Consider the following 115,343-nt stretch of genomic DNA (forward strand, 5'->3'; position numbering starts at 1 on the left):
GGCCGAGCGCCTCGCGGGCCTTCGCGCCGACACCGGCGCCCCGGTCGTGCTCGCGCCCCCGCCGTCCGCGGCGCGGGCGTCCGACGCGCCGCCCGACGCGGGCGAGGGTGGCCTGCTCGCGGCCAAGCGGCGCGCCGCCCGACGCTTCGAAGAGACCGACGAGGGCGCGACCTAGGGCGCCCCGCCTCACTCCCACGCCCGCACGCCCGACAGCACGCCCTTGAACTTCGCCTCAAGGGCCGCCTCTTCCCGCGGGATCGCCTGCAAATCCACCGGCATGATGAGCGAGAACATGGAGCCGCGCCCGACCTCGCTCTCGACCTGGATCTCGCTGCTGAGCACGCCCGCGAGTTCCTTGGAGATCGACAGGCCCAGGCCTGTGCCGGTGTGCTCGCGCGTGTGCGTCGCGTCGCGCTGGTAGAACTTCTCGAAGATGCGGGCCCGCTCGTCCGCGGGGATGCCCGGCCCGTTGTCGATCACGCTGATCCGCACGCGCGATTCCTCGCCCGGCGCGCTCGCCACCAGCCGCTCGGCCCGCAGCGTGATCTGCGGCGGGCGCCCGGTCTTCTCCTCCGGCAGCGTGAACTTCACGGCGTTCGACAGGAAGTTGAAGATGATCTGCTGGAACTTGCGCGGGTCGGTCGTCACCACCGGCACGTCCTCGCCCACCTCCAGCCGCACCTGCACGCCCTTCTTGTCCGCCAGCGGCTGGATGAGCGCCACCAGCCCCTCGCACGCGTCGCGCATGTTCACCCGTTCCACCCGCACGTCCACGCGCCCCGCCTCGATCCGCGCCATCTCCAGCAGCGAGTTGATCAGCGCCAGCAGGCTCCGTCCCGCGTTCTGGATGTTCTCGAGGTACCGGATCCGCTTCAGCACGCTCGGCGCCGCGTCGGCCTGGGCCGCGTCCGCGCGCGCCTGCTCCACCAGCAGCTCCGCGAACCCGTTGATGGAGTTCAGGGGTGTCCGCAGCTCGTGGCTCACGTTCGCCAGGAACTCGCCCTTCAGTTTCGCCGCCTGGTACAGGGCCTGGTTGCTCTCCGCCAGCTCGTGCAGCTTCACGTCCATCGCCGTGTTGATCGCGCGGAGGCGGTCCTGCGACGCCTGCAGGTCCGTCAGCATCGAGTTGAGCGTCTCGGACAGTTCCTCGAACTCGTCCCCCGTGCGGATGTCTGACCTCGACGCGAGGTTGCCCTCGCGCACGCGCTCCGCCGCCAGGCGTAGCGACCGCACCGGCTGCAGCACGAGCTTGCGCGTGATGACGTAGAACACGAGCACCGCCAGCGCGCCCACCAGCAGCCCCGCCGCCACGATGAACCCCGAGTTCAGCAGCAGCAGGCGGGCCGCCTCCAGCGACCGGCGCTGCAGCACCACGATCCGCGTGATTCTCGTCCCGCCCTGCTCGCGCACGCGGTGCACCTTCGCGTAGCGGTACTCGCGGCTCGTGCCCTCCCAGCGCGCGGTCTGATAGTCCACCAGCGACGCGTCCCGCGAGAACGCGTCCAGCGCCTCGCGCACGAACGCGTCGCGCTCCGCCTCCGTCTCCGCCGCCGCCAGCGTGAGATCCCGGGCCGTGATCCCGGCCCGCTCGGCGCGCGGCACGGTTGGCGCCACCAGGAACGCCTCTTCCGGGCTGGCCGGAACCCTGCCCAGCCGCTCCCACGTGTCGATCATCTGGCGCGACAGTTCCCGTTGCCCCGCGTCCACCAGGAACGTCATCCGAAGCCACGGCGCCCACAGCGCCGCCGCGACGATCAGCACGATCGCCCCGCCGAACACCAGCAGGCACTTCGCCGGCAACGAGAGACGAACGCGCATCTCACGCAGTGTACGGACGACCACCCGCCCCGGTGCCCCCTACCTCGGGCCCGCCGGCGGCACACGCTCCAGGTACCGTCGGAACACGCGCCGCACCAAGTCCGCGTACTCCGGCGGCACCGCCCGCTGCTCCACCGCGCGCTCCGCGCTCCGCGCCGCCTCGCGCACGCCTTCCGACAGCGTCGGGCGCGCCGACCCCGCCGGGCCCTCCCCCGCCGTCGACTCCCACTCCGCGATCACACGCTCGCCCGCGGGAACGCTCCCTCCGGTCGCGTCGACGATCCCGCCCTCTCGCGGCATGGGGCGCTCGCCCGGCGCGAGGCGCGGCCCCGCGCCCGTGCCCGCGCCCGTCCCCGCGCCGCCGGGGTTCCCGGGCGCGCCGCCCGGCTGCCCGTCGCCGGGGCGCGCGTCCGTTCCGTGCGGCCGGCCTTGCTCGCCCGGTTGACCGCCTTGCCCCGCCCCGTTCGGCTCACCTGGGGCGTCTGCAGGAAGCTCCGGGCGCGGCCCCGTCGCACGCCGCGAACCCGGCTGGCGCCCGCCATCCTGGCCCGCGCCCGCGCCCCCGGGCTCGCGCGCCGGCTGATCGCCCGATTGCGGGCCGGGCTCGGACCCACGCGGGCCTTGCCCACCGGGCTGCGGGGCGCCGGAAGGCGGGCTCTCCGGCGGCGCCCCGTCGGGCGGCTGCCCGTCAGGCGGCTGCCCGTCAGGCGGCTGGTTGTCGGGCCGCGGGCCGTCGGTTTCTTGCAGATCGCGCGCCAGTCGCTCCAACTCGCGGCGTTCCTGGTCGCTCATCCCTTCGAGCAGCCGCCGGGCCTGCTCGCGCAGCCGTCGTGCGTCGCCCGCGCGCCGGCGAGAATCCTGCGCACCCTCGGCGCTGCGGCGCAGCTCGTCCGCGAGTTCGCGGAGGGCCTCGGTCCCGCCCGCGCCGCCCGGCGAATCCTGCGGCGATGGCCCCGGTTGATCCGGTTGCGGCTGCTCACCCGGTTGCGGCTGGTCGCCCGACTGTGACTGCTCCGGCTGTGACTGCCCCGGCTGTGGCTGTTGTCCCGGCTGTGGCTGCTGCCCCGGCTGTGGCTGTTGTCCCGGTTGCGGCTGCTCGCCCGGCTGCGGCTGCTGCGTGTCTTGCGGGTCCACCGCCTCACTCGCGCGACGGACCGCCTCACGCACGCGGCGTACCCGCTCCGACGCATCCGAACCCGCGGGCTTCTCCTCGCCCTCACCACTCCGGCTCGCGCCCTCGTCCGCCCCCGACCGCTCGTCGCGCTGGCCCGGCGGGGGCGCGTCGCTCGCGCGCGTGTCTTCGCCGGCGCCCGCGCCGCGATCGGGTGCACGCGGCTCCGCCGACGCAGGGTCGCCGCGCTCCCGAGCCGCCTCGCTCGCGCGGGATTCCTCGCCCGGTTCGGCGCCCCGTTCCGGTGGCGCGTCCGGTTGCGCGGGAGGGGCCACGCGCCCCTCCGGCGGCACGGTGTCTTCTCGCGCCGCGGGCTGCCCAGTCTCGCCCTGCTCGCCCGGCTGGCCCTGCTCGCCCTGTTGGCCCTGCTCGCCCTGTTGGCCCGCATCACTCGGCCCGCCCGGCTCGCCTCCACCATCCGGCGGCGCGTCCTCGGGCGGCGTCTCCGCGGGCACGTCTCGCGCCAGCGACCGCTCCATCGCCCGCAGGTCGCGGGCCAGCGCTTCGCGATCCTCGGGCGTCAACCGCGGCGCCCGCTGCGCCAGACGCTGGGCCGCCTCCGCGGCCCCCTGCACGTCGCCACGCGACAGCGCCTCGCGCAGTTCGTCCGCCGGCGACGCGTCCCCCGCTCCTTCGGCCGACGCGCCCACGTCGGGCGCCTGTCCTGTGCGCGCGCGATCCGCCGCGGCCCGCGCCAACGCCTCGCGCACCGCGTCGCTCTGCTCCGCCGCCCGGCGTGCTTCTTGTTCAGCGCGCTCCGCCGCCTGCTCGGCCAGTTGGGCCGCCCGCGCCCGCGCCTCGTCCTCGGAGAGTTCGCCCGCGCGCAGCTCCGACTCCAACTCCGCGATCGCACGCTCGTCGGCGCCGCCCGCTCCGACGCCCGCCCCCGCCTCGTCCGCCTGCACCGCCTCGCGCACTTCGCGGATGACCTCCTCCACCGCCCGCGCCGTCTCGGGCGCCGGCGCCGCCGGGCCGGCGGCCTCTCGCTCGACTCGCGGGACGAACAGACCCACCAGCACCGCGCCCGCCGCCGCCAGCGGCGCGATCACCAGCCCGGGGCTCGTCCGCACCGCGCTCCAGGGCAGCGCCCGCGACACGCCGACCCCGCCCGCGAACTGCTCCGCATCGTCGCGCACCAGACGGCGCACCGGGTCGGCGGCGTGCCCCGCGTCGGCGGCCTCGAGCCCGCTCGCCAGGCGATCGTGCAGCCCCAGACGCCGGTCGAGTTCACGGGCCGTTCGCGCGGCGTCCCACCGCCTCGACACCGCGACAACGCCCCCGACGAGCGCGCCCGCCATCGCGCCGGCGACCAACGCGAGCGGCCAATCACTCACGGCCTCGCCCAGCGCCAGACGCCACACGCCGATCCACGCGCCACCCGCCGCGAGCCCCGCGCCGGCGCCCCACGCGCCCAGCACCGCGCCCTGCTGCGCCGTGCGCCGCAGACGCGCCCGGCGTACGACCGCGTCCAGCATGCCGTGTCGCGCGTGCACGCCCGGATCATAGGGATCGAGCGGCGCCCGCCTCGCGTCGAAGCGTGCCCGCGCCGGCGCGAATACCGTGGGCCCATGCACAGCGGGAAACCCGAATCCCACGCGCAGGCCCCGCAAGAGCAGGCCGACGCGCGCGTGCGCGACGCGCTCCGCGTGCTCGCCTCGGGCGGCACGTGGTCGCGCGAGCAGGGCGAGGCGTTCTTCACCGACCTGCTCGAAGGGCGCCTGCACGACGCGCAGATCGGGGCCGCGCTCGGCCTCCTCGCCGCCCGCGGGCCCACGCCCCTGGAACTCCTCGCCGGCGCCACCGTCATGCGCCGGCACGTCACGCCCATCCCCGGCGTCGAGGCGATGCCCGGCACGGTCATCGACACCTGCGGCACGGGCGGGGCGCGCAAGACGTTCAACATCTCCACCCTCTCGGCCATCGTCACCGCCGCCGCGGGCAACGGACGCGTCCGCGTCGCCAAGCACGGCAACCGGGGCCGCTCCGGGCGTGGTTCCGCCGAGGTCATCGGCGCGCTGGGCGTGAACGTCGACGCTCCGCCCGACGTGCAGGCTCGGTGCCTGCGCGAGTGCGCCGTGTGCTTCTGTTTCGCGATCCATCACCACCCGGCGATGCGCCACGTCGCGCCCGCCCGCCGCGCGCTGGGCTTCCCCACCATCTTCAACCTGCTCGGCCCGCTCTCGAACCCCGCGCGCGTTTCGCGCCAGGTGCTGGGCGTCTACCGCCCCGAGTTCGTCGACCTTGTCGCGCACACGCTCGCGGCCCTGGGCGCCTCGCGCGCCATGGTCGTGCACGCCGACGACGGCATCGACGAGATCAGCACCACCGGCCCCACGCGCATCGGGCACGTCGAGAACGGGGCCGTCCGCATCGAGCGGTTTGATCCCGCGCCGCTCGGCCTGCCCGCGCCGCGTGCGGAAGACCTCGACGCCCTCGACCTCGACGACGCCGTTCGCATCGCGCGGGGCGTGCTCGCCGGGCACACAGGACCGGCACGCGACATCGTGCTGCTCAACGCCGCCGCGGCGCTCGTTGTCGGCGGGGCGGCGTCGGACTGGCGCCAGGGCGTTGACGCCGCGGCAGACGCCATCGATTCCGGCGCCGCCGCCCGCACGCTGCACGCCCTGGCCGACCTCTCGCGCTCAGCGTGACCCGGCGTGCGCGGCCTTGGCCCGCCCGCCCGTCCGGCGGGGCGACTCGCGCCGACCATGCCGCACCGCCACGCCCGACGTCTCGCTGGCGATCGACGCGCCCGGCCCGTCGTCCGTGAACACGTGCACGCGGGGCTGCACGCCGGGAATCCCGCCTCGTTCAGCCCCGTTCGCCGGGGCCGGTCCGGGCGCCGGCGCAAACCACACCACCACGTCCACGTCGTCACGCTCGGAAAGCCACGCCGTGATCGATCGCGCCGCGTCCGCGGTATCTAGGGGCGTCAGCCCCACGCGCGCCCGCAGCGAGGCCAGCAGAATCACCACGTCGATCTCGCCGTCGCACGCCTCGACGCCCGCGGGCACGTCGCCCCGCACGCACGCCCCGGCGTCGACCATCGCCGCCGATGTCACGGTCAAACGCCGCCGAACGTCGTCGCTCAGCGGCTCGCGCAGGTCGCTCACGATCAGCACGTTCGTGCCGTCGAGCTCGTCGCTCGTGGCCAGGATCGTCGGCGCGTCGTCGCCCGCCAGCGACGCAACCCATCCGGCGTGCACGGCGCGTTCCACGTCACCCCGCAGGCCGGGCGGGAGTTCGGGAGCCGCGATCGCGACGCCCGCGTCCGACTCGTCCGCGTCGCGCGTCGCCAGCACCACGCTCCAGCCGATCACGTTGCCGACGAAGATGAGCAGCGCGGCCATGACGCCCGCGTTCCACACCTTGGGGGGCGTCCCGCCGACGGGGCGATGCGCCGCACGACCACGGCGCGCATCGCGCCGCGCCTTCGCCGCGGCGATCTGCGCCTCCGCGCTCCGGCGAGCGCGCCCGGGATCGGGCGACGCGGCCACCGCGGCGACCACGGGCGCTCCCATGGGTGCGCCCACCGGCGCTCCCATGGGCGCTCCGGGCCACACCGCGCCCGCGGGCACCCCGACCGGCGTGGCGCCGCCCTTCGGCTCGACCGGGCGAGCCCGCCCCGCCCCGCCAATTTCACTGCGACCGGTCCACCAGTCCACCACGCGGATCGCCGGCGCGGTGCGCCGCTGGCCCTCGCCGGGCGCGCCCACGCCCGCGCCCGGCGCCGGAGCACCGGGCGTTTCGACCACCGGCATCGGCGCGGGCGGCACCGCGCCGGGAGTCGGCGGGAACGGGCTCTCGCCCGGCATGCGCTCCTCCGCGCCGAACCCGGCCCCGGGGCCGAAGTTCCCGCGCACGCTCGGCAGGTCCGCCGGGCGCACCGCGAACGGGTCCAGCGCCGTGCGCACCGCCTCGAGGTCGGCCAGCATCGCTTCCGCCGACGGGTACCGCTGCTGGTAGTCGCTCATCGCCCGGCGGATGATCCACCGGACTGATTCCGGGCAGCGGCGCGTCACCTGCGAGAGCACCCCGTGCGCCGGGAACGAGTCCTCCACCACCGCGTACAGCACGGCGCCGGCGCCGTAGATGTCGAACTTCGTGCCGTCGACCTCGTGCACCTTCACGCCCTTGAGCGCCAGGCGCACCATCTCCGGGTCGCGGAAGTACTCGGTGCCGTGCGTCGTCAGCGTCATGGCCGAGCGCAGCGACGAGACGAGGCCGAAGTCCACCAGGTGCGCCCGCCCGTCGCGGTCGATGATCACGTTGTCGGGCTTGACGTCCTTGTGCCACAGCCCCCCGCGGTGGTACACCGCGAGCGTGCCGACCAGGTCCGACACGTACGACAGCGCCGAGCGCATCTGCGCCTCGCCCAGCCCGCCCGAGGGGCTCGACGCGTGCAGCACCTTCGTCATCCCCGCCAGCGACTCGCCCGGCACGTACCGCATCGCGTAGAAGAACTGCTCGTTCGTCAGTTCGTGGTCGAGGATCAGCCCCAGTTTCTTCGCCGCGTCCAGCGAGCGGCTCTCCCGCACGATCTGCGGCAGCGACGAGCCCTCGCGCAGCGAGAAGCACTTCAGCACCACCTGCCCGGGGACCTCGATCCCCGCCTTGGCCAGCACCCGGCGCTTCTCGCTCGTCACGTCGGCGATGTACAGCTTCGCCCCCGAGCCTCCGGGCGCGAGCGACCCCACGATGGTGTACCCCTCGAACCGCGACGCACGCCCCGCGGGCGCGTCCGCCGTGGGCGCCTCGGCCATCGCCGCGGGAAGGCGCCGCTCGAACCCCTCGACCAGCCCCGACACCCCGAGCAGGCGCGCCGGGTGCGCCAGCACGATGCGGTACAGGCACATGCCCAGCGCCCGCCCCTCGTTCGTCAGCGCGCGCCCGAAGTGCCCCGCGGCCGACCAGCGCCCGATCACGATGTTCAGCAGGATCACCGGCACGTAGAACACCGCGAGGAACAGCGCCCCGATCAGACGGGCCACGTCCGTCACCTCGCCCGCGACGAACCGGAACACATGGCGGATGAGCCACCCCGCGCCCTTCAGCAGGGGCACGAACACGTACGCGATGAACACGATGCCCAGCACGACGGCCGCGGCGATGGCAAGCAGGGTCACGATGGCGGCGAGCGGACTCATGTCGACCTCCCGGCGGGTTACACGAGCCGGTCCGCCTGGTCCTGACGCCGCAGCTCCATCTGCCGGTGGTAGATCTCGGCGATGGCCTCGTCGAACAGGGCGTCGTCGGCGGGGGCCCGCTCTTGCTTGGGAGTCACGGCCAGCCCGTTTCGCGCTGCCTCCTCGCGTTCCTCGGGCGTAAAGGAATACGTCGCGATCACCTCCGCGAGCTTGATCCGCAGCGCGTCCCGCACTTTCGCCAAACGGCGGCTCACCGTCGGCTCGCTGATGCCCAGCGCGTCCGCCACGTCCTTCCCCGGCTTGCACTCCAGGACCCGCATCGCGTAGATCGAAAAGTCCGTGAATTCCGATTCCTTCTGCACCAGCGTGATGGCGGCCTCGACCTTCGCGCGGAAGATCGCCGCCTCGTACGCCGCATCCACCGACGCGCCCGGCCCGGCGGCCATCCACGATTCGTCCAGCTCCGTCGGGCGCTTGTTCCCGCCCCGCTTCTGCGCGTGCCGCCGGTCCAGTTCATCCCCCAGCACGTGCTTGGCGATCGCCAGCAGCCAGGTCGAGAACCGCGCGCCCCGCGCGGGGTCGTACCGATCGATCGATTCCGAGAGGGCGGCCAGCGTCTCCTGCGACAGGTCCTGCACCGTCTGGCTGCCGATCCGTCCCTTGCCCCACTTCGTGAGCTGCGCCCGCACCACCGGCCCGAACGTCTCCCACAGCTCGAACCACGCCGCCTGGTCGTTGGCGCGCAGTCGTCCGACGAACCCCGTGGTGAGCGGCGTCAGCATGGGCAGTCATCATCGTACCGCCCCCCGCCGCCCGGGCACGCGCATTCCCGCGCCCGAGAACCCGCCATTTTCGCTTCCCCGCGCGAAATCCTCTCCCGACCGCTCCCAACAACGCCCCCGACGAGCACTCACACGCGCGTCCCGCCCCGGGGGTGTTCTCCGGACGGGTGCGGCGGGGCAAAGCCGCAGGAGACTCCAATGTCGTTCGCCAAGCACATCGTTCGGTACGCAGTGATCACGGGCCTGGTCGGGGGCACGGCGGCCCTCATCGCCGGCCCGGATCGAATCGGCGCCCTCGCCTCGCAGACGCGCGGGGCCATCAACTCCGCCATCGACGAGCAGATCGAGGACCCCGTCGCGCTCCGCGCCCAGATGCGGTCGCTCGGCGCCGAGTACCCCGAGCGGATCGCCGCCGTCGAGCGCGACCTCGCCGAGGTCCGCGCCCAGATGGGCCAGCTCCGCCAGGAATCCGAGGTCACCGAACGCGTGGTGACCCTCGCGTCGGCCGACCTCGACCAGCTCCGCGACCTCATCGGGCGCGCCGAGACCGCCCGCACCGCCTCGATGGACGTCCGCGGCGGCGCGATCGTCCGCGTCGTCTTCAACGAGGAGTCCCTCGACCTCGACGGGGCGTACGGCAAGGCCCGGTCCATCCAGCAGGTGCAGGACGCCTACGTCTCCCGCGCCGCCGACATCGAGCGCGACATGGGCTACCTCACCCAGCAGGAGCAGCGCCTGGGGCAGCTCGCCGGGCAGCTCCGCCAGGAGTACACCGAGTTCCAGGCCCAGCTCTGGCAGATGGACCGCCAGGTCGACACCATCGCCCGCAACGAGCGCCTGATCACCATGATGGAGAAGCGCCAGCGCACGCTCGACGACAACAGCCGCTACCACGCCGGCAGCATGCAGCAGCTCACCGGGCGCTTCGCCGACATCCGCGCCAAGCAGGAGGCCCGCCTCGAAACCCTCTCGCAGTCGACGAGCATCAACAACTACGAGGAGCGCGCCAAGGTGCAGCTGGACTTCAGCCGCTCGCGCGGGCTCACCCCCGCCGCCCCGGCTCCCCAGCGCCTGCCGGTCATCGAGATCACGCCCGACTCGGGCGACTTCGCCCCGGCCCCCACCAACGCCCCCGCGCCGGCCGACGCCAAGCCCGTCGCCCTGAAGCGCTAACCCTCGCCCTTCCGGGCCGAGTACACCCCAGCGCCCGTCCCGTCCGTCGGGGCGGGCGCTGTTCGTTCCGCGGCGATTGGCTTTCCGCCGATTGAGCCGATAATGTGTGGGCTCGCGACGCATCGGCCGTTCGGGTTCGGGTCGGGCCGTCGTGAAACGAGGCAGGGAATCGCCGCGTGCTGCTGGACCGTCTGCTCGGACTATTCAGTGTCGACATGGGCATCGATCTCGGGACGTGCAACACGCTCGTCTCGGTTCGCGGCCAAGGGATCGTTCTGAACGAGCCCAGCGTGGTCGCCGTGCGCAAGGGCACCAACCAGGTCCTCAAGAACGGCGAGGCCGTCGGCTGGGTCGCGAAGGAAATGCTCGGCAAGACGCCCGGCTCGATCTCCGCCATCCGCCCGCTGAAGGACGGCGTGATCTCCGACTTCGAGATCACCGAGGCGATGCTCGGGTACTTCATCCGCAAGGTGAACGGCAAGGGGCGGATCTTCGGGCCCCGCGTGGTCATCTCCATCCCCTCGGGCATCACGGCGGTCGAGAAGCAGGCCGTGTTCCAGTCCGCCGAGCGCGCCGGCGCCCGGCGTACCTACCTCATCGAGGAGCCCGTCGCCGCCGCCATCGGCGCTGGCCTGCCCTTCGCCGAGGCCACCGCCAGCATGATCGTGGACATCGGGGGCGGCACGACGGAGGTGGCGATCATGTCGCTGGCCGACATCGCCACCTGCGAGAGCGTGCGCATCGCGGGCGACGACATGGACGAGGCGATCATGAGCCACATGAAGCGCACGTACAACATGATGATCGGCGAGCAGACGGCCGAGCGGATCAAGATCGAGGTCGGCTCGGCCGCGTGCGTCGAGGCCGAACGCACGATGGACGTCCGCGGGCGCGACATGATCAGCGGGCTCCCGCGCAAGACCTCCATCACGAGCGAGGAGATCCGCGAGGCCCTCTCCGAGCCCGTGCAGGGCATCACCGAGGCCGTCATGCGCACCCTCGAGCGCGCCGAGCCCGAGCTCGCCGCCGACCTTGTCGAGAACGGGATCACCATGGCCGGCGGCGGGTCGCTCCTCCGCGGGCTTCCCAACGTCATCGAGAAGGCGACCGGCCTGCCCACCAAGCTCGCCGAAGACCCCCTGACCTGCGTCGCCCGCGGAACGTGCATCTACCTCGAACACCTCGAAGAGTGGAAGTCCACCCTCGAGAATGACATGCAGAACTAGCCCGAACTCGCCCGCCGGACGCACCGACCGGCGCGCGCACCGGCGGCCCGCCACAGGCCGCGTTTCTGGGAACCGTCGATGGCTCCGGCGTCGTCCAATCGGCTCCTCGTCGGCGTGGTGATCGCCCTCGTCGGCACGTCGACGCTCCTGCCCCTCCGCTGGCTGCGCTGGACCTCGTTCCTCGGCGACGCACTCCAGCTCGGCGTCGCGCCCATCAGCCGCCCCGTCGTCGCCACCGTCGGGTGGCTCAAGGGCGCCCGCACGCCCCCCGACGACGACGCCATCCGCGTCCTCGAAGAGCACATCGAACTCCTCCGCCAGGACCTCCTCCGCGAGAAGCAGGAGACCGCCCGCCTCTCCCAGATCATCCGCGATCTCCAGCGCGGCATCGCCCTCAACCCCGACCTGCGCACCCGGCAGGTGCCCGGCGTGGTCTACGGCGTATCGCAGGGCCAGCCCACGCTCCTGCGCGTGCAGGCCGGCGAACGCCAGGGCGTTCGCGCCAACTCCATCGCCGTCGCACCGGGCCTCCAACTCATCGGACGCGTCGTCGATGTCGCGCCGCGAACCTCCACCGTGCAGGTCATGAACTCGCGCGGCGGGCCGTCCCTCACCTGCATCATCATCCTCGATGAAAACTCACCCGAGGGACTGCGCTGCACGCTCCAGCCCGGCGCCGACGGCACGCTGCGGGGGCCCGTCGAGGACAAGCGCGACGCCACCGGCGAGCACGCCATCGAGCCCGAACCCGGGCAGACCGTGCGTCTCGACGACCCCACCTGGCCGCTCGGCGCCCGCATGCTGCTGGTCGGGCGCGTCGAGCGTGTGGAAGCCCGCGAGGACCAGCCCCTGCGAAGGATGGTCACCGTCCGCCCCACGATCGAGCACCTCGACCGCCTGACGGAACTCATGCTCTGGGTGCCCGAGCAGGTGGGCGACGAGACGTCCGGGGGCGCACCATGAACCGCCTCACCGTCGCCATCGCCTCGTGGGTGCTGCTGGGGCTCGAGATCGGGCTGCGCGTCACCGGGGTCGGGCCCGGGCTGGTGTTCATCCTCGCGATGTTCATCGCGATGTGCGCGCACCCGCGCCACGCGTCCTGGGCCGCCCTGCTGCTGGGCCTGCTCATCGATCTCACCAGCCCCCTGGCGCTGACCTCGCCGGGCCCGCCGGCGATCCTGGTCGGCCCGCACGCCGTCGCGTACCTGCTGGGCGCGCACCTTGTGCTGGCGCTGCGGGGCGTGATGATCCGGCGCAACCCGCTGACGCTCGGGTTCCTCTCGCTGGGCGCGGGGCTCGTCGCGCAGACGGCGTTGCTCGCGTTCTACTGGTTCCGCGCACTGATCGACCCCGTCGCGTTCACGCCCTCGGGCGAGATGCTCGCCCGCCTGGGATGGGCGCTGGTCACGGGAGCGGCGGCCGTTCCGCTCGCCTTCGTGCTCATCCCCCTCGCCGAGATCATGGGCCTGCCGAGCCAGACGCAGCGTCGGTTCGGGCGTCGGGAGTGAGGCGTCCTTCGCCTCCCCGCCCGCCGGGTACACTCGCCCCATGCGCCGCGTACTCGTGTTCGACGATGCCCAGGGTGAACTCGCGCCGCTCGCGGACCTTCGCCCGGTCTTCGATGTCCGCACCGGCGCGCTCACCACGCTCGAACGCGTCCGCCGCACGTGGAACGCCACCATCGCGGGGCTGTGGGTGCCCGAGCACCTGCGGATGCTCACGCGCCTGACGCACGCCGACGCCGTGAACGCCCCCGCCTCGCCCGGCGCGCCCGTGCTGCTCTACAACGCGCGCTGCGTGCTCCCGCCGCCCGAGGCCCTGTCGCTGCGGCCGGGCGAAGCCCTGGTCGAACCGGCCAGCGGGCATGTCGTCTGCGCCTGCGTGGACGCCGCCCAGGCGACCGACCCCGCGCACCCCACCCGGGGCGTGACGACGACCCGCCCCGCGCCCGACGCGGCGTTGCTCTCTCGCCCCTGGCACGTGCGGCGGACGCGCGACGCCGCGATCCGCCTCGACCTCGATCTGCTCGCCCAGCCCGCGCCGGGTTCTCCCGACGAACCCGCGACCGGGGACGATCTCTTCGAACGCCCGCGCGGGCAGGGCAACGTCGCGGCGTCGGGCCCGCAGGCGCTGCGCCTCGGCGGGAGCGAGGTCCGCGTCGGCGCGGGCGCCCGCGTCCTCCCGGGCGCCATCCTCGACCTCGAGAACGGCCCGGTCGTGCTCGACGCCGGCGCGATCGTCCGACCGGGCGCGATCGTCATCGGCCCGGCCTACATCGGGCCCAACAGCGTCGTCCTCGAACGCGCCACCATCCGCCCCTTCACCGCCATCGGGCCCTGGTGCAAGGTCAACGGCGAGGTCTCGGGCACCATCTTCCAGGGATACTCGAACAAGTCCCACGACGGGTTCATCGGCGACTCCTGGGTGGGCGAGTGGGTCAACCTCGGCGCGGGCACCACCGGATCGAACCTGCTGAACACCTACGCCGAGATCACCGGCGTCTCGCGCCCCGGCGCGTCGTACGAGCGCACGGGCGAGCAGTTCCTCGGGGCGATCATCGGCGACCACGTCAAGACCGCGATCGGCACGCGCCTGATGACCGGCTGCGTGCTGCACACCGGGGGCATGTTCGCGACCACCGCGCCGGTGAAGGGCGCCACCCCGCGCTTCGCCTGGGCCACCGACGAGGGGCTGCGCCGGTACCGCGTCGACCGCTTCACCGAGGTCGTCCGCGCCGTCATGGCCCGGCGTAAGGCCGAGCCGAGCCCCGCCTACCTCGAGCGCCTCGAAGCGCTCCTCCGCGAGACATCCACGGACTGAGCCGCTCCACAATGCCCACCCTCTACATCATCGACGGGTACGCGCAGTTCTTCCGGGCCTACCACGCGATCCGCACGCCGATGACCAGCCCGGTCACGAAAGAACCCACGAACATGACGTTCGGGTTCGTCGGCATGCTGTTGAAACTGCTGCGTGCGCAGGAACCCGGCATCGTCCGCGCGGGGCGTCCAGACTACGTCGCCGTCGCGCTCGACGTCTCCGACGACCGCGGAACCTTCCGCTCGCGCCTGTACCCGGACTACAAGGCCCACCGCCCCCCGCCCCCCGAGGACCTCTTCCCCCAGGTGCAGCGCTGCGTGCGCCTGCTGCGCGAGATCGGCGTGCCGGTGCTGGGGGCCGAGGGGTTCGAGGCCGACGACGTCATCGCCACGCTGGTGACCCGTCTGCGTGCCGCGCACCCGGACCTGCGCATCCGGATGATCTCCAAGGACAAGGACCTCAAGCAGTTGCTGGACGAGGGTTCGCCGGAGGCCGCCTCGCCCGCCCATCCGGTCGGGGGCGAGATCGGCCCCGTCGCCCTGTTCGACATCCACACCGACCTCGCGTACGACGCCTTCGCCTTCCGCACCGACACCGGGCTCGCGCCCGCGCGCGCGGTCGACATGCTCGCCCTCGTCGGCGATACGGCGGACAACGTTCCGGGCGTGGACGGCGTGGGCGAGAAGTCCGCCGCCGCACTGCTGCGCGAGTGGGGCTCGCTCGACAACCTCCTCGCCAACGCCGCCAAGGTGCCGGGCAAGAAGGGCGAGAAGCTCCGCGAGGCGATCCCGCGCCTCCCGCTGGCGCGCGAACTCGTGACACTCCGGCGCGACGTGCCCGTGGCGTTCGATCTCGACGCCGCCCGTGTCTCGCGGTTCGACCTGCCGCGCCTCATCCCGATCCTGAAGGAACTCGGGTTCAACCGGTACCAGGACGAGGTCCGCCTGCTGCACGGGGCGGCCCCGGTCATGCCCCCGCCGAGCCCCGACGCGCCGCGTCCGCCCGAACGCCGCCAGCCCGGCGCTGGAGACGGGCTCTTCGCCGAGGTCGACGCGCGCACGCGCGCCGCCGAGGCGCTGGCGACCCCCGGGGGCGACTACCGCTGCTGTCGCACGCGGGCCGAACTCGCCGAACTGGTCGAAGCCTGCCGCACCGCGCCGGTGGTGAGCGTTGATACCGAGACGACCTCGCTCTCGCCGCGTGACGCGCTGCTCTGCGGCGTGGCGATCAGCGTCCGCCCGGGCACCGGGTGGTATGTGCCCGTCCGCTCGTGCGAGACCGGCCAGCACATCGACGAGGCGGGCGTGCTGAACGCCCTCCGCCCGATGCTGGAAGACCCGGCGAAGGCCAAGTGCGGGCACAACCTCAAGTACGACATGCTGATCTTCCGGCGCGCGGGCGTCACGCTGCGCGGGCTCGAAGCGCCCGGCGCGTGCGACTCGATGGTCGCCAGCTATCTCATCGACGCCTCGCGCTCCAGCCACGGGCTCGACTCGCTGGCGCTCGCGCTGCTCGGCCGCACGAACATCTCGATCACCGACCTCATCGGCAGCGGGAAGAACCAGCGCACGTTCGACACGGTGGCGCTGGACCTCGCGACCCGCTACGCCGCCGAAGACGCCGACGTCGCGCTGCAACTGCGCGACCTCTCGCTCCCGCGCCTTGAGGAACTGGACCTGACGCCCCTCATGCGCGACGTCGAGATGCCCCTGATCGAGGTGCTGGCGGACCTTGAGTGGAACGGCATCCGGGTGGACGCGTCGGAACTCGAGCGCCAGCGCAGCCGCCTGCAGCACCAGATCGACGACCTGCGCGCCCGCCTCACGTCGGAGGCGACGATCGCCGTCGGGCGCGACTTCGACCCCGACAGCCCGCGCCAGCTCGCGAACCTGCTGTTCAACAAGCCCGCCGACGACCCGCCCGGCCTGGGCCTTGCGCCCCAGAAGCGCACGAAGACCGGCTACTCGACCGACGCCGAGGTGCTGGAAACGCTCGCCGAGGACCCGGCGATCTCTACGCCCATCCCGCGTCTCATCCTCGAGTACCGCCAGCTCACCAAGCTCGTCTCGACGTACCTCGTCGCGCTGCGCGACGCGATCCACCCCTCGACAGGGCGCGTGCACGCGAGCTTTCACCAGACCGTCGCCGCCACCGGGCGCCTGGCCAGCAGCGACCCCAACCTCCAGAACATCCCGATCCGCACCGAGGTGGGGCGCGAGATCCGCCGGGCCTTCATCGCCGACGAGGGGCACACGCTCATCACCGCCGACTACTCGCAGATCGAACTGCGCCTGCTCGCCCACCTCAGCCGCGACCCCGCGCTCATCGAGGCCTTCCGGCGCGACGAGGACATCCACACCGCCGTCGCCGCCCAGATCCACGGCGTGCCGCCCGCGCAGGTCACGCGCGAGCAGCGCGGCGGGGCGAAGATGGTGAACTTCGGGATCGTCTACGGCATCACCGCGTTCGGGCTCGCCCGGCGCCTGCGCATCCCTCAGGAACAGGCCGCCGACATCATCGACGGGTACAAGCGCAAGTTCGCCGGCATCACCACCTTCCTGCAAGAGTGCGTCGAGCAGGCGCGCTCCAAGGGCTACGTCACCACCATCCTGGGCCGCCGGCGCCCCATCCCCGACATCCGTTCGAGCAACCCCTCGCGCCGGTCGCTCGCCGAGCGCCTCAGCATCAACAGCGTCGTCCAGGGCTCCGCGGCCGATCTCATCAAGGTCGCGATGGTCGACCTGCACCGGCGCTTCCGCGACGGCGTGCCGGGCATCCCGCCCGGCGCGGTCCGCATGCTCCTGCAGATCCACGACGAACTGGTCTTCGAGGCCCCCGAGCCACTCGCCGCGCGGGCGACCGCCCTCGTCGTCGACCGCATGGAGAAATCCATGACCCTCGACGTGCCCCTGCGGGCCGACGCGCACATCGCCCGCAACTGGTTCGAGGGCAAGTAGCCCCGTCGGGGCCCGCCGTACACTGCCGCCCGTGACGACGCCCGCCCGCGACGCGCCCGACGTCTGGACGACCCGGCGCCTGCTCGCCTGGATGGGCGACGCGTTCACCAAGAAGGGCCTCGATTCACCCCGCCTCATGGCCGAGATGCTCCTGGGCCACGTCCTGGGCGTCGAGCGCCTCCGCCTGTACACCGACCCGGACCGACCCGCCTCGCCCCTGGAACGCGCCACGCTCCGCGATCTCGCCGCCCGCGCCCTCAGGCACGAGCCCGTGCAGTACCTCACCGGCGAGGCGTGGTTCTTCGGCCTGCCCTTCCACACCGACCGGCGCGTGCTCATCCCGCGCCCCAGCACCGAGACCATCGTCGAGGAAGTGCTCCAGCACCACCGCGCGCGCCACGGCGCCGCCAACGCCGACGGCGCGGGCGTCTACATCGCCGACATCTGCACGGGCTCGGGGTGCATCGCCATCACGCTCCTCAAGCACCTCGCTGGCGCCCGCGCGATCGCCACCGACATTTCCGCCGACGCGCTCGAGGTGGCGCACGACAACGCGCGGCGCCACGGCGTGCTCGACCGCATCGACCTCGTGCAGGGTGATCTCCTGGAGCCCCTCGAGCGGCACCCCGTCGCACGCGCCCAGGGTGCCTTCGACTATCTCCTCGCCAACCCGCCCTACATACCCGACGACGAGTGGCCCGACAAGGTCGGCCGCAACGTCCGCGACCACGAGCCCCACCTGGCGCTGCGGGGCGGCCCGGACGGGCTCGACCTCGTCCGCCCGATCGTCGCCGGAGCGCCGCGTTTCCTGAAGCCCGGCGGGCTGCTGATGGTCGAGGTGGGCGACGCGCGGGCCGCCCAGGCCGCGGAACTCGTCGCCTCGACCCCGCTGCTCGAGAGCGTCCGCACGGTGCACGACATCGACGCGCTGCCCCGCGTGGTGATCGCCGCGCGGGGCACGGCCGGGCCCTGAGCCGCGCCAAGGCGCACGGTCAGGCGCTGGGCGTGAGGGCCTTGCGCACGTCGTCCAAAAGCCGTTCCACCTGGAAGGGCTTGAAGAGCACGGTCTGCAGCCCTTCCTGCGAGGCGCGGACGATCGAGTGATGGGGGTCGTACCCGAAGCCGGTCATGAGGATCACGGGCGCGCCGGGCGAGACCTTCCTGGCCGCGGCGAAGATCTCGTACCCGTTGAACTCCGGCATGCGGATGTCGGAGAGCACGAGGTCGAAGTGCCCTGGGGGCGCGCCCTGCAGGGCCCGCATCGCCTCGCCCCCGCCGTCGCAGATCGTAACGATCGCGCCGCGCGACGTGAGCACGTCGCCGATGGTCTTGCGGATGCGGGGCTCGTCGTCGGCCACCAGCACGCGCCTGCCGGCGATGATCGGGTCCGGGCCCTTCTGCGCCAGCGCCTGCTCCACGCCCAGCAGCGAGGCCGGCCCCGCGGCGCACTCGACCAGGCGCTGGCGGATGGCGGTGAGGTCCGCGTCGATGCGGGCCAGGTGCGACGCGGCCTCCGGGTCGGAGGCCGAGACCGAGGCCCGCAAGATCGCGACCTCGTGCGCGATGTCCTCGATCGGCTCGCGCAGCTCCGTCGCCACGCGTCCGGTCACCGTCTGGTTCGTCGTCGAACGCTCGACCACCAGCAGGTCGAGCATGTGCAGCGCCACCGCGATGTACCGCGCGAAGATCTCGCCGAGCTGGCGCTCTTCCTCGCCGAACGCGCCCGGCGAGCGGCTCTCCACGTTCATGATCCCGATGACCTTGTCCTGCAGCCGCAGCGGGACGGTGAGCGACGAGCGCGCGCCATCGATGCCCGGCAGGTACAGCGTGTCCGAGCTCGTCTCCTGGCAGACGTACGACCGCCCGCTCGCCGCCACGTGCCCGCTGATCCCGTGCCCCTCCAGCGCCGGGCGGATGACGAAGGCGTCAAAGTCAGGGGGCAGGTCGCAGCCGATCACGAGCTCGAGCTTCCCCGACCGCTCGTCGAGCAGCCGGATCGCGAAGTGGTCGAAGTGCAGCAGGTCGCGCGCCGCCCGGACGATCTTGGCCTCGAGCAGCTTGAGCCGCTCGTGCGCGTTGTGACGGCGGATCACCTCCGGGTCCAGCCGGACGAGCTCGCTGCCCGCCACGTCGATCGCGTTGATCTTCTGCTGGAGCCGGCGCGCCGACGTCGCGTCGCGCACGACGAGCACCAGCTCCTCGGCGTGCCCCGCCGTCGACGCAATGACCCCCGAAACCGGGGTGATGGACAGTTCGAACGTGCGGTCCACGTCCGCCAAGACCACCTCGCCACGGACCGACGGCACCTTGGCCCCCGGCGGGGGCATCGGGTGCTCGCGATTGAACTGGCGGCAGGCGCCGGCGATGCGCTCCAGCATCCCCCCGGACAGACGGCGGATGAAATCGTTTGCAGACACCAGCCGCCCGTCACGGGTCGCGAGCGCCACGCCCTCCCCGATCAGGTCCAGCAACTGGACGGCAAAGTCCGGCGCCACGCAGGCACCCGCGAGCGTTGCGTCGAAACCGGGGCTCGGGGGCTCAGCCCCCGCCAAGCCCCCGAGCGAGTCCGGTTTATGGTCTTCGCCTTCGGAATCCATGGTGTCACCAGCGGGCATCCCGCCCCCCCCGCCGCCGTCCTCCGGACGCTGCCGGAAGCCGGGTCGGTCATGACACGTGCCGCTCATGAACGCGCCTGCCTCCCTTCAATCGACTGTAGGGGCCTGTCGCCCCGGCCGATGTGTACGCACCTTCTACATGATTCCTTCGGCTCGTACAGCCCACGGACGCAACTTGCCGACGGTACTATCGCCCAGGTGCGCTTACACGGGGGGTTTCCCTTCGGAGGATCCAGCCTCCCATGGTCGTCCTGCACGATGTTCATAAATCGTTCGGTAAGACACACGCCGTCCGCGGTGTCTCATTCGAGCTGCGCAGCGGCCAGGTTGCCGGCCTGCTCGGGCCCAACGGCGCCGGAAAGACCACCACCATCCGGATGATCGCCGGCTACTTCCTCCCCGATCGAGGTTCGGTGTCCATTGGGGGCTTTGATACTCAGGACAAGCCCACCGCCGCCCGACGGCGCGTCGGCTACCTGCCGGAGTCCAATCCCCTCTACCCCGAGATGCGCGTCGGCGAGTATCTGGAGTACCGCGTGGGCCTGTTCGGCATCGCCCGCGAGTTTCGCGCCCGGGCCGTCGGGTACGCGATCGAACGCTGCTGGCTGCGCGACGTGGCCCGGGCCCGCATCGGCACCCTCAGCAAGGGCTACCGCCAGCGCGTCGGGCTCGCCGGCGCCCTCGTGCACAACCCGCCGGTCCTGATCCTTGACGAGCCGACCAACGGGCTCGACCCCACCCAGATCCGCGAATCACGCGACCTCATCCGCGAGCTCGCGGGCGACCGGTGCATGCTCGTCTGCACGCACATCCTCTCGGAGGCCGAGCGCATCGCCGACCGGATCCTCGTCATCGCGCAGGGGAGCCTCAAGGCCGACGGCACGCCGGCCGAGCTCACCCGGGCCGCGGGTGGCGATTTCATCGTGCAGACCCGCGAGGCGCGCCTGGGCGAGAGCGAACGCCTGATGCGTCTGTGGCAGAGCCTCCCGCACGTGACGGGCGTGACCTCTCGCTCGGTGCGCGACCCGGGCCCGACGGGCGCGACGTGGACGGAGTGGACGATCACGGTCAACCCCGGCGCGCCCGACATCCGCGAGCACATCTGGAACGCGGCCACCGGCGCGGGCGTCATGGTGCGCGAGCTGCGTGCCGCGCTGCCCTCGCTCGAGGCCGTCTTCGCCTCGCTGCTTGACCCGCCCGCCCCCGCGCCGCCGGCCCCGGCGCCCGCCCCCGCGCCCGCGAAGGAGGCCGCGGCATGAAGGGCCTGGCGACCATCGCCCGGCGCGAACTCACGTCGTACTTCCGCACGCCCGCGGGGTGGGTGATCATCGCACTCTTCCTGCTGCTCACCGGGCTGGTGTTCGGGCGTTTCGTGCTCGCGCCGGGGCGGCCCGCGAGCCTGCGCGACTTCTTCGCGGTCTCCGGGTGGCTGCTGCTGCCGGTGGCCCCGGCGATCTCGATGCGCTTCCTCGCCGACGAGATCCGTGCGGGCACGATCGAATCGCTCCTGACGGCACCGACGACGTCCGCCGCGATCGTGCTGGGCAAGTTCCTCGGCGGGTTCGTGTTCCTGCTCACCATGCTGGCGCCGACGGGGCTCTACGTGGTCGTGCTCGACCGGGCCTCGACCATCCCGATGGACCTGGGTCCGATCCTCGCCGGCTACCTCTGCCTGGTGCTGGTGGGCGGGCTGGCGCTCGCCATCGGCACGTTCGCGTCGTCGCTCACGCCGAACTCCACGCTCGCGTTTCTCATCTCGCTGTTCGCGATGCTCGCGCTGCTGATGGCCCCCGCCGCCGCCGACTTCCTGCCCTCGGGCGCGCGCCCGGTCCTGTACGCCCTTGCCCTGTCCTCGCGCATCGCCGACTTCGCCAAGGGCGTCATCGACACCGCCCACGTCGCGTTCTTCCTGCTGACGTCCGTCTGGTTCCTCGCGGGCGCGGCCTGCGTCACGGAGCTGCGCCGCTGGCGCTGACCACATGACCACCCTCCCCGCACGTGGCCGCATCCCTGCCCCGCCGCCGCCCCCGGCGCGCCCGCCGGCGCCGCGCGTGCGGACCGGCTCGGCGAAGTCGCGTGCCCGCCTGCTGGCGGGCGTCGTGATGGGCTGCGCGACGATCGCGCTCGTCCTGGGCGTGGTGCTCGCCGAGCGCTTCCGCCTGCGCCCGGACGTGACCACGATGAACGAGCAGTCGCTCGCGCCCCGCACTGAGCGCACGCTCGACGCGCTCGAGACGCCCCACCGCCTGGTGATCGCCGCGGACATCGCCACGATCGACCGGCGCGCCTGGCAGGGCGTCACCGACGTGCTGGACGCGATGCAGCGTCACCAGCCGCTGTTCTCCTGGACGCCCATCGACACGAACTCCACGCGCGGGCTGGGCGCGTACAACCAGCTCGTCGGCGAACTGGTCGAGCGCGACCGCAGCGTGCTGGCCGAGCAGACCGCGACGGTCGAGCTCGCGAACGCTGGCGTCGTCGCCCTGAGCAGCTACCTGGGCGACACCCTCGCCCCGATGCTCGCGCAGCTGCAAGAGGGGATGCCCGGCTCGACGACCGAGATGCTCGCGCACCGCCGCACGCTCGAGCAGCTCGCCGCACGCACGCGCCTGGCCTCCCGCGATCTCACCGACGGCGCCTCGCAATCCGCCGAGGCGCTCCGCTCGCGCCTCGGCCAGACCCCGCTCCCCGCCACCGATCGGGCGTCGGTCATCCTCGTCCAGCGCCTCGACCACACCGTGCAGTTGCTCGCCGACATCGCCCGCCAGCTCCGCACGCTCAGCAACGGCCCGATGGCCAACTCCCCGTTCGCCGAGCAGGCCGCCCCCGCGATCCCGGGCGTCGAGCAACGCCGCGACCAGGCCGGCGTCGTCCTCGATTCTCTCCGCAAGCTCAAGCGCCCCGACCTGCTCCGCGTGACCGACGTGCTCGAGCGCGGCTCGGCGGCGCTCGTCGTCGGCCCGCCCGGCGGGGGCATCGCCGCGATCGACATGGAGTCGCTCTTCCCCACCGCCCCCGTCCTGGACGTCGGCGGGATGTCCGCCACCGACGTCCGCCGGCGCGCCGAGGAACTGGTCACCTCGTCGCTCGCCGCGCTCCTCACCCCCCGTCAGCCCATCGTCATGCTCGTGCACGCGGAGTCCACGACGCTCCTCGACCAGCCGCAGCTCTTCCAGCGACTGCTCCAGCGCATGCGCCTGCGGGGCATCGACGTTGTCGAGTGGTCCGTCGTGCTGAGCGAGACGCCCCCGTCGCTGCTGGCGGTCGACCCCGAGGCCCGCAACCCCGCGCGTGCCCGCCCCATCGTGTACGTCTCGATCGCCCCGGATTCCTCCGCCGCCGCCCCGCGCGCCGGGGGCGTCTCCGGGGCGCAGCGCGCCGCGCGCCTGGGCGAGGTGCTCGAGCAGCTCGTCACGCGCAACGAGAACGTGCTGCTGTGCATGAACCCCTCGGTGCTGCCGGGCTACGGCGAGCCCGACCCCACCGTGCAGGTGCTCGCGCACTTCGGCCTGGCCGCCGACACCGGGCGCCCGCTCGTACGCGAACTCTTCTCGACCCGCGGGCGCACCGTCGAGACCGCCCTCCTCACGCAGGCCCTCGACGGCGCCACGCCCCTCAACGGCGCCATGCACGGGCTCCCCACCGCCGTGACCTGGCCGATCACGCTCGTCGAGCGCCCGGCCCCCGACCGCGTCCGACTCACCATGGTCCCGCTGCTCAGCGTGGACGCGTCCTCCACCCTCTGGACCGAATCGCAGTGGCTGCGCATCTGGCAGACCCCGCCCGAGGCGCGCTCGCTCATCCCGCCGGCCGACCAGCCCGTCTACGACGACGGACGCGACGGGCGCTGGCCCGAGGGCAAGGAGAGCGCCCGCGGGCAGCAGTGGCTCCTCGCCGCCTCCGTGCAGCGCTTCGAGGTCGGCAAGAAGCCGCAGCGCGCCGTGATCATCGGGTCCAACAGCTGGTTCATCGACTCGGTCTCGCAGGCGATGATGAGCGTCGACGGACGGGCCGCCCTGCGCAACCCCGGCAACCTCGAGCTCTTCGAGTCCTCGGTCTACTGGCTCGCCGACCTCGACGCCCTCATCGCCCAGACGCCCACCGCGCAGGCGACGTCCATGATCGGCCCCATGTCCGAGTCCAGCCTCCGTCGCCTCCAACTCGGCATCATCGTCGGTATGCCCCTGAGCGTGCTGCTCCTGGGCGCGGCCTACCGCTTCGTCCGCGGCTGATCGCTACTCCGCCAGCATCGCCGGCTCGGGCGCCGCGCACCGCGCGCACAGAGTCGTGGGCGATACTTCCACGTCGCCGCACCGGCGGCAGCGCACCCGCCGGGGTTTCGACGCCGCGTGCGCGAGCCCGCACTCCGGGCACGTCGGGTTCGCGTGCTCCAGGCCGTCCAGTTCGTACCGGCACCCGCGGCACGGCACGCGCACCCGCTCTCGCGGGAGCGCCACCAGATAGCTCCCCACCAGCAGCATGATGCCGCCCTCGCCCGCCAGCAGCAGCAAGAACCCGGGCATGGGGAACTCGCTCGTCAGCCAGCGAGACACCTGCACGTCTACCCATCCCAGCAGCAGCACGCCGCCCAGCCCGGCGACCAGCGATGCGACCCCGAGGAATCGCCTTCGCCACTTGAAGCAGCCATACCACACCAGCACGGCGTACAGCGGGAAGATAAACACCGGGCGACTTCCACACGTCGGTCGCGCCCAGTCTACCGCCGGACAGCGATCCTCCTGAACCTGTTCGCCCCATCCGCGCCGGGAGATTCCGCGACCTATCGCCCCGGGAGAAAGAACGTCCGCAGCGACTCGAGAATGTCGTCGCGACCGCCCACCTTGCTCGTGATGAGCCGCGGGCCCAGTTCGTCGGCCATCCCGTCCGGGAACGAGTCGTGCAGCACTCCCAGGAAGCTCCCGCTCCCGTACGCGCTCGCGACCTGGCAGTAGCCGAACATGTTCACCCGGGTCAGCAACTGCTCGCGCAGCAGCCGCACGCACTGGCGGTTGTCCGAGTCCGACGAGTTGTCCCCGTCCGTGAAGTGGAACAGGTACACGTTCCAGTCCGCCGGGTCGTAGTGCTGGTCCAGCAGTTCCTTGCAGCACTGGTACGCCGAGCTGATCCGCGTCCCGCCGTCTTCCTTCACCGAGAAAAACGTCTTCTTGTCCACTTCCGCCGCCTTCACATCATGCACGATGTAGCGGCTCTCGATCCCCTCGTAGTTCCGGCGCAGCCACGTGTCGATCCAGAACGCTTCCAGCCGGACCAGGTCCTTCTGCTCGTCACCCATCGATCCCGAGACGTCCATCATGTACACGATCACCGCGTTGCTCTGCGGGTTCTTGATCTCGCTCCACGCACGGTACCGCAGGTCGTCCTTGATCGGGATGATCACCGGGTTCGCCGGGTCGTACGTCCCCATCGCCAACTGTCGCTTCAGCGCCTCGCGGTACGTCCGCTTGAACACCCGCAGCGACTGCGGGCCCACCGGACGCAGCCCCGTGTATTTGTCGCGGATCGTCGTGATCCGGTGCTCGCCCCGCGGCTTGATCCGCGGCAAGCGCAGTTCCTCCGCCAGGATGTCCGCCAGTTCCTCCAGCGACACATCCACCTCGAGGATGTGCTGCCCCTCGTTCTCGCCGCCCTGCCCCTGGTTGCCCTTCCCGGGCTGGCCGACGCCCTGGCCTTCTTCGCCTTCGCCCATCCCGACGCCGCCCGAGTTATCCCCGTACCGGAACGTCGGGATGTCGATGTCATGAATGGGCACGGAGACGGCCCGGCGCCCCTCGCGCGCGATCAACTCGCCCCGCCCCAGGAACCGGCGCAGGTCCTTGCGCAGCTTGCCGCGAACGATCTCGCGGAAACGCTGGTGGTCTTGTTCGATCTTGTTCACCATGACGCAGCCTGCGCGCTCGCACTCGGGTCCTGCCGTGGACGCCGCCCGCCCGTCCTCCACCACCCGGTTCTACGACTTCGACCGCGGGCGGATTCGCCTTGAGCACGATAAGTGTTCCGAGCGTCCGAAGATCCTACGAACGGGGGGCGAACCGCGTTCGACCCCGTGCCAGCCGCCACGCGCACGCCGCCCCGACCACGACCGCCGCCCCTACTTCCAGCGCCCGCAACGACAGGTCGGCGCTGAGCGCGACCGCCACGTCCGGCGATGCGCCCGCGCCCCAGGCCATCCACGCCGGCAGCGCGCCCGCCAGCAGACCCACCGTCCACTCGCGCACCCCCAGCCCGTTCGCCAGCCCGGGGACGAGCATCGACACCTGCGCGACCAGCGCGATCGCCACGGCCTGCGTCGCCGAGATCGGCACGCCCAGCAGCGCGAAGATCGTCCAGTAGCGCAGCGACCACGCGAGCGTGTCGGCGTACTTGAGCAGCAGCGCCACGCCGTACGCCGCCCCGAGCACCGGCACCCGCCCGCGCAGCGCGCCCGCCAACAGCACGCCCGCGAGCACGCCCAGCGACAGCCCGCCGATGCCCCCGCCCCGCAGCATCCACGTGCGGGGCAGCCACGCCAGTTCGCCCAGCAGCACGCACCCGCCCGCCAGCCCGAGCACGATGGACTCGGCGACGATGCGCGCCGACGTGCGGACGGGGATCTCCAGCACGCGCTTCTGGTACGCGACGCGCGCGAGCAGCCCGGGCGAAAAGGGCAGGTAGTTCAGCAGCCACGACGCGCCCACGAGCGCCGCCATGTAGCGCGTGCGCACCGGGTGCCGCGCCGTCGTCAGCGCCGTGAACACCCCGCTCGTGAGCATCCAACTGACCACCGGCAGCAGGCCCAACAGCGCAATGCGCCAGGCGGGGGCGTCGGCGAGGGCGCCGCGGACGGCGTCGAACGCGGCGGCGTTCATCCACACGGCCCGCACCGCGGCGGCGAGCAACGCCAGGCCCGCGAGCGCGCCGGCGATCCGCCACGCGCGCCGCGCTCGGTGCTGGCTGGGGGCGTCGGGCACGCGCGTCCTATCGCTGCGGGGTGCGGACGGGCGACGCCACAGGGCCGGTGTGCGCGAGCGTGGCGCGCCCCGCGGCGAGCCGCTCGCGGTGCGACGCCGCCACGCGGGCGAGCGCCGGGATGTCCGACGTCGTCGCCGCCACGAGCCCGGCGTCTTCGGGGTTCGTCACGCGGGTGACAAGCCTCACCATGCGCACGTCGGGGTCCGTGTCCTGCGCCATGACCTCGTCGAGCGGGGTCACCACCGGGTACGTCGCCGCCCCCGGGAGCACGGTGACCGCCAGAAGGCGCACCGCGGGCGGCCAGGTCGGGTACGCCTTGACGAGCGCCTCGACGAGGGGCGCGGGGTCTTCGAGAGGCTGCGCGGCGGGCTCTCCGCCCATGAGACGGGTGCGGGCCGCCACGAGCAGCGCGGGCGCCTCGTCCGCGGGCGGTGCCTCGAGCCGCGCGATGAGGCGGCTCTGGGGGATGCGCGACTCGGGGAGCGCCTCGCGCGCGACGAGGTTGGTCGTGGCCTCGACGCAGCCGGGCCCGCGCTCGCGTCGCCCGTCGGACCGCGATTCGAAGCCCTGGATCACGCGCCACCGCACGCGCGACGGTCGGTCGGAGCCGACTTCCTGCAGCCAGCCGATGAGCCCGACGTCGGGCCACAGCGTCACGTCGAGCTGTTCGCCCGGGTTGAGGCGCAGGCGCCGGTCGAGTTCGAAGACCTCGCCGGTGGTCATGTCGCTGCGCGAACGGATGCCGGTCTCGAGGCTGGGGCCGAAGAAGAACCGCGTGTTGAGGGTGCGCGCCGAGCCCATGCCCAGCGGAATCGGGCTCACGTTGCGCAGGCGCACGCGCGCGTAGACCGGCTCGATCGGCTCGGGCGTGCGGGGCTCCAGGTCGACGCCGAGCGACACGGACAGTCGCGGCGCCGCGACGAGCTGATCCACCCACCCGGGGATCGCCTGCTCGCGCGCCCGCGCGTCGGCGATCTCCCGCGCCCGGGCCTCGTCCGTCCCCAGCGCCCGCGACCGCGACTCCGCGTACGCGCAAAGCGGGTTGAGCGGGAGCATGGCGGCGGCCTCGCGGAACAGCGCCGCCGCGCCCCGCACGTCGCCCGTGCGCTCGCGCGCGGTGGCGCGCGCCAGCGTCAGCCAGAGCGAGCCCTGCTCGGGCGGGAACTCCTGCGTGCCGCAGGCGTAATCGCCCGCGCGCACGGCCTTCCACGCGTTGGCCGCCACCGCGCGCGGGTCGGCGGCGCCGCCCTGCAGGCTCGCCACCACCTGGTTCATGCCCTCCATCTGCTCGTCGGTCTGCGCCCCCACCAGGCAGCGGAGCATGTACATCTCGAGGATCACGGAGTACGACGCCTCGTGCGCCTGCGCCTCGGTGATGTTCGGCGGGCGGCGGGTCGGGTCCGTCAGCGCGTTCATCTTGTCGAAGACCGTCGCGCCCAGGTCCGCCACCGACCGCTCCAGCCCCTCGCGCTTCTCCTCGCCCTGCAGGTGCAGCGTGAGCGCCCGGACCTGCTCGTACGGGATGTCCAGACGCACGTCCTCCGGACGCAGCACGTTGGGCCCCTCGAGGCGCGTGGGGTCGACCTGGGCGGCGTACGCGACCTCCGCCCGGCGCGACTCCACCTGCACGTCCATCGCGTTCGAGACCGACGCCGGGCCGTTGATCATCCAATCAAGCACGAACCCCTCGACGGAGAACGCGTCGTCGGGCTGGCGCCCGGCCACCGTCTCAACCGCCCGCTCGATGACGTGGAACCGCCGCGCGCTCTCGAACGCGCCGGCATGAGCGAACTCGTCGCGCAGCAGGCGCAGCGTGCGCGAGTCGAGCGGGTCGGCCATGAGCAGGTTCGACAGCAGGTCGACGCGCCCCGCGCGGTCGTCGAGGCGCGACGAGAAGTACGTGTACGCCAGGAGCGCCGCGTCCTTGTTCGTCGCGTCCAGCGTCAGCGCGCGCCGCAAGTGCTCCACGAACCCCGCGTCGTCCCCCGTCTCGCGGCGGAGCAGCGCCGCGTCGAGCGCCAGGCGGCTGCGGACGCTCGCGTCGAGCGACGCACCGCGCTCGCCCAGGAAGCTCTCGTACGCCGCCAGCCGCTCGCGCACCGTCTGCAGGCGCCCGATGCGCGCGGTGATGAGGCGGAGCTGCGCCACCGTGTCGGCGGGGTCGAGCTCGATGACGCGCCGGGTGCAGGCGAGCAGCGTGTCGAGGTCGCCGGCGTTCCACGCGGCCTCGGCCCGGCGGCGCACGATGTCGGCGTCGCCGGGCGCGTGGCGCTCGGCCAGGGCGAGCAGGTCGGCGGTGATGGCGAAGTCGGCGGGGAGCGCGCCCGGGCTGGCGCGGAGGTCCAGCAGCGCCAGGCGCGTGATCGATCGCGCGGTGAAGGCGCGCAGGTCCGTCTGGGTGCTGGCCGCCGCCCGCACGGGCGAGACCGGCATGCTCGTGGGCGGGGCGTCCTGCGCGAGCGCCCCGTTCCACGGCGCGCACGCCGTCCCGCCGATGATGCCGACCGCCACGACCCGCCAGAACGTGTGATGCACGGCGATTGCTCCAGGAGGCTCCGCGCGCGGAGCTTAGCCCAGCGCCATCGTCATCAGGAACTCGGCGTTGGTCTTCACCTTCTTCAGTCGCGTCTTGAGCAGCTCCATCGCGTCGACGGTGTTCATGTCGCTGAGCACCTTGCGGAGGCGGTCGACGAGTTCCTTTTCCTTGCGGTCAAGGAGCAGTTCCTCGCGCCGCGTGCCCGACGCCGCCACGTCGATCGCGGGGTACGTCCGCTTCTCGACGAGCTTGCGGTCCAGGTGCAGCTCGGCGTTGCCCGTGCCCTTGAACTCCTCGAAGATCACCTCGTCCATCTTGGAGCCGGTGTCGACCAGCGCGGTGCCGATGATCGTGAGCGACCCGCCGTTCTCGATGGCGCGGGCCGCCCCGAAGAACTTCTTCGGACGCTGCAGCGCGTTGCTGTCCAGCCCGCCCGTCATGATCTTGCCCGAGTGGGGCATCTCGGCGTTGTACGCCCGGGCCATGCGCGTGATCGAGTCCAGCAGGATCACCACGTCGTCCCCGAACTCGACCATCCGCTTGGCCTTTTCGATCACCATCTCGCACACCTGCACGTGGCGGTGGCTCTGCTCGTCGAACGTGCTCGCGACGACCTCCACCTTCTCGCCCGCGCAGTTGCGCCGGAAGTCTGTCACTTCCTCCGGACGCTCGTCCACCAGCAGCACGATGATGAACGTGTCCTTGTAGTTCCGGCTGATCGCCTTGGTGATCTTCTGCATCAGCACCGTCTTGCCCGTGCGGGGCGGCGCCACGATCAGCATGCGCTGCCCTTTGCCGATCGGCGTCACCAGGTCGACCACGCGGCACTCGATCTCGTCGGGCGCCGTCTCCAGGATGAACCGCTTCTCCGGGTGCAGGGGCGTCAGGTCCTCGAAGTTCCGCAGCCCGTGCACCTTCTGCGGGTCACGCCCGTTCACCTGCTGCACCCGCAGCAGCGCGAAGTACCGCTCGTTCTCCTTGGGCGGGCGGATCAGCCCCCGCACCACCATCCCCCGGCGCAGCCCGTACCGGCGGATCTGCGTCGGCGAGACGTAGATGTCGTCGGGCCCGGGCAGGTAGCTCTGCTCGGGCGAACGCAGGAACCCAAACCCGTCCTGCATGATCTCCAGGCACCCCTCGCCCACCATCAGCCCCTGGCGCGCCGCCCGGGCCTTGAGGATCTTGAAGATCAGGTCCTGCTTGGGGATCTGCTGGACGTCCGTGAAGCCTTCCTTGATCGCGACCCCGTGCAGGTCGTCCAACTGCATGCGCTGCAGCTCGCCGATGCTCGGCGCGTCGGCGATCGCCCCCGCGTCCGTCGAGCGGACGACCCGCTCGAGTTCCGCCGCCTCGCGCTCCAGCTCGTCATCGCTCGGCAGGAACGAATCGAACCGCTGGCTAGGGTGCGCGTGCATCGGCGGGCCACCCATGCCCGCGGGCACGCCCATGCCGCCCTTGCGACGCTTCTTCTTCCGGCGTCCGAAGTTCATCCCGCCCTGGCCGGGGTAGCCCTGCTGGCCCGGGTAGCCCTGCGAGCCCGGATAGCCGCCGGCACCCGACGACTGGCCCATCCCTGACTGGCCCATCCCTGACGGGCCAGGCGCACCCTGCTGCGGGCGCGGCCCACCGGCCCCGAAGTTCGGCCCGGCCGGCGCGTCGCCGCGCGATTCCCCACCGCTGGGCCCGCCATTTGGCCCGCCGTTCGGGCCACCATTCGGACCACCGTTCGGGCCGCCGTTCTGAGCACGCGGCTCGCCGCCACCGGATGGCGAGCCCCCGGTGGGCTGGTTGCCGCCGTTGCCCTGCGGGCGTCCTTCGGCCGGCGCCGAGCGTGGCGCCTCGGCCCGGGCCGCCATCGGTTCGGTACGCGGCGGCGGCGGCGCGTCGGGGCGCGGGCTCGGACGGGGCGTCTCGGGCGCGGGCACCGCCACCGGCTCGGCCGGGCGCGGCGCGTCGGCGTCGTCGCGCTTGGGCGACTTGCGGGCGCGCCCCTCGGCGGGCGTCAGCGGCTTGGAGGGCTTGTCTTCGGTCACGGATTGTGTTGTCTTCGCCATGCTGCGTACTCGATACCCCACGCCTCACCACTGCGGCGACTGAGCGCGGACGGGCCGTCGGGGATGCCCCGACGAGTGTGTGCGTGCCTCCGACAGCCCATGGAACGCGGGGGGACCCCCACGTGCAAATGCCTCAACCGGCCGACGCCGGGCGCGTGCCGCACGGCACGCGAGGCTTCATCTGATTCGGACATCTTCCGGTTGCAAGGGATCGCGCGCCGTCGCGGGCGTCTCGGTCCTGTTGAAGTGGATCGTCGTGCGTGCCCGGGAGGGTCTCATCGACACCGGCGCCGGTTTCGCCCGACGCCACCCCCGACGTGGCACGAAGAAGTATACCCCGGATGGGCCCCGGATGTTTCAGACTCTTGACAGGGATTCACCATCTTCGGAGCCCGGGCTCCACGCGTCCAGCGCCGCCAGCACGCGCTCGCGCAGCCGTTCCAGGCCCGAATCGTTGACCACCACGATATCGGATCGGCGACGCTTCTCCTCCAGCGGCAGTTGAGCCTTTTCCCGCCGGTCCAGCTCCGCCTCGTCCCACCCGCGCGTCTCCCGCACCCGCTTCACACGCACGTCACGCGGCGCCTCAACAAAGATCACCGCGTCGCACTCCGCGTCCGACCCCGCCTCGAACAGCAGCGGCGCATCCACCACCACCCCCGGGCGCCCTTCCGCCGCCGCCCGCGCCACCAACTGCCCCCGACCGGCCTTCACCAGCGGGTGCACCAGCCCCTCCAGGCGCGCCCGCTCGCCCGCATCACCGAACACGATCTCCGCGATCGCCGCGCGGTCGGCCGTGCCGTTCTCGCGCACAACCCGCTTCCCCCACCACCGCACGAGTTGCCCCAGCACCTCCGGCCGGTCCAGGGCCGCCTTCGCCTCCTTGTCGGAGTCCACGACCAGGTAGCCCCGCTCGGCCAGGATGGCGCCCACCGCGCTCTTGCCCGACCCCACGCCCCCCGCGAGCCCGAAGACGCGCACCCCGCGCTCCGGATGCCTGGCGCGCTCCACCGCCGTGTTGATCATCGCGAGGCGCTCCTCGGGGCGTGCGACCGCCACCCACGCCAGGTCGATGGTCTGCGACCCGGCGGTCGTCACGACGATTGTTCCCAGCCCGAACAGCCGCTCGGCGAGCGTCTTGTCCAGGGCCGCCTGCTGCACGTTCGCCAGGGGCAGTTCCACCCGCGTGCGGCGGAAGACCCCGTAGGTCGACGTGAGCGTGCGGGGCCCCAGCGTGTACGCCCGCGACAGGCGGATCACGATCTCCTGCCCGAGCTTCAGCCCCGCGACGATCAGCAGCACGCCCAACCCCGCCCGCACGACCGGGCCCGTCGCCCAGCCCAAGACCGTCGGCGGGAGCACGCCCCGCGCCACGATCAGGAGCGCCCAGAGCGCCGCGCACCACACCAGCACGCCGAGGCTGCGCGCGGCCACCGACCGCCACGCCGGACGCACCACCACCGTCCCGTGCGGCAGGGCACGCGCCACGCCTAACGCGCCTCCGGGCGGAGCGTGGCGATGTCCGGCAGGTTGCGGTAGTACCCGTCGTAGTCGAGCCCGTACCCCACGACGAACTCGTCGGGGATGTCGAACCCGACGTAGTCGGGCGTGATCGCGAGCGTGGACTTCCCGGGCTTGCGCAGCAGCACGCACGAGCGCACGCTCGCCGGGCGCTGCTCGCGCACCAGGCGCGTCACGACATCCAACGTGTGCCCGCTGTCGAGGATGTCGTCGACGACCAGCACGTGGCGCCCGCCGAGCGTCGGGGGCAGCTCGTGCCGGATCGACACGCCCTTGCTCGCCATCGACTTGCCCGGGTAGCTCGACACCCCCACCAGCTCCAGGCGCAGCTTCATCGGCAGGTGGCGCACGAGGTCGGCGACGAAGATCATCGAGCCGGTCAAGATCGGCAGGATCACCAGCGGCGGGTCGTCCGGGCGCACCTGCCCCTGCACGTCGCGCGCGATGTCGCCGCCCAGCTCCGCCACGCGCCGCGAGATCGCCTCGCGGCTCACCAGCACGCGTTCGATGTCGAGTTCCATCGCGTGCTCCCGCGCTACGCCAGCCCGGGCAGCGCGCCCGTCCGACGCGCCCGCTCGTACCGCTGCAGGCTGTCCTCGATCACCGCGTGCGCCGCCTCCGCGGGCATCACCTCGTCCACCGCCACCGCCTTGCCCTCCAGGGTCTTGTAGTCCTCGAAGAACCGCTTGAGCATCTTGAAGATGTGCCGCGGAAAGTCGCTCGCCTTCTTGAACTCGCTGTACACCGGGTCGGCCTCGAGCACCGCGATGATCTTGTGGTCTGGCGCGCCGTGGTCCACCATCGTCATCAGCCCCACCGCCCGCGCGTGGCAGAGGCACAGCGGCGGGATCTCCTCCATGCAGTACACCAGCACGTCGAGCGGGTCGTCGTCCTCGGCGAGCGTCTGCGGGATGAACCCGTAGTTCGCCGGGTAGTACACCGCCGACGACAGCACGCGGTCCAGGCACAGCATGCCCGAGGACTTGTCGAGCTCGTACTTGTTGTTGCTGCCCTTGGGGATCTCGACGATTGCGCGGAACGACGCGGGCAGTTCGTGCCCGTCGACACCCGGCGTGACGTCGTGCCACGGGTGGATCATGGGCGAGGGTACGCCCCCCCGAACCCCGCGGAACTACCCCGCCAGCGCCGCCGCCACCCGCGCCCGGCGCCCCCGCCGGTGCAGGTACCACCGCACGCCCAGCGCCGCCACGATCAGCACGATCCCCGCCGCCGCCGCCGGCACCACGACCGCAAGCACCGACAGCACCGTCGCCAGGAGGCTCTGGATCGAGTTCAGCACGGGGTTCAGCAGCCCGCCCGTCGTGAGGGTCGAGACGCCCCGCACGCTCACGCCGCTCACCTGCGTCGCGCTCGCCACCCCGCCCCCCGCCACGATGCCCGAGCCCCACGCCAGCGCCGGGTGCAGATGGTCGAGCTGGGACACGGTCAAAATCGCCCCGGCGACGAGCGCCAGCGGCGCCGCGGCCGCGTCCAGCGCGTGATCCAGCCAGGGCCACGACGACGCCGCCGTCTCTACGACCGTCGCGACGCCGAACGACAGCAACGCCGGCCACGTGCCCATCCACGCGAACGACTCGCCGAGCTCGACCGCGCCCAGGTTCGCCCCCATGCCCACGACCAGCAGCGGCGCAAAGACCCGCAGCCCGCACGCCGCCGCCAGCGCAACACCCACACACAGCCCCATGATTGTTTCGAGTACCACGTACCCTTCTTTGGAATCACCGGGCGCGGCTTTCGCCCTCCGTGCCTCGCCCGCCCGGCGAGTCCCCGCCACGCTCGTGCCGCGGCGTTCGGCCGGTCGATACACCTCCCGGAGGACACGGAGCATGACCGATCACACGCCGCGCAGCACGCACGAGGCCACAAACGCCCCGCCCGGCGACTACCTCTCGCTCGTGAAACCCTGGCGCGCCGGCCCGCCCCGCACCATCGCCACGACCCGCATCTTCACCGTGCTCGAACGCCTCTGCGAATCCACCGGCACGCCCGGGCGCGCCGGCACGTTCGTCATGCTCGACACCGCCGACTGGGTCAACGTCGTCGCCGTCACGCCCGATGCCCACGTCGTCATGATCGAGCAGTACCGGCACGGCACCGGCGAGGTCACCCTCGAACTCCCCGGCGGGATCGTCGACCCCGGCGAAACGCCCGACGCCGCATGCGTCCGCGAACTCGCCGAAGAAACCGGCTTCGCCGGCGACTACCGCGGCATCATCGGCGTCGTCTCCGCCAACCCCGCCATGATGAACAACCGCGTCCACACCGGGCTCGTCCTCAACGCCCACCCCCGCGGCGACCAGCACCTCGACCCCAACGAAGAAATCGCTACACGCCTCGTGCCCGTCGGCGACATCGACTCACTCGTCCGCCGCGGCGTCATCCACCACACCCTCGTCGTGTCCGCCCTGCACCACTTTCGGCTGCTGGGGTGACGGTGGGAGCGAGCTAAGGTCGAGGCCTACTGGCCCTCGCGCGTGAACTCATAGCGGCGGGGCGTGCCGCCCTTCATGTAGCCGGTGGTGGCGGTGAGCTTGCCGTCGGCCGAAAGTTCGTACACGATGCGCTTCGGGTAGTCGTGGCGCGGGTTGTCGAAGACCGCGCGCTTGCCGCCGGCCTCGGTCGGGCCGACCTCCGTGAGCACAAAGTCGGTCTTCGGCGCGCCGCCCGGCTGCGCGGAGTACACCAGCCCGCCCTCGCGCTCGACGATCCGCAGGTACTCGAACGCGACCATCTTCCCGCTCGAGTTCACCGCGCGCGATACCGCGAGCATTGCCCCGCCCAGCGGCGGGCTCCACCGCTCCTCCATCGACGACCCCGAAGGCCGCGTCCCGACCCATGCCCCGGCGATCCATGCCACATCGGCGATCACGGCCTCGGCCGGCGTCGGCATCGGGATGTCCTCGGCGTGGCGGTACAGCCCCACTGCTTCGGACCCCCCACCGTTCGCCGGCGGATCCACGGCGACGCGCACGACCAGCCCCTCGGGCGTGACCTGGAATCGCCGGCGGATCATGCCGATCCCGGGCTTGCCGGGTTCGCGCCCGAAATCGACTTCGTACTCGAACACGCCGTCCTTCCACGAGCCGCGGTACCGCACGACCCGCCCGCTCTGCTCGGTGATCACGGTCGGCGAGCCGTCCAGCGCGACGCGCACGTCGCGGTGACCGGAGCCGTGCCCGTTCAGAACGACCGCGTCCCCGGCTTCGTCCACGCGCATCGTGAACTTCGAGGCCATGGGCGGCCCCAACCGCTCGACGGGTTGGCCCTCGGTGCGATCCTCCACGTAGATCCACTCCCCGCCCACCGCACCGACACCTTCGGGCTTGGCCTGATCCGCGGCCTCAACCGGGGCCTGCGCAGGGGGCGTGCTCTGCGCCGCCGCGGGCTGAACCGCGCCAAGGCATGCTGCGAACGCGAGGAGTGCGAAGGCGGACGTCAGTCGCAGGTTCATGGGACATCTCCGTTGCGGGTACGTGGTGTGATGAGTGGATCGTGCGGAGCCGGCGGTGGATCTCATGTCGGACGATCATCGATCAGGATCATTGCGCCGCAACAGAAGCGCCCTGCGACCTGCTGGCCAAAGGGCACGGCCTCTTGAAGAATCAGGGTGACAGTACGCCAGTTGAACTCCGGCTCACGGGCGTTCGTGAGTGGGAGCGATCGTTGCAGGAGTTGTTTCGGAACTTGCAAGCCAATCGACCCGTCCCCGAGCTTCAGCCGTTGCGCGTTCGGCGGAGTCGCAGAACGACACCGAGTAGCGGCCCCTCGGAATCCAGCACCGCTCCAGGGGTTCATCGCTGAACCTCTGGTCTTCGAATCCGAAAGAGCCATCATCGCGCTGGAAGATGATTACACGGAGCTTCCCACTTTGGTGGCTCAGGATGTCGACGACTCTTCCAGCCATGGCTCTTGCAACGGAGTTCAACCTCGGCTGCGGAAATCAGGGTGACAGTACGCCAATGGAACTTCTCGGGGCGGGCGTTCGCAACTCGCTCGGTACGCTCCGGCCACTTGGAACCGTCGTTCAACTATCGGCCGCCGCGATGACAGATTGAGCTTCCTTGACCGTGCCGGAAGCGTCACGGCATTCACCTTCCTGCGGATCGAAACAAACGCCCCCGACAATTGTTGTGAGCGCCGCGGCTGCCGCCAGTGCGCAGGTCATCTCGTTGAGATCCCCACCCCAGCGGAAGTTCGCCACGATGTCCAAACCGGACAGCCCGGAAATGTCTGGGTATGCCTCCACCACATCGGACGCAGGCGTCACATCAAACTCAAAGCCGCTGCTTCGCCCCCTGAACACAGCGGGCAAAAAACCCGAGTGCGTCCCAACGTCTACATCGGAATCGAGCTTCACGTCAAAGCCGTGCGCGTCGATCGCGGCCTGCCATCGCCGAACATCAGGGAGAGTGCGCTCGGAGAGAAAGACGTGCAGTTCCATGGACATCGGTGCTCCCAGCACACGCACACTGAAAATCAGGGTGACTGGATTCGAACCAGCGGCCTTGTGGACCCAAACCACACGCTCTACCAAGCTGAGCTACACCCTGTCGGCGCATCGTACGCGGGCCGCCGCTCGCGCTGGCGCCTCCGCCCCCGCGCCCCCGCTTCACCCACTCACCCGCCGCACGCGCAACAAAAAACCCCCCGCCGGGTGACGCACCGCAGCGGAGGGTGGGGGCTGACTCGGGTTGTCGTCGCGGGCGGCGTGCCTAGCGGGCGCTCACCGGCACCTCGCGGAAGAGCAGCACGTTCGCCTTCTGCCCGCGGCTTGTCACGTTGGAGCGGTCGAGCACCATCAGGAAGCGACGCTGCACCGACGGCACCAGCGGCTCGGTCGGCGCGAGGTTCTCGACGTCCGCCCGCTTGTACCCGTGCAGCACGAACCACACCGCGTAGACGTCGCTCCGCGTCGAGACCGTGTTCGCCAGCGCGTTCACGATCGTGAGCCTTTCCTTGTACTCGTCGGTCAGCGCGTCGATCGCCACGCCCGACGGGCCGTTGTGGTACACCGGGTCCATCCCGATGCGGCTGCTGTTCGCGCCGTTGAAGCCCAGGAAGTCGATGTTCGAGGGCATCGCGTTCCCGCCGGGCGTGCCGTCGCGGAACCGCACCGCCAGCAGTTCGCCCAGCGAGCGGAACCCGCGCTGCTCGCCGATCGCCGTGATCTCGGTCCACGTCGCGCGCCCGTTGAGCTCCTCGTACGCGGTGGTGGGCGGCGCGGGGTTGCCGCCGTTGGTGTCGGCGAAGGTGATGACGGGCGGCGCGCCGGGCAGGCTCTGGGCCCGGACGGCCTGGTCGATCTTGTCGCGATAGGCCACGATCGTCGCGCCGATGTCGGAGGCCTGCGTAAGCCCCGACGAGGCGCCCCACCACCAGGGCACGCCCAGCGGGTCCGTCGGCGGGGGCGGGCTCACCAGGGGCAGGCACCGCACCACCGTGGGCGACGCGGTGTTGATGTTGACCGTGCCGATGCGCGCCCGCGTGAGCCCCTCGGCCGCGTACTGCGGCACGGTGAAGACGTCCAGCACCGCCATCGCCGCGGGAATCTCGAGCCCGCGCCGCTCGTCGTTGCCGGTGGGCGCGGGGTCGAACACGCCGTTCGAATCCGCGTCGAAGAACGGCGTGTAGCGATCGAGCACGAGGTGCCCGCGGTCCAGCACCGGGCGCAGGAAGCCCGGGTTCGTCGGGTCCGGCTCGGGCGCGAAGAGCACCAGCGGGTCGCCCGTCGCGAACGTCGTCTGGTAGCCCAGCGCCGCGGCCATCGCCTCGCTAAGCGTCGTCCAGCGCAGTTCAGGATCGGTCACGTCGTCGCCGTCGAGATCCAGCGGCATCTCGCACGGGCCCACGCCCCACGGCAGCAGCGTGTCCGCGATGCGCAGGGCCGCCCCGTACTGCCCGTTGGGCATGGTGAGCTCGGGGTAGTTCGCCGCGTACGAGGAAGTCGTCGGCACGAGCGGGTTGGTGCGCGGCGCGGTGCCCACGGCGCTCCCGGAGATCGAGCCCGGGTGCGTGCCGGCGGTGTTGCCCGGCAGCGAGCCCGCGTTCGACATGTTGATGCGCCAGATGCGGGGCGTGGTGCCGCCGCCCTCGTAGGTCGTGAAGTCGGTGCGGCTCAGCGCCCCCGGGCTCGCCGCGTCCGTCGCCGCCACGTTCCAGCCGGCGAACGACTTGGGCTCCAGGCAGTACGCCGGCAGCGCGCCCAGCGGCACCGGCGTCACCGGGTTGCTCGGGCGACGAACCGACGCCCACAGCGCGATCGTGAAGCCGTTCTGATCGTTGGAATCGGTCGAGTCGGTGCCCTGCACGTCCTGCTGCCCCGCGGGGATCGTCCGGTTCAGCGACGCCCCGGACAGGCGCAGACGGTCCATCAGCCGGTCGTTCTCCGGCTTGTTCACCTCGGCGTACATCTCGTGCGACGTCGTGGCCGGCCCGGTCACGTTGTCCCAGTAGCGTGCAGGGATCGACGTGTTGACCCGCCGCCCCTCGCCGTTCTCGTCGCTGGGCCCGCGGCGCACAACGCGGTACAGGTTCGCGACGCTCACCGCGGCCGGGAGCGGGTTCACGTCCGCCCCCGCGCCGACGAGGACGAGGTCGCCCGTCGCGGGGTCGAACTCCGGGATCTCGTGCACGCCGACGATGTCCGTGTCGGTGTCGAGATTGTTCTCGATCGCGCGCTCGATCGTCGTGCGCAGCTTTTCCTGGGGCGTGCCCTGGAGCTGCGAATCCACCGGCACGAGCCGGTCGGACAGGATCCGGCGCTGCACCTGGCTCAGGGTGTACACCGTGATCGTCTTGCCCGCGGGGATCGAGAGCGGGGAGATGGTGAGCGGGAGCTGCGTCGGCGGCGCGTCCACGAACTCGCCGATCCGCGCGTCATCGCCGATCGACGGCACGTTGTTCGACTGGTTCTCGCCCGCGGTCGCCGTGTCGATGTACACCTGGTCGCGCATCGACGCGAGCTTGAAGTACTTCCCGCCGAACTCGATGTAGTAGAACCCCGTGTCGCGGTCGAGCGGCGGGTACGCCGGGTCCGTCGCGCGGAACAGCCCCGCGTCGGGGAACGCGTCGCCCGAGAGCGTCACCGCCTCGCTGAACGGGTTCGTGAGCTGGAACGCCACCACCCGGTACAGGAAGTCGGCGTTGGTCGGGCTGATCGTCCCGTTGATCGTGATCAGCGGGTTGCCGTCGCCCTCCTCGTCGTCGCCCCCGGCGCTGTCGGGCGCGTCCACGTACACGGTGAACGTCGTCACCTGCGTGAGGAAGGGCTGGGGCTCCACGCCGAAGACGTTGATCGCCGGCGCCACCGGCTCGTCGCTCGCGTTCTGCTGCGAGTTCGCGAGGCGCGCCGTGCCGATGTTCATCTCGCCGCCCTCGTGCGAGGGGGCGTACAGGCGTTCGTCGTCGGCGCGCTCGGCGTCGATGGCCTTGATGTCCTCGAACGTGCGGTCGAGCACGAGGGTGAACTCGCGGGGCGAGGTGCCCGGGTCGAAGGCGTCCGCCGCGTTCGCCGCCATGTGGGCCGCCACGCGCACCGCCAGCTCGGGCCCGCGTCCGCCGTAGAACAGCGTCTGCGATTCCGGCGCGTCGGTCGCGTTCCAGACCCCGGCCTTGGCGTCCGCGGCGAGCGCGTCCGCGTAGCCGGCGAAGAGCGAGCCCCCGTTCCCCCCCGCCACCAGCGCGGGGAAGTCGAGCTTGAGGTCCGCCGATGCCAGCGCGTCCGCGCTCGCGCCCGAGCGGTTCCGCAGCTCGCGCGCCCCGCTCACGGTCGTCAGGCGCTGGCGCACGTCCGCCGCCGCGTGCACGTACGCGCTCCCCTCGAGCTCGGTGGAGAGCACGAACAGCCGCGCCGCCTCGACCGAGAACGACCGGTTGTCGCGCAGTGCGCTGTACCGCAGCGACGACCCGTTGGGATCCGTCGGCGGCACGGTGTCGTCGCGCGCGCCCAGCGTCAGTTCCAGGGGCGAGGTCGCGCGGGCGTCGTTGATCGTCCGGAACGTCAGCAGTTCTTCCAGGTCGGCCCCGCCGAAGAGCCCGGTGAACGAGAACGCGTCGGTCGTCGCCAGGTCGACGTACGTGCCCAGGTAGTTGTTCGTCTGGCGCGCGTACACGAAGCGGCGGACGTTGGGGTTCGCCTTGAGATCCGCCAGGAACGTCGCGGGCTGCACGTTGAAGTCGGACGCGAACCGCGGGAGGTCGCCGTTGGGCGCCGAGTACCGCGTCGCGCCGTCGGCCGCGAACTCCGGCGGGGTGTACCGCGCCTCGACACCCAGGCGCAGCGCCTCGTACCCGTACTGCGCCGCGCCGAACGCCCGGTCCGCGTCGTACGCGCCGTAGTTCTCCGGAGCCGCCGCCGCGCCGATCTGGTACATCCCGTCGTACCCGCCGGGGGGCGGGTTGGTCACGCTCGCGTCCTCGTCCAACCGGTCCTTCAGCGACAGCAGCCGCCGCAGATCGATGTCCGCCGGGCTGGCGCCCGCGGGGGCGGCCTGCGTGCCCGACGCGACCAGGTCCGCCGCCGTGTTCACGTTCACGTTCGCCGACAGGTCCACGATCCGGGCCGCCACGAAGTACCGGTACGTCCCGTCCTCGGGCAGCAGGCGGAGAAGTTCGTCGTCCGTCGCGCGCCGGTCCGACAGCTCGAACCAGCGCGAGTCCAGCATCCCGTCGCCGTCGGCGTCGGCCCACTGGTACAGCGGGTACTGCGCGTTCGTCGCGGGAGGATCGCTCGAGATCGACACCGGGCGGAAGGCCCCGCGCTGCCGCGCCGTCCAGAAGGCGGGCGTGTTCCGCGCCGCCACGTTGTTCACGTTCACGCCGAAGTCGGTCACGAACGTCGGCGCGCCCTCGGCGTCGAAGAGCGACAGCCCCTCGCTCATCCGCGGGAGGCCCGCGGGGTCGTTCCCCGCGCCCGGGAGCGCGTCGAAGTTGTTCCGCAGATTGAACAGGTTCACGAACCGCCCGTCGGGCGCGATGTTCGTGATGTGCGCCCAGTCGCGACGGCGGATGTACGCCGGCTGGTTCGCCGGCGCGGGCGCCCCGCTGAAGTTCAGCCACACCGGCTCGCTCGACGCCAGCCACGGGTCCGTCGGCAGGCCCTTGGGCGCGTAGTTGCCCGTCAGGCTCGTCGCGAACGCGTCCGGCGGGTCCATCGACCCCACCGGATCAAAGAACAGGTTCACGTTCAGCGAGTCGCTCCGACGGTTCCAGTCGACGCTCGGATAGTCCGTCGCCTCGCGGCGCCCCACCGGACGCGACGGCGTCCCGCTGTTCGCCGTGTTCGTCTCGTACCAGCGCGCCACCACGTCGCGGCCCACGATGTCCCGCGCGATGTAGTCGGACACCACCGACGGGACGTCCTCGAGCTGCGCCCGCTTCACCACCGCGGCCCGCGTGCGCACGTCCTGGCTGCCGATCGAAACAAACAGAATCGCGAACAGCGAGAGCAGCGCCAGCGTTCCCACCACCATCACCAGGAACGAGCCGCGCTTCCCGCGCCGCCACCCGCCCGTCCCGCCGGCGAGCGAGCGCAGCGTCCGCGCGCCCAGCCGTGCGGGCAGGAGCGCGCCCTTCGAGACGCCCTCGCGCCCCGGCATGTCCGTCGCCCCGTTGGTGTTGTTCGTCGTCATCGCGTGACACTCCTCGCCCCGCGGCGCCCCAGCCGCCGGGCCACTGCTCCGCCCCCGCTCACGACTCGCCCGCCTCCGGGGTCGTGAAGATGAACTGGAAGGAACTCTCGATCGACGCGTCCTGCGCGTCCGACAGCACGATCGTCACCCGGATCATCCGGGGCCACGCCCACGCCACCGCCGCGATCGCCGGCTGGCCCGTATCCACCCGGCCGTCGCCGTCGGTGTCCTGCGGCGGGCGGAACGTCGGATCGATGTACCCGAAGTAGCTCGTCAGCACGCTCGTCTCGGGGAGCGGCGCATACCCGTAGATCAGCCGGTCCGTCACCGTGTGCGTGCCCAGCGTCGTCACCCCGACGCGCTCGTACCGGTACTCCAGCGGGAGCGACACCCCCGTCGGCGTGAACGGGTAGGGCAGCGTGATCGCCGGCTCGCCCGGGTCCGGCAAGCGGTCGTTGTCGAGGTCGAGCGTCCGCCGCGGGCCGTACCACACGAGCTGCCCGTTCGCGTCCGTCAGCCCGTACGACCACTCGACAATGAACTCGCTGCACCGGGGCAGAAAGTTGTTCGCCCCGATCATGATCTGGTCCGCGCGACGGATCGCGAGGTCGGTGTTGGCCGCCGTCGCCCCGTCGATCGACTCGAAGTAATCCGGGGGCTGGGGCTCGAAGCGCGTCCGCGTGCCGGGCACCTCGCCCGCCAGCGGGTAGACCGCGCCCCCCGGGTTCGACGCCGCCGACGGCGCGGGCATCAACTGCTCCATCCACGCGTGCTGGCGGTCGAGCGACAGGGGCGTCGCGGGGCGGGTCGCCCCGGTCGTGCCCGTCGCGTCCGTCCACATGAACTCGGTGTCCACCGTCGAGGGCGACGGGAACGCATCGCCCGGCGCCACCGCGCTGGGGAGCACCAGCGCGCCCAGCACCGTCGCGCGGATCTCGTCCAGGTCCGTCGTCGCCACGTCCACCAGCCCCGACGCCACCACCGGGAACTGCGCGCCAGCCTCCTGCCGCACGAGCTGCGCCGCCGCCGGCGGCGCGGGCGGCCCGGGCAGCGGGCGGTTCGCCAGCCACCGGAACAACGACCCCATCGCCGGCTGCATGCCGATCTGCCGATCACCGTCCGCGGTCTGGGCGAACGTCCGACCGGGCACGCCCGGGTAGTCCGTGCGCCGCGTCGTCTCGGGCTCTACCAGCAGCGTCTGCAGACGCAGCAGCGTCCAGTCCGACGCGAACCGGTTCACGTTCGGACCGCCGAACCCAGACACCGTCCCCAGCACCGCCTGCACGTCGCTGTTGAAGTCGTTCACCTGCGGGCGCAGGTACAGCGACCCGGGCGTCAGCACCTCGTTGCGCGCCTGCCCGTGCCCGTAGTAGACCCGCGCCGTGTCCGACCGCGCGTTCACGTCCGGGTGCACCGGCGGGCGCGACGAGATGAACTCGCCCCGCGCGAAGAACACGATCTCGTCCGCGCGCCGGCGGCGCGGGCGCAGGTCGTCGGGCGTCAGGGGGATCAGGTCGTTGGCCGTCGTCGGGTTGGGGCTCACCGTCGGCGCGGGCTCGCGCTGCACCCATTGCTGGCGGATGACCAGCGGGCCCTCGCGCGACATCGCCAGGAAGTCCCGGCGCATGCGGTTCTCGACCAGCGCGGCGTAGGTGTTCAGCACGCTCACGCGGCGCCCGCCCGACACGGTCCGCCCCACCGAGCTGAACAACGCCGCCAGCCCGACCGAGATCACCGCGACCGCCGCGATGGCGACGATGAGCTCCAGCAGGCTGAAGCCGGTCCGTCGCACGCCCTGTCGTTCCGTCGAGCACATCGTGGTGATCCCCTCGCCGAACCTCGCCCGCCCGCACACCGCCCCGCCCCACCGCCCGCCGCCGCCCGCGCGACTCACGGGCGGATCGTCCGAACAACCACCGCCGCCGGCGTCTGCGCGGTCGCCAGCATCCGCAGCTCACCCTCGGGCAGGCTCGAGATGTCGGCGCCGAGGCGCGCCGGGACGGGCGGCGACACCCGCAGGCGCAGCGCGGGAACGCCGTTGCCCGCCGCCTGCACCTCGATGACCTCGTGCACGCCCCCCGCCTGGTCGACGAACTTCTGCCCGACTTGCGCCACGTAGGGGCGCAGGTCGTCGAACCCGCCGCTCGTGTCGGGCACGATCCACTCGACCTCCGCGTTTCCCTGCGCTTCCTGCGCGAAGTCCTCGTCCTCGATCCTGAAGGAGAAGATCGGGGCGTAGTTCGGCGCCGTGCCCCCGCCCACGCCGTCAAAGGTCGGGCGCCCGCGCGCGTCCGACGCGACCGGAACGCGCCGAGTCGCCAGCGGGAGCGTGTCGTTCAGGAAGAGCTCGCGCAGCGGGCGGTTGTCGGGGCGCCGGATCGCCGGGTCGATGCGCCGCACGAAGATCGCCACCTGCACCTGGTCGTCGTCGCGGGTCGTGGTCGCCGGGCGCACCCGCGTGGGCGAGACATCCACCCGGCGCGCCGCCATGTCCCACACGAAGCGCGGATCTTCGAGCGCGGTGTAGGGCACGGGCGTCAGCCGGTCGGCCAGCGGGAGCGCGATCGTGATGCCGCCCTGCTGCCCCACCGCCATCCAGCCCGTGGTGGGCACGAGGCCCAGCCCCGCGCCGTCGGGGATCTGCGTGAGGTCCGCCACGAGCGTCGGGGGCGTCCAGCCGCCCTCGGGCGACCACTCCGGCTGCTTCGCGAGCACGCCCCACCCGCGCCGGTCGGCCGGGTTGGTGTCGTTCGCGTTGGGCGCAGGGCGCTCGTTCAGCCGGGCGTGCCCCAGCAGCACCTCCGACACCGACCGCTCCGCCGACACGCCCTGCACGGTGTCCGAGGCCTCGCGCTGCTGCGCGATCACCGCGGGGAAGACCGCCGCCAGCCCGAGCAGCCCGAGCGCCAGCACGACGATCGCGATCAGCACCTCGATGAGCGAGAACGCCCGGGTCATGGCGAGATCTCCTGCATGTTGCCGAGGTACCGCTGCACCATGAACACGCGTGCGTCGGTCCCCACCAGCCCCGCCCCGATGTCCAGGCGCCCCTCGATCCACGCCCCGACGCGGCGCTGCGTCTCGTCCTGGTCCACCCCCGCGGGTAGCACCGTCGCGTCGTACAGCGCGTACTGCGCGTTCTCGTCGGGCGGGGCGTAGAGCGTGCCCGTCACGCGGTTCGGACGCGCGCCCACCGCCGCGATCAGCCGCCCTTCCTCGTGCAGCGACAGCTCCGTCACCGGGCGCGCGAGGATCGTGTCGACGCTCTCGTCGCCGAAGAGCGCCCGCGCGTCGCCCGACGCCCCCGCCGCCGGCTGGCCCAGCAGCGCCAGCGTGCGCTTCGCGAACTGCGCCAGGTCGGTCGCCTGGTCGGCCCGCGCCACCGCGTACGGGGCGGCCCCGCGGAAGCTCTCGGTCCGCACCGGGTCCAGCACCAGGATCGACCGGCGGTTCGAGGTGTCGAGCGCGCCGTCGCCCGCGCGGAACCGCACGAAAAACGTGTGGCGCTGCACGCCCCGCGTCTCCACGTTGGTCCCGTCGAGGCTCACGAAGTCCGTCTCGGGGAAGACCCACGTGCCCTCGTTCGAGAGCCCCGAGAAGCTCTCGTACCACGCGTGCGCCTCGCCCACCTGCCCGATCGATCCCGGCGGCGCGTACCCCCGCACCGACCACCCCACGGGCAGCTGCACCGGCTCGATGGTGCCCAGGGGCGCAAAGACGTCCGTGTTCGTGCAGGGGGTCGTGGGCCCGGCGTCGCATAGCGTCCCCACCTGCACGCACGCGATGATCCGCACGCGCCCGCCGGTGAAGAAGAACACCGCCGCCGCGTCCCCGCCGTCGCTGCGGATCGCCGCGTCCCGCGCCGCCGAGAGGCCCACCCGCAGCTGGTTCTCCGCGAGGCTGCGCTCGCTGTTGCCCAGCAGGCTGCGGAACGCGGGCACGGCGATGGCGATGAGGATCACCAGGATGGTGATGACCACCAGCAGTTCCGTCAGCGAGAACGCGCGGCGTTTCACTGGCCCACCTCCACGACGTTGTCCTCTTCCGCCAGGCCCCGCAGCACCAGCTCGTCCTGCACGGTCGCGGGCTGCGACTTGCCCAGGCGCTCGGCGATGAGCGCGATCGCCTCGTCCCCGAAGACCTGGTTCGGCCCCGCCGACACGATCGCCCACGCCGCCGAGCGCGTCGCCACGTTCGCGTTGAGGTCGCGGTCCGACTTCTGCTTCATGTACTGGAACGCCGGGAGCGTCTGGTCGCGCGCCACCATCGGGGGCACGTTGAGGTCGGAGATCATCTCCACCACGTACGTCCCCGACCCCGCCGGCTCCTCGCGCCCCGTGAGCCACCGGTAGTACCGGATCGGCACGTTGTTGGCATCCACGAGCGTCACATCCTCGGGCGTTGCGGGGTTGGGGCGCAGCCGGGGCGACGCCTTCGTCAGGTTGACGAACGACTCGTAGACGGTGCCCGTCCGCTTCGTCGTCGCCGCCGCGCCCTGGCGGACGTCGCGGGGGATCTCGAACCCGCCGTCGCGGGTGGGCTTGTAGAGCGCGGGCCCGCCCGACCCGTCGACCGCGGGCGCGTTGGGCGAGGTGTTGAGCGCGAAGTCCATGCCCCCCGCGAGATAGGCCGCCAGGCTCACGGTGCTGTACCGATCGTCCAGCAGCGGGTTGTTCGGCGGGGCCGGGGTCGAGGGCGCCCGCAGCAGGTCCTGGTCGGCCGGGTTGGTGAGGTCATAGACGATCAGCCGCCGGTCGCTGGGGCCCAGGGGCGTCAGGACGAGCGGGGGCGTCGCGCGATCGCGCACGAGCGGGGGGATGAAGCCGAACTCGCCCTTGAACTGCTCGAGCCCGGTCTTGACGCCCGACAACGCCGCCCGATCGGCGGAGGTCCGCGCCGCCCGCGTGACGGCGACCGCCCCCCCGATGACCAGCCCCATGATGATGCCGATCACGAGGATCGAGATCAGCAGTTCAAGGATGGTGAACCCGCGATTGACCGTCCGTCGCATGGATCGTCTCCGCACGGGGGCGCGTGCCGCGCCCCTCCGCCCCGGGGAGCGGGCCCCGGTCAGATGCCGCCGCCCTGGAGGCTGTTGATCATCGCGACCAGCGGGAGGAACATGGCCACCACGATGACGCCGACGATCCCGCCGAGCACCACGACCATGAGGGGCTCCAGCAGGCTCACCAGCGAGGCGACGGCCACGTCCACCTCTTCGTCGTAGTTGTCGGCGATCTTCAGGAGCATGGCGTCCAGTTCGCCGGTCTCCTCGCCCACGTCGATCATGTTCACCACGATGCCGTCGCAGGTCTTGCTCTCCCGCAGCGGCCCGGCGAAGCCCTCGCCCTCGCGGATGCTGTCGTACACCTTCTGCAGCGCCTTCTCGAAGACGTAGTTCCCGCTCGTCTCCTTGGTGATCTTGATCGCCTCGAGGATCGGCACGCCCGCCGAGATCAGCGTGCCCAGCGTGCGGGTGAAGCGCGCGATCACCGTCTTGCGCACCAGCTTCCCGAAGATCGGCGAGTACAGCAGCACCGTGTCCGTCGCCGCCCGCCCCGGGCCGGCCTTGCGGATGAGCGTCCACAGGATCCAGATCACGAACGGGGAGGGCAGCACGATCAGCACGCCCGGGATCTGCTGCCCGGCGTTCGTCCCCGCGAACCAGCGGCTCGCGTAGATCAGCCCGCGCGTCAGCGCGGGCAGCGCCACGCCGAAGTCACGGAAGATCTCCTCGAACTTCGGGATGATGAAGATCATGATGCCCGACAGGATGATCCCCGCGATCGCCACGACCACGATCGGGTACACCATCGCGCCGCGGATCTTGCGCTTCAGGCGCTGGCTCTTCTCCATGAACTCGGCCAGACGCTGCAGGATCAGGTCCAGCACGCCGCCGATCTCGCCCGCGTTCACCATCTTCACGTACAGGTGGTTGAACGCCTTGGGGAACTTGCTCATCGCCTCCGACAGGCTCGAGCCCCCCTCCACCTCTTCGCCCACGCCGATCAGGATGTTCTTCATCTTGCCGGGCTTCTGCTGGCTCTCCAGGATCTGCAGCGAGCGCAGCAGCGGGAGGCCCGCGTCCTGCAGCGTCGAGAGCTGACGCGTGAACGCCGTCAGCGTCTTGGCGCTCACCCCGCCGATCCCCATCCCCTTCTTCTTCTTGAGCTTGGCGCCCTCGCCCGCGGCCATGCCGGCGCCCTTCTTCACCGCCTGCTCGCGCACCGACGTCGGGTAGTACCCCTGCGCCTTGATGCGCTGGATGGCCTCCTCGGTGTTCCCCGCCTCGATGGTGCCCTTCTGGGGCTTGCCCGCCGAGTTCAACGCTTCGTACATGAACGTCGCCATGTCAGCCCTCGCTCACCGACCCGCTTCGCCGATCCCGCGCTGGCCGCCCGGCGGCCCGCGCCCGTTCCCCCGCGTCAATCCTCTTCCGACAGCGTCTCGCGCACGACCTCGTCGATCGTCGTCAGGTTCTCGTAGATCGCCAGCAGCCCGCACTCCCGCAGCGAGCGCATCCCGCGCTTGCGCGCGTGCGCCCGCAGCAGCGTCGTGTTCGCCTGCTTCATCACCAGCTCGCGCATCTCGTCGTCCATCATCATGATCTCGAACAGCGCCATGCGCCCGCGGTACCCGGAGTTGTTGCAGTTGTCGCAGCCCTTGCCCCGCGCGAACTTCTTCCCCACCACCATCGCCGGCGTGAGGTTCAGCTCCATCAGCTCCTCTTCCTTGGGCGTGTACTGCTCCTTGCAGTGCTTGCAGATCGTGCGCACCAGGCGCTGCGCCACGATGCCCTCGATCGTCGCCGTCAGCAGGAACGGCTCCATCCCCAGGTCCACCAGGCGGATGATCGAGCTCGGCGCGTCGTTCGTGTGCAGCGTGCTCAGCACCAGGTGCCCCGTCAGCGACGCCTGCACCGCGATCTGCGCCGTCTCCAGGTCGCGGATCTCGCCCACCAGGATCACGTCCGGGTCCTGACGCAGGAAGCTCCGCAGCGCCTTCGCGAACGTCAGCCCCGCCTCGGTGTTCACCTGGCACTGGCACAGCCCGTCGATGTCGTACTCGACCGGGTCCTCGACCGTCAGGATCTTGGTCTCGATGTCGTTCAGCTTCGCCAACGCCGCGTACAGCGTCGTCGTCTTGCCCGAACCCGTCGGGCCCGTCACCACCACGATCCCGTTGGGCCGGTTGATCAGCTTCAGGAACTTGTCGTAGTCGTCCGGACGCAGGCCGATGCGCTCCAGCGCCAGCTCCACGTTGCTCCGGTCCAGCACGCGCATCACGCACGACTCGCCGTGGATCGTCGGCAGCACCGCGATACGCAGGTCCACCGGCTTGCCGCCCACCGTCAGCTCGATGCGCCCGTCCTGCGGCAGGCGGCGCTCGGCGATGTCCAGGTTCGCCATCACCTTGATGCGGCTCGTGATCGCCGGGCCCAGCTGCTTGGGGGGCGGGACCATCTCGTACAGCACCCCGTCGATGCGGTACCGCATCTTGAACTCCTTCTCGAAGGGTTCAAAGTGGATATCGCTCGCCCGGTCCTTGATCGCCTGCATCAGCACCAGGTTCAGCAGCTTGATGACCTGGTTGTCGTTCGCCGCCTGCGTCAGCGCGTCCAGGTCGATCGACTGGTCGCTCTTGCCCGTCAGCCCGTCGAACTTCTTGTCCGCCGCCAGCGACGACACCACGTCCGTCACCGACTCCACCTTCGAGAAGTGCTTCTTGATCAGCGCGTCCACCGTGTCGGCGTCCCCCACCGCCGCGTCCACGTTGAACCCCATCAGCATCCGAAGATCGTCCACCGCCCGGAAGTTGTCCGGGCTCTTCATCGCAATCTTCAGCCGCTTGCTCGTCGGGTTGTACTCGACCGGGATCACCTCGTACATCCGGATCGTGTCCGCCGGCAGCACTTCCTTCAGCGCGTCCGTCGCGGCCCACCCCGACAGATCCACGTACGACATCCCCGCCTGCCCGGCCACCGCCTCCGCTACATCTCGGGGCGAACAATACCCCAACTCGACCAGGATCTGCCCGATCAACTGCTTGCGGGTCTTCTGCACGGCCAGGGCTTCGTGAACCTGCTCGCGCGTCGCCTTGCCCATCTTTGTGAGCACGCGGCCCAGCTTGCGGCCTTTCATCTCGGCGGGATCAAACGACATGAGTCTGTGCTACCTCCGGTCGACCTTCCGCCCGCCGCCGCCGAACGCGACCGCCCTCGGTTCTCCGAGCGTCTCGCGTCCTTTCGGCCAGCATATCGGGCCGGTTCTGTCGATCCAAACGCTTTTCGCGCTTTGAACGGTTGTCTCAAACGGTTATTGACGCAACTACGCGGTCAACCACCCGCCTTCGGCGGCTCTTCCGTCTCCTCGTCCCACTCCATCCGACCCACCGTTCGGCCCAGACGGTGGATCCGGGCCGTTAGCTCAGCCGGGTTTTTGCTCACGTCGATCATCTCTTCCGGCGAGATCATCCCGCGGGTGTACAGCGACCACAGGTGATCGTCCAGCAACTGCATGCCGAACTTCTTGCCGGTCTGGATCATCGAATCGATGCGGAACGTTTTCGCCTCGCGGATCAGGTTCGAGATGGCAGGGGTAACTACCAGGAACTCGTACGCCGCCACCATGCCCGTGGTATCCACACGCGTGAGCAGCGCCTGGCTCAGCACGCACAGCAGCGCCGTCGAGAGCTGCACGCGGATCTGGTTCTGCTGGGTGACGGGGAAGGCGTCGACGACGCGGTCGATGGTCTTCGCGGCCCCGGTGGTGTGCAGCGTTGCGAAGACCAGGTGGCCCGTCTCGGCGGCGCGAACGGCGGACTCGATCGTCTCCAGGTCGCGCATTTCGCCGACCAGGATCACGTCCGGGTCCTGACGGAGCGAGCGGCGGAGGGCCTCGGCGAAACTGGGCACGTCGTTGCCGACTTCCCGCTGGTTCACAATGGATTTCTTGTGCAGGTGGTAGTACTCGATGGGGTCTTCCATCGTGACGATGTGCCGGTCCATGTTCGTGTTGATGTAGTCGATCATGGTCGCGAGGGTCGTGGTCTTGCCCGAGCCGGTGGGCCCGGTGACCAGGAACATCCCGCGGGGGCGGCGGATGAGTTCGCGGCAGACGTCCGGCAGGCCGATCTGCTCGAAGGTGAGGAGGCGGCTGGGGATCTGGCGGCAGACGATGGCGAGGTCGCCGCGCTGGCGGAAGACCGAGACGCGGAAGCGTGCCGCGTCGCCGTAGGCGAAGCCGAAGTCGGTGCCGCCCTCTTCCTGGAGTTCCTGCTGGTTGCGCTCGGGCGTGATGGCCTTCATGAGCGAGACCATGTCGTCGGACTCGAGCGTCTTGGTCTGCAGGGACCGGAGGTTGCCGTGGAGGCGGAGGGTGGGCTGTCGCCCGACGGTGAGGTGAAGGTCGGAAGCGCCCAGCTTGACGACAGTGTCGAGCAGGCGGTCGATCTGCATCGTGGACATGGACGGTCAACTCCGGGGGTGCGGGCGGGACGGGGGCGACTGGTGGTGGCTAGGCCTTGTCGGCGGTTTCGAGGTCAACCTGGGTGGAGCGGGCGATCTCGTCGGCGGTGGTGGCGCCCTTGAGGATCTTGATCTTGCCGTCCTCGACGAGGGTGCGCATGCCGTTGGCGATGGCGGCGCGCCGGATGTCGGAGATGGGCGCGAGGTTGAAGGCGAGCTCGCGGATCTGGGTGTTCATGACCATCATCTCGAAGATGGCCTGGCGCCCGCGGTAGCCTGTGCTGTTGCAGTGCCCGCAGCCGACGGGGCGGTGCACCTTGCCGACGGCCTCGTCGAGGGTGATGCCCGTCAGGTTCAGGTACTTGTGATCGAGTTCGTCGGGGTTGGCCACCCGCTTGCATTCCTTGCACAGCAGGCGGATCAGGCGCTGGGCCATGACGGCCTGGATGGACGACGCGACGAGGAACGGCTTCACGCCGATGTCGATGAGTCGCGTGATGGCGCTGGGCGCGTCGTTGGTGTGCAGGGTCGAGAAGACCAGGTGCCCGGTCAGGGCCGCCTGAACGGCGATCTCGGCGACTTCCTTGTCGCGGATTTCGCCCACCAGGATGATGTTGGGCGCCTGGCGGAGCATCGAGCGGAGGATGGCGGTGAACGAGAGCCCGATGTGCTCGCGCACCTGGCACTGGTTGATGCCCTCGAAGTTGTACTCGACGGGGTCCTCGGCGGTGATGATCTTCTTGTCGGGGCGGTTGAGGACGTCGAGGGCGGAGTAGAGGGTGGTGGTCTTGCCCGAGCCGGTGGGCCCGGTGACGAGGAAGATGCCGTTGGGGCGCCGGATGATGCGGTTGAAGATGGCGAGGTTGTCGGGCTCGAAGCCGAGGTTGGGCAGCCCGATGCGGACGCTGTCGGGGCGCAGAATGCGCAGAACGATGGACTCGCCGTGATACGCCGGGCAGGCCGAGACACGGAAGTCGATCGACGTGTCGTCGACGGTGAACTTGATGCGTCCGTCCTGGGGGACGCGCTTCTCGGCGATGTTCACGCCCGACATGAGCTTGAATCGCGAGAGCAGGGCGTTCTGCATGCGCTTGGGCAGGTTGTCGCGCTCGATGCACACGCCGTCGATGCGGTAGCGGAGGCGCACACGGTCGCCCATCGGCTCGATGTGGATATCGCTGGCGCGCGAGCGGACGGCCTCGGCGATGATGCGGTTGCACAGCTTCACGATCGGCGCGTCGTCGTCGGTGACGTCGATGGACTTGTCCAGCGAGCGGTCGACGGACTTGTCCACAGACTTGTCGATGGACTCGGTGACGAGGCTCTCGCCCTGCCCGAACTTGCGCGCGGTGCCCGAGGCGGCGGCGTCGAGGTACTTCTTGATCTGGGCGCGGCTGGTGAGCTTCAGGTCGAGCTCGACGTTCAGGCGGAAGCGCAGGAGGTCGAACAGTTCCAGGTGCATCGGGTCGTGGACGAGGAGCTGCATCCGGTTGCCGGTGCGCCCGAAGGGAAGGACCTGGTGCTTCTTCACGAGATCGTCGGGGATGAGCTTGAGGTCGATGCGGTCGGCCACGCCGTTGGCCGCCAGGTCGACGTACTCCATGCCGAACTGGTTGGCGAGGGCCTTGGCAACCTGATCTTCCTTGGCGGCGCCCATGTCGACGAGGGCCTCGCCCATGCGCTTGCCCGCGCCCTTGGCGACAGCGGCGGCCTTGTCGGCCTGCTCCTGCGTCACGACGCCCCATCCGACGAGGATCTCACCGAGTCGCTTTCTCGATCGAGCCATGATTCCCTTTTCACCCCGCGCGGGGGCACACCCGGCGAACCGGCCGGTGGTTGCGAACGGACAGACCGACAGCGCCCGGGTGGCGCGCCGTCGAGCGTGGGCTCGGGACAGCGGCCGGACGTTCCCGCGGACACGGTGGAGGCGTCGACGGGATCGATATGGTACCCGATCGGCGTACCATGGACCTACGCCGAGCCGCTCCGGCGGGTTCAGACCGCGTCAAGACGGCACGGACGGGGCACGACGCCCCGCGTTCACCACGCACTTCCATCATGCAGCCCGATACCCCGCCCGACCCGATCCGCATCCTGATTACCGCCGGCCCGACGCACGAGCCCATCGACGGGGTGCGATTCCTCGGGAATCGCTCGTCTGGGCGCATGGGCACGGCCCTCGCGACCGACGCCGCCCGCCGGGGGTGGCGCGTCACGCTGCTCATGGGCCCGGCGACGGTGCTGCCGACGGACCCGGCGGTGACGGTCGTGCGGTTTCGCACCTGCGCGGACCTCCAGGCGTTGCTTCGGACGCACGTCGCGGACGCGGACGTGCTGGTGATGGCGGCGGCGGTGGCGGACTATCGCCCGAAGGTCGATCCGATGTTCTTCGGGGGGAAGTTCCGGCGGACAAGCGAGAACCTCCGTCTGGAACTGGAACCGACCCCGGATCTGCTGGCGGAGGTCGCCTCGACCAGGCGGGCCGGGCAGATGCTGGTGGGGTTCGCCCTGGAGCCGCGCGAGGAACTGCTCGAATCGGCCCGCGCCAAGCTCGAGCGCAAGCGCGTCGACATGGTGGTCGGAAACCCGCTGGAAACGATGGACAGCGCGGACGTCGAGGCGGTCGTGATGTACGCCGGGGGGGGCGAAGACCGCACCCCGGCCCGCATGACCAAGCACGAGTTCGCGCCCTGGCTGCTGGATCTCATCGCGAAGCGGGTGCGCCGGTGAAAGACCGGGCACGACGCGCGGGCGGGAAGACGGGCGGCGGCCCCGCGCGCACGCCGCCCGGGTACGCGGGGGCTGGAGAGCGGCCCGCGGCGGGCGGGCAGAAGTCGCCCGGCGCGGCACGGGCTCGCCCGTTCGCCGGGGCGGCGCCTGCGAGGATTGGCAAGCCGGGACGTGCGGGGAAACCGGATCGGGCGGCCAAGCCGGGCCGGACGGACGCCGCCGCTGCGGCGGGCGAGCGCAACGACGGCGGTGCGGAGCCGGGCGCGCCGGCGCGCGAGACGTGGCTGCACGGCGGGATCCGGGTGGTGCACGAGGACGAGGACGTGCTGGTGGTGGACAAGCCGGCCGGGCTGGCGACGGTGTCGCCCCCGGGGCTGCGAACGCCCAGCGTGTTCGACGAGATCAAGGGGTATGTGCGCGACAAGGTTCGCCGGCGCGGCACGCGGGTGTGGGTGATCCATCGGCTCGACAAGGAAGCGTCGGGGCTGCTGGTGTTTGCCAAGACCGAGAAGGCGTTCCACTGGCTGAAGGAAGAGTTCCGCGCCAAGCGGGTGCACCGGCTGTACGCCGCGGTCGTCGAGGGGGAGATCGAGTCGTTCGTGCCGGGCGACACGGGCGGGGCCGATGCGCCGGCGGAGGAAGGCACGTCGGCGGAGAGCGGCGGCGCGCGGGCGAAGCGGCGGCGCGCGGCGCAGTCGCCGGGCGGGACGATCCAGAGTTTCCTGTACGAGGACGAGCGGGGCGTCGTGCGGAGCGTGTCGAGCCCGGGCGATGCGCCGCGGGGCGCGGGCGTGGAAGACGACGACGGGGGCGGCGGGGCCAAGCTCGCGGTGACGCACTGGCAGGCGCAGCGCGTGGGGTCCGGACGCAGTCTGCTGCAGGTGCGGCTCGAGACCGGGCGCAAGCACCAGATCCGGGCGCACCTGGCGTCGGTCGGCCGGGTGATCGTCGGCGACCGTCGGTACGGCTGCACGCAAGACCCGTTGGGGCGGGTATGCCTGCACGCGTTCGAACTGGGGTTCGCCAGGCCCCGCGACGGGCAGACGGTGCGGTTCGTGAGCCCGACGCCGGGGTCGTTCTTCGGGCTGGTGGGGCGCGAGGCTCGCAAGTCTGAGCGTGCGGGCCGCACGGGCGACGGCGGCGCGGAGCTCGTGCGATCAGCGAGCGAGGGCGTGACAGCGGCTGCCGGCGGCGAACGGACGGGGCAGGCGGCGAGTACAGCGCCGAAAGGCGATCGCTCCGCGCCGGGGCCCACCGCGACGCCCGACGAGGGCGAAGCGCGCGCGGGTCGGTCGGCGCGCGAGTCGTCGTGGGATCACGTGGCGTCGTGGTACGACCAGTTGCTGGAATCACGCGGGAGCGATCATCACGAGCAGGTGATCGTGCCCGGGGCGCTGCGGCTGCTGTCGCCCGGGCCGGGGTCGCGGGTGCTGGACGTGGCGTGCGGGCAGGGCGTGCTGTGCCGCGCGCTGGCGGGGCTGGGCGCGCAGGTCGTGGGCGTGGACGCGTCGGAGAAACTGGTCGAGGCGGCGCGTCGGCTGGGCGCCGGGCGCGGCGCGGGGGCGGGGACGCCCGAGCCGCGGTACGTGGTGGGCGACGCGCGGGAGTTGGAAGCCGCGCTGGGGAGCGACGCGCGGGAGACGTTCGACCAGGCGTGCTGCGTGATGGCGCTGATGAACATCGACCCGCTGAGCCCGGTGGCGCAGGGCGTGGCGGCGATGCTGCGACCGGGCGGGGCGTTCGTGGGCGTGGTGCTGCACCCGGCGTTCCGCGCGCCCGGGCAGACGAGTTGGGCGTGGGAAACCGGCAGCGGCGCGGGCGCCGGCACGGGCGCGAGCGGGGGCGGACCAGAGGCGGGGCGTGCGGGGCAGCCGGTGTCACTCGGGGGGCACCAGGTCCGACTGACGGGCGCGAAGTTCGGCGTTCGCGGCGGCGGGGCGCGGGTGATGACGCTGGGCGGGCGCCCGGTGCTGGGCATGCGGGCGCCGCTGGGGCCGGCGCGGGCGGGAGCGCCCGTGCGGGACGGGCCGCGCGGGGCGGCGTCGTTCGGCGTGCGGGCGCGCCCGGCGGGTGCGCCGGTGTTCCGCCAGTTCCGCCGCGTGGACGGGTATCTGACGCCCGGGCAGAAGGCGATCGTGATGAACCCCGGTGCCGCGGCGCACGGGGCGACGGCGGTGACGACGGTCACGTATCACCGCCCCGTCCAGTCGTACGTGCGCGCGTTCGCGGACGCCGGGCTGCTCGTGGAATCACTAGAAGAGTGGGCGAGCCTGCGGGTGAGCCAGCCGGGCCCGCGGGCGGCGGAAGAAAATCGTGCGCGCCGGGAGATCCCGATGTTCCTGGCGCTGCGTTGCGTGAAGGTGGGACGTGTCGATGACCGGGGCTGAGGAATCCAGGGCGGCGTTGGTGGCGATGATCGAGGCGCTGCGTGCGGCGGCTCGCTCGGACGCGGCGGTTCGCGCGGCGCTGGTCGGCCTGCTGCGCGAAGTACTCAACGCGCCGCCCGCCGAGGTCTCTGACGGCACATCGTCGGCGCGCGCGTCGATCGGCGGGATGGCCGCGACCGCCGGGACTGCCGAAACCTCGGCGCGCGGGGCGGACGGCGGGGCCGAGTCGCGCGACGTGAGGCCGGGTGGGCCGGATCGCGGGGGGTCTGGCGCGGGGCCCTTGCCGGGCGACGCGGGCGTGCGCGAGGGTGCGCGGCACGGGCCGCGAGTGGTGCACGAACTTCGCCTGGGCGATGCGCGGGCGGAGGTGGTGAGCAAGGGGAACCAGGTCGAGAAGGTCGTGCCGCGGGATTCGTGGGACGAGCCGCCGGTGGTGAGCGTGCCGTCGCGGGGCGATCGGATGGACGGCGCGGGCTCCGATGCGCCGCGGGTTGATCTGGCGCGCGTCGCGACGCGGGCGAGGCTGAAGAGCGAAGCGTGCCGGCTGGTGGCGGCGGGCGGATCGGCGGCGGGCCTGCGCGACCGGCTGGCGACGATGCACGACGCGGGCGCGCAGGACGACGGGCGCTGGATGTTCCAGGCGGTGTCCGAGAGCCTGCGGGCGCGGGCGGCGAGCGCCGGCGCCTGCTACGACGCGCTGGCGGCGGCGGCGGACCTCGCGGGATTTCTCGAGAAGCACGACCAACTCCGCGCGGGCAACGGGCTGGAGCACGCGTTCGCACTCATCGCGCAGGCGCAGTCGGCGGTGAAGAACTTCCTTGACGACGCGGACCACGAGGTCGACGCCGACCAGTTCGGCGTCTTTCGCTGGCTGCGCTTCCAGACGGGCGAGCACGCCTGCCGCGTGCTGGTGCACAGGTACATGCGCCGCGACGACGTGGCCCCGCCCGAGCAGGCGCCGCTGGTGCGCGAGGGCATCGAGCGCGAGCTGGAGGCCTGGAGGGCGCGCGTCGAGGTACCCAAGCAGATCCGCATCAAGACGAACAAGCTGCGGTACGAACTGGGGCGCGCGGCCGACGAGCCGGACGCGCAGGAGCGACTGCGCCACTGGCGGACGATCGACGCCTGTGTCGCCGCGCTGCGCGAACTCGGGCAGCGCGAGCGCGATGTGGCGGCCTGGTTCGCGGACGTGACGCTCCCGGAGGGGTTCGAGCCCGGCCCGGCGCTCGCGGGGGTGCTGGCGTGCGCCACACGGCGCGAGCAGCCGAGCGAGGCCGAGGACCGGCGGACGTGGTCGAGCGAGGTGCCCCGCGCGCGGGGGGTTCTCGAGGGCGCGCGACTGCTGGTGCTGTGCGGGAACCCCAACGCGTCGATGCGCGAGGATTACATCGAGGCGTTCGGCCTGGCGGCGTGCGAGTGGCCCGAGATCAAGGACCACAAGTTCCCGGTCTCGCGCGTCGAGGCGTCGATCCGGTCGGGATCGGTGAACGCGGTGCTCCTCGCGCACGGGTACACGAACCACCATCACGGCGAGGTGGCGGACGTCTGCCGCGGCGCGGGCGTGCCGCTGATCCGGCTGGCGGCGAACAGCGGGTACGGGGTGAACCAGGTGGCGCGGGCGGCGTTGGAGCAGATCGGGCCGCGCCCGCCGCACGCCACCGCGTAGAATCGTGAGTTCGCGGGCGTAACTCAGTGGTAGAGTGACAGCCTTCCAAGCTGTACGTCAGGGGTTCGAATCCCCTCGCCCGCTTTGTCGAGCGCCCGCTCCGTTCAGGGCCTTTGGCACGCTCGACGCTGCACCAAAAAAGGGAACCGTGCGCGGGGCGCGTGGTACAGTGCCAGGACGCATGCGTGACGCGCGCCGGGCCAACCCGTTCTCGGACTCTCTCACCGCGCGCCGAGCGGCTCGGGCCGCGGCGTGGGCGTGCGTCGTGTGCGGCACGGCCCTGGCGCAGCCGGTGTTCACGCCGCTGAGCGTGGCGGGGAGTGACGACACGGCGGCGGTGGGCGCCGCGGCGCTGGGCGGGTTCGTGGCGGCGGGCGACACCTTCGCCGATCGCGTCGAGATCATGGATTTCCGCGGGACGGTGCTGCGCACCATCACGCGCGCCGAGTTGCTCGCGCTCATGCCGTGGATGGCGCTGGACGGCGGGCCGGACGGGCCCGGCGCGGTCGCCGTGAGCGCCTCGGGCAAGCAGGTCTTCGTGCTGGTGCACGACGACACGCTCCCCGGCGATGGCCTGGGCAGCGACGGCATCGTGCGCTACGACCTGGCGAGCGGCGCGCTGTCGCTCTTCGCGCGGGCAGACCTCTTTGATCGCGGGGACCAGGTCTCGCGCCTCGCGGCGGCGCACCACGCGGGGCTGCTGTTCGTGGGTTCGCACGCGGGCGGGGGGCAGGTGCGCGTGTACGTCGCGGGCTCGGGCGCGCTCACCGGGTCGCTGCTCGCGACGTGGACGCTGCCGGTCGGCGGGGCGATCCGCGGCATCGCGATTGATCGCGTGACGGGCACGATCTTCGCGGCGAACGCGAACGGGATCTTCCGCGCGCCGATCCCGGCGAACTTCGGCACGCCGCCGGCGTGGACGCTGCTCGCCGGCGCGCCCGACATCCGCGGGCTCGCGTGGGGCGAGACGTACGGCGGGAGCGGGGCGCGCGGGCTGTACATCCTGACCGGCGACGCGAGCGGCGGCTCGCGGATCGATCGCATCGGTGCGACGGCGGCGTACTCGGCGACGCCCGTATCGCCGCAGGCGTACGCGAGCGGGCCGGGCGAACTCTGGCACAGCATCGCCCCGTTGGGCGACGGGCGCCTGGTCGTCGGGCTCTCGGAGGATGCGGCGTTCGTGTCGGACGCGGGCGACCCGTGGCTCACCTTCGACGCGTGGATGCGCGACGAACTGGCGGAGCAGGTGCGGTTCGCGCGCGGGCTGATCTCGCCCGACGGCGAGCCCGCGGGGTGGGTGATCGACGCGGACACCACGCCGGGCGCGGCGCGGTTCCATCCGGCGACGCCCGACGGGGCGGCGTGGACGGTGCTGCTGCTGCTCGCGGGCGATGCTGTGCTGGACGACCCGAACGCGCAGGGCGACATCCGCACGGTGCTGTCGCGGTACGCGGGGCTCTCGGGCGTTGGGCCCTCGCGCACGAGCGACGGGATCTTCCGGCACTGGATCGACCCCGCGACGGGCGGGGTGAAGTCCGGCTGGGACCCCGAGTTCGCGACGATGAGCACGATGAAGATCGTGGCGGCGGCGGCGCGGGCCGCGGCGTACTACCCGGACGATCCGCAGATCGTGCTCGCGGCCCAGCGGATCATCTTCCGCGTGCGCAACTGGGATTCGTACATCCAGAGCGGGTCGTACGCGATGTTCCTGAAGGGGCAGTCGGGCGGCGGTGCCGTCGGCGGGAGCGCGCTGGGGGCGTACCACGAAGGGCTGCTGTTCGTGGACCAGGCGGGCGTGTACGGCGGGCCGCCGTCGGTGACGGCGCGGGGCGCGTGGCTGGATCGCTCGCGCTGGCCGGTCGGCGTGCACCTCGCGGGGTTTCCGATCACGGGCAACGCGTGGGGCGGGTTCCAGAGCGCGTTCACCAGCGTGTACCCGGCGCTGCTGATGGCCGACTATCGCGCCAACGCGGCGTGGCGCACGCAGGTGGCGAACATCCGGTGGTCGAGCGCCGCCTGGACCGACGACAACGCTCCCCGGCTCATGACCGTGTTCTCGGCGGGCACGACCCGCGCCGACTGGGGCGGGTACAACGCCGATTCGTTCGCGCACCATCCGGGCGATGTCACGACGCTGACGGCCCTCGCGGGCCTCGCGGCGCTCGGCGACGCCACGCCCGCGGCGCAGGCGTACCACGCGTACCGCGCGGGCGCGCGGCAGACGTTCCGCACCGGGGCGACGATCCTGTACCGGCGTTCGGACGTCGATCCGTCGTACAACCCGAACAGCGCGGGGCTGCCGGATGTCGCGATGGGCGGGCTGGCGCTCGCGGGGCTCATCGAGCCGGGGTTCACGGGGCCGGGATTCGTCGAGCGTGTGCTGGCGACGCCCTATTCGACGATCGAGATGTGCCCGGTCGATCGCACCGGCGACGGCGCGGTCACCATCGACGACCTGTACGCGCAGCAGGCGCTGCCGACGGATCTGAACGCGGACGGCGTGGTCGATGCGCGCGATGCGGCAGCGCTCGCCAACTGGTTGCGCCGGCGCGAGGGCGCGGAGCTCACCGGGCGGTGAGGGCGTCGAGGCTTGCATGGAACGAAAACGCCCCGGCGTTCATGGCCGGGGCGTTGGTGCCTAATCAGGTTCGGAAGAGAAGCGGGGAAGCAGAACCCTCGCTGGCGCTTCGGGCTCGTTCGGGCTCGAACAGACTCACGGGCAGGGGGCGCCGGCGACGACCTGCTCGAGGGCGGCGATGTCGTCCTGATCGACGTTGCCGTCGCGGTTGAAGTCGGGGTCAACGGCGGAGCAGGCGGGATCGCCCGCGACGACCTGCGCGAGGCAGGCGATGTCGTCCTGATCGACGTTGCCGTCCTGGTTGAAGTCGGGGTCGCAGGGCGTGACGCGGGGGAGCTGGGTGTAGACGATGTCGTCCCAGTAGATGGTGCCCGAGCCGGGGGTCTGGCCGGGATTCTCGGTGTAGTTGAAGCGGCCGATGACGATCTTGACGCGGTTGGGGAGCGGGCTGGCGGGGACGCAACCGCAGCCGCAGTCGGGGCGGGCGCCGGTGTTGCATTCGTACTCGTTGATGATCTCATCGCGAGAGAAGACGACGGTGTAGAGGGTCCACTGCCCGTTGGTGTGGCCCTGGATGCCGCCGGGCCCCTCGTTGAGGTCGAGGGTGGCGACGTCCTGGTTGAGGGTCTTGATGTTGAGCTTGATGCCGGCGAGGTCGTTCACGATGGGGTCGTTCTCGGGGATCATGTACCAGCCGGTGACGACGACGTCGCCGCCGTTGATGTCCCAGACGGGGTCGTAGAAGGGAGCGGTGGAGCACGGGGCGGGCTGGAGGGCGCACACGAGGTCGCACGTCTGGCACTCGGGGCGGCAGGCGCAGAAGTTCACGGAGTCGGTGGTGACGCCGTAGAACCCCGAGCCGGTGGTGCTGATGGAGATGACGGACTCGCCGGTGCGGGGCGTGAGGGCGTTGGGCGTGCCGACGGGGAAGAACTCGGGGGTCTGGCCATCGCCGATCCAGCGGCGGCGCGCGAGGGTGCTGTTGCCCGGGCTGGCCCAGCCCTCGGCGAAGGGGGCGTTGTTGCAGATGCCGCAGGGGAACTCGAAGCCCGGGTTGCGGAGTTCGGAGGTCTGGGCGGACGCGGCGGACGCCAGGGCGAGCCCGGCACAGAAGGCGACGGCGAACTTCATTGAACCCTCCGGGGAACAGGACAGAGTCACGGATGGATGATGACGCGGCCAGCGACGCCGGCGCGCCACGGCGGAGCCGAAAACGTTTTCAACCTAACCCGATGTCGCGGCGCCGTCAAGGCAATTCCAGCGGGTCCCAGAACATCGCGCTTCAGTCCTTGAGACCCGCGGACGCGATCCCCCCCACCAGCGTCCGCTGCGTCACCATGAACAGCAGCAGCACGGGTGCCACCACGAGCGTGCTCGCGGCCATCAAGAGATTCCACGGGGTGTTGCCGGCCTGCCCCTGGTACAACTGCAGGCCCAGCGCCAGCGTGAACTGGTCGCGGTCGGTCAGGAAGATGAGCGGGCCGACGAAGTCGTTCCACACGTAGATGAAATGAAACAGGGCGACCACCGCGAGCGCCGGGCGGCTCAGCGGGAGGATGATCGTCCAGAAGATGCGCCAGTGCGAGCATCCGTCGATACGGGCGGCCTCGTCGAGTTCGCGCGGCAGGCCCATGTAGAACTGGCGGAGCAGGAAGATGTTGAACGCGCCGCCGAACCACGCGGGCACCCACAGGGGCTTGAGCGAGCCGATCATGCGGAGGCTCTCGAAGCGCGGGAGCAGCCCGACGGACTCCATGGTCTGATCGATGCCCCGGAAGACGACGTAGAGCGGGGCCATGATGACGGGGAAAGGGATCATCATGGTGGCGAGGACGAGGGCCATGACCGCGCCGCGCCCGCGCCAGCGGACGCGCGAAAGGCCGTACGCGACGGCGGCGCTGCTGAACGTCATGCCGACCACCGAGAGCACGGCGACGATGAGCGTGTTGCGGAGGTAGAGCGGGAACTCGACGGCGCGATCGTTCCAGACGCGGGCGTAGTTCTCCTGCGCCACCCCGGGCAGCGACGAGGCGGGATCGGGCAGCAGCGTGATGCGCTGCGAGGCGGCCTGGGACTCGGGCTTCACCGATGTCGCGATCATCCAGACCAGGGGCATGACGAACGTGAGCGCGACGCTCGCGAGCAGCACGTACAGCAGGGCGTGGGCGACGGGCGAGCGGGGTGCGTCGGTGGTCATGCGGATCAGCCCCCCCGATAGTACACGAGGCGGCGCCCGCCGATGAACATGACGGCGGTGAGCGCGAGGATGACGAGCAGCTGGAGCCACGCCATCGCGCACGCGTACCCCATCTGCCCGTAGACGAACGCGTTCTCGTAGAGGTACATCGTGTAGAAGTGCCCGGCGGGGTTCTGCCCGTCGGGGCGTTTGAACATCACGTACGGCACCGCGAAGATCTGCACGGTGTTGATGAGCATGACGATCACGTTGAAGAGGATCGCCGGCGAGATCATCGGGAGCGTGACGTGGAAGAAGCGCCGCAGGGGCGACATGCCGTCGAGCACGGCGGCCTCGTAGAGCTGGCGGGGCACCTCGTGGATGGCCGCGATGTAGATGACCACCGACTGCCCCACGCTCCACAGGCTCATGACGACCAGGCTGGGCAGCACCCACTGCTGATCCACCAGCCACGTGGGCCCGCGGACGCCCACCAGCGCGAGCAGCCGGTTGATGAGCCCGAACTCGCCGTTGAACAGCCACATCCAGACCATCGCCGAGGCCACGAGCGGGACGAGCGTCGGCACGAAGATGCACGCCTGGAAGAACCGCGCCAGCCGGATGCGCATGCTGAGCAGCGCGGCGAGGACGAGGCTCAGCACCGTGCACGCGGGGATCGAGATCGCGCTGTAGACGGCGGTGTTCCACACCACGCGCCGGAACGTGGGATCATCGGGCATGCGGGCGTAGTTGCTCGTGCCCGTCCAGATCGGCTCCTCGATGAGCGGGTAGTCGGTGAACGAGTACCACAGGCTCAGCGCCATCGGCAGGAACATGAACAGCGACGCGCCGAACAGCCAGGGGCTGGTCCAGGCCAGGCCCGTGAGGATCGCGCGCCGGTCGCGGCGGGCGGCACGCGCGCGCGGGGCGGTCATGACGCGCCCCCGCGCCGGCGGCGTTCCTCGGCGGCCCGGTCGATGAACCCCTGCGTGCGGCGCTCCAGGGGCGGCAGGGCGGCCTCGGGCGAGACCTCCAGACGCCACAGACGCTGCACCATGGTGTCGACCTCGTCCTTGAACTGCTGCCACGCGCGGGTCTGGGGAGGCACGAACGCGCGCGGGCTCTGGAAGATGTCGTAGTGCACGCCGATGCCGCGGTTCGGGTGGGTCGCGCGGAAGGCGGGGCTGGTGGAGGCGAGCGGGCTGGGCTTGCAGTGAGCGCTCGCGAGCAGTTCGGTCATGTCCTGGCGCTGGGTCCAGGCGACGAACTCCATGCTGGCCTCGGGGTGGCGTGCGCCGCGGGGGATGACGAGGACGTCGGTGTCGATGAGCCCGACGGGGGCCGCGGGGTCAGAGAGGCCCGGCGCGACGGGGAAGGGCGCGACGCCGTAGTCGAAATCGGGCGCGAACGCGGTGACGAGGTTCGCCAGCCACGGGCCCTGGATGATCATCGCGACCTTGCCGGTGAGGAACGGGTTCTCGGGGGTGAAGTAGTTGCCGAAGGACTCCTTGAACGCCTTGCAGCGGTCGGGGCCCAGGTCGCGCGCGTACGACTGCATCCAGGCCATGGCGGCGTGGTTCTCGGGAGAGTCGACCAGCGAGCGGTCGGCCTGCGCGTCGTAGATCGACCCGCCGAAGTGGTACGCCCAGAGCCAGCTCCACCAGCCGGGCTCGGGGTGGAAGAACCCGACGCGTTCGAGCGGGCCTTTGTCGCGGGCCTTCACGAGCCGCCGGTGCGCGTCGTCGAGTTCGGGGAGGGTCGTCGGCGGGCGATCGGGGTCGAGGCCGACCTCGCGGAAGGCGCGCTTGTTGTAATAGAGCGCGACCGAGCCGGCGGTGTTGACGCTCGCCCACCATCGCCCCCGGTGCTGCATCACCTGGCGCACGCCCGGGGCGTACTGCCCGAGCGAAAGGCCGAACGCGGGGGCGAGGTCGTCGAATGACATCAGCGCGTTGCTCTCGGCGTAGGGGGGGACGTTGTAGGCGTAGAGCCCGATGAGGTCCGGGGGCGCGCCGCCGGCGATGGCGACGAGGGACTTCTGGCCGATGTCGGCGGTGATGAGGTAGCGGACGAAGATGCGCGACTGCGACTGGTTGAACGCGTCGACGACGCGCATCATCGCGTCGCCCTCGTGGCGGGTCCACTTCTCCCAGTAGTCCAGGACGATGCGCCCGCGCGTGTCGGCGCGCTGGCCCCGCGGGCCGAAGACCAGAAAGCCCGCGCCGCCCGCGGCCATGAGGCCCAGCGCGCCCCGTCGCGTGATCTCGCCCGCGCTCGTCATGCGGCGGCTACTTCTTCTCTTGCTGCTTGGCGGCCTCGAGGAGCTTGGCCGCCTCTTCGGGCGAGACCTCCTGGCGCGGCGCCACGGAGGGCTTCTTCGCGGATTCTCTGCCAGCCGCGGCGCTGCGGACGGCGGCCTTCTCGGCGTTGATGCGGGTGATCATCTGCTCCCACTCGGCCTTGTTGAACAGGAACCCCGTCGGCTTGCCGGTCTTGGGGTTGATGATGCCCTCGTTGGGGTTGAGGCTCGCCCCGCGCTGGCGCAGTTCCTTGTCCATCTGCCCGCGGGTCATCTCGATCTCGTCCTCGGTGTCGGTGAAACGGATCGTCACCGTCTCGCGCATGCGCTCGGGGCTGTACGGATCAGTGCCGCCCTGCCCGCGCTGGTAGATCACCACGCTCACGGCGAGCAGGACCGCGGCGAAGACCCACCCCAGCCAGGGAGCCTTGTCGAGCAGATCGCGGATCTTGTTGAACATGCGACCTCCGGAGATTGGCGATCAGCGATAGTACAGATGTCCCCAGTTGTAGAACGGCGCGGGCGCGCCCGCGGGGTCGGTGCCTTCCTGATAGTCCACGTAGTCGATGAGTTTGACGGCGTTGTCGCCGAAGAGGAAGTTGTTCTTGCCCGCGTTGGTGGTGCCGTTGTTCCCCTTCGCGGCGTGGCGGGGGTACTCGTCGAGCGCGTCGGTGGCCCACACCACCCACTGCGGGTTGCGGATGAGGCGGATCTTCTGCTTCGACACGCCCCACGGATAGCGGAAGAGCTGGTTGTTCGCCGCGGAAGGGTCGGGCACGATCGAATCGTTGAAGAAGTACTCGGTGTACTTCTCGACCGGCGCGGTGGGATCCAGCAGCGGGAGCGTGAAGATGCGCAGGCCCGACTGCAGGTACGCGATGTTGATCGGGTCGCGGACGCTCGAGCGTCCTTTCGCGCCGGGGCAATCGAACGGTTTGTTCCCGCCGTACGACATGTAGGGCTGGAGCGTGTCGACGACACCGACGTGGTAGAAGAACTGCGGGAACGGGCCACCCTGCAGGTTCAGAAACTGCGGATCACGCTGGTCGTCGAGGTAGCCCTGGGTGGCGATGCCGATCTGGCGGAGGTTGCTCTGGCAAACGACGGTCCAGGCGGTGCGCCGGGCGTTGCCCAGCGAAGGGAGCAGCAGGCTGATGAGCAGGGCGATGATCGCGATGACGACCAGGAGCTCGATGAGGGTGAACGCACGGCGGCGTGCGGCCCGGACGCGACGCAGGGGAGTGTGCTCGTTCATGGCCTGAGTTCTCCGGAAAGTGCGGACGCGGGCTGGGCGGCGGTCGCTCCGCTCCAGCGTACCTCGACATCGATGCCGTCGGCGCCGGCGTCCCGCACGTCGGCGGCGGACAGGACCAGGCCCTCGTGCGGCTGGCCGTTCACCACGAGACGGGCGCGCCGTCCCGGAAGGAAGTCCATCGCGTTGAACCGCACCGTGATGGGCACGCCGCGCCACAGGCGTGTGAAACGGACGTCGCCGAGCTCGGGGATGGGCGACGGGTCGATCGTCAGGCCGTCCCACGTCGGGCGGACGCCGAGCACCGACTCGAAGCAGATGCGCTGCAGCCAGGCGGCGCTGCCGGTGTACCAGGTCCAGCCGGCGCGCCCGGGAAGGTCCGACGCCGGGCCGTCCACATTTCCCGGGACGACGTAGGGCTCTGCCCAGTACTCGTCGGCGCGCTGGCCGCGCCACGGGGGCGAGATGCTGTCCCAGATGCGCGCGACCGAGGCGACGTCGCCGACGTGGGCCGCGGTCCACAGGGCCCAGGTGGCGGCGTGCATGTACACCCCGCCGTTCTCGCGACAGCCCGGGGCGTAGCGCGTGATGTAGCCGATGGTGGGGTCGGGCGTCACGTACGCGGGGGCGAGCAGGAGCGGGCCGAAGGGCGAGAGCAGGTGCTTGCGGACCGATTCCCACGCGATCTTGGCGCGCTCGGGGGTGGCGACGCCGGAGAGAATGGCCCAGGTCTGGGCGTTGAGATGGATGCGTCCTTCGGTGCAATCGGCGGAGCCGATCCACTCGCCGCTGTCCTTCGTGCCGTAGCGGTACCACGCGCCGTCCCAGGCGTGCTGATTGATGGCGTTGGCCATGGCGACGCGCCGGACCGAGCATTCCTGGGCGTCGTTCGGGCGTCCGAGTTCGGTGTAGATGCGTTCCCACTCGCGGAGGATGGTGCAGAAGAAGAAGCCGAGCCAGACGCTCTCGCCCTTGCCGTCGACGCCCATCGCGGAGAGCCCGTCGTTCCAGTCGCACGACCCGATGAGGGGGAGGCCCCGCGGGCTGAGGCGCTGCGTGGTGCGGGCGATCGCGCGCCGGCAGTGCTCGAGGAGCGTGGCGGGCGCGGGGTCGTCGCGGAAGGGCGCGGTGCGCTCGAGCGCGGCGAAGTCGCCGGTCTCGCGCAGGTACGACGCGGTGACGAAGGCGAGCCAGAGGTAGTCGTCGCTGCACGCGGTGTGGTTGCCGAAGTCGGCGAGGGCGTGCCACCAGTGGTTGACGGTGCCGTCGGCGAACTGGCGGGTGGCGTGCAGCAACAGTTGATCGAGCGTGCGCGAGGGCTCCATGGGAAGCCAGACCTGGCTGTCCTGGAGTTGATCGCGAAAGCCACGGGCGCCGGACTGCTGGTAGTAGCCGGTGCGCCCCCACAGCCGCCCGCTGATGGCCTGGTAGGGCAGCCACGTGGAGTTCATGAGGTCGAAGTCCGGGCGGGCGGACTCGACGCGCGCGGGCGCGAGTCGCGTCTGCCATGCGTCGGACGCGGCCCGCGGGACATCCTGCGCTGCCTTGGCCCCCGAGAAGCGGTCGACGAGCGCGAGCACGCCGGGCTCGTCGGGCGCGATGGCGAGCAGGTACTGGAACGAGACGGATCGTCCCGGCTCGAGCGTGAGATCGCCCCCCAGCGCGGCGCAGGCGTCGCCGAAGCGGCCGAAGCCGGCGCGCTCGGGCACGTCGGCGCGGAGCGCGACGGGGGCGGCGGTCGATCCGCGGCGCCCGATGAACAGGGCCTTGTCGGCGATGGCGAAGCGGCGGGAGAAGGGCGCGTTGCAGATGGCGTGGGCCGCCACGTAGGGCCACTCGCGGTTCCAGTGGTCCTTCTCGGTGCGATCGGGGATGTCCCACATCGTCTTGGTGGCGAGGATGGCGGCCCGGCCGGAGTCGTAGCGGGTGGAGAGGAAGAGGCGGTGGAACTCGCGCTTGGTGTCGGGCGCGACGCCGCAGCACCACTCGAAGTAGGACGACAGGCGCAAGTGCCGGGGGCGGTCGCCGAGGTTGGTGAGGGTGACGTTCCAGACCTCGACGGGGTCATCAGGCGCGACGGCGAGAGACCAGACGGCGCGGATGGAGTGAGCCGCGGTGGTGAAGGTGGTGAGGCCGGGCTCGTGGGTGCAGAGGTAGGCGTCGTGGCGTGTGGAGCAGGGCGCGGGGGCGACGGACCAGATGGCGCCGGAGTCGAGGTCGGAGATGTAGAGGAACTTGCCGGAGACGTCGCGGACGAGGTCCATCTCCCAGCGGGAGAGGACGTTGTGCTGGGCGTCGTCGAACCAGGAGAAGCCGCCGCCGTTCTGGCTGATGACGAGCCCGTAGCGGCCGTTGCAGATGACGTTGACCCAGGGCATGGGCGTGGCCGGGTCGGTGATGACGAAGCGTCGGCCGGAGGAATCGAAGTGACCGAACTGGTTGGCGAGCATGGCCTGGGTCCTGTCCGGCGCGGCGAGTGCGGAGCGCGGGGGGCCGGATGTAAACGCTTCCATGGTCTCTATCCGCGGGTTGGCTGTCAAGGGCTGCGAGAACACGGAACAAGTGCAGAGAGAAAAAAACGCCGGCCCCCGGAGAGGGGCCGGCGCGAGGAGTCATTCGAACCGGGGGTGATCAGCGGCGACGGCGGAGGGCGACGAGCCCGCCGAGCCCGAGGAGGGCCGCGGCGCCGGGAGCCGGAACGATGTTGACGTTGAAGATGTTGGTGGAGATGTCGGTCTCGATGAGGGGGAAGATCTGGTTCTGCACGCGGAAGCCGAAGGTAGCGCCGGGGTTGAGGCCGACCTCGTTGCTGCCGGGGATGGGGTTGAAGTTCTTGTAGCCGGAGTCCATGAAGATGCCGCGGGTGATGTTGTTGACGGTGGCGCGGTAGCGGGCGCGGGCGCCGGGGGCCTGCGGGTAGAAGTACTCGTAGGCGACTTCGATGGTGTCACCGGGGAAGACGATCGGGGGGCTGTTGGGGTTGGGGAAGCCGCCCTCGCCGAAGAGGTTGAAGTCCATGCCGGCGCCGCCGCTGAAGGAGGTGCCGTTGGTGATGAGCCACACGCCGCCTTCATCGATGAAGGAGACGCCCTGCTCGTTGACGCGGGGGTTGTTGATCCAGAAGCCGGTCTCGCTGTTGTGCGAGGCGCCGATGCCGCTGGGGTAGCCGGAGGGGAGGTCGATGGTGAAGCAGGCGCTGGCGCGGAAGGACTCGCCGTCCTGGAGGGCGTAGGGGCTGTTGCCGCCGTCGTTGCTGAACCAGGCGACGTGCCGGTTGGCGAACCCGCCGGTGCCCTGCGCGTACACCTCGCGGACGACGTGGTTGCCACCGAGCGAGGTGGGAACGTTCTGGTTGTACGCGTTGGGAATGGCGGTCCCGTTCAGCGAGAGGTTGCTGGGGAGCACGGAGCCGGGGTTGCGGAAGTTCTCGTACGCGTTGAAGTTCAGCGCGTTGATGCTCGAGATCTGGGCGACCGCGGTGCCAGCGGCCATCAGCAGAACGAATGCCGACGCGCCCATTGCCACTGCTTTCATGTCTCGTCTCCTCTTTCTTTCGTAACTCGATCCGCGTGGCGGGACACGCTCCCGGTACGCCGCGGGCTCTCTCCGACCCGCTGTCGCGGATCATGTAAAGGCTTTCATTGTCTCGTTTTTGCGCCCCGCGTCAAGCCCATTTCTTGCGGTTTTCCTCGCGCGATCCTCACGAACATCGGGCGAACCGAACACGCGGCCTGCCGCCCTTCGCGTCAACCCTGCACCAGCGCGCGACCAAACTCGCCGGGCTCGAACCAGCGGGCGTGCGTCATGTCGGGGAGGAGCGCCGCGAAGTCGCCGGCCCGAACCGTCGGGCCGGCGGGCACCCGCGCGACCAGGCCTTGTTCCGCACGCCGGCAGTGGATGTCCATGCAATCCCCCAGCGTCTCGACGACGCGCACCGGGAGACGAACGGCGTCTGGCGCGCCGGCGCCGGCGTCCAGACGGAAGAGTTGAGGGCGAAGTCCGAGAATGACCGGCTTCCCGACGTGCGGGGCGAGGTGCGTCTCGTGCGCGGGCGACGCCCGCAGCCGCACGGGCGGGGCGTCGGCCTGTGCGGGCGGGCCGGCGGCGTGCTCGGTGAACCAGAGTTCGCCCGCGCCGCGGGAGAGGGTGCCCTCGAGGAAGTTCATCGGGGGCGTGCCGACGAACCCCGCGACGAAGCGGTCGCCGGGGAAGTTGTACACGTCCAGCGGGGTGCCGACCTGGCGCACGAGCCCCTTGCTCATGACGACGATGCGGTCGCCGAGCGTCATCGCCTCTTCCTGGTCGTGCGTGACGTAGATCGAGGTGGTGCGGAGGCGCTGGTGCAGCGAGCGCAGCTCGGCGCGGGTGCGGACGCGCAGGCGCGCGTCGAGGTTCGAGAGCGGCTCATCGAACAGGAACGCCTTGGGCTCGCGCACGATCGCACGCCCGACGGCGACGCGCTGGCGCTGCCCGCCGGAGAGTTCGCCCGGGCGGCGGTCGAGCAGCTCGGCGATGCCGAGCGTGTCGGCGACCTGTCGGACGCGCCGGTCGACGTCGTCGCGCGAGAGGCCCCGCAGGCGCAGCGCGAAGCCCATGTTCTTGCGGACCGTCATGTGCGGGTAGAGGGCGTAGTTCTGGAAGACCATGGCGATGTCGCGGTCCTTGGGCTCGACATCGGTGACGACGCGCCCGTCGATGGCGATGTCGCCCGCGGAGCAGTCCTCCAGCCCGGCGATCATGCGCAGGACGGTGGACTTGCCGCAGCCCGAGGGCCCGACGAGCACGATGAACTCGCCGTCGGCGATCTCGAGCGAGAACTCGGCGACGGCCTCGACCTTTCCGGCGTAGAGCTTGCGGATGTTGCGGATGCTGATGCTGGCCATGAGAGGATCGACAGCGTACCGGCGCGGAGCGCATCAGGGGGGCGTGGGGCGACGGGCGTGCGCGGGGTCGAGCTTGAGGCGCGCGCAGCCGTCCTTGACGAACGGGTGCTCGTGGAAGATGCGCCAGATGAGGCCCGAGCGGGCGTTCTCGATGGCGAGCAGCAGCGGGCCCTGGTCGATGGCGAGGTAGTCCGAGCCGACCCAGCCGGTGCCGAGGTTGAACGCGTCGAGGAAGCCGTACCCGCCCGAGGCCGGGTCGCGCCAGACGAGCGGGGAGCCGTCGGACGCGGTGAGGCCCCGGTAATGGCGGAGCGCGGCGATGGCGGCGTCGGGCTCGAACATGACGCACGAGCCGGCGCCGTACGGCGCGATGGTGCCGTCGCCGTAGTTGTCGGTGGGCTCGTAGAGGGGGTAGTCAATCTGCGGGATGGCGCCGGGCATGGGGAAGGGCTCGGGGAAGACGCCCGGCACGCCGTACCCGCCTTCGACATCGGACGCCGTGAGTCCCCAGGCGTTGATGCCCAGGGTGGGAACCTTCTTGGGATTCTCGATGGCCTTCAGGCGGTGGAGGCGGACGGCGCGGCGGCTGTTCTCCCACCAGTCAACGCTCGAGCGATTGGGAATGCCGAACGCGCGGGGCGTGTCGGGGCCCATGCCGGCGTAGTCGATCCAGCAGTGCGCGAAGAAGTTCGTGAAGAGCGCGCCCGACCAGGGGAACCAGACCATCGGGCCGGTGTCGCCGTGCGCGCCGAGCTGGCGGCGCAGGCGGTAGTAGAGCGCCGGGTCGACGCGACGCGCCTCTTCGGGCGCGCAGACGGCGAGGAATGTGACGAGGCGGTGCTCGTCGCCGCTGTCGATCCAGGCGTAGGGGAGCAACTTGCCCGGCCCCGTGGGGCTGGCGATGTCGTCGGGCTTCCAGCCGAGGGAGAGGTAGCCCTTGGCGAGCGGGTCCTCGCCGTCGGAGATGAAGAAGGTCCAGTCGGCGTCGCGGAAGAGGGCGTCGCCGAGTTCGCGGACGGGGCCGCCGAAGTACTGCGAGGCGGTGAGGATGCCGGCGAAGAGGAGCGCGGAGTCGATGGTGCTGACAACGTGCTCGTAGGCCTCGGTCGGCTGGCCGGCGGTGGCGGGGTCGATGAAGTGGTAGAACAACCCGCCCTTGCGGTTGGCCGGGTTGGCGGCGAGGGCGCGGAGGATGCTCTCGGCGCGGGCGGCCGCCTGGTCGCGCGTCACCCAGCCGCGCTCGGCGCCGATGCACAGGGCCGACAACTGGAAGCCCACGCCGGCGACGCTGACGGTGGGCTTGCTGGTGCGGTCGGGGGCCATGCCGGCGGGCGGGAAGGCGTCCCCGGCCTTCCAGAAGAAGTCGAACGCGCTGCGCTGCACCTCGTCGAGGAAGGCCTCGTCGTCGGGCGCGAACTCGAACGGCGGGCGCGGCGTGTCGGCCGGGGCGGCGATCACGAGATCGGCGGGCTTGGTGGACGGCGCAGGCTGGGGCGCGGGGGCAGAAGGCTCGGGGGCGGAGGGTGCCGGGCCGGAGGACGCGGGCTCTCCGCACGCCGCGGCGAGCACGAGCGAGGGCGCCAGGAGCACGAGGGCTGGGCGGAGCATCGAGCGCACGGTGATCTCCTGGGCTGGGGTGCGCGGGGCGGGCGAGCGGGGTTGCGTCGTGTAAACGCTTTCAGCATAATGGCCCCGGCGACTTCCCGCAAGTCATTGCTCTGAGGACCCGGTCATGTACCATCAGTCCTTCATGGCCAGGCCGAACACCAGACGCGACACCGACGACGGCGAAGCGGCGGACCACCCGCCGCCGCGGGGCCCGGTGTCGATCCACGACGTGGCGACGGCGGCGCGGGTGTCGATCGCGACGGTGAGCCGCGTGATGAACAACCCGCACCTGGTCTCGCCGAAGACGGCGGCCCGTGTGCAGGCGGTGATCCGGCAGATCGGGTATGCGCCCAACCCGTTCGCGCAGGGGCTGGTGACGCGGGCGAGCCGCGTGCTGGGGATCGCGCTGCCGGACCTGCACGGCGAGTTCTACTCGGAACTGCTGCGCGGGGCCGACGGCGAGGCGCGCAAGCTCGGGTACTGCCTGCTGGTGTCGTCGGAGCACTCGATCGGAGGGCGTCCCAACGGGCAGGGCGGGCTCGCGTTCGGGCTGATCGACGGGCTGGCGGTGATGATCACCGAATCGGACGGCGACGTGCTGCGGGCGGCGCGGGACATGATGCTGCCGACGGTGATCCTGGACACCGACCTGGCGAACCGGGGCATCGACAGCGTGGTGATCGACAACGTGCCCGGCACGCGCGAGGCGGCGGAGCACCTGCTGCGCTCGACGCCCGCGGCCCGGCTGTACTTCGTGGGCGGGCCCCAGGAGAACTTCGACACGCAGCAGCGCGCCCGCGCGTTCGTGGAGGCGCTGGAGCGCGCCGGGCACACGCCCCGCGCCGACCAGGTGGCCTTCGGCGCGTACACGGAGGAATGGGGGCGGCGGTGGGTGGAGGGGCTGGGACGCGCGGGGCCGGAGGGGCTGACGGGCGTGCTGGCGGGGAACGACGAGATCGCCATCGGCATCATGCGTGCCGCGTCGGACGCGGGGATCGGCGTGCCCGAGCGCATGCGCCTGATCGGGTTCGATGACACGCGCCTCACGACGCTGCTGCGTCCGCGCCTGTCGGCGGTGCGCGTGCCGATGGCGGAAGTCGGCGCCGCGGCGATCCGCCTGCTCGTGCGCCGGGTGGAGAGCGCGGGAGCCGAGACCACCTGCGTGCGACTGCCCACGAGCCTGGTCGTGCGCGAGAGCAGCAGCCCGGCGCCGGGGGCCTGAGGCTAGAGATTCTCGGCGTTGCGCTCGATGACCGAGCGGTACCAGCGGGCGGAATCCTTGGGCGTGCGCGTCTGGGTGGCGTAGTCGACGTGCACGAGCCCGAAGCGCTCGCGGTAGCCGGCGGACCACTCGAAGTTGTCCATGAGCGACCAGTGGAAATAGCCCCGGACGTCGACGCCGTCGGCGCGGGCGCGGCGGAGGGCGAGCAGGTATCGCCGGGTGAAGTCGATGCGCTGGGGGTCGTGGACCTGGCCGTCGAGCGAGACCCAGTCGTTGTTCGACAGGCCGTTCTCGGTGATGTAGATGGGCACGTTGTACCGCTCGTGCATGAAACGCGGTCCCCAGTAGAGGCTCTCGGGCTCGACGGGCCAGTGGAACGCGGTCGTGGGGAACCCGGGCGGGCGGACGCACGCGACGGGCGCACCGGGCGGGCCGCCGGCGCTCGGGGCGGCGGCGCGGACGGGCTGGCCCTCGTAGATGTTGATGCCGAGGAAGTCCATCGGCTGGCGGATGATCGCCATGTCGGCGGGGTCGACCTTGGGCATGGCGGCGCCGAACAGGCGGAGCCCGTCGGCGGGGTATTCGCCGGTGAAGGCCGGGTCGTTGTACCAGGTGTTGTTCCAGAGGTGGGGCTCGAGCACGCCGCAGGTGCCCGCGCGGGCGGCGTCGATGTCCGCGGGCGACTGCGGGTACTTCACGACGCAGACGCAGGCCCAGCCGGCCTTCAGGGGCTGGCGGGCGGCGGCGCGGAGCGCCTGCATCCCGCGCCCGTGCGCCAGGAGCACGTGGTGCGTGGCGAGGAGTTGCTCGGACAGGGGCAGCTTGAGCCCGGGCGCGTTCGTGCCGTCGGCGTGACCGAACTTCAGGAAGACCTGCGGCTCGTTGAGCGTCATCCAGTGCGCGACGCGGTCGGACAGCGCGTGCACCACGGCATGCGTGTAGTCGGCGAACCAGGCGGCGCTGTCGCGATTCAGCCACCCGCCCCGGTGGTAGAGCGCTTCGGGGTAGTCCCAATGGAAGAGCGTGACGTACGGCGTGATCCCGGCGGCGAGCAGCGTGTCGACCAGGCGGTCGTAGAACGCGAGGCCCTTGGCGTTCACCGGGCCGACGCCGTCGGGCATGACGCGTGGCCAGGCGATGCTGAAGCGGTACGCGCGGGCGCCGATGTCGCGGATGAGGCGGACGTCTTCCTCGACGCGGTTGTAGTGGTCGCAGGCGACGTCGCCCGTGTGCCCCTGAAAGACGGCGCCCGGCGTGCGGCAGAAGGTGTCCCAGATGGACTTCCCCCGCCCGTCGGCGGCGACGGCGCCCTCGATCTGATAGGCGGATGCGGCGACACCCCACACGAAATCCGGCGGAAACGACATCGAGGCACTCTCCTTGCGCGTTCCCCGCTGGGCGGGAAGGGCGAGCGTACGGCGGGCGGGACGCGATTTCAGGGCGCGACGTCGAACATCACCGTCGCGGGCAGGCTCCGCACGGTGGCGTCATTTCCCAGGGCGCCGGGCGGGCGACGCACGATGAACCCGCCCGGCGGGATCGTGGCGTCGCCCTCGAGCGTGACGATCACGCGCGCGGCGTCGCGGCGCATCGAGCCCGAGAGCGTGCCGCCGGGCAGCGTGATGTTCCGGAACGCCACGCCGCCGGGCGCGCCGAGCCACTCGGCGATGACGCCCCCGAAGACGACGCACGCGTCGTCCTGCTCGTGCACGAAGATCGAGAGCACCGCGTTGACGAAGTCTGACCCCACCCAGGTGTGCGGCATGTCGCCGATGAACTTGGGCGTGCGCGCCTCGCGGAAGACGACCTCGGCCCAGTGGTTCCAGCCCGCGGGCCGCATGTGCCCGTGGAACCAGCGCAGGGCGGCGATCGCGCGCTCGGGCTGCCCCAGGCGCACGTACGTGCCGACGTGGCGGAGTTCGTAGGGCGTATAGGCATCCCATGTCGCGCCGGGCGCGGCGCGGGCGGTGAAGAAGTCCCAGTACTTGTCGAACGTGCCCCGCAGGAGGTCTTGCGGCGCGTGGGCGCCGTCGTCGCAGGGGAAGAGCGCGATCGTGGTGGACGTGGAATCAAAGTCGTAGAGCTCGACGCAGCCGGGGATGTACGTGAGGTTCTTCTCGCGCGTCGTCAGGCGGATGGAGTCGTAGAGGCACCGGCGCATGTCGGCGGCCTGCGCGGCCAGCGCCGCCTCGGCCGGCCCGTCGCCCATCTCGCGCGCAATGAACGACGCCTCGCGCAGCCCCAGCACGCAGAAGAAGTTGTCCCAGTGCGAGTGCATGGGCTTGGCCGAGTACCCCTCGTGGCTGATGGACTCGGGCACGAGCCCGTAGAAGCGGCGCTTCTCGCCCTGCTGGTACTCGGGGGTCATGCGCTGCGCACGCAGCGACCCGATGTACGCGGCGGCCTTCTGCACGCGGGGCCAGTGGGCCGCGAGGAACTCGGTGTCGCGGGTGTATCGGTAGTAGTGCGCGACGGCCCAGATGTACTCGCCGTGGCTGTCGTGCTCGGGCACGGGGTCGGGCCCGCGCGCATCCACCACGCACGGGATCTTGCCGCTCTCGAACTGGTGCGAGGCGTACCAGTCGATCCAGGTGCGGACCTCGTCGCGCACGCCGCAGGAGAGCAGGGCGGCGGAGGTGAGCGAGCCGTCGCGCGCCCACGAGCGTTCGTAGGAGCGCGATCCGGGCTGGATGGCCGGGCCGTCGCGGTTGATGAGGATGTACGCGAGCTGGCTACGGAGCGCGCGGTCGACCCAGGCGTCGGGCTCGGGCAGGGTGAGTTGCACCGTCGAGACGCGCGTGCGCCACGCGTCGGCCACGGCGGCGAGCCGGGATCGGGCCCACGCGGGGGCGTCGACGCGATCGGCGGTCGGGGGGGCGGCGCCGGGCACCAGCGGGCAGACGAGGACGACCTCGCGCGTGCCGCCGGGGGCGAGTTCGAAGTCGAACGTCATGACGCCCGAGGCGAGGCCGCCGGCGTCGGCCGCGGTGGGCGCGGACGGGTAGTCGCCCGAAGCCAGATCGGCGACGATGTCGCTCGAGCCGAACGCGACCGCACTGAGCCGGTCGGGGCGCGTCAGCGCGGTCACGGTCGTGGCGTCGTTCACCGTGATCGACCGGGCGTCGGCGCGGATGGTGCGGATGGGCGAGAAGCCGCCCTCGAAGTTCAGGCGCTGCCAGGGCGGATTGACCTGGAACGGACGCAGCGCGACATGGAGCCGCCCGGCGATCGGCGCGTCGCTCGTGTTTGTGACGGCGTAGAGCGCGACGGTGGTGGCGGCATCGCCCGCGCCGTCGACGAACGCCGTCACGCTGAGGTCGAGCCCGTCGTGCCGGCGGACGACGGTCGGGATGGGCAGGGCGTCGTCGGCGAGTCGCTGCTCCGTGCGGGCGTCGGCCCACGTGAGGAGGGATTCGCCGACGGCGATGAACGGCTCGAGGCTGACGCCTCGCTTGCCGAGCTCGATCGAGCCGTCTTCGCTGACGAGCGCTTCGGCGCCGTGCTCGGGCGCGCCGATGACGGTCCAGTAGACCTGCTCGTTCAGGCACGCGCGGGGGTAGCGACCGCGCGGGGCCTCGCCGGCGAGGGCGGCGAACATGGCGTTGGGGTTTGGTGCGAACGTCTGGTCGCGCAGGACGATCTCGCGCACGCCGACGTGGGACGCGCCGGTGCGCCCGCGCATGGTGAGGCGGACGAACGCCGCGGCCGAGTCGGGCGCGACGAGCAGCGTGCGTGCGGAGCGAACGCCCGATTCCGCGGCGAGGACGGACCAGGTTTCGCCGTCGTCGGAGGTCTCGACGCCGACGCGCTTCGGGCGGGCGTCGTCGTCCCAGTCGATCTGCACGGCGCTGAACTCGGTGGTGGCGCCCAGGCGGAGCGTGAGCGTCTCGTCGGCGTCGCCCGCGGCGGAACGCCACGACGTGCGCGGGTCGGCGTCGATCGCCATCGCGGCCGATGCGTTCGGCGACGCCTGCGAGGAGGCCCGGGCCGTGGGGGGCCCGGTGGGCCGGCCGGCGGGCGGGACCTCGCGGAACGTGAGTTCGTCGAGCCACACACTGCCCTTGCCGCCCGACGCGCTCGCGATGGCGAACTCGAGCTTGGACATCTGCGTCAGCGGCGCGCCGGCGGAGGGCCCCCACGCGAACTCGAGGTGGCGCGTGCGATACGCGATGCGGGTCCAGTCCGCGGGCCACTCGAACGCGCGGCGGTTTACCCACCAGACGCTGTCGCCCGAGGGGTCGAGCAGTTTGAACTCGAGGTTGTTGGAGGGCCCGACGCCCCGCACGCGGAACGAGAACTCGTAGTCGGCGGGCAGATCGATCGGGAGCGGACGCTGGATGAGGCCGTACCCGGCGCCCGTGACGAACTCGTAGTCGAGGCGGAGGCAGCGGCCTTGCGCGCCCTCGTCGGGGTGCAAGCGGAGCGTGACGCCCTCGGAGGTAATGACGGTCCACCGGGCGGGGTCCTCGAAGTCGTCGAGGACGCGGGGCGGGCCGGCGCGGGCGACGAACGCCGCGGCGAGGAGGAGCAGGACGACCGCGAGGCGGAGGAGGTGGTGCATGGGTGGTTCTGCGCGCGAGGGGGGAGGCTGATTGTAAACGTTTTCTTTGGCCGGGAAAGGGCTAATCGGCCCGGTCGGCCCGGTCGGCCCGGCTGGCCCGGTCAATACGCGGCGGTGAGGATGGACAGCGCGTCGGCCTCGGTCAGGCGCCGTGGGTTGTTCGAGAGGCGCACCGTGTCGGCGGCGGCCGCCATCGGCGCGAGCGCCTCGCGCCGCACGCCCGCGGCGGCGAGGGTCGGCGGCTGCCCGAGTTGGGTCAAGAGATCGCGCAGGCGAGCGGCGAGTTCTTCGGGCGTCGCCTCGAGCGTGCGGCATGCCTCGCGCACGCACCGCCGCGCCACCTCCGGGCCCCCGGGGTGCGTGCAGTCGGCGTCGCACACGCGGTCGTTGAACGCGGCGACGTGCCCGAGCGTGAGAGCGACGGCGAGCCCGTGCGGGATGTTGAATCGCGTGGTGAGCTCGTACGACAGCGCGTGCGAGGCGGTGGTCTTGCTGATGTTGATCGCCCGCCCGGCGCGGTGAGCGCCGAGCATCATCGCCTCGCGATGGGCCCGGAACTCGGTGGACTCGACGGGCGCCGCCTTTGTGCCGTGCCCGCGCACGCTGGGCGCCAGGTGGGGCGCGATGAGGGCGAGCGCGTCCATGGCGTGGGCGCGGGAAGTGTCGGTGGCGCCCGAGGCCCAGTGCGATTCGACCGCCTGGCAGAGCGCGTCGAGCCCGGTCGCCGCGGCGATCGACGCGGGCATGGCCATGTGCAGCGTCACGTCGAGCACGACCGCGCGGGGGCGCATGGCAGGGTGCGCGACGGAGACCTTGTGCCCGTCGACATAGATGGCGGCGAAGTGGGTGGCCTCGCTGCCCGTGCCGCTGGTGGTGGGGATCGCGACGACGGGCCGGGGCGCGACGTGCGCGTTGGGCGAGCCGCGCACCAGGGCGGGGGCTTCGTTGGGCATGCCGGCGCCCAGGGCCCCCACTTTCGCGACGTCGAGGCACGAGCCGCCCCCGAGCGCGAGGAGGGCGTCGGCGCGGAGGTCGATGGCGGCGCGGGCGGCGGCGAGCGCCTGGTCGGAGCGCGGGTTGGGCGTGAAGTCCGTGAAGGTGCCGACGATTCGCCCGCCGAGGCTCCGCCGCAGCGTGGCGTCGGCGCCGGTGGCGTCGGCGACGCCCCGGTCGAGCACGAGCAGCACGCGCGGGGCGTCGATGGCGTCGAGCAGGGCGCCGGCGTGCCCGAGCGACCGGGCGATCAACTGCGAGTCCTCGCGGGTGAACATGGGCGTCTCCGGCGTGAGGAAGGAACAGTACCGCCCGAGTCTCGCGGGCACGGCCCGCGCGGCGCCTGCCTCACCACCCCAGCATGACGACCACGTGGTTGACGTTCGTGCCCGTCGGGCCGGTGCGGAGCGCGCCGCCCAGCGTGTCGAGCGCGCGGTGGGTGTCGTGGCGCGCCACGGCGTCGGCGAGATCGAGCCCGTGTGCGCGGGCGCGGGCGGGCGTGTCGGAATCCACGATCGCGCCCGCGGCGTCGGTCGGGCCGTCTCGCCCGTCGGTCGAGAACGCGCCCAGCGTGACGCCCGCGCCCGGAGCGGCGCCGAGCGCCCCCGCGGCGGCGAGCGCGAGTTCCTGGCTGGGCCCGCCCACGCCCGACGCCTCGCGCACGGTGACGGTCCATTCGCCCCCGGCGATCCACGCCCACGGGGTCGGTGCGCCCGCGGCGCGGAGCGCGATCGCCCGGGCGGCCAGCGCGCGCCCCGCGTCGCTCGCCTCGCCCTCGAGCGCGTGCTGGACCCCGGCGATGTGGAACCCCAGCGACGCGGCACGATCGCGGGCGGCCTCGACGGCCGTCCGGTTCGTCGCGATGATCCGGGCGCCGACGCGGAAAACGATCGCGTGCCCGGGCTTGGGCGTCTCGGGGATGTCGCCCGCCGCCCCGCGGTGCAGGTGCGCCATGACCGCCGGCGCGTGCGTCGACACGCCCCGCTGCTCGAGCACGCGAATGGCGTCGGCGTACGTCGTGGGGTCTGGCGAGACCGGGCCCGACCCGATCACGTCGAGCCGGTCGCCGATGACGTCGGACAGGATGTAGGCCTCGATGGACGCGCGGCATCGCTCGGCAAGCCGCCCGCCCTTGAGCTGCTCGGTGTGCTTGCGCACGGTGTTCAGGTCGCCGATCGGCGCGCCCGCGAGCTGCAGACGCCGGTTGACATCGGCGACATCGGCGACCTCGAGGGCGCCGTCGGGCAGGCAGACGAGCGAGGATGCGCCGCCCGAGAGCAGCAGGATGACCTGCTCGGACTCGTCGGCGTCGTCGATGAACTCGCGCACCGCCAGGCCCGCGACCAGGCTCCGCAGCGTCGGGTACGGGTGGTCGCCGGGAAGGACGCGTGCGCCGGGAATCACCACGTGCGGGTGTTGATCGAGCGGGCAGACGGCCAAGGCCGCGCGGGGAGGCTCGGCGAGCAGCGCAAGCGTCGTGCGCAGCATGGGTTCGCTCGCCTTGCCGATCGCGAGCACGCGCGTGGGACGGGCGGGGGTCACCCAGTGGCGGGCGAGGGCCACGGCCGGGTCGGCGGCGTCGCGCACGGCGTGGAGGATGTCGAGCACGAGCGCGTGGGCGTCGGCGGGGCGCGGGGGCGATCGCTCGATGGTCCAGGTGGTGGGCTCTGGCACACCGGAGCGTACCCGTCGGTCGGGATGTGTGTGGAGGTTTGCGGGGGCGTGTGCCGATTGATAGTCTCGGACGAGTTACACACCTCTGGAGGCCACGATGTCGCAGTATCCGCCCCCGATGTCCGGTACGCCGCCGATGAACCCCGGCTCGATGATGCGCCCGCACCGCGGCACGCTGGTGCTGGTGATGGGCATCCTCGGGCTCGTGGTGTGCGTGATCTGCGGGATCCTCGCGTGGATGTGGGGCAAGGAAGACCTGAAGGCGATCGACGCCGGTCAGATGGACCCGGCCGGGCGCAGCCTCACGCAGGTCGGCAAGATCCTCGGCATGGTGTCGGTGATCCTCAACCTCGTCATCCTGGGCATCTGGGTGCTGATGATGGTCGTCGCTGGCGGAGCGGCGGCCGTGGGCGCGGGCGGCCCCTGAGCGGATCTTCGCCCGCGGTTCAACAATGCCGCGTGAGTTCGACGACCGGCGCACATCGGCGTGAGGGCAGCGTTCGCTCGTTCCTGGTGATCGCCGGGGTGTGGCTGCTGTTTGTGGCGATGGCGTACGAGGCCGGTCGTCGCGGCGGGGAGCCGATCCAGCTGTGTCTCTTCCGCCGGGCGACGGGGATGCCGTGCGCGACGTGCGGCTCGACGCGGGCCGTGGCGCACCTGGCCTCGTTTGACTTTGCCGGCGCGATCGCGCTCAACCCGTTCATGACGGGCTTCCTGATCGCGGCGCCGCTGTGGCTCGCGTGGCGGGCGACGCTGGGACGCCGCTACCCGCCCGTGCCCGAGTCGGTGCGTCGGCGCGTCACGTGGGCGCTGCTCGCCCTGCTGGGCGTGAACTGGGCGTACGTGCTGTGGCACGAGCGCGGATCGTGGGACGCGCCACGCGGGCCGATGCCCGCGCTGCCCGGGGCCGACGCGATCGCGCCCCTACCGTGATGCCGATGGACACGCCGGAGGCCGACACGTCGGGGGGCGCTGCGTCGGGCGCGCCGATTCCGCCTGCGCCCGAGGTGAATTCGCCCGAGCCGGCCCCACCCGAGCCGGCCCCACCCGAGCAGTACGCCGCGGACGACGACTTCGCGCCGGGGCGTCGGTCCAACGTCCGTCCCGTGCGCCACGACCCATGGGCGCACCGGCGGGGCGAACCCAGGACGTTCGCGGCGTTGTGGATCGTGTTCCTGTTCAGCGCGGCGGTGGTGTCGCTGGGCGCGGGCGGGTCGCTCGGCCTGATCGCGACCGATGTCTACCGCGCGTCGGCGCGGGTGCTGCTTGTGATCGCGGGGGTCGGGGTGGGCGTGCTGTGGCCGATGCTCCGCCTGAGCCAGGAGACGCCCGGCCAGCCCGTGCGTGCGGCGTGGCAGGACACCATCGTCGTCACTGCGCCGCTGCACGCCCTGGCGTGGCCCCAGGCACTGCCCTGGATGGCGGCGTGGCCGCTGTCCGTCGCGGGGGCGCTGGCGGCGCATTTCACGGCGTGGGCGCTGCTGTGGGGCGGGGTGCTGGCGCTCTGCCTGGACGCGCTGCGATCGGGCGCGGTCCGCAGCCGCTCGCTGCTCGTGGCGGCGGTGCTCGCGCTCGTGAGCGTGGGCCCGGCGGGCGCGCACGTCTTGCGGAACGCGGGGGGGAATCTCACGGGCGCTCGGGTGGGATGGATGCTATCGCCGGTGACAGGCGGGTGGGAGATCACTCGGGACCAGTCGTGGTCGGGCGTGCCCGCGCGGGTCGACGCGGTGCACTGGTGGACGATCGGCGCGGTGGCGGTCGTCGCGGCGCTCGTCTGGCTGATTGCGGGATTCACCCGGCGCGGGGCGCAACTGGCCCGACCCGCCGCCGCGGCCTAGATTCCTAAATGCCGCGCCGAACGCCCCGGGGCTCGCACGGCGGAGCCCGGGGCAGGAGAATGCCATGGAGTTTGTGACGAAGGCTGAGAAGGAAGTGCTCGAAACCCGGCTGGCGACGCTGGTCGCGAACCGCGCGGCGGTTTCGAAGCGCATCGCCGAGGCGCGCGAGCACGGGGACCTGCGCGAGAACGGCGACTACCACGCCGCCCGCGAGCAGCAGGGCATGGAGGAGGCGGAGATCCGGCGCCTCGAAGAGAAACTCCGGAACGTCTCGGTGGTGGACGAGAAGATGGCCAAGGCGGTCGAGGGCGTCGTGTTCCTCGGGTCGCTGGTGCGCCTGCGCGAGGAACCTTCGGGCGACGAGGACGTGTACAAGCTCGTGGGCGAGTCCTCGGCCTCGCCGCCGGCGGACTATTTCGAGGTGACCGCGAGCAGCCCGCTGGGCGAGGCGCTGCTCAAGACGCGCGTGGGCGACACGGTGCGGGTCACGCTGCCGCGCGGGCCCAAGGCGTTCACGGTGCTCGAGATCCTGTCGTAGCGGGCGCTGCTCGCACGGCCGCGCCGGGCGCACGGGCGGGGGCGACCGGCGGTAGACTGCGCGCCGGTGCACGACGCTGCGTTCAACCCGACCCCGCCGATGCAGGTCTGCGTCGTCGGATCCGCGAACATGGACCTGGTGGTGCGCACCGCGCGGCTGCCCGCGCCGGGCGAGACGATCCTGGGTTCGGCGTTCCGGACGTTTCCCGGCGGGAAGGGTGCGAATCAGGCGGTGGCGGCCCGCCGTCTGGGGGCGGGCGTCTCGCTGGTCGCGTGCATCGGCGACGATTCGCACGGGCAGCGGATCCGCCAGTCGCTCGAGGGCGAGGGGCTGGACCTGCGATGCCTGGCGGTCCGCGCGGGTGAGCCGAGCGGGCTGGCGATGATCACGGTGGCCGAGGGCGGGCAGAACACGATCGTGGTGTCGCCGGGGGCGAACGCGCGGCTGTCGGAAGAGGACATCGACCGCGCGGGCGAGCAGATCCGCGGGTGCGACGTGCTGCTGGCGCAGTTGGAGGTGCCGCTGGTCGCGGTGCGTCGGGCGATCCACCTGGCGCGCGAGGCGGGGCGGGCGGTGATTTTGAACGCCGCCCCGGCGAAGGTGCTGCCGCCGGATCTGGTGCGCGAGGTGGACGTGCTGGTGGTGAACCGCTCGGAGGGCGCGCGGGTCGTGGGCATGGATTCGTCGATCGACCCGGCGCGCATCGCGTTGCGACTGCCGGAAGTCGGCGCGCCCACGGTGATCCTGACGCTCGGCGCGGGCGGGAGCATCGTGGTGCACCGGGGTCGCCCGCGGCGGCTGGGCGCGCCGCACGTCAAGAGCCTGGACGCGACCGGCGCGGGCGATGCGTTCTGCGGCGCGTTGGCGGGTGCGTGGGGCGCCGTCCGCCGGGCGGAGGCGCGATCGACCGAGGAACTGCGCCGGGTCGAGGCGGCGGTGGCGTTCGCGTCGGCGGCAGGGGCCGCCGCGACCATGAAGGCCGGGGCGCTGCCGTCGCTGCCGACGCGCGAGCGGGTGGAAGCGCTGCTCGCCGGGGGCGCGGACCCGGGCCCGATGAAAGTCGCCGGGCCGCCCGCCCAATGACCCCCGGGGACCGGACACCAGAGGAGATCGCCGATGCGGACGTTTGCGCGCGTGTGGATGGCGGGGCTGCTGGCGGTAGGCGGCGCGGGGCTGCTCGCGGGCACGCCCGGGTGCGGGGTGTTCTCACCCGCGACGATCCGTGGCACGAAGACCGCGCAGGCGCCGCACGTGCCGGGCTCGGGGCTCGACATCGCCACCTCGAACGGGAGCGTGACGGTCACCGTCGCGCCGGGCGAGGAGGTGCAGATCACCGCGGAGATCCGCGCCCTGTCGCAGGCGCGCCTCGATGCCACCATGCTGGGCGTGGAGCGGTCCGACGACGGCACGCTCTCGGTGCGTGTGCAGTGGCCCGAAGGGCGCCGGCACTCCAACGAAGGGTGCTCGATCGACCTGCGCGTGCCCGACGCGTCGGGCGTCGTCGTCGACACCGGGAACGGCTCGATCACGCTCGCCGGCGCGGCCGGGCAGGCAACGCTGTCGACATCGAACGGCTCGATCACCGTCTCGGACCACAGCGGCCCGGTCTCGGCCACGACAAGCAACGGCTCCGTGAATCTGCGCGATGTCGGGACGGTGCGGGCCAAGTCCTCGAACGGGCGCATCACGGTGGTGCTGCGGAACGATGTCGCGGGCCCGGTGCACTGCGATACCAGCAACGGCTCGATCACGCTGGAGTTCGGGACGGCGTTCGACGCGCTCGTCGACGCCGACACCTCCAACGGCGGCGTCACCGTGGCCGGGCCCTCGCTGCAGGTCGTGAAGTCCGGCAAGTCCAGCGGCTCGTTCAAGTTCGGCGCGGGCACGCACCCGTCGCGCCTCGACACCTCCAACGGCAGCATCACGATCCGCCCGCGCTGAGACCGCCGGCGGCGTCCGGCGCATCGCGCTCGCGTGCGCGCAACAATGAGGCGTGCCCGGAACGAACGCCCCGGGCGCACTCCGGAGGCGACGCATGGCGCGGAATCGAACGTCCCGACTGCTGGCGGTGGGCTGCGTGGCGCTCGCGGGGGCGTTGGGAGCGCACGCGCAGAGCGAGCCGCCGGCGGCCCCGGTGCAGCCCGTTCCCCCCGTGCAGCCGCCGCCCGTGCCGCAGAGTGAGGCGCCGCCGATCGATCCGCAGACGGGCGCGGTGCGTGTGTTCTCGTTCGGCGACGTGCCCCCCCGGATCAAGGTCGAGTCGTGGCTGCGGGGCGATCCGGTGGGCGCGTTCGAGCCGGGCACCGTCTACGTCGTGTGGTTCTTCTCGACGTGGAGCAAGGCGAGCGAGGAGGCCATCCCCACGCTGCGCGCGGTGCACGAGCAGTTCCAGGGCGCGGGCGTGCGGCTGGTGGGCGTCAGCGTCTGGGAGACCACCAAACCCGCGCCGGGCGACGCGTACGTCGAACGCCTGCGCGCGTACCTCGGCGCGGAGCCGGGAGCGCTGATCCCCGGGTCGGTCGCGTTCGACGGGGCCGCGGGCGAGATGGCCCAGACGTGGATGCGCGGCGCCGACCGCCGGTCGATCCCCAGCGCCTTCGTGATCGACGCGAAGGGGCGCGTCGCGTGGATGGGGCACCCGCTGAGCGTGACCGAGCCGCTGGCGACGATCGTGTCGGAGGTGGTGGCGGGGACGTTCGACGCGCTGAAGGCCAGGGAGCGTGCCCAGGACCAGCAGAAGACGGTCGATGCCATCCGCCGCGTTGATCGCCGGCTGTTCCGGGCGATGGAGGCCCAGGACGGGAAGGACGCGATGCGCCTGGTCGAGGAGATGATCGCGCTTCGCCAAGAGGACGGCGTCGCCCGCGTGCAGGACGTGTTCGAACTGGCGCTGATGGAGAACAAGAACGCCGACGCGGTGGCGTGGGCGCTGCGCCTGGCCGAGGGCCCCATCGCGGGGAACGCGCTCGTGCTGAACAACCTGGCCTGGGGCATCGCGACGGACGAGCGCCTGGAGACGCGTGACCTGGACGCGGCGCTGATCCTGGCGGAGAAGGCGAACACGGCCGCGCAGGGGCGGGAGGCGTACGTGCTCGACACGCTCGCGCGGGTGTGCTTCGAGCGGGGCGAGGTCGCGCGGGCGGTGGAGTTGCAGGAGCGCGCGATCGAGCACGCCCGCGCGGACCAGAAGGACGAGTACCGCGCGGTGCTCGAGGCTTACCGCGCCGGTCGGCGTCCCTAGGCGCCCGGGAAAGGGACTCATGGCCCGCGCACGACCCACCGACCTGCTGGTCTTCTCGCGCGATGCGCTCCGACGTCTCGACGACGCCTGCGCGCGCGAGTACGCCATCCCCACGCTGCTGCTCATGGAGAACGCCGGGCGGCTTGCGGCCGAGACGGCCCTCGACGGGCTCGGGGACGAGGATTCCCCCGCCGCCCTCGTCGTGTGCGGCCCGGGGAACAACGGCGGCGACGGGCTGGTCGCCGCCCGGCACCTGCACAACGCGGGCGTGCGCGTCGAGATCCTCGCGCCCCTGGGCGACGCCTTCCGCGGAGACGCCGGCGTGCAGCGCGAGATCGTCGGCCGCATGGGGCTGGCGCCGCGGGCGGACGCCGACGCCGAGCGCGCCTGGCGCGACCTGCGGGCCTCGGGCGTGGTGATCGACGCCCTGTTCGGCACGGGGCTGACCCGCGCGGCGGACGGGGCGGCCCGCGACGCGATCGGGTCGATCAACGCCCTGGCCACCCGGGGCGTGCCAGTGCTGAGCGTCGACTGCCCTTCGGGCATGGACGCCGATACGGGGCGCGTGCTGGGCGAAGCGGTGCGGGCGAGCGTGACGCTGTCGCTGGTGGGCCTGAAGGAGGGGTTCCTGACGCTCGACGCCCAATCCCTGCTGGGAGAAGTAGTTGTGGGCGACATCGGCGCTCCGCGCGAACTGGTGGAGCGTCTGGGGAGGCGGGTGCCCGCGCCGGCGATCGCCGAGACCAAGTCCGGCGCCCGGCGCGCTCCGGCGGCGCGCGGCAAGGCGCGTGCGGAGTCGGAGTAGAATCGGGTCTCGGGGCGGGCCGTCTGGGTCGGAGGGACCGTTATGGCCGTGCGCATGGAACTCGCCAGGATCCTGATCCGCGAGCTCAACGACTACCAGATCATCGAGCTGCGCGAGGTGGCCCCGCCGACCGAGAGCGGGGAGCCGGGCGGGCAGATGGAGGGCGGGCGGGCGTTCCCGATCGTGATCGGCCTGCCCGAGGCGCAGGCGATCGAGCGACGGCTCAAGGGCATCCAGATCAAGCGCCCGCAGACGCACGACCTGCTGGCGAACGTGGTGGAGGCGCTGGGCGCGAAGCTGGAGTCGATCACGATCAACGACCTGACCGACCACACGTTCTTCGCGACGCTGGACGTGCGGACGAGCGCGGGCGAACTGCGCCGCATCGACTCGCGTCCGAGCGACGCGATCGCGCTGGGAATCGCGGGCGGGGTGCCGATCTACGTGGAAGAGCACGTGCTCGAGGCGGCCAACCGCGATGAGTCCTGACGCCGAGGGCGGGGCGACGGGGGCGAGCGGGGCCCGCCCCGGCACGCACGCCGCGCCGCGCGCGTATGTCACGCCGGAACAGGCCGGCCTGGGCGGGGTGCTGAAGGAGCGTCCCGAGGATTTTCTGGTCGACGAAATCCCGCTGTACCAGCCGTCGGGCGAGGGCGAGCACATCTACCTGCTGGTGCAGAAGCGGGGCATGTCGACGATGGAGATGGTGCAGGTGGTGGCGCGTCACTTCGGCGTGCGCCGGGCCGCGGTCGGCTACGCGGGGCTCAAGGACAAGCGGGCCATCACGCGCCAGGTGGTGTCGGTGCACACGCCGGGGAAGACATTCCACGAGTTCCCGATGCTGCAGCACGAGTCGGTCCAGGTGCTCTGGGCCGACATGCACGCGAACAAGCTCCGCCCCGGGCACCTCAAGGGCAACCGCTTCTCGGTCAAGATCCGGGGCGTCCCGCCCACGGGCGTGCTGACGGCCCGTGCGGTGCTGGAGCGGCTTCGGGCCACGGGCGTGCCCAACCGCATCGGCGAGCAGCGGTTCGGGCTGCTGGAGAACAACCACCTCGTGGGGCGCGAGCTCGTGAAGGGCGACTTCGAAGCCGCGGCCCGCGAACTGCTGGGGGCCTCGGCCGAGCACCCGGAGATGAACACCGAGGCGCGCGCCCTCTTCGCGGAGGGCCGGTTCCGCGAGGCGCTGATGAAGTACCCGCCCGGCGCGCGGACCGAGCTCATCGTGCTCAACGGGCTGTCGCAGGGGCTGGACGCGAAGCGCGCCTTCATGCGCCTCGACGAGCCCGTGCTCCGCTACTACCTGAGCGCGTTCCAGAGCGCCGTCTTCAACGACGTGCTGGACGCGCGCGTCATCGACGGCACGCTGGGCACGCTCCGCACCGGCGACCTCGCGTTCAAGCACATCAACGGCGCGGTGTTCGCGGTCGACGAGCCCACGCAGGCCGACCCCGCAACGGCCCAGCGCCTCGCGACGTTCGAGATCAGCCCGTCGGGGCCGATGTGGGGGGCCTCGATGCCCCTGGCCTCCGGCGTCGTCGGCGAGGCCGAGAGCGCCGCGCTGGCCCGCGTGGGCGTGACGCCCGCCGACCTGGCGGCGTTCGACCTGCGGGCGCGCGGGACGCTGGAGGGCAAGCGCCGCCCGCTGCGCGTGCCGCTGATCGACCCGGAGGTCGAAGGCGGCGTCGACGAGCACGGTGCGTACGTGCGCTGCGCGTTCGAGCTGCCCCGTGGCTCGTTCGCGACCGTCGTGATGCGCGAGGTGATGAAGCCCGCGCGAGAGCGCGACGCCGACGCCGAGGAGGGCGCATGAGCACGAGCAGCACAAGCGCGAGCACCCCGCCCGGACGCGTCGGCATGGTCTGCTTTGACCTCGGGGGCGTCATCGTCAAGCACCACCGCGCCTGGCGCGACGCGTGCGCGGCGGTCGGGCTCGAGCTGCGTCCGGGGATCGAGGACCCCGCGCTCGTCGCCCGCCGGCGCGAACTCACCGCGCTCTATCACGTGGGGCGCCTGGGCTGCGACGAGTTCTTCTCGGCGCTCGCCGACGCGACCAACGCGCTCTACACGCGCGACGAGGTGCGCCGGCTGCACGACGCCTGGATCTACGCCGAGTACGAGGGGATCGCCGACGTGCTGCACGACCTGGTGCGGGCCGATCGGGCGCGCACGGGCGTGCTCTCGAACACGAACGCGTCGCACTGGGCGCGCGTCGGGCCGGCGCCCGCGGGGGCGGCGCTCCCCTACTTCCCGGCCGCGGCGGTCCTCGGGCACCGGCACGCGAGCCACCTGCTGGGGCTCGCCAAGCCCGACCCGGCGATCTACCGCGCGTTCGAGCGCGAGACGGGTGCGCGCGGGCCGGAGATCCTGTTCTTCGACGACCTGCCCGAGAACGTCGCCGCCGCCGCCGCGCTTGGATGGCGCACCGTGCTGGTCGATCACCTCGGCGACACCGCGTCGCAGGTACGGCTCGCGCTGCGGCGCCACGACCTGCTCGACTGACGCGGCGCCGAACTCGCGCCACCCGCCGATCACTCCCGCGCGATCTCGATGTCCAGCCCCGCCTGCGCCGGCGCCAGGCACGACCGATCCGAGCACGCCTGGTACGTCACCACAAGCCGCGGCACGCCCCGGCGCTCGCCCGAGCGCTCCAGCACCACCCGCAGCGGGAACGACCCCGCGTACACGCGCACGCGCGCGTCGCCCTCCCCGAAGTCCTCGCCCGCGGGGTAGTCCGCGAAGCACCGGATGTCCGGGGCGCCCGTGACATCGACGCGGAACGGGGTCATGGCGCTCGCGGCCTGGGTCGCGCCCGGGTTCGCCGCCCCGACGTGCCAGCCCTCGGCGATCTGCACCAGCAACTCGACGATCACCGGCGTGCCGGGCTCGATCTCCACGCGATCCGTCGGCGAGAAGACCTTCACCACGTCCGGCACGCCCGGGCTGGGCGTGGTCTTGCGCTGCGACTCGACGGGGCGCGCGGACCGCGCCTCGGCAACGCTGGCGGGGCGTTCGGCGTGCGCCGGGCCCTCCGCCCGCAGCAGCAGGCGCAGCAGCGCCCGGACGGCGTTGACCGAGGACTGCGGCGAAGCGGCGAGACGTGCCCCCACGCTCTCGAGCGCTACCGCGGCACGTGTGGCGTGCGCGTCATCGCCGGTGAGGTCGGCGAGGTCGATCAGCGCGTGGACCATGGTGGAAAAGCCGCTGGGGAGCGCCCCGTCGTGCAGGGTGGACGTACGCACGAAGAGGTCGCGCTCCGCGGAGCGCGTGTCGAGGATGAGCCCGGTGGCGTCGTCAAAGAACGCCCGCTTCGCGTGCGCCAGCAGGTCGAGCGCCTGCCCGACGCGCCGTGCACGCTCCGCGCCCGTGTGCGCCCGCGCGACGGCGCACAGGCCCTCGATCATCGCGGCGTAGTCCTCGAGCAGCGCGGGGATCTTCGAGACATTCGCCCGGTGTGAGCGGAGCAGTCCCCCGTCGGGCGCGCGCATGCGCGACAGCACGAAGTCCGCCGCACGCTCGGCGGCCGCCAGAAACGCCGGTTCGCCGAGGTCCGCGGAGGCGGTGGCGAGCGCACGGATCATCATGCCGTTCCACGCGGCGATGACCTTGTCGTCGGTGCGGGGCTGCGGGCGTCGGTCGCGGCTTTCGAGCAGGGCCGCGGAGACGCGCGTGAGCCGCTCGACGAAATCGGTCGGCGACATCTCGAACCGCCCGGCGAGGCGCTCGGGGCGATCGTGCAGGCGGGGTACCCACGCCGAAGGCTCGTCGGGGTGGTGCGGGTCGCGGAAGTTGGGCGGCCCGTCGAGCCCGTACGCCCGGGCCGCAAAGTCGGCGGCGGCGTTCGCCACGTCGCGCAGTTCGGCGATCGCGTTGACCTCGGGCGGGCAGAGGGCGGCCCGCACCTGCCCGGGCGACCACACGTACGTCGCGCCTTCGCGTCCGTCGGTCTCGGCGTCCTGCGCGCACAGGAACCCGCCGTGCGCGCCGGTCAGACGCGTCCGCACGTAGCGGATCGCCTCGCGGGCGGCCCGGGCATACTCCCCGTCGCCGGACCGGCGCGCCTCGCGCGCGAACACGCCCGCGAGCATCGCGTTGTCGTAGAGCATCTTCTCGAAGTGCGGGACCGTCCACGACTGATCGACGCAGTAGCGATGGAACCCGCCCCCCAGGTGGTCGCGCAGCCCGCCGAGCATCATCGCGTCGAGGGTCGTGCGCACGGCGATGTCGATCGCGTCGCCGGTCGCGTCGTCGGCCGCCCGCTCGCGCACGTCGAGGAGGAACTCGAGGATGGCGGGCTGGGGGAACTTGGGCGCGGGGCCGAACCCGCCGTGCGCACGGTCGAACTGCCGGAGCACGTGCGAGAGCGCGTCGGTGACGGGGGCGTCGCCCAGGTCGGCGCGGGCTTCGCGCCCTTCCAGGTGCTCGCGCACCGCCGCCGCCATCGCCTCGGCCTGGGCGAGGACCGCGTCGCGCTGCTCGCGCCAGGCGCGCGCCATGCCGGCGAGCACGGCGCGGAACTCCGGGAGGTTGTGCGCGGGCTCGCGGGGAAAGTACGTCCCGCAGTAGAACGGGCGGAGCGACGCGGGCTCCAGGAACACCGACATCGGCCACCCGCCGTGCCCGCGCTGCACGAGCGTGGCGGCCATGTAGATGTCGTCGACGTCGGGGCGCTCCTCGCGGTCGAGCTTGATGGGCACGAAGTGCTCGTTGAGGTCGCGCGCGGTCGCGTCGTCCTCGAACGACTCGCGCTCCATCACGTGGCACCAGTAGCACGTGGAGTAGCCGATCGACAGGAAGATCGGCACGTCGCGCCGACGCGCCTCCAGGAAGGCCTCTTCGCCCCACGCCCACCAGTCCACCGGGTTGTGCGCGTGCTGCAGGAGGTACGGGCTGGATTCGCGGGCGAGTCGGTTGGGCATGGGCGCAGTGTACAGCCGCCCCCGGGCCCGCCCGGCTACCCGCGTGCGCCCAGCGTTTTCACGATGAGCGCGATCACATGCCGCCCGCGCGTGGGGTCCGCGGGTGTGCGCACCAGCCCCGGCGCCGACGGGCCCCGCTCGGGTTCGTCCGCGTCGGGCGACGCCCCGCCCCCCAGCACGGCCATCGCTCGCACGCTCGACGCCAGCGCCGCGTCGGCCGGCAGGCGCACCAGCGAGATCACCGCGACGCTCTCGATGCAGCGCACGTCGTCGCCCCGGGCGTCTTCCAGCACGGCCCCGCGGAGTCGCTCGAACGAGGCGGCGTACCCCGACGCAGCCTCGGAAAGCACCCGCGCGTCGAGGGGCTGCTCGTCGCGGGCGTGCGCCGAATCGAACAGCCGGCGCAGCGGCTCGAGCGCACCCGCGAGCACCTCGCGCGCGTGCAGCACCCGCTCGCCCGTCGCCTGCACGAGCACGGGGAGGGCGACCGTGCCCAGCGGACGGGCCAGACGCTCTTCCTGGCGCTGCGCCACCGACGCCGCCGGCGACCGCGCGATGAAGGCCCCCGCCCGCAGCGCGAACCGGTCGAGCGCGGCGGCGACCGGGACCGACAGCCCCGGGTTCGGGCCCGCTCGCAGGATGTCGCGCGAGATGGCGCCCAGGCGCGAGCGCTCGCACGCGAAGTCGTCGTCGCGCACGAACGCGCGCAGGGCGGCGTACCGCGCGTCGTCGCGGATGCTCTCGTGCACGCCCCGCAGATCGTCCAGCGGGCTCGCGTCGTCCAGGCCCAGGCGCAGCACGCCCGCGTCGAACAGCGAGGTCGTCCACGACCACGACCGGGCGAGCTCGGCGTACGCGCGCGTGCGGGCCGCCTCCTGCACCGCGTCGGGCGCGCCGTTCAGCATGGCCCCGGGCATGAGCGTGACCGCGGTCGACGCGAGCAGCATCGCGGCCATCGCCGGGGCTTCTCGCGTCGACAGGTGATAGGGGCTCACAACGATCAGCACGCTGGCGTCCTTGCGTCACGGGGCGGGGCAGCGCTCCGCGATCCAGTCGTAGATGCGCTCCAGGCGCTTGGGCAGTTCCAGAAAGAGCACCTCGTGCCCGCCCTCGACCAGATCGCGCTCGGGGCGACCCAGCCGTTCCCACAGCGCATCGCCCAGGGGCGAGGGCACCGCGAGGTCACGCGCGCCCTGCACGCACAGGAACGCGCGCCCGCGCAGGCCCGGTGCCGCGTGGAACGAGTCGAGGCGCGACGCGCGGAGATACCCCTCGCGCACGCGTGCCAGGTCGGCCGGCATTGCGCCGGGCGCCCAGCGGAACTCGACCGCGTCGATCATCTCGCGGTAGTTGCTGAGCTCGGTCATGAGCCACCAGTGACACCCGCCGCCGACCACGACGCCCCCGGCGTACGCCGCGGGGGTTCTCGCCACGACCACCGGCAGCGTGATCGCGCCCGCGCTGAACCCCATCGCGACGACCGGGGCCTCGCGCACGCCGGGGCGCTGGGCGTGCACGTGGGCGAGCGCCGCCTGGGCGGCGTAGGCGCACTCGGCGGCGCGCGTGTCGAAGGCGTTCGCCACCTCGCGCACGCGCGCATCCAGGTCCTGCGAGGGATCGAGCTCGGCGACGAACTTCTCCGTGAAGCGAGAGGGCTGGCAGAGCATGCGCAGCACGCCGTAGCCGCGGGCGCGCAGGTCGTTGGTCGTGCGTTCGAGCAGGCCGGTGGGCGTGCCGAACATGCCGGGCATCAGCAGCACCACGCCGCGGACGCGCCCGCCCTGCGGCGCCCCCGCGTCCTCGCCGGGCGGTGCGCCGGCGGGCTCGTAGTACGCGAACCACGTGCGCTCGAGCCACAGCGCGCCAGTGTCGTCGCGCTGCGCCGACACGAACCGGAAGGTGAGCGACGCGTCGTGCTTGCGCCGGCGGGGCACCATCGCGCCCGCCTCGACCGCTTCCGCGGAGAGCACCATCGCGCCGGGTCCTTCGGACCGGATCTCGGTGTCGGGTGGCAGTTGATCGCCGAAGAGCGCCCGCGCGTCCGCGTCGTCGGCGAGGCGCGACACGCGCGCCGGGCTCCACGTTCGCCGGATCTCGGGTTTCAGGATCAGCCCCTCGACGGGCACGATCACGCCCATCAGCCCGTCGGTGCCCTGCACGCCCTCGCGCGCGGGCCAGGCGCCCTCGAGCGCCGGCGACGCCGCCGTCGCGTCGATCTTCGGGAAATCGCCCCAGATGTCGATCGCGGGGAGCGACTCGTGCGGCTCGGCGGGCTGCGCCCGGGCCGCGCCCGGGGCGACGAGCGCAGTCATCGCCACGCATGCGCACACGACCCACGCCCTCACAACCGCCGCTCGCACGCCCCACGCTCGCGCGGAACTCGCAGGCGCGCGGCGGGCGGACGCGGGACGCGCCGAGATCGGGAGCACCCCGCGGGCGGTCATGACGCGTACCCCTTGGGGTGCGCCAGCATCCAGCGCCACGCCGAGGCGATCATCTCGTCGAGGCTCGTGACGCCCGGCGTCCAGCCCAGTTCGCGCGAGATGCGGGCGGGATCATTGAACACCACCGGCGGGTCGCCCGCGCGGCGCGCCTGCTCGACGACGCGGATGTCGCGCCCCGTGACGCGCCGGGCGGCGTCGATGATCTCGCGCACCGAGTACCCCCGTCCGATGCCGACGTTGTACGCGAGCAGCGTTCCGGGGCGCATCGCGTCGAGCACGCGGACGTGCGCATCGACCAGGTCTTCGACGTGCACGTAGTCGCGCACGCACGTGCCGTCGGGCGTGGGGTAGTCGGTGCCGAAGATCCCTACGTGCGGGCGCAGGCCCAGGGCCGCCTGCAGCACGACGGGCACCAGGTGCGTCTCGGGCGTGTGGTCCTCGCCCAGCAGCCCGGAGCGGTCGCTCCCGCAGACGTTGAAGTAGCGGAGCATCGCGCACGACCAGTCGCGGGCGGCGGGGCGCTCGGCGAAGTCGCGCAGCATCATCTCGCCGATGAGCTTCGTGCGTCCGTAGGGCGAGACGGGCGCCTGGGGGCAGTCTTCACGCACGGGGATCCGCTCGGGCGCGGGCTGCCCGTACGTCGAGCACGACGAGGAGAACACGAAGCGCGTCACGGGCGAGCGGGCCTGCTCGCACGCGCGCAGCACGCCGGCCAGCCCCGTGACGTTGTGGTGGTAGTACTCGAGCGGGTTGTCGACCGACTCGCCCACGTACGCGAGCGCGGCGAAGTGCATCACCGTGTCCACGCGGTGCTCGTCGAGCAGGCCCCGCACGAACGCGCCGTCCGTCACGTCGCCCCGGACGAATGTCAGGCGCCCCGGGTGCGCCCCCTTCAGCAGTTCCATCGCGCGGGCGTGCCCGCGGAAGAGATTGTCCACCGACACCACCGTCCGCCCGTCGCGCAGCAACCGCTGCACGGCGTGCGACCCGATGTACCCCGCCCCGCCTGTCACCAGAATCGACATCCCGGGAGCGTAGGAAACCGCGCGTCAGGGACGCACTTCCCCGGAATTTCTCGCGCCCGCCCGCCCGGTCCGTTCCGCCTGGCCCGCCCGCCCCCAGCCGCCCATCGCCGGGGCGCCCCGGGCACGGATGATCGCGATCGCCACAGCCCCCACGACGATCATCGCCACCGACAGCCACTGCCCACGCGAGAGCCCGGCGATGCGCTGCACCGCGAGGTGAGAATCCGGCAGGCGGATGAACTCCGTCAGCACCCGCACCACGCCGTAGAGGATGAGGAACCAGGCCCCCACCACGCCCGGGAGGCGCGGGCGTCGCCAGATCATCCAGAGCGCCGCCCCCGCCAGCAGGCCCTCCGTCGCGCCCTGGTAGAGCTGCGAGGGATGCCGCGCGGAGAGAAGCGGCGCGAGGTCGGCGGCGATCTCGCGGGCGCGGACGCCGCCGGATTGCAGCGCGCCCACGATCCGCTCGTACGTCTCGATGTCGGTCTGCTCCGTCGGCAGGCGGTACTTCTCGAGCATCACGGACAGCGCCGCCTCCTGCCCGTCGGGCGCCTGCGGCGTGTACGCCTCCTGCGGGTAGCGCACGCTCCACCAGGGGGCCGCCTCGCCGGGCCCCGCGACGACCTTGCCGAGCAGTTCGCCGTTGATGAAGTTCGCCAGGCGTCCGAAGAGCAGCCCGGGCGTGCACGCGAGCGCGAACAAGTCCAGCACGTGCAGCACCGGCACGCGGGGGGTGGGCGCGCCGCCCGGCTCTCGCCCGGGGCGCGCGATGAGGAACGACGCGATGATGACCCCCGCGATCCCGCCGTGGCTCGCCATCCCGCCCTCGTTGAGGCGCAGCACGCCCCACCACGGGAACGACCCCGAGAAGTCCGCGAGCAAATCGGGCCTGTAGAACAGCACGTACCCCAGGCGCCCACCCACAAGCACCCCGCCGACGAGGTACACCATCGCGTCGGTCACGCGGTCGGGCGAGAGGGGCGTGATGCCCCGCCGGGCCATCCAGCGCATCCACAGCCACGCGACCACGAACCCCGCGACGTACGACAGCCCGTACCAGCGCAGCCCGAAGCCGGATCCCACGCGGAAGACGAACGGGCTGAGGTCGTGCAGGTACGCCGCCAGCGTGGTGCTCATGCGCCCCGGCCCTCCCCGCCCGACGCGTGCCCCGCCCAGCCCGCACGGGACGCGCCCCGGACGCCGAAGAACCGCGCGGTCGTCTCGTTCACCTCTTCGTGCAGCGCCTCGAACGACACGCCCCGCACCTCCGCGAGGCGCCGGGCCGTGAGCGCACACATCGACGGGCGGCACGGGCGCTCGGTCCGGCGGGGCTCGGGGCTGAGGAACGGCGCGTCGGTCTCGACCATGAACCGCCCCGCGGGCACCAGCGCCGCCGCCTCGCGCACCTCGCCCGCGTTGCGGTACGTCAGCACGCCCGTGAAACTCACGCTCGCGCCGAAGTCGAGCAGCAGCCGCATGTCCGCGGGCGAACCCGTGAAGCAGTGAAACACCATCCTCGTCGCGTCCAGCCCGCTCGCACGCAGCATCGGGATGAGATCCGCGAACGCCTCGCGGCAGTGCAGCACGATCGGCTTCTCGATCCCCTCGCGACGGCACTGCGCGATGAACGCGAGCTGCTCTTCCAGCACCTGGCGCTGCACGTCGCGCGGCGGCGTTTCGTAATGGTTGTCGAGCCCGAGTTCACCCCACGCCACGCACTTTTCGTCGCGCGCAACCTCGCGGAGCACGCCCCAGTCGTGCGGTCCTTCGTCGCTGTACAGCGGGTGCACGCCCGCGCTGCACCAGACGTTCGGGTGCAACCGGGCGATCGCCCGCGCCGCCACCGCGTCCGGGTGTGTTGTGGAGATCGTGATGCACCCGTCCACGCCCGCCGCGGCGGCGTCGCGCAGCACGCCCGCGACCCCGCCCGGGAAGCGGTCCGGGCCGAAATCCGGGAACGTCAGGTGGCAGTGCGTGTCGATCACGGGCGAGGGTACGTCGGTTACCGCGGGGACCGGGCGCACGCAGGGCCCCGTACACTGGCGCGTTCGCACGCCGCCTCGTCAAGCGGAACCGAGACGGCACGGAGACCACAGCATGAGGTGGATTGCGTCGGCGCGGCTCGGTGTGGCGCGGCTCGGTGTGGCGCGGCTCGGTGTGGCGCGGCTCGGTGTGGCGCGGCTCAGAGTGCGCAGGACCCCTGGCCTGCTGGTCGCGGGGCTGCTGGCGCTGGCGGCCCCGGGGGCGTGGGCGCAGGAGTCGCGTTCTCCGCCCGCGCCAACATCGCCGGCACCGGCATCGCCCGCTCTGCCGGCAGTCCTCGATCCCACGCCGCAGGAAGAGACACAGTCCGACCGGTGGTACTCGCTGGAGATGATGGGCGCCAAGGCCGGCTGGATGCGTACGTCGCGCTCCCGCACGGACGGCCGCCTGACGTCGCGCTCGGTGCTGCGCGTGGAAGCCTCGCGGGGCGCGCAGGGCGCGGTCACCATGCACATGGAGAGCGAGTTCGTGGAGACGCCCGAGGGCGCCCCGGTCGCCATGCGGCGCGTGCAGCGCCTGGGCGCGACCGACGTCGTGCAGTCGTACGTCTTCCGCGAGCAGGACGTCGAGATGACCAGCACGCAGAGCGGGCAGACGACAACGACGACCCTTCCCAGGCCCGAGGGCGCGTGGCTGACCCCGGCCGCCGCCGAGCAGTTCGTCCGCCAGCGCTTCAAGTCCGGGGCGAAGGAGATCTCGGTGCGGACGATCTCGCCCGAGTACGGGATGACGCCGGTCACGATCACCCGTCGTCTCGACGGACGCGAGCGGATCGCGGCGATGGGGCGCGACCTCGACGCCGTCCGCTGGCGCGTCGAGAACACGATCGCCCCGCAGCTCGCGTCGACCGAGTGGACCGACGAAGAGGGCGAGCTGGTGCGATCGGTGACGCCGCTGGGCCCGCTGACGCTGACGATGACGGCGTCGACACGCGACGCGGCGCTCGCGCGCTCGGGCACGCCCGCCCCCGAGGCGATGGTCAGCACGTTCGTGAAGGGCTCGCGCCAGATCGCGAACCCGCGGCGCGTGCGCCGGGCGTCGTACGTCCTCAGCCTCGCCGACGGGCGGATCGACGACCTGCCCTCCGCCGGGATGCAGCAGGTGACGCGCCTCGACGAGCGCCGGGTGCGCGTCGATGTCGAGGTGGGGCGCTCCACGGCGGCCACGCCCGCCGAACTGACCCCGCGCGCACGCGCCACCTATCTCGCCTCCACCACGCTCTGCCGCGCCGACGACGAGGTGATCAAGGAACTGGCGGCCCGGGGCGTGCAGGGCGCCGGCGAGTCGGCGGCCGACCGCGCCGAGGCGCTGCGGCGCCTCGTGAACAGGCACATCAAGCGCAAGACACTGGACGTGGGCTTCGCCACCGCCTCGGAGGTCGCGCGCCGGCGCGAGGGGGACTGCTCGGAGCACGGCGTGCTGCTCGCGGCGCTGCTGCGGGCCGAGGGCATCCCCTCGCGCGTCGTCGCGGGGCTCATCTACGCCGACGAGTTCGCCGGCGCCACCGACATCTTCGGCTATCACATGTGGACGCAGGCGCTCGTCGAGATCAACGGCGAGCCGCGCTGGATCGACCTCGACGCCACCTTTCCCGCCGGCATCCCCGCCGACGCGACGCACATCGCGCTGGACCTGTCGGCGCTGACCGACGAGGATCCCACCGCCGGGCTGATGAGCGTCGCGAGCGTGATGGGTCGGCTGTCGATCGAGGTGGAGAAGACCGAATGACCGGCGACGCGCACGCGCCGGTGCCGGCGCTGCTCCCGGCGCGCGACCCCGACGGGCACAAGGGCACGTTCGGCACGGTGCTCGTGGTCGGGGGCTGCTGCGCCGATCGGCGATGGATGGCCGGGGCGCCCACGCTCGCGGCGCTCGGGGCGCTCCGGGCCGGCGCGGGGCTCGTGCGCGTGCTCGCGCCCGACCGCGTGCTGCCGCACGTCATCGGCGCCTGCCCCGCCGCCGTCGGCTACGCGATGCCCACCGACCTCGACGGCGACGTCTCGGCGAGCGACGCCGCCGAAGCCTTCGACCGTGCGGCGGACGGCGCCGACGCCATCGTCATCGGCCCCGGGCTGGGCCCCGGGCCCGGCACGGCGGCCGTGGCCCTGCGGGGCGTGCAGCGCGACGACATCCCGATCGTCGTCGACGCCGACGCGCTCAACGCGCTCGCCCAGACTCCGGACCTGTTCCGCGACCTGCGCGCCCGGGCCATCTTCACCCCCCACCCCGGCGAGTTCGCCCGCCTCGCGTCCGCCCTGCGCATCACGCACAGCGCCACCAACCCCCGCACGCGCGTCGCGGCGTGCCAGGCCCTCGCCCAGCGCCTCGGCTGCGTCTGCGTCCTCAAGGGCGCGGGCACCGTCGTCGGCGATGCCATCCGCGCCTGGACGTGCGGGCACCGAACCCCCGTGCTCGGCACCGGCGGCACGGGCGACGTGCTCGCCGGGCTCCTCGGCGGGCTGCTCGCGCAGTTCGCCGGCTCCCCGCACGCACTCTCGCTCGTCGACCTCGCCAGCGCGGGCGTCGAGGCGCACGCGCGCGCGGGCGAACGCTGGACGGCCCGGCACGGCGCCGACGCCGGCATGCTCCCCACCGAACTCGCCGACGAACTCCCCGGCGCGCTCGCGGAACTTCGCGCGCCTACTCGTCGATCCGGCGCGGCGTGACGGTCGTCACCAGCCGGATGGTCGGCGTCTCGAGGTTCGCGTGGAAGCCCGCGTCCTGGTAATCGTTGGGCTTCACCGTGATGTCCACCGTCGCCCGGCGCAGACGAGGCCCGACGTCGTACTCGAGCACGAAGCTCGCGCCCGTGACCCCGGCCAGCAGCGGGCGCTCCACCGGCGTGCCCGGCACGTCGCTCACCACGTCCGTCTGCACGTACCACAGCTCGTACGGCCCGCGCTGCGGGTCCGACTGGTCCCGGCGCTCGAGCCGGATGACCCGGCGGTTGCCCGCCCCGTCGTTGAACGACTCGAACTCGATGAAGGTCGAGACCACCGGGTTCTGCGCGGGGTCGAGGACGTCCTCGGGGTAGGGCCCGAACTGCTCGCCCGTCCTGATCATCGTCGACGTGCGCGCCATCACCATCCGCGCGATGACGTTCGTGCTCGCCCCTTCGGTCGTGATCTTGTACGCCCGGTACGAGGTGTCCAGCGCCGTGAACGTCGCTGTCAGCAGCGTCGCCGTGATCGTCAGGGCGATCAGCATCTCGATCAGGCTGAACCCGCGGCGGCCCCGCGGGGCCCGCAGGCCCGGCTTCAGTACGACCATGCGTGGTACCCCTCTCGATAGGTGCCCGCCACCGGCTCCATCCGCATCGGGAGCATGATCCCGTCCGGCAGCGTCAGGTTGGGATCAAACCGCAGCACGATCCGCCCCAGCCCGTAGAACGGCACCGCCACCCCGCCCGTCGGCTGGGGCTGGTCGGGCGCCACATCGGGCAGCCCGTCCCCGTCGGTGTCCCAGCCCACGATCTTCTGCCCGCCCACCACCGGCAGCGTGGCGGGATCCATGGATTCCTGGTCGCCGTCGGCCGGGCCGAAGTACCCGATCGTCGAGTTGAACCCCGCGGGGTTGCCGATGGGCTGGCCCGTGGCGTCGACGAGCGGGTACGCCCCCATGGTGGGCGCGAAGGTCAGCATCAGCGAGCCGTCCACGGTGACCGTGCCGCGCGCGTCCATCACGCCCGCGATGATCGCGCCCGAGAGCTGCACGTTCTGATCGGGCGGGCTGTTGAAGTTGCCCAGGTCCACGGAGTAGTTGGGCAGCATCATCGACGACTTCTTGATCTCGTCGACGTCGGAGGCCTCGGGGTTCAAGGCCGCGCTGTCCGGGTCGTCGGGGTGCGACTGCGTGAAGCGCGTGGCCCCGGTGAACTGGATCTTGTTGCGCGACTGCGCGTAGAGCGCGGGCGTGTCCGACACGATCGAGCCCACGAACAGGCACCCGTGGAATCGGATGTTGTTCGAGTGGGCCCGCGTGTCCGTCACGCGCCTGCCGGCGATCACCAGCGGCTCGGGGAGCGAGGCGTACCCGGGGCGCCCCGTCTGCGTGCTGTCAAGGTCGGCCTTGTCCATCGGCGTCACCGCCATCAGCACGTTCTGCTGGGGGGGAATCGCCGACGCCGGGAGCATCGTCGGGTAGTTCGTGCCCCCGTACAGCACGCGCGGGTTCACCAGCGTCGGCACCCCGCCGGTCACCGTCGTCTTCCCGAACTCGCCCCACAGCACGTGCGCGTTGGTGGTGTCGGTGCGGACGTACGTCACGCCGACGAACGTGCAGTTGACGAACAGCCCGTTGTTGCCCACCGGGATCTGCACGTCCTTGAAGACCATGTTGTAGTAGACGGGGCGGAAGTACACGTCGCTGTACGACGGGCTGTTGTACGGCATCTTCTCCCAGTACGCCGTGCTCGCGTTCGCGGGCAGGCTCGTCGCCTCGTCGATGGGATCGAGGCGCCGGAACCAGGGGGCGCTCTGGTCGGCGGGGCGCGGCGCGCTGTACGAGGCCAGCTGCGAGACGCTCACCCCGAGCTGGGTCGCGACCTGGTTGTCGAACGCCGCCCCGTCCGCCGCCGCCTGCAACGCCGTCCGCTGCCCCGTGAACACGCTCGTGTCCACCGGGGGGAGATCGGCGTCGGAGACGGCGTACGACGCCGCCGGGGCGCCCGACGGGGGCGTGACGGGCCCGCGCAGCGCGTCGCTCACCGAGCCCTGCCCGGATTCCCAGGCGCTCTTCGAGGTCGAGAACTTCATCCCGCCCGAGACCTTGGCGTAGTAGTCGCGCCGGTCGATGAACCCGTCGCGGTACCCGAGCACGCGGTCGCGCCAGGCGCCCGTCGACGTGTCGACGTCGGCCATGAGTTCACCGTCGTCCCACCGGCCGTTGCCGTTGGCGTCCACGAAGCCCCACACCCCGTTGCGGTTGCGGTCCGGACGGTTCGAGTCGATGAGCAGGGCGAGCTGGTCGTCGGCGGTGAACTCGGGGGTGAGCCCGGACGCCGGGGTGCCGGCGGTGAGCGCCGCGGAGAGCACGAGGCGCCCGTCGCCGTCGCGGTCGTAGTGCTTGAGGAAGATGTCGAACTCGTCGACGTAGCCGTCGCCGGTGACGTCGGTGAAGGCGTCGTCGGGCGCGCCGTCGCCGTCGTAGTCGCCCGCGCCGGAGGGGATCTGCGAGCCCTCGGTCGGATGCCCGGTGCGGAGGCGGTTGTCGCCGTCGACGTCGGTCGCCGCGATCGCCGCGAAAAGCGCCGCGAGCTTCTGGCCCAGCACGGAGTCGTCGATGCCCTGGAAGTCCGAGCGCAGCACGAGCGGGTCGCCGTTGTTGTACTGCGTGCCGGTGAAGCGCGAGCCGATGTCGCCCGTCACCATCACGTTCGAGCCGATCATGACCCGGTTCGACGAGACGATCGCGTGCTTGACGGACTTCGACAGGCGGAAGTCCTGCGAGAGCGTGCGCGAGACGGGCTGCCCGTTGCGCGTGTACCCGAGGTCGTAGCCCGTCACGAAGACGCGCACCGACGTGCCGCCCACCAGCGGCGCGTACGTCACCATGTACGCCAGGGGCGGGTCCGCGTCGGGCGTGGGGCGCGCCTCGAGCGCCACCGCCGGCGTGAACACCCAGTGCGTCGCCTGGTACTCGCTCGTCGAGCCCGCCGGCGCGTTGCCCACCGTCGCGGCGCTCACGCCCAGGCTCAGCACGACGTCCTGGTCGAGCGCGTGCGCCTGCGCGATCGCCTCCGCCAGCCCGGCGGGCGTCCCCTGGTCCAGCCGCCCCGTGCGCGGGGGCAGCACGTTCACCGTGCCCAGCGGGCCCGTGTTCCCGGACCACAGGTTCCACGCGTACGCCGCGTTCACGTCGCTCCCCGAGATCACGAAGCGCGCGGCGGCCTCTTCCAGGCGCGCCGCCGCCACGCTCATGCCCGTCTCCGCCGCGCTCTGGGCGCGGCTCACGTGCAGGTGCGACGCCGCCGTCAGGATGTTCCCGCGGCTGGCGATCGCCATCGCCGTCGCCAGCGACCCGAACATCACGATGAACATCATCGCGAGCACCGCCGCCACGCCGCGCCTCGTTCGGCAGAGGCCCCGCAGCACGCCCCACGAGTTCCGCATCATCCTGCGCATCGCTTGCCTCCCCACTCCGCCGCGCACGCCCTGTCGCCCCGCCACGCCCGCGCCCGCCCCGATGCTCACGGGGGCACGATCCACGTCAGGCGCGTGATCTCCGTCGCCTGCGTCTCGCCCAGCGCCTGGTAGGTGACGACCACGGTCACGCGGAGCGGGAAGCCGTCCACCCCGACGGAGGGCCACTGCCCGCTCGCCGCCTGCTGGTACGAGTCCGCACGCGCCTGCGAGAAGTTGTACGGATCGACCTTCTCGACGGTCACGGCCTGTCGCCAGCCCACGAGCGGGACGAGCTGCCCCTCGTCCGTGCGGGGCGAGCCGTCCAGCTCCAGTTCGGGGACGATCTCGCCCAGGGCGTCGACCGGCCCGGGGAACGTGCCCCCCAGCCCGAACGACATCCCGTCCAGATCGTCCAGGTCGTCCAGATCATCGATGGTCGTCTCGTTCGACTCGATCCCCCACCCCTGCAGCGTCGTGCCGTTGACCAGCACCAGCCCGGTCACCGGGTCGTGCCGGCTCATGCGGCGCGTCATCTCCCGCACCTCGTTCGCCAGCAGCATGCCGGTGGCGGCCTGGCTGGACCAGGTGTTCGACCGCGTGAACGCGGACTGCGCATCGACGAACGCGAGCACACCCAGCGCGATGATGATGAGGGCCATCATCGACTCCAGGAGCGTGAACCCCCGGCGTCGACCCCCCACCCCCGAGAACCGCCTGCGCGACGAGACCATGCCGCCTCCCGGGGGCACACCGCCCCCGGGTACTGTGTCGTTCACTTGACGATCTGGCTCATCTTGAAGATCGGCAGGATGATCGCCATCGCGATGAATCCAACGACTGTGCCCATCATGAGGATCATGATGGGCTCGATCATGCCGGTAACCGCCTTGATGTGGTCCTTGAGCTGCTTGGCGTAGTAGGTCGCGATCTCGTCGAGCACCTCGCCCAGCTTTCCGGACTCTTCCCCCGCCGCGATCATCTGCACCACCGCGCGCGGGAGCACCTCGGCCTGCATGAGCGGCTGGGTGACCTTCTTGCCCTGCTTCACGCTCGCGTGCACCTTGCGCCACAGCCCCCGGAAGATCTGGTTGCCCGAGATGTCCCCGGTGATCGCGATGGTGTCCAGCATCGGCACGCCCGCGTTGATGAGCTGCCCCATGGTCTGCAACGAGCGCGAGATGTACAGCGACCGGAACATCGTCCGCACGATCGGGATGCCCAGCTTCAGCCGGTCGACCCAGAACGAGCCGACCTCCGTCTTGCAGAAGGCGTACAGGCCCCCGAAGAGCGCCGCCACACCGCCCAGCAGCAGGTACCAGTTCGTCACCATGAAGTTCGACAGCCCGAGCAGGAACTTCGTCGCCCACGGGAGCACGTCCTCCTTGCCCTGGAAGACCGCCGCGAACTTCGGCAGCACGAACGTCAGCAGGAACACGGTGACGCAGACGGCCAGCCCGCCGATGATCGCCGGGTAGATCGCCGCCCCCACCACCATCTTGCGCGTCTCGATCTGCTGCGTGATGTACCCCGCGATGCGGTCCAGCATGCGGCTGAACGACCCGGACATCTCGCTCGCGCGCACCATGTTCACGTACAGCGGGTTGAACAGCTTGGGGTGCTTCGCGATCGCCTCGCTGAACTGCTTGCCCCCCTCCACGTCCTGGCGCAGCTGCTGCACCACCTTCTTGAACCCCACGTGCTGCGTCTGCTCCGCGATCCCCTCGAGGGCCGCACGCAGGTTGATGCCCGCCCGCACCATCACCGCCAGCTGCGTCGTGAAGTCCAGCACGTGCTTCTGCGTCGGCGTGCCGGCGTTCAGCTCCTTCAGCTTCGCCTGCAGCCCCGCGCCGCCCAGCCCGCTCGACTGCACGCTCAGCGACAGCACGTGCGCGCCCTGGTTCCGCAGGATCGCCGCCGCGGTCGTCGCGTTGTCGGCCGCGATCACCCCCGCCTGCACCTGCCCCGCGCTCGTTCGAACCTGGTATCGGTAGTTCGGCATGGCTCATCGGACGTCGAGAGCGCCGGCACGACGATCGGGCGGCGTCCTGCCGCTCGCCCCACCGTCCCCGCACGCTTCACGCCATCCCGTCCCTCCGTTGCTTGGCTTCGCTCGTCCGTCCTCGACCCCGCGCTACGCCGCCAGCTGACGCTCCAGCTTGTCCGGGTACACCGACTGCGCGATCGCGTCTTCCCGGCTGATGTACCCGTTGAAGTACAGCTCCGCGATGCTGCTGTCCAGGCTGCACATCCCGATCGCCCGGCTCGTCTCGATCACGTTGGGGATCTCGAACGTCCGCGCCTCGCGGATCAGGTTCCGCACCGCCGGCGTGCACAGCAGCACCTCCACCGCCGGCACCATGCCCGGGCGGTCCGTCCGCGCGAACAGCGTCTGGCTCAGCACCGCCTGCAGCGTCGCCGCCAGCATCGAGCGGATCTGGTTCTGCTGCCCGCCCGGGTACATGTCGATGATGCGCTCCACCGTCTGGCTCGCGCTGCACGTGTGCAGGGTGGACAGCACCAGGTGCCCGGTCTCGGCCGCCGAGATCGCCAGGGCGGTCGTCTCCAGGTCGCGCATTTCGCCCACCAGGATGATGTCCGGGTCCTGACGCAGCGCGTGCTTGAGCCCGCTCGCGAAGCTCGGCATGTCGGCGCCCAGCTCGCGCTGCTCGATCACGCACTCCTTGCTCTCGAAGACGTACTCCACCGGGTCCTCGAGCGTGATGATGTGCTTGCGGTACCGCTGGTTCATCGCGTCGATCATCGCCGCCAGCGTCGTCGACTTACCCGAGCCCGTGTCGCCCGTGACGAGCACCAGCCCGCGGGGGAGGTACGTGAGACGCGCGATGACCTCCGGCAGGCCCAGGTTGGCGAGCGGGGGCACCTTCGTCTTGATCATGCGCATCGCCAGCGCCACCGTGCTGCGCTGCATGTGCCCGTTCACGCGGTAGCGGGCCAGCCCCTCCGCCTGGAACGAGAAGTCCGCGTCCTTGTTCCGCTCGAACGTCGCCAGCGCCTCGGGCGGGGCCATCTGCTCGAGGTACTTGCGCACGAGCTCGCGCGTCAGCACCGGCATCTCCAGCGGCGTCATCACCTGGTGGATGCGCACCGTCGGGGGCTGCCCGGCGATCAGGTGCACGTCCGACGCGTCCGCCTCGTACGCCGCCTTCAGAATCTTCGTCAGTTCCACGGTCGGGGGCCCTCCCGCGCGTCCAGCGCCGAACCCCTCATCGGCACCGCCCGCGCCCGCCTTCACGCCGGGCCCCCACGCGTCCCACAACTTCGCGCCATCGCCCGCGCCGCGACCGACCGATAAGCACGCGCGCTACGCCCGGCCCGCCGCCCCCCGCGCCGCCGCCACCGCCAGCGCGTCGCAGCGTTCGTTCTCGGGGTGCTCGGCGTGCCCGCGGATCCAGTGAAACGCGAGTTCGTGCTCGCCCCGCAGCCCGTCCAGCTCCTCCCACAGGTCCTGGTTCTTCACGGGCTTCTTGTCCGCCGTCTTCCACCCGCGCCGCTTCCACGCGTCCATCCACTCGTCCAGGCCCTTGAGCACGTACTGCGAGTCGGAATACAGGTCCACCCGCGACGGACGCGTGAGCGCCCGCAGCCCCTCGATCACGGCGCGCAGTTCCATCCGGTTGTTCGTCGTGCCCGCCTCGCCCCCGCTGCGCTCTATCTCCGCCCCGCTCGAGGGATGCCGCAGGATGAACGCCCACCCGCCCGGCCCCGGGTTGCCCGAGCAGGCGCCGTCGGTGTACAGCTCCACATGCGGCCGGCGCGCCCCGCTCACGCCCCGGTCCCCTCCCCCGCCGCCTCCGCCCGCTGCGCCAGCACCGACGCCGCCACCATCGGCACGCCCTGGTCGGTCCCGCCCAGTTCCAGCGCGTGCTCCGCGTGGAACCGCGCGATCGCCAGGTCGTGCGCCGTGTGGTACGCCTTGCCCAGCGTGCTCCAGTCGAAGTCCCACGACCGCTTGTCCACCTCGTTGCGCAGCGCGATCCGGTCACGCCGCTCCATGCGGCAGAACTCCACCAGGTACTTCGCCAGCTCCGCCGCCGACTCGTGATAACCCCGCCCGCGACGACGCACCACCTTCAGCCCGTGCTTCTGGGGCTCGGGCGTCGTGTCCAGCACGTACCGCCCGAACCCGGCCAGGTCGCTCGTCACGCTCGGCACGCCCATCGCCGCGCACTCCAGCGGCGTGTACCCCCACGGCTCGTACTGGCTCGGGAACACCCCCAGGTGACACCCGCGCACGAACTGGTCGTACTCCATCGCCCACAGCCGGTTGTGCGGCGTGATGAAGTCCGGGTGGTACACCACCTTCACCGGGTCCTCCTCCCGGTTGAAGAGCTGCAGGTGCCGCAGGTAGTTCAGCACCGGATCGTGCGCCTCGTCCTCCAGGATGTGCGTCACCACCATCGGCAGCCCGCCCTGGCGCAGCGCGTGCTGCGCCCGCCGGTACCGCAGCAGCCAGTACTCGTCCACCAGGTCGTCCAGGTGCAGCTTTCCCCCGCCCGCCGCCCGCTTGAACAGGCGCTGCTCCACCCCGTCCACGATCTTCGCGCAGATGTCGCGCAGCTCGTTCAGCACGCCGCGCTTTTCCATCGCCAGCGGGTTGATGCTCCGCGTCGCGCGCTTGGAGATGATGAAGAACACCACCGTCTTGCCCAGGTTCGCGGCGCGCAGCTCGGCGTTGAGCCGCGCCATCGCCTCCAGGCACAGATCAAAGCCCTTGTTCTTGGGCTCGAACCGCCCGGACGTGAAGAAGTACAGCGTGCGGTCGAGATCGAACTGGTAGCTCGGGAAGAAGTGCCCCATCGTGAACTTGTGGATCTCCTCCTTGTACTCCCCGTGGAGGCGCTGCTGATCGTGCCCCGCGTTGTACAGCCCGATCGTCAGCCCGTTGGGCGTTACCACGTCCACGGGCCGCCCCAGCAGGTGCGCGCACTCCTCGCCCGTCACGCTCGACACGGTCGTGAAGACGTGCGCCCCGTGCGCCGCCGCCCGCTCGATGGCGTGCTGCGTCCGCACGTTGTACATCGCCGCTTCCTGCGCCTGGTCGAGCCACGGCAACTGGTCGTAGAAGTCGTCGCGCGAACTGGCGATGTACCGACCCAGGATCGTCGCGTGCGTCGTGAACACCGTCGCCACCGGCAGCTTCTGGCGCCGGATCATCGGGATCGCCAGCCCCCCCAGCCACTCGTGGAAGTGCGCCACCAGGGGCTGGTGCCCCACCCGCGTCTGCGGGCGCTGCTCGCACAGCGCTTCCATCAGCCGGCGCGACGCCTCGGCGAACGTCACCACCATGTCGACCAGCCCGTCGCCCCCGGGCGTCTCGATGCCGTGCTCCGCCCACAGGTGGTACTTCACCTGCGCCAGCCGCTCCGCCGACAGCCAGTGCTCCAGCAGCAGCACCCGGGGCCGCCCGGGCACCAGCCATCGCCCGTGACGCACCACCAGGCCCTGCTCGCGCAGGCGTTCGATCGCCCGCTCGATCCACCCCGACGCCCGCGACTCCTCGAACTCCACCTGCGCCCGCGCCGGCTCGTACGGGCCCACCATGCAGTACCGCTCGCCCCACCGCGCCGTCATCAGCGGCGCCTTGCTCCGCACGACCTGGTAGATGCCCCCCACCTGGTTGCACACCTCAGTCGAGAACTCGAACAGCATCGGGCCCGCGGGGGGCCTCGACGCCGACCCGCTCTCCGCCAGCGGGGCGGCCCCGGGGGTGTGGTCCAGGCTCGCCGGATCGGATTGCAGGCTCCGTTCGCTCATGGGGTGCGCACTGTACCCGTGCGCGCACACGCCCGCGTCGTCTCGTACCCTTCGCCCGTGACCACCACCCTCCTCCGCGTCGAGGTCCGCGTCCGCCCCGGTCTCGCCGACCCCCGCGCCGACACGCTCCGTGCCCGTGCCGCGTCCATCGCGCCCACCCTGATCAGCGCCCGCACCGCGCGCGTCTACCTCATCGAGGGCGCGCTCTCGCCCGCCGATCAGTCGCGCGTGGTCTCGTCCCTGCTCGCCGACCCCGTCTGCGAGGTCGCGACCATCGGCGCCGCCCCCGCCGAGGACGCCAGCGTCATCGAGGTCCATCCGCTCCCGGGCGTCATGGACCCCGCCGCCCAATCTGTCCGCGACGCCATCCGCGATCTCACCGGCACCGACGTCCGCGTCGCCACCGGCACGCGCTACGACCTGCTGGGCTTCACCCCGGCCGACGCCCGGCGCCTCGCCGAACTCACCCTCGCCAACCCCGTCATCCACCAGATCACCGACGCGCCGTACCAGCCCGCCCGCCTTCCCGCGGGGACGCCCGCCCCCTTCACGCCCCGCACCGTCGCCCTCCGCGGGCTCGACGACGACCAGCTCGCCGCCCTCTCGCGGCGTGCGCACCTCTTCCTGAGCGTCGCCGAGATGCGCGCAATCGCCGATCACTTCGACGCGCTCGGGCGTGACCCCACCGAAATCGAACTCGAGACCCTCGCCCAGACCTGGTCCGAGCACTGCGTGCACAAGACCCTCAAGAGCCGCGTGCTCTACCGCGAAGCCCCGACCGACGACGGCCCCGACGCGCCAGCCTCGTCCGCCCCCTCGCGTCGACCCCGCGGCGGCCTGGAAATGTCCTTCGAGTTCACGCCCGCCGGACGCGCCGACGAATCAAGCGCCGACTCCGAAGCGACCTCCGACGACCCGGATGCCACCCTCGAAGATGCCGATGACATCGCCCACCAGCCCGCTCCTCTCGGCGCCATCGACTGGTCCGATCGCCCCGGCTGCGTGGTCGGCGACGACGGCTCCGTCACCATCGACAACCTCCTGAAGTCCACCGTCGCCGCCGCCACCCACGAACTCATCGCCGACGGCCTCGACTGGACCCTCTCCGTCTTCACCGACAACTCCGGCGTCGTCGCCTACGACGACGCCCACGGCGTGTGCATCAAGGTCGAGACCCACAACCGACCCTCCGCGATCGAGCCCTACGGCGGGGCCGCCACCGGCATCGGCGGGTGCATCCGCGACATCATCGGCACCGGCCTGGGCGCCAAGCCCATCGCCAGCACCGACGTCTTCTGCGTCGCACCCCCCACCCTCGACCCCGCCTCGCTCCCGCCCGGCACGCTCCACCCGCGACGGATTCTCTCCGAGGTCGTCGCCGGCGTCCGCGACTACGGCAACCGCATGGGCATCCCCACCGTCGCCGGCGCCGTCCACGTCGACCCCCGGTACGTCGGCAACCCCATGGTCTTCTGCGGGTGCGTCGGGCTCATCCCCCGCACGCTCGTCCGCGGAGCGCCCCGCGCGGGCGACCTCATCGTCGCGCTCGGCGGACGCACCGGCCGCGACGGCATCCACGGCGCCACCTTCTCCAGCGCCGAACTCGAGCAGACGCACGCCTCCGAGTTCGGGCACGCCGTCCAGATCGGCAACGCCATCGAGGAAAAACGCCTGCTCGACGCCATCCTCCGCGCGCGCGGCTCTCCGACTTCTCCTCTCCCCCCCTCCGGAACTCCGGAACTTTGTCACTCCGAAACTCCTTCTCTTCCTCACTCCGGAACTGCTTCTCCCCGGAACTCCGGAACTTCTCCTCTCTTCTCCGCCCTCACCGACTGCGGCGCCGGGGGCTTCTCCTCCGCCATCGGCGAGATGGGCAAGGACCTGGGCGCCACCGTCGACCTCGACGCCGCCCCGCTCAAGTACGACGGCCTCACCTTCACCGAGATCTGGATCAGCGAGGCCCAGGAACGCATGATCCTCAGCGTGCCCCCGGAGAACCTCGACGCCCTCCGCGCCATCTGCGACGAGGAACACTGCGAGCTCGCCGTGCTCGGCACGTTCGGCACGCTCGAGCGCGACCTCGTCCTGCGATTCCGCGGCACCGAGGTCGGGCGACTCTCCATGGACTTCCTGCACGACGGGCTTCCCAGCCCCACGCGCGACGCCGTGTGGCCTCCCGCCCCCTCCACGCGCCCCGCCCTTCGCCGGACTACGCCCCAACCCGCCGACGCCCTCCGCGCGCTCCTCGCCCACCCCTCCATCGCCAGCAAGCACTGGATCATCCGCCAGTACGATCACGAGGTGCAGGGCAACACCGTCGTCAAGCCCCTCAGCGGCCCGGGCGGTCGCGGGCCCTCCGACGCCACCGTCATCGAGGTCGTCCCCGGCTCCAACCAGGGCATCGCCCTCGCCTGCGGCCTGCAGACCGGCATCGGCGATCACGCCCTCGCAGGCGATCCCTATCACATGGCCCTCGCCGCCATCGACGAGTGCGTCCGCAACCTCGTCTGCGCCGGCGCCGATCCCAACCGCACCGCCATCCTCGACAACTTCTGCTGGCCCTCGTGCGACCGCCCCGAGAACATGGGCGCCCTCGTTCGCGCGTGCCTGGGCTGCTACGACGGCGCCAAGGCCTACCGCACGCCCTTCGTCTCCGGCAAGGACTCCCTCAACAACCAGCTCCGCTACACCGACCCCGCCACCGGTGAGCCCCGCGTCATCGAGATCCCCTACACCCTGCTCATCTCGGGCCTCGCCCGCGTCCGCAACGTCTCGCGCTGCGTGACCGTCGACGCCAAGACGCCCGGCAACCTCCTCGTGCTCGTCGGCCCGCGCGCCGGCGCCATGGGCGGCTCGCACTACCAGCAGGTCTTCGGCGAGGCCTCCGCATCACCCGACGAATCCTGGCGCGCCATCCCCACGGTCGACCTCGCCGTCGGCCCCAAAGCCGCCCGCGCCGTGGCCCAGATGATCACCGACGGGCTCGTCCGCAGCGCGCACGACGTGTCCGACGGCGGGCTGCTCACCTGCGTCGCCGAGATGCTCATCGCCACCACCGGGTCTCGCCCCGACGCCCCGCCCGCCGAGGGCGCGGGCGAACTCGCCGCGCTCCTCGCCGCCGCCGGCACCGCGCTCGCGCCCCTCGGCGCCGAACTGACGCTCACCGACGACATCCTGGAGCCCGAGCAGCTCGCGTTCTCCGAGGGCCCCTCCCGCTACGTGCTCGAGATCCGTCCCGAGGACCTGCCCCGCGTCAAGACCATCCTCCGCGACTTCGGGGGCGTGCCCATGCAGCCCATCGGCACGCTCACCGCCTCGGGCCGCCTCGCCTGGAAAGCCCTCGACATCAACGCCAAGGTCGACGACCTCGCCCAGACCTGGCGTGCCCCGCTCGACTGGTGATGGTCGGGCGTGCGTGCCCGCTGCGGGGCACACCATGCAGCATGGCTGTCGCGGGCGGCCCCGCTCGGGCTTAGTTCCCAGTATCATCTCCGCATGCCAGACCCCGACCCGCCATCGGCCCCGCCCACCGTGCCCGGCGAACTCCGCGCGCCGCACAACCCGGGCGTCCTCGACGACTACCACAAGATCGCCGACACCGTCGGGGGCGTCCCCAACCTGCGCGTCAAGGACAACCTCATCCAGACCGCGATCATCATCGGCACGACCGTCGTGCTCGGCGGCCTGGGCTACCTCCTCTGCGAGTTCGGCGTCATCGCGGCAGAACCCGGGCTCGGCGCCATCATCGGCGCCGTCGGCGGGCTCGTCCTCAGCACGCTCCTCAGCGGCTTCGTGCTCATGATCCTCGGCTGGTCCCGCGCGCTTCGCAAGTAATAGCCCGGCCTTCAGCTCGGGTCGCAGCTCGAGTACCGGTGGCACAGGCGTCCGCGCGCCTCACCGCGCGTACGGATCTTCATCACCCGCCCGCACCGCCCGCACCATCACGACGTGCGTCCCCGCGTGCGGGAGTTCAAACTCTCCCGACGCCACCACGAACCCCGCGCGCTCGTAGAACGCCAGCGCGCTCGTCCGCGCGTTGCACCAGACGATGCCCCCCGGCCCGGAGCCGCCCCGCACCGCCGCCGACGCCGCACAGAACTTGAGCAGTGCCCGCCCGAGCCCGCAGCCGCGCCCCGGGCCGTCGGTCGCCATGCCTCGCACCTGCCACGCGCGACCTTCCTCGTGCGCCAGCAGATGCGCCGCGAGCGCGGGCCGGGCGTCCCCCGTGGGCGGGGCGTTCTGCAGGAGCGTCGCGACGCCCGCGAGCGCGCCGTCCACGTACCCGCCGAAATGCCGCGTGCTCTCCTCGGTATCGCCGTCCCACGCCATCTCGCGGATGTCCTGGTGCGGGCGCAGCACTTTCTGGCGCAGCGCCCACGTGTGATGGGGCGGGATCCGGCGTACCTCGAGCACCGGCCCCACCGCCCCCGCGCGCCACGCCGCCCACGAGCCGAACGTCGTCCGCCACCAGCGCCGCAGCGACAGCGCCTGCAGCAGCGCATGGCGGATCGCGTGGCGCTGGCCGCCCAGGGGCTGCTTCAGATCGAGCGTCGGGCCCATGCACCGGAACCGGATGCCCCCGGGGATGTCCTGCGTCGCGGTCGCGAGCGGGATCTGCTCGCGCAGCGCCAGCATCACCCGCTGGGGCGTGTCGAATCC

Annotated in this window: 84 protein-coding genes, 2 tRNA genes and 1 pseudogene (1 of these 87 running past the window's edge); 33 read left to right on the forward strand and 54 right to left on the reverse strand. The window is 71.8% G+C overall.

The genetic code is table 11. The annotated features are described in order from the left end of the window. Positions 1-186: 186 nt before the first annotated feature. Positions 187-1,818 (reverse strand): HAMP domain-containing sensor histidine kinase, encoded by a 1,632-nt coding sequence (locus SFY69_02395; protein ID MDX2130887.1) that lies wholly within the window; start codon positions 1,816-1,818, stop codon positions 187-189. A 39-nt stretch (positions 1,819-1,857) separates the two neighbouring features. Next, positions 1,858-4,482: a hypothetical protein gene (locus SFY69_02400; GenBank protein MDX2130888.1), complete on the reverse strand. Its 2,625-nt coding sequence runs from the start codon at positions 4,480-4,482 to the stop codon at positions 1,858-1,860. A gap of 75 nt (positions 4,483-4,557) precedes the next feature. Between SFY69_02400 and trpD the strand changes: the two genes are divergently transcribed. Beyond that, positions 4,558-5,640, forward strand: coding sequence for an anthranilate phosphoribosyltransferase (gene trpD, locus SFY69_02405; protein MDX2130889.1), 1,083 nt, complete (start codon positions 4,558-4,560; stop codon positions 5,638-5,640). Here the strand turns inward: trpD and SFY69_02410 are convergent. Together SFY69_02410 and SFY69_02415 are read right to left on the reverse strand one after the other, a co-directional pair. Beyond that, positions 5,632-8,136 (reverse strand): hypothetical protein, encoded by a 2,505-nt coding sequence (locus tag SFY69_02410; GenBank protein ID MDX2130890.1) that lies wholly within the window; start codon positions 8,134-8,136, stop codon positions 5,632-5,634. The genes trpD and SFY69_02410 overlap by 9 nt on opposite strands. Positions 8,137-8,153: 17 nt before the next feature. Next, complete coding sequence (locus SFY69_02415; protein MDX2130891.1) at positions 8,154-8,918, reverse strand: sigma-70 family RNA polymerase sigma factor; 765 nt, start codon at positions 8,916-8,918, stop codon at positions 8,154-8,156. A 198-nt stretch (positions 8,919-9,116) separates the two neighbouring features. On the opposite strand from SFY69_02415, the gene SFY69_02420 reads away from it, so the two are divergent. From SFY69_02420 to prmC, 7 genes are all read left to right on the forward strand, one after another. Next, the gene (locus SFY69_02420) at positions 9,117-10,091 is read left to right on the forward strand and encodes a hypothetical protein (GenBank protein MDX2130892.1); all 975 of its coding nucleotides are present in this window, start codon (positions 9,117-9,119) and stop codon (positions 10,089-10,091) included. A 176-nt stretch (positions 10,092-10,267) separates the two neighbouring features. Beyond that, a complete protein-coding gene (locus tag SFY69_02425; GenBank protein MDX2130893.1) occupies positions 10,268-11,317 on the forward strand; it encodes a rod shape-determining protein in 1,050 nt (349 codons plus the stop codon). Positions 11,318-11,395: 78 nt separating this feature from the next. Continuing rightward, positions 11,396-12,280: a rod shape-determining protein MreC gene (locus SFY69_02430; GenBank protein ID MDX2130894.1), complete on the forward strand. Its 885-nt coding sequence runs from the start codon at positions 11,396-11,398 to the stop codon at positions 12,278-12,280. Then, positions 12,277-12,825, forward strand: a complete 549-nt coding sequence (locus tag SFY69_02435) for a hypothetical protein (protein ID MDX2130895.1) — start codon at positions 12,277-12,279, stop codon at positions 12,823-12,825. Before SFY69_02430 ends, SFY69_02435 begins: the two co-directional genes overlap by 4 nt. Positions 12,826-12,865: 40 nt before the next feature. Continuing rightward, on the forward strand, positions 12,866-14,137 hold the full coding sequence (locus tag SFY69_02440; protein ID MDX2130896.1) for a putative sugar nucleotidyl transferase: 1,272 nt from the start codon (positions 12,866-12,868) through the stop codon (positions 14,135-14,137). A gap of 11 nt (positions 14,138-14,148) precedes the next feature. Further along, positions 14,149-17,094, forward strand: a complete 2,946-nt coding sequence (polA, locus tag SFY69_02445) for a DNA polymerase I (GenBank protein ID MDX2130897.1) — start codon at positions 14,149-14,151, stop codon at positions 17,092-17,094. A gap of 31 nt (positions 17,095-17,125) precedes the next feature. Continuing rightward, a complete protein-coding gene (gene prmC, locus SFY69_02450; GenBank protein ID MDX2130898.1) occupies positions 17,126-18,067 on the forward strand; it encodes a peptide chain release factor N(5)-glutamine methyltransferase in 942 nt (313 codons plus the stop codon). A 19-nt stretch (positions 18,068-18,086) separates the two neighbouring features. Here the strand turns inward: prmC and SFY69_02455 are convergent, their stop codons facing one another. Further along, on the reverse strand, positions 18,087-19,589 hold the full coding sequence (locus SFY69_02455; protein ID MDX2130899.1) for a response regulator: 1,503 nt from the start codon (positions 19,587-19,589) through the stop codon (positions 18,087-18,089). Between the two features lie 362 nt (positions 19,590-19,951). Between SFY69_02455 and SFY69_02460 the strand changes: the two genes are divergently transcribed. Genes SFY69_02460 through SFY69_02470 form a run of 3 tightly spaced genes read left to right on the forward strand, consistent with a single transcriptional unit; the run spans position 19,952 to position 23,941 of the window. Continuing rightward, a complete protein-coding gene (locus SFY69_02460; protein ID MDX2130900.1) occupies positions 19,952-20,968 on the forward strand; it encodes an ABC transporter ATP-binding protein in 1,017 nt (338 codons plus the stop codon). Beyond that, complete coding sequence (locus tag SFY69_02465) at positions 20,965-21,684, forward strand: ABC transporter permease (protein ID MDX2130901.1); 720 nt, start codon at positions 20,965-20,967, stop codon at positions 21,682-21,684. The genes SFY69_02460 and SFY69_02465 overlap by 4 nt, the downstream gene beginning before the upstream one ends. 4 nt (positions 21,685-21,688) lie before the next feature. Further along, positions 21,689-23,941: a hypothetical protein gene (locus SFY69_02470; GenBank protein ID MDX2130902.1), complete on the forward strand. Its 2,253-nt coding sequence runs from the start codon at positions 21,689-21,691 to the stop codon at positions 23,939-23,941. A 3-nt stretch (positions 23,942-23,944) separates the two neighbouring features. On the opposite strand, the gene SFY69_02475 is transcribed toward SFY69_02470, so the two are convergent. The 9 genes and pseudogenes from SFY69_02475 to SFY69_02515 all read right to left on the reverse strand — a co-directional run bounded on the left by SFY69_02475 (position 23,945) and on the right by SFY69_02515 (position 34,494). After that, positions 23,945-24,394, reverse strand: a complete 450-nt coding sequence (locus SFY69_02475; GenBank protein MDX2130903.1) for a hypothetical protein — start codon at positions 24,392-24,394, stop codon at positions 23,945-23,947. A 95-nt stretch (positions 24,395-24,489) separates the two neighbouring features. Beyond that, complete coding sequence (locus SFY69_02480; protein MDX2130904.1) at positions 24,490-25,608, reverse strand: DUF444 family protein; 1,119 nt, start codon at positions 25,606-25,608, stop codon at positions 24,490-24,492. A 133-nt stretch (positions 25,609-25,741) separates the two neighbouring features. Next, positions 25,742-26,677, reverse strand: a complete 936-nt coding sequence (locus SFY69_02485; protein ID MDX2130905.1) for a hypothetical protein — start codon at positions 26,675-26,677, stop codon at positions 25,742-25,744. A 7-nt stretch (positions 26,678-26,684) separates the two neighbouring features. Beyond that, on the reverse strand, positions 26,685-29,213 hold the full coding sequence (locus SFY69_02490; GenBank protein ID MDX2130906.1) for a hypothetical protein: 2,529 nt from the start codon (positions 29,211-29,213) through the stop codon (positions 26,685-26,687). A gap of 33 nt (positions 29,214-29,246) precedes the next feature. Beyond that, positions 29,247-30,500 (reverse strand): annotated as a pseudogene (gene rho / locus SFY69_02495) (transcription termination factor Rho). Between the two features lie 1,125 nt (positions 30,501-31,625). Beyond that, positions 31,626-32,756: a dephospho-CoA kinase gene (coaE, locus tag SFY69_02500; protein MDX2130907.1), complete on the reverse strand. Its 1,131-nt coding sequence runs from the start codon at positions 32,754-32,756 to the stop codon at positions 31,626-31,628. Between the two features lie 2 nt (positions 32,757-32,758). After that, positions 32,759-33,310, reverse strand: a complete 552-nt coding sequence (hpt, locus tag SFY69_02505) for a hypoxanthine phosphoribosyltransferase (protein ID MDX2130908.1) — start codon at positions 33,308-33,310, stop codon at positions 32,759-32,761. Positions 33,311-33,324: 14 nt separating this feature from the next. Next, positions 33,325-33,888, reverse strand: a complete 564-nt coding sequence (locus SFY69_02510) for an inorganic diphosphatase (GenBank protein ID MDX2130909.1) — start codon at positions 33,886-33,888, stop codon at positions 33,325-33,327. Between the two features lie 33 nt (positions 33,889-33,921). Further along, positions 33,922-34,494, reverse strand: a complete 573-nt coding sequence (locus tag SFY69_02515; GenBank protein ID MDX2130910.1) for a DUF4126 domain-containing protein — start codon at positions 34,492-34,494, stop codon at positions 33,922-33,924. 142 nt (positions 34,495-34,636) lie between these two features. Between SFY69_02515 and SFY69_02520 the strand changes: the two genes are divergently transcribed. After that, positions 34,637-35,242, forward strand: coding sequence for an NUDIX hydrolase (locus tag SFY69_02520; GenBank protein ID MDX2130911.1), 606 nt, complete (start codon positions 34,637-34,639; stop codon positions 35,240-35,242). A gap of 26 nt (positions 35,243-35,268) precedes the next feature. On the opposite strand, the gene SFY69_02525 is transcribed toward SFY69_02520, so the two are convergent. From SFY69_02525 to SFY69_02580, 12 genes are all read right to left on the reverse strand, one after another. Continuing rightward, on the reverse strand, positions 35,269-36,261 hold the full coding sequence (locus SFY69_02525) for a DUF6265 family protein (protein MDX2130912.1): 993 nt from the start codon (positions 36,259-36,261) through the stop codon (positions 35,269-35,271). 573 nt (positions 36,262-36,834) lie between these two features. Continuing rightward, complete coding sequence (locus tag SFY69_02530) at positions 36,835-37,251, reverse strand: hypothetical protein (protein ID MDX2130913.1); 417 nt, start codon at positions 37,249-37,251, stop codon at positions 36,835-36,837. A gap of 35 nt (positions 37,252-37,286) precedes the next feature. Then, a tRNA-Pro gene (locus SFY69_02535) sits at positions 37,287-37,360 on the reverse strand. Between the two features lie 162 nt (positions 37,361-37,522). Then, positions 37,523-42,439 carry a hypothetical protein gene (locus SFY69_02540; protein MDX2130914.1) on the reverse strand — a complete coding sequence of 1,639 codons (4,917 nt, stop codon included), beginning with the start codon at positions 42,437-42,439 and terminating at the stop codon, positions 37,523-37,525. A 58-nt stretch (positions 42,440-42,497) separates the two neighbouring features. Continuing rightward, positions 42,498-44,333, reverse strand: coding sequence for a prepilin-type N-terminal cleavage/methylation domain-containing protein (locus SFY69_02545; protein MDX2130915.1), 1,836 nt, complete (start codon positions 44,331-44,333; stop codon positions 42,498-42,500). Then, entirely contained in the window at positions 44,330-45,397 is a 1,068-nt protein-coding gene (locus tag SFY69_02550; protein MDX2130916.1) for a prepilin-type N-terminal cleavage/methylation domain-containing protein, read from the reverse strand. The genes SFY69_02545 and SFY69_02550 overlap by 4 nt, the downstream gene beginning before the upstream one ends. Beyond that, the gene (locus tag SFY69_02555) at positions 45,394-46,455 is read right to left on the reverse strand and encodes a prepilin-type N-terminal cleavage/methylation domain-containing protein (GenBank protein ID MDX2130917.1); all 1,062 of its coding nucleotides are present in this window, start codon (positions 46,453-46,455) and stop codon (positions 45,394-45,396) included. The genes SFY69_02550 and SFY69_02555 overlap by 4 nt, the downstream gene beginning before the upstream one ends. Then, positions 46,452-47,450, reverse strand: a complete 999-nt coding sequence (locus tag SFY69_02560; protein ID MDX2130918.1) for a type II secretion system protein — start codon at positions 47,448-47,450, stop codon at positions 46,452-46,454. Before SFY69_02560 ends, SFY69_02555 begins: the two co-directional genes overlap by 4 nt. 59 nt (positions 47,451-47,509) lie before the next feature. Continuing rightward, positions 47,510-48,790 (reverse strand): type II secretion system F family protein, encoded by a 1,281-nt coding sequence (locus tag SFY69_02565; protein ID MDX2130919.1) that lies wholly within the window; start codon positions 48,788-48,790, stop codon positions 47,510-47,512. A gap of 74 nt (positions 48,791-48,864) precedes the next feature. Continuing rightward, the gene (locus SFY69_02570) at positions 48,865-50,601 is read right to left on the reverse strand and encodes an ATPase, T2SS/T4P/T4SS family (protein ID MDX2130920.1); all 1,737 of its coding nucleotides are present in this window, start codon (positions 50,599-50,601) and stop codon (positions 48,865-48,867) included. Between the two features lie 173 nt (positions 50,602-50,774). Next, positions 50,775-51,905, reverse strand: coding sequence for a type IV pilus twitching motility protein PilT (locus SFY69_02575; GenBank protein ID MDX2130921.1), 1,131 nt, complete (start codon positions 51,903-51,905; stop codon positions 50,775-50,777). A gap of 49 nt (positions 51,906-51,954) precedes the next feature. Then, a complete protein-coding gene (locus SFY69_02580; protein ID MDX2130922.1) occupies positions 51,955-53,691 on the reverse strand; it encodes an ATPase, T2SS/T4P/T4SS family in 1,737 nt (578 codons plus the stop codon). Positions 53,692-53,963: 272 nt separating this feature from the next. On the opposite strand from SFY69_02580, the gene SFY69_02585 reads away from it, so the two are divergent. From SFY69_02585 to SFY69_02605, 5 genes are all read left to right on the forward strand, one after another. Then, the gene (locus SFY69_02585; GenBank protein ID MDX2130923.1) at positions 53,964-54,635 is read left to right on the forward strand and encodes a phosphopantothenoylcysteine decarboxylase; all 672 of its coding nucleotides are present in this window, start codon (positions 53,964-53,966) and stop codon (positions 54,633-54,635) included. After that, positions 54,632-57,022 (forward strand): pseudouridine synthase, encoded by a 2,391-nt coding sequence (locus SFY69_02590; protein ID MDX2130924.1) that lies wholly within the window; start codon positions 54,632-54,634, stop codon positions 57,020-57,022. Before SFY69_02585 ends, SFY69_02590 begins: the two co-directional genes overlap by 4 nt. After that, positions 57,009-58,688: a hypothetical protein gene (locus SFY69_02595; protein ID MDX2130925.1), complete on the forward strand. Its 1,680-nt coding sequence runs from the start codon at positions 57,009-57,011 to the stop codon at positions 58,686-58,688. The genes SFY69_02590 and SFY69_02595 overlap by 14 nt, the downstream gene beginning before the upstream one ends. Positions 58,689-58,700: 12 nt before the next feature. Then, positions 58,701-58,772, forward strand: a tRNA-Gly gene (locus SFY69_02600). A gap of 97 nt (positions 58,773-58,869) precedes the next feature. Then, positions 58,870-61,266, forward strand: a complete 2,397-nt coding sequence (locus SFY69_02605; protein MDX2130926.1) for a hypothetical protein — start codon at positions 58,870-58,872, stop codon at positions 61,264-61,266. Between the two features lie 135 nt (positions 61,267-61,401). Here SFY69_02605 and SFY69_02610 read toward each other — a convergent pair whose 3' ends face one another. The 10 genes from SFY69_02610 to SFY69_02655 all read right to left on the reverse strand — a co-directional run bounded on the left by SFY69_02610 (position 61,402) and on the right by SFY69_02655 (position 73,484). Beyond that, the gene (locus SFY69_02610) at positions 61,402-62,397 is read right to left on the reverse strand and encodes a hypothetical protein (GenBank protein ID MDX2130927.1); all 996 of its coding nucleotides are present in this window, start codon (positions 62,395-62,397) and stop codon (positions 61,402-61,404) included. Between the two features lie 151 nt (positions 62,398-62,548). Continuing rightward, entirely contained in the window at positions 62,549-63,463 is a 915-nt protein-coding gene (locus SFY69_02615) for a carbohydrate ABC transporter permease (GenBank protein ID MDX2130928.1), read from the reverse strand. A gap of 5 nt (positions 63,464-63,468) precedes the next feature. After that, positions 63,469-64,377: a sugar ABC transporter permease gene (locus tag SFY69_02620; GenBank protein MDX2130929.1), complete on the reverse strand. Its 909-nt coding sequence runs from the start codon at positions 64,375-64,377 to the stop codon at positions 63,469-63,471. Then, on the reverse strand, positions 64,374-65,723 hold the full coding sequence (locus SFY69_02625; protein ID MDX2130930.1) for an ABC transporter substrate-binding protein: 1,350 nt from the start codon (positions 65,721-65,723) through the stop codon (positions 64,374-64,376). The genes SFY69_02620 and SFY69_02625 overlap by 4 nt, the downstream gene beginning before the upstream one ends. Positions 65,724-65,730: 7 nt before the next feature. After that, positions 65,731-66,201 (reverse strand): hypothetical protein, encoded by a 471-nt coding sequence (locus SFY69_02630; protein MDX2130931.1) that lies wholly within the window; start codon positions 66,199-66,201, stop codon positions 65,731-65,733. Positions 66,202-66,222: 21 nt separating this feature from the next. After that, positions 66,223-66,996: a prepilin-type N-terminal cleavage/methylation domain-containing protein gene (locus SFY69_02635; protein MDX2130932.1), complete on the reverse strand. Its 774-nt coding sequence runs from the start codon at positions 66,994-66,996 to the stop codon at positions 66,223-66,225. Then, complete coding sequence (locus tag SFY69_02640; protein ID MDX2130933.1) at positions 66,993-69,506, reverse strand: glycosyl transferase family 36; 2,514 nt, start codon at positions 69,504-69,506, stop codon at positions 66,993-66,995. Before SFY69_02640 ends, SFY69_02635 begins: the two co-directional genes overlap by 4 nt. A gap of 118 nt (positions 69,507-69,624) precedes the next feature. Beyond that, positions 69,625-70,527: a hypothetical protein gene (locus SFY69_02645; GenBank protein ID MDX2130934.1), complete on the reverse strand. Its 903-nt coding sequence runs from the start codon at positions 70,525-70,527 to the stop codon at positions 69,625-69,627. Between the two features lie 212 nt (positions 70,528-70,739). Then, entirely contained in the window at positions 70,740-71,876 is a 1,137-nt protein-coding gene (gene ugpC, locus SFY69_02650) for a sn-glycerol-3-phosphate ABC transporter ATP-binding protein UgpC (protein MDX2130935.1), read from the reverse strand. Positions 71,877-71,909: 33 nt separating this feature from the next. Further along, complete coding sequence (locus SFY69_02655; protein MDX2130936.1) at positions 71,910-73,484, reverse strand: glucoamylase family protein; 1,575 nt, start codon at positions 73,482-73,484, stop codon at positions 71,910-71,912. Positions 73,485-73,626: 142 nt separating this feature from the next. On the opposite strand from SFY69_02655, the gene SFY69_02660 reads away from it, so the two are divergent. Then, positions 73,627-74,706 carry a LacI family DNA-binding transcriptional regulator gene (locus SFY69_02660; protein ID MDX2130937.1) on the forward strand — a complete coding sequence of 360 codons (1,080 nt, stop codon included), beginning with the start codon at positions 73,627-73,629 and terminating at the stop codon, positions 74,704-74,706. Positions 74,707-74,708: 2 nt separating this feature from the next. Here the strand turns inward: SFY69_02660 and SFY69_02665 are convergent, their stop codons facing one another. From SFY69_02665 to SFY69_02680, 4 genes are all read right to left on the reverse strand, one after another. Then, positions 74,709-76,073 carry a GH1 family beta-glucosidase gene (locus SFY69_02665; protein ID MDX2130938.1) on the reverse strand — a complete coding sequence of 455 codons (1,365 nt, stop codon included), beginning with the start codon at positions 76,071-76,073 and terminating at the stop codon, positions 74,709-74,711. A gap of 68 nt (positions 76,074-76,141) precedes the next feature. Then, positions 76,142-79,267, reverse strand: coding sequence for a discoidin domain-containing protein (locus SFY69_02670; GenBank protein MDX2130939.1), 3,126 nt, complete (start codon positions 79,265-79,267; stop codon positions 76,142-76,144). Positions 79,268-79,368: 101 nt separating this feature from the next. Further along, complete coding sequence (locus SFY69_02675) at positions 79,369-80,538, reverse strand: phosphonoacetaldehyde reductase (GenBank protein MDX2130940.1); 1,170 nt, start codon at positions 80,536-80,538, stop codon at positions 79,369-79,371. Between the two features lie 70 nt (positions 80,539-80,608). Beyond that, on the reverse strand, positions 80,609-81,934 hold the full coding sequence (locus SFY69_02680) for a DUF4147 domain-containing protein (protein MDX2130941.1): 1,326 nt from the start codon (positions 81,932-81,934) through the stop codon (positions 80,609-80,611). Between the two features lie 97 nt (positions 81,935-82,031). On the opposite strand from SFY69_02680, the gene SFY69_02685 reads away from it, so the two are divergent. The 11 genes from SFY69_02685 to SFY69_02735 all read left to right on the forward strand — a co-directional run bounded on the left by SFY69_02685 (position 82,032) and on the right by SFY69_02735 (position 90,858). Next, positions 82,032-82,361 (forward strand): DUF4190 domain-containing protein, encoded by a 330-nt coding sequence (locus SFY69_02685; protein ID MDX2130942.1) that lies wholly within the window; start codon positions 82,032-82,034, stop codon positions 82,359-82,361. 32 nt (positions 82,362-82,393) lie between these two features. Beyond that, positions 82,394-82,867 (forward strand): DUF2752 domain-containing protein, encoded by a 474-nt coding sequence (locus tag SFY69_02690; protein MDX2130943.1) that lies wholly within the window; start codon positions 82,394-82,396, stop codon positions 82,865-82,867. Positions 82,868-82,872: 5 nt separating this feature from the next. Then, positions 82,873-83,772 (forward strand): hypothetical protein, encoded by a 900-nt coding sequence (locus SFY69_02695; GenBank protein ID MDX2130944.1) that lies wholly within the window; start codon positions 82,873-82,875, stop codon positions 83,770-83,772. Between the two features lie 64 nt (positions 83,773-83,836). After that, positions 83,837-84,310 (forward strand): transcription elongation factor GreA, encoded by a 474-nt coding sequence (greA, locus tag SFY69_02700; protein MDX2130945.1) that lies wholly within the window; start codon positions 83,837-83,839, stop codon positions 84,308-84,310. A gap of 66 nt (positions 84,311-84,376) precedes the next feature. Then, complete coding sequence (locus tag SFY69_02705) at positions 84,377-85,393, forward strand: ribokinase (protein ID MDX2130946.1); 1,017 nt, start codon at positions 84,377-84,379, stop codon at positions 85,391-85,393. 33 nt (positions 85,394-85,426) lie between these two features. Continuing rightward, positions 85,427-86,251 carry a DUF4097 family beta strand repeat-containing protein gene (locus SFY69_02710; protein ID MDX2130947.1) on the forward strand — a complete coding sequence of 275 codons (825 nt, stop codon included), beginning with the start codon at positions 85,427-85,429 and terminating at the stop codon, positions 86,249-86,251. Between the two features lie 94 nt (positions 86,252-86,345). Further along, the gene (locus tag SFY69_02715; GenBank protein ID MDX2130948.1) at positions 86,346-87,551 is read left to right on the forward strand and encodes a redoxin domain-containing protein; all 1,206 of its coding nucleotides are present in this window, start codon (positions 86,346-86,348) and stop codon (positions 87,549-87,551) included. Between the two features lie 19 nt (positions 87,552-87,570). Then, positions 87,571-88,356 carry an NAD(P)H-hydrate epimerase gene (locus SFY69_02720; protein MDX2130949.1) on the forward strand — a complete coding sequence of 262 codons (786 nt, stop codon included), beginning with the start codon at positions 87,571-87,573 and terminating at the stop codon, positions 88,354-88,356. 42 nt (positions 88,357-88,398) lie between these two features. Then, positions 88,399-88,845 (forward strand): bifunctional nuclease family protein, encoded by a 447-nt coding sequence (locus SFY69_02725; protein MDX2130950.1) that lies wholly within the window; start codon positions 88,399-88,401, stop codon positions 88,843-88,845. Next, a complete protein-coding gene (gene truD / locus SFY69_02730; protein ID MDX2130951.1) occupies positions 88,835-90,169 on the forward strand; it encodes a tRNA pseudouridine(13) synthase TruD in 1,335 nt (444 codons plus the stop codon). Before SFY69_02725 ends, truD begins: the two co-directional genes overlap by 11 nt. Beyond that, a complete protein-coding gene (locus SFY69_02735; GenBank protein ID MDX2130952.1) occupies positions 90,166-90,858 on the forward strand; it encodes an HAD-IA family hydrolase in 693 nt (230 codons plus the stop codon). The genes truD and SFY69_02735 overlap by 4 nt, the downstream gene beginning before the upstream one ends. Before the next feature lie 29 nt (positions 90,859-90,887). On the opposite strand, the gene SFY69_02740 is transcribed toward SFY69_02735, so the two are convergent. The 6 genes from SFY69_02740 to SFY69_02765 all read right to left on the reverse strand — a co-directional run bounded on the left by SFY69_02740 (position 90,888) and on the right by SFY69_02765 (position 98,729). After that, complete coding sequence (locus SFY69_02740) at positions 90,888-93,275, reverse strand: DUF255 domain-containing protein (GenBank protein MDX2130953.1); 2,388 nt, start codon at positions 93,273-93,275, stop codon at positions 90,888-90,890. 35 nt (positions 93,276-93,310) lie between these two features. Continuing rightward, positions 93,311-94,282: a hypothetical protein gene (locus tag SFY69_02745; GenBank protein ID MDX2130954.1), complete on the reverse strand. Its 972-nt coding sequence runs from the start codon at positions 94,280-94,282 to the stop codon at positions 93,311-93,313. 15 nt (positions 94,283-94,297) lie between these two features. Continuing rightward, positions 94,298-95,593, reverse strand: a complete 1,296-nt coding sequence (locus tag SFY69_02750; GenBank protein MDX2130955.1) for a hypothetical protein — start codon at positions 95,591-95,593, stop codon at positions 94,298-94,300. 122 nt (positions 95,594-95,715) lie between these two features. Continuing rightward, positions 95,716-96,744, reverse strand: a complete 1,029-nt coding sequence (gene galE / locus SFY69_02755; GenBank protein MDX2130956.1) for a UDP-glucose 4-epimerase GalE — start codon at positions 96,742-96,744, stop codon at positions 95,716-95,718. A 24-nt stretch (positions 96,745-96,768) separates the two neighbouring features. Then, complete coding sequence (gene lgt / locus SFY69_02760) at positions 96,769-97,881, reverse strand: prolipoprotein diacylglyceryl transferase (protein ID MDX2130957.1); 1,113 nt, start codon at positions 97,879-97,881, stop codon at positions 96,769-96,771. Continuing rightward, entirely contained in the window at positions 97,878-98,729 is an 852-nt protein-coding gene (locus SFY69_02765) for a TatD family hydrolase (protein ID MDX2130958.1), read from the reverse strand. The genes lgt and SFY69_02765 overlap by 4 nt, the downstream gene beginning before the upstream one ends. 202 nt (positions 98,730-98,931) lie before the next feature. Between SFY69_02765 and SFY69_02770 the strand changes: the two genes are divergently transcribed. Both SFY69_02770 and SFY69_02775 read left to right on the forward strand, forming a co-directional pair. Further along, positions 98,932-100,515, forward strand: coding sequence for a transglutaminase-like domain-containing protein (locus tag SFY69_02770; GenBank protein ID MDX2130959.1), 1,584 nt, complete (start codon positions 98,932-98,934; stop codon positions 100,513-100,515). Continuing rightward, a complete protein-coding gene (locus SFY69_02775) occupies positions 100,512-101,453 on the forward strand; it encodes an NAD(P)H-hydrate dehydratase (GenBank protein MDX2130960.1) in 942 nt (313 codons plus the stop codon). Before SFY69_02770 ends, SFY69_02775 begins: the two co-directional genes overlap by 4 nt. Here the strand turns inward: SFY69_02775 and SFY69_02780 are convergent. The 7 genes from SFY69_02780 to SFY69_02810 form a co-directional block, all read right to left on the reverse strand. Further along, complete coding sequence (locus tag SFY69_02780) at positions 101,428-102,057, reverse strand: prepilin-type N-terminal cleavage/methylation domain-containing protein (protein MDX2130961.1); 630 nt, start codon at positions 102,055-102,057, stop codon at positions 101,428-101,430. The genes SFY69_02775 and SFY69_02780 overlap by 26 nt on opposite strands. Then, a complete protein-coding gene (locus SFY69_02785; GenBank protein MDX2130962.1) occupies positions 102,045-104,909 on the reverse strand; it encodes a hypothetical protein in 2,865 nt (954 codons plus the stop codon). The genes SFY69_02780 and SFY69_02785 overlap by 13 nt, the downstream gene beginning before the upstream one ends. A 65-nt stretch (positions 104,910-104,974) precedes the next feature. After that, positions 104,975-105,640, reverse strand: coding sequence for a prepilin-type N-terminal cleavage/methylation domain-containing protein (locus SFY69_02790; GenBank protein ID MDX2130963.1), 666 nt, complete (start codon positions 105,638-105,640; stop codon positions 104,975-104,977). A 41-nt stretch (positions 105,641-105,681) separates the two neighbouring features. After that, complete coding sequence (locus SFY69_02795; GenBank protein ID MDX2130964.1) at positions 105,682-106,908, reverse strand: type II secretion system F family protein; 1,227 nt, start codon at positions 106,906-106,908, stop codon at positions 105,682-105,684. 132 nt (positions 106,909-107,040) lie between these two features. Next, a complete protein-coding gene (locus SFY69_02800) occupies positions 107,041-108,096 on the reverse strand; it encodes a type IV pilus twitching motility protein PilT (protein MDX2130965.1) in 1,056 nt (351 codons plus the stop codon). Between the two features lie 135 nt (positions 108,097-108,231). After that, positions 108,232-108,696, reverse strand: a complete 465-nt coding sequence (rnhA, locus tag SFY69_02805; GenBank protein MDX2130966.1) for a ribonuclease HI — start codon at positions 108,694-108,696, stop codon at positions 108,232-108,234. After that, positions 108,693-110,684 (reverse strand): glycogen/starch synthase, encoded by a 1,992-nt coding sequence (locus SFY69_02810; protein MDX2130967.1) that lies wholly within the window; start codon positions 110,682-110,684, stop codon positions 108,693-108,695. Before SFY69_02810 ends, rnhA begins: the two co-directional genes overlap by 4 nt. A 57-nt stretch (positions 110,685-110,741) precedes the next feature. Here SFY69_02810 and SFY69_02815 point away from each other — a divergent pair, with 57 nt between their 5' ends. Together SFY69_02815 and SFY69_02820 are read left to right on the forward strand one after the other, a co-directional pair. Beyond that, positions 110,742-114,086 carry an AIR synthase-related protein gene (locus tag SFY69_02815; protein MDX2130968.1) on the forward strand — a complete coding sequence of 1,115 codons (3,345 nt, stop codon included), beginning with the start codon at positions 110,742-110,744 and terminating at the stop codon, positions 114,084-114,086. 93 nt (positions 114,087-114,179) lie between these two features. Further along, complete coding sequence (locus tag SFY69_02820) at positions 114,180-114,518, forward strand: hypothetical protein (protein MDX2130969.1); 339 nt, start codon at positions 114,180-114,182, stop codon at positions 114,516-114,518. Between the two features lie 60 nt (positions 114,519-114,578). On the opposite strand, the gene SFY69_02825 is transcribed toward SFY69_02820, so the two are convergent. Beyond that, positions 114,579-115,343, reverse strand: partial view of a GNAT family N-acetyltransferase gene (locus SFY69_02825; GenBank protein MDX2130970.1) — the 3' portion only. Its footprint extends 222 nt past the window's final position; 765 of the gene's 987 nt are visible here — the last part of the coding sequence; the start codon falls outside the window, past its right edge; it ends in the stop codon at positions 114,579-114,581.

Source organism: Planctomycetota bacterium, from assembly GCA_033763975.1.
In the GTDB taxonomy this organism is placed as follows: Bacteria; Planctomycetota; Phycisphaerae; order Phycisphaerales; family UBA1924; genus RI-211.

Bases quoted from the DNA above. Each gene is read 5' to 3' on its own strand.
- SFY69_02410 (MDX2130890.1), bottom strand. From the start codon at position 8,136: ATGAGTCCGCTCGCCGCCATCGTGACCCTGCTTGCCATCGCCGCGGCC.
- SFY69_02630 (MDX2130931.1), bottom strand. From the start codon at position 66,201: ATGTTCAACAAGATCCGCGATCTGCTCGACAAGGCTCCCTGGCTGGGG.
- SFY69_02820 (MDX2130969.1), top strand. From the start codon at position 114,180: ATGCCAGACCCCGACCCGCCATCGGCCCCGCCCACCGTGCCCGGCGAA.
- SFY69_02640 (MDX2130933.1), bottom strand. From the start codon at position 69,506: ATGGAAGCGTTTACATCCGGCCCCCCGCGCTCCGCACTCGCCGCGCCG.
- SFY69_02530 (MDX2130913.1), bottom strand. From the start codon at position 37,251: ATGGAACTGCACGTCTTTCTCTCCGAGCGCACTCTCCCTGATGTTCGG.
- SFY69_02435 (MDX2130895.1), top strand. From the start codon at position 12,277: ATGAACCGCCTCACCGTCGCCATCGCCTCGTGGGTGCTGCTGGGGCTC.
- SFY69_02580 (MDX2130922.1), bottom strand. From the start codon at position 53,691: ATGGCTCGATCGAGAAAGCGACTCGGTGAGATCCTCGTCGGATGGGGC.
- SFY69_02645 (MDX2130934.1), bottom strand. From the start codon at position 70,527: ATGAAAGCAGTGGCAATGGGCGCGTCGGCATTCGTTCTGCTGATGGCC.
- SFY69_02460 (MDX2130900.1), top strand. From the start codon at position 19,952: ATGGTCGTCCTGCACGATGTTCATAAATCGTTCGGTAAGACACACGCC.
- trpD (MDX2130889.1), top strand. From the start codon at position 4,558: ATGCACAGCGGGAAACCCGAATCCCACGCGCAGGCCCCGCAAGAGCAG.
- SFY69_02610 (MDX2130927.1), bottom strand. From the start codon at position 62,397: ATGAAGTTCGCCGTCGCCTTCTGTGCCGGGCTCGCCCTGGCGTCCGCC.
- SFY69_02620 (MDX2130929.1), bottom strand. From the start codon at position 64,377: ATGACCGCCCCGCGCGCGCGTGCCGCCCGCCGCGACCGGCGCGCGATC.
- SFY69_02395 (MDX2130887.1), bottom strand. From the start codon at position 1,818: ATGCGCGTTCGTCTCTCGTTGCCGGCGAAGTGCCTGCTGGTGTTCGGC.
- SFY69_02525 (MDX2130912.1), bottom strand. From the start codon at position 36,261: ATGAACCTGCGACTGACGTCCGCCTTCGCACTCCTCGCGTTCGCAGCA.
- SFY69_02430 (MDX2130894.1), top strand. From the start codon at position 11,396: ATGGCTCCGGCGTCGTCCAATCGGCTCCTCGTCGGCGTGGTGATCGCC.
- SFY69_02660 (MDX2130937.1), top strand. From the start codon at position 73,627: ATGGCCAGGCCGAACACCAGACGCGACACCGACGACGGCGAAGCGGCG.
- SFY69_02515 (MDX2130910.1), bottom strand. From the start codon at position 34,494: ATGGGGCTGTGTGTGGGTGTTGCGCTGGCGGCGGCGTGCGGGCTGCGG.
- SFY69_02585 (MDX2130923.1), top strand. From the start codon at position 53,964: ATGCAGCCCGATACCCCGCCCGACCCGATCCGCATCCTGATTACCGCC.
- SFY69_02570 (MDX2130920.1), bottom strand. From the start codon at position 50,601: ATGTCGTTTGATCCCGCCGAGATGAAAGGCCGCAAGCTGGGCCGCGTG.
- SFY69_02720 (MDX2130949.1), top strand. From the start codon at position 87,571: ATGGCCCGCGCACGACCCACCGACCTGCTGGTCTTCTCGCGCGATGCG.
- SFY69_02675 (MDX2130940.1), bottom strand. From the start codon at position 80,538: ATGTTCACCCGCGAGGACTCGCAGTTGATCGCCCGGTCGCTCGGGCAC.
- SFY69_02785 (MDX2130962.1), bottom strand. From the start codon at position 104,909: ATGCGCAGGATGATGCGGAACTCGTGGGGCGTGCTGCGGGGCCTCTGC.
- SFY69_02775 (MDX2130960.1), top strand. From the start codon at position 100,512: ATGACCGGCGACGCGCACGCGCCGGTGCCGGCGCTGCTCCCGGCGCGC.
- SFY69_02715 (MDX2130948.1), top strand. From the start codon at position 86,346: ATGGCGCGGAATCGAACGTCCCGACTGCTGGCGGTGGGCTGCGTGGCG.
- SFY69_02615 (MDX2130928.1), bottom strand. From the start codon at position 63,463: ATGACCACCGACGCACCCCGCTCGCCCGTCGCCCACGCCCTGCTGTAC.
- SFY69_02480 (MDX2130904.1), bottom strand. From the start codon at position 25,608: ATGGTGAACAAGATCGAACAAGACCACCAGCGTTTCCGCGAGATCGTT.
- SFY69_02470 (MDX2130902.1), top strand. From the start codon at position 21,689: ATGACCACCCTCCCCGCACGTGGCCGCATCCCTGCCCCGCCGCCGCCC.
- SFY69_02520 (MDX2130911.1), top strand. From the start codon at position 34,637: ATGACCGATCACACGCCGCGCAGCACGCACGAGGCCACAAACGCCCCG.
- SFY69_02665 (MDX2130938.1), bottom strand. From the start codon at position 76,073: ATGTCGTTTCCGCCGGATTTCGTGTGGGGTGTCGCCGCATCCGCCTAT.
- lgt (MDX2130957.1), bottom strand. From the start codon at position 97,881: ATGAGCACCACGCTGGCGGCGTACCTGCACGACCTCAGCCCGTTCGTC.
- SFY69_02725 (MDX2130950.1), top strand. From the start codon at position 88,399: ATGGCCGTGCGCATGGAACTCGCCAGGATCCTGATCCGCGAGCTCAAC.
- SFY69_02735 (MDX2130952.1), top strand. From the start codon at position 90,166: ATGAGCACGAGCAGCACAAGCGCGAGCACCCCGCCCGGACGCGTCGGC.
- SFY69_02595 (MDX2130925.1), top strand. From the start codon at position 57,009: ATGACCGGGGCTGAGGAATCCAGGGCGGCGTTGGTGGCGATGATCGAG.
- SFY69_02415 (MDX2130891.1), bottom strand. From the start codon at position 8,918: ATGCTGACGCCGCTCACCACGGGGTTCGTCGGACGACTGCGCGCCAAC.
- truD (MDX2130951.1), top strand. From the start codon at position 88,835: ATGAGTCCTGACGCCGAGGGCGGGGCGACGGGGGCGAGCGGGGCCCGC.
- SFY69_02465 (MDX2130901.1), top strand. From the start codon at position 20,965: ATGAAGGGCCTGGCGACCATCGCCCGGCGCGAACTCACGTCGTACTTC.
- SFY69_02550 (MDX2130916.1), bottom strand. From the start codon at position 45,397: ATGACCCGGGCGTTCTCGCTCATCGAGGTGCTGATCGCGATCGTCGTG.
- hpt (MDX2130908.1), bottom strand. From the start codon at position 33,310: ATGGAACTCGACATCGAACGCGTGCTGGTGAGCCGCGAGGCGATCTCG.
- galE (MDX2130956.1), bottom strand. From the start codon at position 96,744: ATGTCGATTCTGGTGACAGGCGGGGCGGGGTACATCGGGTCGCACGCC.
- SFY69_02740 (MDX2130953.1), bottom strand. From the start codon at position 93,275: ATGCCCAACCGACTCGCCCGCGAATCCAGCCCGTACCTCCTGCAGCAC.
- SFY69_02420 (MDX2130892.1), top strand. From the start codon at position 9,117: ATGTCGTTCGCCAAGCACATCGTTCGGTACGCAGTGATCACGGGCCTG.
- SFY69_02575 (MDX2130921.1), bottom strand. From the start codon at position 51,905: ATGTCCACGATGCAGATCGACCGCCTGCTCGACACTGTCGTCAAGCTG.
- SFY69_02540 (MDX2130914.1), bottom strand. From the start codon at position 42,439: ATGACGACGAACAACACCAACGGGGCGACGGACATGCCGGGGCGCGAG.
- SFY69_02440 (MDX2130896.1), top strand. From the start codon at position 12,866: ATGCGCCGCGTACTCGTGTTCGACGATGCCCAGGGTGAACTCGCGCCG.
- SFY69_02795 (MDX2130964.1), bottom strand. From the start codon at position 106,908: ATGCCGAACTACCGATACCAGGTTCGAACGAGCGCGGGGCAGGTGCAG.
- polA (MDX2130897.1), top strand. From the start codon at position 14,149: ATGCCCACCCTCTACATCATCGACGGGTACGCGCAGTTCTTCCGGGCC.
- greA (MDX2130945.1), top strand. From the start codon at position 83,837: ATGGAGTTTGTGACGAAGGCTGAGAAGGAAGTGCTCGAAACCCGGCTG.
- SFY69_02625 (MDX2130930.1), bottom strand. From the start codon at position 65,723: ATGACGAGCGCGGGCGAGATCACGCGACGGGGCGCGCTGGGCCTCATG.
- SFY69_02780 (MDX2130961.1), bottom strand. From the start codon at position 102,057: ATGGTCGTACTGAAGCCGGGCCTGCGGGCCCCGCGGGGCCGCCGCGGG.
- SFY69_02810 (MDX2130967.1), bottom strand. From the start codon at position 110,684: ATGAGCGAACGGAGCCTGCAATCCGATCCGGCGAGCCTGGACCACACC.
- SFY69_02710 (MDX2130947.1), top strand. From the start codon at position 85,427: ATGCGGACGTTTGCGCGCGTGTGGATGGCGGGGCTGCTGGCGGTAGGC.
- SFY69_02560 (MDX2130918.1), bottom strand. From the start codon at position 47,450: ATGCGACGGACGGTCAATCGCGGGTTCACCATCCTTGAACTGCTGATC.
- SFY69_02685 (MDX2130942.1), top strand. From the start codon at position 82,032: ATGTCGCAGTATCCGCCCCCGATGTCCGGTACGCCGCCGATGAACCCC.
- SFY69_02510 (MDX2130909.1), bottom strand. From the start codon at position 33,888: ATGATCCACCCGTGGCACGACGTCACGCCGGGTGTCGACGGGCACGAA.
- SFY69_02695 (MDX2130944.1), top strand. From the start codon at position 82,873: ATGGACACGCCGGAGGCCGACACGTCGGGGGGCGCTGCGTCGGGCGCG.
- SFY69_02655 (MDX2130936.1), bottom strand. From the start codon at position 73,484: ATGCTCCGCCCAGCCCTCGTGCTCCTGGCGCCCTCGCTCGTGCTCGCC.
- SFY69_02790 (MDX2130963.1), bottom strand. From the start codon at position 105,640: ATGGTCTCGTCGCGCAGGCGGTTCTCGGGGGTGGGGGGTCGACGCCGG.
- ugpC (MDX2130935.1), bottom strand. From the start codon at position 71,876: ATGGCCAGCATCAGCATCCGCAACATCCGCAAGCTCTACGCCGGAAAG.
- SFY69_02635 (MDX2130932.1), bottom strand. From the start codon at position 66,996: ATGAACGAGCACACTCCCCTGCGTCGCGTCCGGGCCGCACGCCGCCGT.
- SFY69_02565 (MDX2130919.1), bottom strand. From the start codon at position 48,790: ATGGCGACGTTCATGTACGAAGCGTTGAACTCGGCGGGCAAGCCCCAG.
- SFY69_02605 (MDX2130926.1), top strand. From the start codon at position 58,870: ATGCGTGACGCGCGCCGGGCCAACCCGTTCTCGGACTCTCTCACCGCG.
- SFY69_02670 (MDX2130939.1), bottom strand. From the start codon at position 79,267: ATGCACCACCTCCTCCGCCTCGCGGTCGTCCTGCTCCTCCTCGCCGCG.